The 114,496-nt window shown below is 70.0% G+C and carries 104 protein-coding genes and 2 pseudogenes (2 of these 106 only partly in view); 46 read left to right on the top strand and 60 right to left on the bottom strand.

Translation table 11 applies throughout. The features are described 5' to 3' along the window. The 18 genes from OG966_RS05760 to OG966_RS05675 form a co-directional block, all read right to left on the bottom strand. Window positions 1-240, bottom strand: the beginning of a protein-coding gene (locus tag OG966_RS05760) for a glycosyltransferase family 2 protein (protein ID WP_326648313.1). Its footprint begins 708 nt before the window's first position; 240 of the gene's 948 nt are visible here — the first part of the coding sequence; it begins with the start codon at window positions 238-240; its stop codon lies beyond the left edge, outside the window. Continuing rightward, window positions 237-1,547: a hypothetical protein gene (locus OG966_RS05755; RefSeq protein ID WP_326648312.1), complete on the bottom strand. Its 1,311-nt coding sequence runs from the start codon at window positions 1,545-1,547 to the stop codon at window positions 237-239. Before OG966_RS05755 ends, OG966_RS05760 begins: the two co-directional genes overlap by 4 nt. A gap of 5 nt (window positions 1,548-1,552) precedes the next feature. After that, complete coding sequence (locus OG966_RS05750; RefSeq protein ID WP_326648311.1) at window positions 1,553-2,893, bottom strand: DUF4910 domain-containing protein; 1,341 nt, start codon at window positions 2,891-2,893, stop codon at window positions 1,553-1,555. Next, on the bottom strand, window positions 2,890-3,924 hold the full coding sequence (locus OG966_RS05745) for an NAD-dependent epimerase/dehydratase family protein (protein ID WP_326648310.1): 1,035 nt from the start codon (window positions 3,922-3,924) through the stop codon (window positions 2,890-2,892). Before OG966_RS05745 ends, OG966_RS05750 begins: the two co-directional genes overlap by 4 nt. Before the next feature lie 3 nt (window positions 3,925-3,927). Next, on the bottom strand, window positions 3,928-4,575 hold the full coding sequence (locus OG966_RS05740) for a PIG-L deacetylase family protein (RefSeq protein ID WP_326648309.1): 648 nt from the start codon (window positions 4,573-4,575) through the stop codon (window positions 3,928-3,930). Further along, entirely contained in the window at window positions 4,572-5,402 is an 831-nt protein-coding gene (locus OG966_RS05735) for a glucose-1-phosphate cytidylyltransferase (protein ID WP_326648308.1), read from the bottom strand. The genes OG966_RS05740 and OG966_RS05735 overlap by 4 nt, the downstream gene beginning before the upstream one ends. Next, window positions 5,399-6,700: a class I SAM-dependent methyltransferase gene (locus OG966_RS05730; protein ID WP_326648307.1), complete on the bottom strand. Its 1,302-nt coding sequence runs from the start codon at window positions 6,698-6,700 to the stop codon at window positions 5,399-5,401. Before OG966_RS05730 ends, OG966_RS05735 begins: the two co-directional genes overlap by 4 nt. Next, the gene (locus OG966_RS05725) at window positions 6,697-7,971 is read right to left on the bottom strand and encodes a glycosyltransferase (protein WP_326648306.1); all 1,275 of its coding nucleotides are present in this window, start codon (window positions 7,969-7,971) and stop codon (window positions 6,697-6,699) included. Before OG966_RS05725 ends, OG966_RS05730 begins: the two co-directional genes overlap by 4 nt. Before the next feature lie 2 nt (window positions 7,972-7,973). Next, window positions 7,974-9,206 (bottom strand): O-antigen ligase domain-containing protein, encoded by a 1,233-nt coding sequence (locus tag OG966_RS05720; RefSeq protein WP_326648305.1) that lies wholly within the window; start codon window positions 9,204-9,206, stop codon window positions 7,974-7,976. Between the two features lies 1 nt (window position 9,207). Then, window positions 9,208-10,740, bottom strand: a complete 1,533-nt coding sequence (locus OG966_RS05715; RefSeq protein ID WP_326648304.1) for a right-handed parallel beta-helix repeat-containing protein — start codon at window positions 10,738-10,740, stop codon at window positions 9,208-9,210. 9 nt (window positions 10,741-10,749) lie between these two features. Beyond that, window positions 10,750-12,735: a heparinase II/III family protein gene (locus OG966_RS05710; RefSeq protein ID WP_326648302.1), complete on the bottom strand. Its 1,986-nt coding sequence runs from the start codon at window positions 12,733-12,735 to the stop codon at window positions 10,750-10,752. Further along, window positions 12,732-14,936, bottom strand: coding sequence for a bi-domain-containing oxidoreductase (locus OG966_RS05705; protein WP_326648301.1), 2,205 nt, complete (start codon window positions 14,934-14,936; stop codon window positions 12,732-12,734). Before OG966_RS05705 ends, OG966_RS05710 begins: the two co-directional genes overlap by 4 nt. 27 nt (window positions 14,937-14,963) lie before the next feature. Then, window positions 14,964-16,898 carry an asparagine synthase (glutamine-hydrolyzing) gene (gene asnB, locus OG966_RS05700; RefSeq protein WP_326648300.1) on the bottom strand — a complete coding sequence of 645 codons (1,935 nt, stop codon included), beginning with the start codon at window positions 16,896-16,898 and terminating at the stop codon, window positions 14,964-14,966. A 3-nt stretch (window positions 16,899-16,901) separates the two neighbouring features. Next, window positions 16,902-18,434 (bottom strand): Wzz/FepE/Etk N-terminal domain-containing protein, encoded by a 1,533-nt coding sequence (locus tag OG966_RS05695; RefSeq protein WP_326648298.1) that lies wholly within the window; start codon window positions 18,432-18,434, stop codon window positions 16,902-16,904. Continuing rightward, window positions 18,431-19,798, bottom strand: a complete 1,368-nt coding sequence (locus tag OG966_RS05690; RefSeq protein WP_326648297.1) for a polysaccharide biosynthesis protein — start codon at window positions 19,796-19,798, stop codon at window positions 18,431-18,433. Before OG966_RS05690 ends, OG966_RS05695 begins: the two co-directional genes overlap by 4 nt. Next, window positions 19,795-21,060, bottom strand: coding sequence for a glycosyltransferase family 4 protein (locus OG966_RS05685; protein ID WP_326648296.1), 1,266 nt, complete (start codon window positions 21,058-21,060; stop codon window positions 19,795-19,797). The genes OG966_RS05690 and OG966_RS05685 overlap by 4 nt, the downstream gene beginning before the upstream one ends. Beyond that, the gene (locus tag OG966_RS05680) at window positions 21,050-22,366 is read right to left on the bottom strand and encodes a nucleotide sugar dehydrogenase (protein WP_326648295.1); all 1,317 of its coding nucleotides are present in this window, start codon (window positions 22,364-22,366) and stop codon (window positions 21,050-21,052) included. Before OG966_RS05680 ends, OG966_RS05685 begins: the two co-directional genes overlap by 11 nt. An 82-nt stretch (window positions 22,367-22,448) precedes the next feature. Beyond that, window positions 22,449-23,927 (bottom strand): sugar transferase, encoded by a 1,479-nt coding sequence (locus OG966_RS05675; protein WP_326648294.1) that lies wholly within the window; start codon window positions 23,925-23,927, stop codon window positions 22,449-22,451. Between the two features lie 860 nt (window positions 23,928-24,787). Between OG966_RS05675 and OG966_RS05670 the strand changes: the two genes are divergently transcribed. Then, complete coding sequence (locus OG966_RS05670; protein ID WP_326648292.1) at window positions 24,788-24,976, top strand: hypothetical protein; 189 nt, start codon at window positions 24,788-24,790, stop codon at window positions 24,974-24,976. Between the two features lie 98 nt (window positions 24,977-25,074). On the opposite strand, the gene OG966_RS05665 is transcribed toward OG966_RS05670, so the two are convergent. Continuing rightward, window positions 25,075-26,637, bottom strand: a complete 1,563-nt coding sequence (locus OG966_RS05665) for a DUF4139 domain-containing protein (protein WP_326648291.1) — start codon at window positions 26,635-26,637, stop codon at window positions 25,075-25,077. A gap of 8 nt (window positions 26,638-26,645) precedes the next feature. Continuing rightward, window positions 26,646-28,727, bottom strand: a complete 2,082-nt coding sequence (locus OG966_RS05660) for a DUF4139 domain-containing protein (RefSeq protein WP_326648290.1) — start codon at window positions 28,725-28,727, stop codon at window positions 26,646-26,648. A 532-nt stretch (window positions 28,728-29,259) separates the two neighbouring features. Here OG966_RS05660 and OG966_RS05655 point away from each other — a divergent pair. Beyond that, window positions 29,260-29,376, top strand: a pseudogene (locus tag OG966_RS05655) (elongation factor Tu); the annotation flags it as partial. A 577-nt stretch (window positions 29,377-29,953) separates the two neighbouring features. On the opposite strand, the gene OG966_RS05650 reads toward OG966_RS05655, so the two are convergent. From OG966_RS05650 to OG966_RS05620, 7 genes are all read right to left on the bottom strand, one after another. Next, window positions 29,954-30,670 carry a GAF and ANTAR domain-containing protein gene (locus OG966_RS05650; RefSeq protein ID WP_326648289.1) on the bottom strand — a complete coding sequence of 239 codons (717 nt, stop codon included), beginning with the start codon at window positions 30,668-30,670 and terminating at the stop codon, window positions 29,954-29,956. An 82-nt stretch (window positions 30,671-30,752) separates the two neighbouring features. After that, on the bottom strand, window positions 30,753-31,532 hold the full coding sequence (locus OG966_RS05645) for an ANTAR domain-containing protein (RefSeq protein WP_442806802.1): 780 nt from the start codon (window positions 31,530-31,532) through the stop codon (window positions 30,753-30,755). Window positions 31,533-31,557: 25 nt separating this feature from the next. Then, window positions 31,558-31,995 (bottom strand): STAS domain-containing protein, encoded by a 438-nt coding sequence (locus tag OG966_RS05640; protein WP_326648287.1) that lies wholly within the window; start codon window positions 31,993-31,995, stop codon window positions 31,558-31,560. A 574-nt stretch (window positions 31,996-32,569) separates the two neighbouring features. Next, the gene (locus OG966_RS05635; protein ID WP_326648286.1) at window positions 32,570-32,752 is read right to left on the bottom strand and encodes a hypothetical protein; all 183 of its coding nucleotides are present in this window, start codon (window positions 32,750-32,752) and stop codon (window positions 32,570-32,572) included. Window positions 32,753-32,819: 67 nt separating this feature from the next. Next, a complete protein-coding gene (locus OG966_RS05630) occupies window positions 32,820-32,984 on the bottom strand; it encodes a hydrophobic protein (RefSeq protein WP_326648285.1) in 165 nt (54 codons plus the stop codon). Window positions 32,985-33,181: 197 nt separating this feature from the next. Then, window positions 33,182-33,313, bottom strand: coding sequence for a hypothetical protein (locus tag OG966_RS05625; RefSeq protein ID WP_326648284.1), 132 nt, complete (start codon window positions 33,311-33,313; stop codon window positions 33,182-33,184). 480 nt (window positions 33,314-33,793) lie between these two features. Next, the gene (locus OG966_RS05620; RefSeq protein ID WP_442806665.1) at window positions 33,794-34,540 is read right to left on the bottom strand and encodes a ribonuclease BN; all 747 of its coding nucleotides are present in this window, start codon (window positions 34,538-34,540) and stop codon (window positions 33,794-33,796) included. 318 nt (window positions 34,541-34,858) lie between these two features. Here OG966_RS05620 and OG966_RS05615 point away from each other — a divergent pair, with 318 nt between their 5' ends. Continuing rightward, window positions 34,859-35,128 (top strand): hypothetical protein, encoded by a 270-nt coding sequence (locus tag OG966_RS05615; protein ID WP_326648283.1) that lies wholly within the window; start codon window positions 34,859-34,861, stop codon window positions 35,126-35,128. Between the two features lie 385 nt (window positions 35,129-35,513). Here the strand turns inward: OG966_RS05615 and OG966_RS05610 are convergent, their stop codons facing one another. Together OG966_RS05610 and OG966_RS05605 are read right to left on the bottom strand one after the other, a co-directional pair. After that, window positions 35,514-36,335: an SCO6745 family protein gene (locus OG966_RS05610; RefSeq protein ID WP_326648282.1), complete on the bottom strand. Its 822-nt coding sequence runs from the start codon at window positions 36,333-36,335 to the stop codon at window positions 35,514-35,516. Window positions 36,336-36,338: 3 nt separating this feature from the next. After that, on the bottom strand, window positions 36,339-37,220 hold the full coding sequence (locus OG966_RS05605; RefSeq protein ID WP_326648281.1) for an alpha/beta fold hydrolase: 882 nt from the start codon (window positions 37,218-37,220) through the stop codon (window positions 36,339-36,341). Between the two features lie 286 nt (window positions 37,221-37,506). On the opposite strand from OG966_RS05605, the gene OG966_RS05600 reads away from it, so the two are divergent. From OG966_RS05600 to OG966_RS05555, 10 genes are all read left to right on the top strand, one after another. Further along, window positions 37,507-38,136, top strand: coding sequence for an HAD family hydrolase (locus OG966_RS05600; protein WP_326648280.1), 630 nt, complete (start codon window positions 37,507-37,509; stop codon window positions 38,134-38,136). 324 nt (window positions 38,137-38,460) lie between these two features. Next, window positions 38,461-39,984: an AMP-binding protein gene (locus OG966_RS05595; RefSeq protein ID WP_326648279.1), complete on the top strand. Its 1,524-nt coding sequence runs from the start codon at window positions 38,461-38,463 to the stop codon at window positions 39,982-39,984. A gap of 118 nt (window positions 39,985-40,102) precedes the next feature. Beyond that, on the top strand, window positions 40,103-40,795 hold the full coding sequence (locus OG966_RS05590; protein WP_326648278.1) for a TetR/AcrR family transcriptional regulator: 693 nt from the start codon (window positions 40,103-40,105) through the stop codon (window positions 40,793-40,795). A gap of 462 nt (window positions 40,796-41,257) precedes the next feature. Further along, window positions 41,258-42,076, top strand: coding sequence for an SDR family oxidoreductase (locus OG966_RS05585; RefSeq protein ID WP_326648277.1), 819 nt, complete (start codon window positions 41,258-41,260; stop codon window positions 42,074-42,076). Further along, complete coding sequence (locus tag OG966_RS05580) at window positions 42,073-42,885, top strand: enoyl-CoA hydratase-related protein (RefSeq protein ID WP_326648276.1); 813 nt, start codon at window positions 42,073-42,075, stop codon at window positions 42,883-42,885. The genes OG966_RS05585 and OG966_RS05580 overlap by 4 nt, the downstream gene beginning before the upstream one ends. Further along, the gene (locus tag OG966_RS05575) at window positions 42,872-44,101 is read left to right on the top strand and encodes an acyl-CoA dehydrogenase family protein (RefSeq protein WP_326648275.1); all 1,230 of its coding nucleotides are present in this window, start codon (window positions 42,872-42,874) and stop codon (window positions 44,099-44,101) included. Before OG966_RS05580 ends, OG966_RS05575 begins: the two co-directional genes overlap by 14 nt. A gap of 1 nt (window position 44,102) precedes the next feature. Then, window positions 44,103-44,339, top strand: a complete 237-nt coding sequence (locus tag OG966_RS05570; protein WP_326648274.1) for an SDR family oxidoreductase — start codon at window positions 44,103-44,105, stop codon at window positions 44,337-44,339. Window positions 44,340-44,416: 77 nt separating this feature from the next. Further along, the gene (locus OG966_RS05565) at window positions 44,417-45,208 is read left to right on the top strand and encodes a DUF429 domain-containing protein (RefSeq protein WP_326648273.1); all 792 of its coding nucleotides are present in this window, start codon (window positions 44,417-44,419) and stop codon (window positions 45,206-45,208) included. Window positions 45,209-45,716: 508 nt separating this feature from the next. Beyond that, window positions 45,717-45,920, top strand: coding sequence for a cold-shock protein (locus OG966_RS05560; protein ID WP_165245126.1), 204 nt, complete (start codon window positions 45,717-45,719; stop codon window positions 45,918-45,920). A gap of 359 nt (window positions 45,921-46,279) precedes the next feature. Continuing rightward, on the top strand, window positions 46,280-47,818 hold the full coding sequence (locus OG966_RS05555; protein ID WP_326648270.1) for a DEAD/DEAH box helicase: 1,539 nt from the start codon (window positions 46,280-46,282) through the stop codon (window positions 47,816-47,818). A 174-nt stretch (window positions 47,819-47,992) separates the two neighbouring features. On the opposite strand, the gene OG966_RS05550 is transcribed toward OG966_RS05555, so the two are convergent. Then, window positions 47,993-49,702 carry a CocE/NonD family hydrolase gene (locus OG966_RS05550; protein ID WP_326648269.1) on the bottom strand — a complete coding sequence of 570 codons (1,710 nt, stop codon included), beginning with the start codon at window positions 49,700-49,702 and terminating at the stop codon, window positions 47,993-47,995. Window positions 49,703-50,113: 411 nt separating this feature from the next. Here OG966_RS05550 and OG966_RS05545 point away from each other — a divergent pair, with 411 nt between their 5' ends. The 3 genes from OG966_RS05545 (at window position 50,114) to OG966_RS05535 (ending at window position 52,679) form a co-directional block, all read left to right on the top strand. Continuing rightward, window positions 50,114-51,238 carry a hypothetical protein gene (locus tag OG966_RS05545; RefSeq protein ID WP_326648268.1) on the top strand — a complete coding sequence of 375 codons (1,125 nt, stop codon included), beginning with the start codon at window positions 50,114-50,116 and terminating at the stop codon, window positions 51,236-51,238. Between the two features lie 150 nt (window positions 51,239-51,388). Continuing rightward, a complete protein-coding gene (locus OG966_RS05540; RefSeq protein WP_326648267.1) occupies window positions 51,389-52,069 on the top strand; it encodes a class F sortase in 681 nt (226 codons plus the stop codon). A gap of 94 nt (window positions 52,070-52,163) precedes the next feature. Beyond that, the gene (locus OG966_RS05535; RefSeq protein ID WP_326648266.1) at window positions 52,164-52,679 is read left to right on the top strand and encodes a SixA phosphatase family protein; all 516 of its coding nucleotides are present in this window, start codon (window positions 52,164-52,166) and stop codon (window positions 52,677-52,679) included. A 38-nt stretch (window positions 52,680-52,717) separates the two neighbouring features. Here the strand turns inward: OG966_RS05535 and OG966_RS05530 are convergent, their stop codons facing one another. Beyond that, a complete protein-coding gene (locus tag OG966_RS05530; RefSeq protein WP_326648265.1) occupies window positions 52,718-53,179 on the bottom strand; it encodes a MarR family winged helix-turn-helix transcriptional regulator in 462 nt (153 codons plus the stop codon). A 95-nt stretch (window positions 53,180-53,274) separates the two neighbouring features. Here OG966_RS05530 and OG966_RS05525 point away from each other — a divergent pair, with 95 nt between their 5' ends. Next, window positions 53,275-54,114, top strand: a complete 840-nt coding sequence (locus tag OG966_RS05525; RefSeq protein ID WP_326648264.1) for an SDR family oxidoreductase — start codon at window positions 53,275-53,277, stop codon at window positions 54,112-54,114. A 36-nt stretch (window positions 54,115-54,150) separates the two neighbouring features. Here the strand turns inward: OG966_RS05525 and OG966_RS05520 are convergent, their stop codons facing one another. From OG966_RS05520 to OG966_RS05505, 4 genes are all read right to left on the bottom strand, one after another. Further along, window positions 54,151-57,342 carry an acetyl-CoA carboxylase family protein gene (locus tag OG966_RS05520; protein WP_326648261.1) on the bottom strand — a complete coding sequence of 1,064 codons (3,192 nt, stop codon included), beginning with the start codon at window positions 57,340-57,342 and terminating at the stop codon, window positions 54,151-54,153. Between the two features lie 33 nt (window positions 57,343-57,375). Next, a complete protein-coding gene (locus tag OG966_RS05515) occupies window positions 57,376-58,077 on the bottom strand; it encodes an HAD family hydrolase (RefSeq protein WP_326648260.1) in 702 nt (233 codons plus the stop codon). 131 nt (window positions 58,078-58,208) lie between these two features. Then, on the bottom strand, window positions 58,209-58,691 hold the full coding sequence (locus OG966_RS05510) for an Lrp/AsnC family transcriptional regulator (RefSeq protein ID WP_326648259.1): 483 nt from the start codon (window positions 58,689-58,691) through the stop codon (window positions 58,209-58,211). 120 nt (window positions 58,692-58,811) lie between these two features. Then, window positions 58,812-60,035, bottom strand: coding sequence for a saccharopine dehydrogenase family protein (locus OG966_RS05505; RefSeq protein WP_326648258.1), 1,224 nt, complete (start codon window positions 60,033-60,035; stop codon window positions 58,812-58,814). 164 nt (window positions 60,036-60,199) lie between these two features. Here OG966_RS05505 and OG966_RS05500 point away from each other — a divergent pair, with 164 nt between their 5' ends. Then, a complete protein-coding gene (locus tag OG966_RS05500) occupies window positions 60,200-60,940 on the top strand; it encodes a TetR/AcrR family transcriptional regulator (RefSeq protein WP_326648257.1) in 741 nt (246 codons plus the stop codon). A gap of 177 nt (window positions 60,941-61,117) precedes the next feature. Here the strand turns inward: OG966_RS05500 and OG966_RS05495 are convergent, their stop codons facing one another. After that, window positions 61,118-63,490 carry an ATP-binding protein gene (locus OG966_RS05495; RefSeq protein ID WP_406732891.1) on the bottom strand — a complete coding sequence of 791 codons (2,373 nt, stop codon included), beginning with the start codon at window positions 63,488-63,490 and terminating at the stop codon, window positions 61,118-61,120. A 183-nt stretch (window positions 63,491-63,673) separates the two neighbouring features. On the opposite strand from OG966_RS05495, the gene OG966_RS05490 reads away from it, so the two are divergent. From OG966_RS05490 to OG966_RS05465, 6 genes are all read left to right on the top strand, one after another. Then, the gene (locus tag OG966_RS05490) at window positions 63,674-65,821 is read left to right on the top strand and encodes an ATP-binding protein (protein WP_326648255.1); all 2,148 of its coding nucleotides are present in this window, start codon (window positions 63,674-63,676) and stop codon (window positions 65,819-65,821) included. Window positions 65,822-66,025: 204 nt separating this feature from the next. Then, the gene (locus OG966_RS05485) at window positions 66,026-66,211 is read left to right on the top strand and encodes a DUF5999 family protein (protein ID WP_326648254.1); all 186 of its coding nucleotides are present in this window, start codon (window positions 66,026-66,028) and stop codon (window positions 66,209-66,211) included. Window positions 66,212-66,360: 149 nt separating this feature from the next. Then, window positions 66,361-66,708: an ATP-binding protein gene (locus tag OG966_RS05480; protein ID WP_406732894.1), complete on the top strand. Its 348-nt coding sequence runs from the start codon at window positions 66,361-66,363 to the stop codon at window positions 66,706-66,708. A 488-nt stretch (window positions 66,709-67,196) separates the two neighbouring features. Then, window positions 67,197-68,699, top strand: a complete 1,503-nt coding sequence (locus OG966_RS05475; RefSeq protein ID WP_326655092.1) for an FUSC family protein — start codon at window positions 67,197-67,199, stop codon at window positions 68,697-68,699. 224 nt (window positions 68,700-68,923) lie between these two features. Next, complete coding sequence (locus OG966_RS05470) at window positions 68,924-70,075, top strand: nitric oxide synthase oxygenase (RefSeq protein WP_326648252.1); 1,152 nt, start codon at window positions 68,924-68,926, stop codon at window positions 70,073-70,075. Between the two features lie 73 nt (window positions 70,076-70,148). Then, window positions 70,149-71,198, top strand: a complete 1,050-nt coding sequence (locus tag OG966_RS05465) for a lactonase family protein (protein WP_326648251.1) — start codon at window positions 70,149-70,151, stop codon at window positions 71,196-71,198. Between the two features lie 73 nt (window positions 71,199-71,271). Here OG966_RS05465 and OG966_RS05460 read toward each other — a convergent pair whose 3' ends face one another. The 7 genes from OG966_RS05460 to ddaH form a co-directional block, all read right to left on the bottom strand. Continuing rightward, entirely contained in the window at window positions 71,272-72,192 is a 921-nt protein-coding gene (locus tag OG966_RS05460) for a sirohydrochlorin chelatase (protein WP_326648250.1), read from the bottom strand. A 95-nt stretch (window positions 72,193-72,287) separates the two neighbouring features. Continuing rightward, entirely contained in the window at window positions 72,288-73,280 is a 993-nt protein-coding gene (locus tag OG966_RS05455) for an N-acetylglucosamine kinase (protein WP_326648249.1), read from the bottom strand. Beyond that, on the bottom strand, window positions 73,277-73,954 hold the full coding sequence (locus tag OG966_RS05450; protein ID WP_326648248.1) for a uracil-DNA glycosylase: 678 nt from the start codon (window positions 73,952-73,954) through the stop codon (window positions 73,277-73,279). The genes OG966_RS05455 and OG966_RS05450 overlap by 4 nt, the downstream gene beginning before the upstream one ends. A 35-nt stretch (window positions 73,955-73,989) precedes the next feature. After that, the gene (locus tag OG966_RS05445; protein ID WP_326648247.1) at window positions 73,990-75,075 is read right to left on the bottom strand and encodes a WD40/YVTN/BNR-like repeat-containing protein; all 1,086 of its coding nucleotides are present in this window, start codon (window positions 75,073-75,075) and stop codon (window positions 73,990-73,992) included. Window positions 75,076-75,192: 117 nt separating this feature from the next. Beyond that, the gene (locus tag OG966_RS05440) at window positions 75,193-75,948 is read right to left on the bottom strand and encodes an SDR family NAD(P)-dependent oxidoreductase (RefSeq protein WP_326648246.1); all 756 of its coding nucleotides are present in this window, start codon (window positions 75,946-75,948) and stop codon (window positions 75,193-75,195) included. Window positions 75,949-75,966: 18 nt separating this feature from the next. Then, window positions 75,967-76,218: a hypothetical protein gene (locus OG966_RS40750; protein WP_406732899.1), complete on the bottom strand. Its 252-nt coding sequence runs from the start codon at window positions 76,216-76,218 to the stop codon at window positions 75,967-75,969. A 103-nt stretch (window positions 76,219-76,321) separates the two neighbouring features. Continuing rightward, window positions 76,322-77,134: a dimethylargininase gene (gene ddaH / locus OG966_RS05430; RefSeq protein WP_326648245.1), complete on the bottom strand. Its 813-nt coding sequence runs from the start codon at window positions 77,132-77,134 to the stop codon at window positions 76,322-76,324. Between the two features lie 861 nt (window positions 77,135-77,995). On the opposite strand from ddaH, the gene rph reads away from it, so the two are divergent. After that, window positions 77,996-80,602 (top strand): rifamycin-inactivating phosphotransferase, encoded by a 2,607-nt coding sequence (gene rph, locus OG966_RS05425; RefSeq protein ID WP_326648243.1) that lies wholly within the window; start codon window positions 77,996-77,998, stop codon window positions 80,600-80,602. 253 nt (window positions 80,603-80,855) lie between these two features. On the opposite strand, the gene OG966_RS05420 is transcribed toward rph, so the two are convergent. After that, window positions 80,856-81,347: an Lrp/AsnC family transcriptional regulator gene (locus OG966_RS05420; RefSeq protein ID WP_326648242.1), complete on the bottom strand. Its 492-nt coding sequence runs from the start codon at window positions 81,345-81,347 to the stop codon at window positions 80,856-80,858. Between the two features lie 310 nt (window positions 81,348-81,657). On the opposite strand from OG966_RS05420, the gene OG966_RS05415 reads away from it, so the two are divergent. Further along, window positions 81,658-82,368: an SDR family oxidoreductase gene (locus OG966_RS05415; protein ID WP_326648241.1), complete on the top strand. Its 711-nt coding sequence runs from the start codon at window positions 81,658-81,660 to the stop codon at window positions 82,366-82,368. Between the two features lie 28 nt (window positions 82,369-82,396). Here the strand turns inward: OG966_RS05415 and OG966_RS05410 are convergent, their stop codons facing one another. Continuing rightward, window positions 82,397-83,764 carry an FAD-dependent oxidoreductase gene (locus OG966_RS05410; protein ID WP_326648240.1) on the bottom strand — a complete coding sequence of 456 codons (1,368 nt, stop codon included), beginning with the start codon at window positions 83,762-83,764 and terminating at the stop codon, window positions 82,397-82,399. A 210-nt stretch (window positions 83,765-83,974) separates the two neighbouring features. Between OG966_RS05410 and OG966_RS05405 the strand changes: the two genes are divergently transcribed. Then, the gene (locus OG966_RS05405; protein ID WP_326648239.1) at window positions 83,975-84,610 is read left to right on the top strand and encodes a DUF6214 family protein; all 636 of its coding nucleotides are present in this window, start codon (window positions 83,975-83,977) and stop codon (window positions 84,608-84,610) included. Here OG966_RS05405 and OG966_RS05400 read toward each other — a convergent pair. After that, window positions 84,588-85,253, bottom strand: coding sequence for a DUF305 domain-containing protein (locus OG966_RS05400; protein ID WP_326648238.1), 666 nt, complete (start codon window positions 85,251-85,253; stop codon window positions 84,588-84,590). The genes OG966_RS05405 and OG966_RS05400 overlap by 23 nt on opposite strands. 176 nt (window positions 85,254-85,429) lie before the next feature. On the opposite strand from OG966_RS05400, the gene OG966_RS05395 reads away from it, so the two are divergent. Further along, window positions 85,430-86,941: an LVIVD repeat-containing protein gene (locus tag OG966_RS05395; protein WP_326648237.1), complete on the top strand. Its 1,512-nt coding sequence runs from the start codon at window positions 85,430-85,432 to the stop codon at window positions 86,939-86,941. Here OG966_RS05395 and OG966_RS05390 read toward each other — a convergent pair. The 6 genes from OG966_RS05390 to OG966_RS05365 form a co-directional block, all read right to left on the bottom strand. After that, window positions 86,917-87,570, bottom strand: coding sequence for a TetR/AcrR family transcriptional regulator (locus OG966_RS05390; RefSeq protein WP_326648236.1), 654 nt, complete (start codon window positions 87,568-87,570; stop codon window positions 86,917-86,919). The genes OG966_RS05395 and OG966_RS05390 overlap by 25 nt on opposite strands. Before the next feature lie 165 nt (window positions 87,571-87,735). After that, on the bottom strand, window positions 87,736-88,431 hold the full coding sequence (locus tag OG966_RS05385; protein ID WP_326648235.1) for an HAD family hydrolase: 696 nt from the start codon (window positions 88,429-88,431) through the stop codon (window positions 87,736-87,738). A 19-nt stretch (window positions 88,432-88,450) separates the two neighbouring features. Continuing rightward, entirely contained in the window at window positions 88,451-89,137 is a 687-nt protein-coding gene (locus OG966_RS05380) for a phosphatase PAP2 family protein (protein WP_326648234.1), read from the bottom strand. A gap of 34 nt (window positions 89,138-89,171) precedes the next feature. Further along, window positions 89,172-90,101, bottom strand: a complete 930-nt coding sequence (locus OG966_RS05375; protein ID WP_326648233.1) for a M56 family metallopeptidase — start codon at window positions 90,099-90,101, stop codon at window positions 89,172-89,174. Window positions 90,102-90,206: 105 nt separating this feature from the next. Next, a complete protein-coding gene (locus OG966_RS05370; protein WP_326648232.1) occupies window positions 90,207-90,758 on the bottom strand; it encodes a DUF5134 domain-containing protein in 552 nt (183 codons plus the stop codon). A gap of 219 nt (window positions 90,759-90,977) precedes the next feature. Beyond that, a complete protein-coding gene (locus tag OG966_RS05365; protein WP_326648231.1) occupies window positions 90,978-91,361 on the bottom strand; it encodes a VOC family protein in 384 nt (127 codons plus the stop codon). Between the two features lie 76 nt (window positions 91,362-91,437). Between OG966_RS05365 and OG966_RS05360 the strand changes: the two genes are divergently transcribed. After that, the gene (locus OG966_RS05360; protein WP_326648230.1) at window positions 91,438-91,989 is read left to right on the top strand and encodes a GNAT family N-acetyltransferase; all 552 of its coding nucleotides are present in this window, start codon (window positions 91,438-91,440) and stop codon (window positions 91,987-91,989) included. A 22-nt stretch (window positions 91,990-92,011) separates the two neighbouring features. On the opposite strand, the gene OG966_RS05355 is transcribed toward OG966_RS05360, so the two are convergent. Next, entirely contained in the window at window positions 92,012-92,695 is a 684-nt protein-coding gene (locus tag OG966_RS05355; protein ID WP_326648229.1) for a glycerophosphodiester phosphodiesterase, read from the bottom strand. A 535-nt stretch (window positions 92,696-93,230) separates the two neighbouring features. Between OG966_RS05355 and OG966_RS05350 the strand changes: the two genes are divergently transcribed. The 5 genes from OG966_RS05350 to OG966_RS05330 all read left to right on the top strand — a co-directional run bounded on the left by OG966_RS05350 (window position 93,231) and on the right by OG966_RS05330 (window position 97,847). Next, entirely contained in the window at window positions 93,231-94,628 is a 1,398-nt protein-coding gene (locus OG966_RS05350) for a DUF6421 family protein (RefSeq protein WP_326648228.1), read from the top strand. A 26-nt stretch (window positions 94,629-94,654) separates the two neighbouring features. Then, a complete protein-coding gene (locus OG966_RS05345; protein WP_326648227.1) occupies window positions 94,655-95,410 on the top strand; it encodes an SDR family oxidoreductase in 756 nt (251 codons plus the stop codon). Next, entirely contained in the window at window positions 95,389-96,477 is a 1,089-nt protein-coding gene (locus tag OG966_RS05340; RefSeq protein WP_326648226.1) for a threonine aldolase family protein, read from the top strand. Before OG966_RS05345 ends, OG966_RS05340 begins: the two co-directional genes overlap by 22 nt. 76 nt (window positions 96,478-96,553) lie before the next feature. Continuing rightward, window positions 96,554-97,132, top strand: a complete 579-nt coding sequence (locus OG966_RS05335) for a transglutaminase-like domain-containing protein (protein ID WP_326648225.1) — start codon at window positions 96,554-96,556, stop codon at window positions 97,130-97,132. A 13-nt stretch (window positions 97,133-97,145) separates the two neighbouring features. Next, window positions 97,146-97,847: a B3/B4 domain-containing protein gene (locus OG966_RS05330; protein ID WP_326648224.1), complete on the top strand. Its 702-nt coding sequence runs from the start codon at window positions 97,146-97,148 to the stop codon at window positions 97,845-97,847. Between the two features lie 3 nt (window positions 97,848-97,850). On the opposite strand, the gene OG966_RS05325 is transcribed toward OG966_RS05330, so the two are convergent. Then, window positions 97,851-98,573 (bottom strand): lysophospholipid acyltransferase family protein, encoded by a 723-nt coding sequence (locus OG966_RS05325; RefSeq protein ID WP_326648223.1) that lies wholly within the window; start codon window positions 98,571-98,573, stop codon window positions 97,851-97,853. 161 nt (window positions 98,574-98,734) lie between these two features. Then, entirely contained in the window at window positions 98,735-99,151 is a 417-nt protein-coding gene (locus OG966_RS05320) for a DUF4395 domain-containing protein (RefSeq protein WP_326648222.1), read from the bottom strand. 75 nt (window positions 99,152-99,226) lie between these two features. Between OG966_RS05320 and OG966_RS05315 the strand changes: the two genes are divergently transcribed. From OG966_RS05315 to OG966_RS05295, 6 genes are all read left to right on the top strand, one after another. Beyond that, window positions 99,227-99,640: a TlpA family protein disulfide reductase gene (locus OG966_RS05315; RefSeq protein WP_326648221.1), complete on the top strand. Its 414-nt coding sequence runs from the start codon at window positions 99,227-99,229 to the stop codon at window positions 99,638-99,640. Between the two features lie 6 nt (window positions 99,641-99,646). Beyond that, window positions 99,647-99,793: a putative leader peptide gene (locus OG966_RS40745; RefSeq protein ID WP_442806664.1), complete on the top strand. Its 147-nt coding sequence runs from the start codon at window positions 99,647-99,649 to the stop codon at window positions 99,791-99,793. Window positions 99,794-99,839: 46 nt separating this feature from the next. Next, window positions 99,840-100,346 (top strand): flavin reductase family protein, encoded by a 507-nt coding sequence (locus tag OG966_RS05310; RefSeq protein ID WP_326648220.1) that lies wholly within the window; start codon window positions 99,840-99,842, stop codon window positions 100,344-100,346. Window positions 100,347-100,545: 199 nt separating this feature from the next. Further along, a complete protein-coding gene (locus OG966_RS05305; RefSeq protein WP_326648219.1) occupies window positions 100,546-101,331 on the top strand; it encodes an electron transfer flavoprotein subunit beta/FixA family protein in 786 nt (261 codons plus the stop codon). Window positions 101,332-101,386: 55 nt separating this feature from the next. Then, window positions 101,387-102,349 (top strand): electron transfer flavoprotein subunit alpha/FixB family protein, encoded by a 963-nt coding sequence (locus OG966_RS05300; protein ID WP_326648218.1) that lies wholly within the window; start codon window positions 101,387-101,389, stop codon window positions 102,347-102,349. Between the two features lie 154 nt (window positions 102,350-102,503). Then, window positions 102,504-103,829 (top strand): DUF6986 family protein, encoded by a 1,326-nt coding sequence (locus OG966_RS05295; RefSeq protein ID WP_326648217.1) that lies wholly within the window; start codon window positions 102,504-102,506, stop codon window positions 103,827-103,829. 17 nt (window positions 103,830-103,846) lie between these two features. On the opposite strand, the gene OG966_RS05290 is transcribed toward OG966_RS05295, so the two are convergent. Then, window positions 103,847-104,833 carry a LacI family DNA-binding transcriptional regulator gene (locus OG966_RS05290; RefSeq protein ID WP_326655091.1) on the bottom strand — a complete coding sequence of 329 codons (987 nt, stop codon included), beginning with the start codon at window positions 104,831-104,833 and terminating at the stop codon, window positions 103,847-103,849. Window positions 104,834-105,044: 211 nt separating this feature from the next. On the opposite strand from OG966_RS05290, the gene OG966_RS05285 reads away from it, so the two are divergent. After that, window positions 105,045-106,010: an ROK family protein gene (locus OG966_RS05285; RefSeq protein WP_326648216.1), complete on the top strand. Its 966-nt coding sequence runs from the start codon at window positions 105,045-105,047 to the stop codon at window positions 106,008-106,010. Here OG966_RS05285 and OG966_RS05280 read toward each other — a convergent pair. Beyond that, window positions 105,994-106,291, bottom strand: a pseudogene (locus OG966_RS05280) (NPCBM/NEW2 domain-containing protein); the annotation flags it as partial. The gene OG966_RS05285 and the pseudogene OG966_RS05280 overlap by 17 nt on opposite strands. Window positions 106,292-106,766: 475 nt before the next feature. Between OG966_RS05280 and OG966_RS05275 the strand changes: the two are divergent. From OG966_RS05275 to OG966_RS05265, 3 genes are all read left to right on the top strand, one after another. Next, window positions 106,767-108,062 (top strand): ABC transporter substrate-binding protein, encoded by a 1,296-nt coding sequence (locus tag OG966_RS05275; RefSeq protein ID WP_326655090.1) that lies wholly within the window; start codon window positions 106,767-106,769, stop codon window positions 108,060-108,062. A 168-nt stretch (window positions 108,063-108,230) separates the two neighbouring features. Further along, on the top strand, window positions 108,231-109,139 hold the full coding sequence (locus OG966_RS05270) for a carbohydrate ABC transporter permease (RefSeq protein ID WP_326648215.1): 909 nt from the start codon (window positions 108,231-108,233) through the stop codon (window positions 109,137-109,139). Then, window positions 109,136-110,056 carry a carbohydrate ABC transporter permease gene (locus tag OG966_RS05265; protein ID WP_326648214.1) on the top strand — a complete coding sequence of 307 codons (921 nt, stop codon included), beginning with the start codon at window positions 109,136-109,138 and terminating at the stop codon, window positions 110,054-110,056. The genes OG966_RS05270 and OG966_RS05265 overlap by 4 nt, the downstream gene beginning before the upstream one ends. A gap of 95 nt (window positions 110,057-110,151) precedes the next feature. On the opposite strand, the gene OG966_RS05260 is transcribed toward OG966_RS05265, so the two are convergent. Continuing rightward, a complete protein-coding gene (locus tag OG966_RS05260) occupies window positions 110,152-110,328 on the bottom strand; it encodes a hypothetical protein (RefSeq protein ID WP_326648213.1) in 177 nt (58 codons plus the stop codon). A 230-nt stretch (window positions 110,329-110,558) separates the two neighbouring features. Between OG966_RS05260 and OG966_RS05255 the strand changes: the two genes are divergently transcribed. Then, window positions 110,559-111,593 (top strand): NUDIX hydrolase, encoded by a 1,035-nt coding sequence (locus OG966_RS05255; RefSeq protein ID WP_326648212.1) that lies wholly within the window; start codon window positions 110,559-110,561, stop codon window positions 111,591-111,593. 51 nt (window positions 111,594-111,644) lie between these two features. Here OG966_RS05255 and OG966_RS05250 read toward each other — a convergent pair whose 3' ends face one another. Continuing rightward, the gene (locus tag OG966_RS05250; RefSeq protein ID WP_326648211.1) at window positions 111,645-113,009 is read right to left on the bottom strand and encodes a dipeptidase; all 1,365 of its coding nucleotides are present in this window, start codon (window positions 113,007-113,009) and stop codon (window positions 111,645-111,647) included. A gap of 109 nt (window positions 113,010-113,118) precedes the next feature. Between OG966_RS05250 and OG966_RS05245 the strand changes: the two genes are divergently transcribed. After that, window positions 113,119-114,372, top strand: coding sequence for a geranylgeranyl reductase family protein (locus tag OG966_RS05245; protein WP_326648210.1), 1,254 nt, complete (start codon window positions 113,119-113,121; stop codon window positions 114,370-114,372). Between the two features lie 121 nt (window positions 114,373-114,493). On the opposite strand, the gene OG966_RS05240 is transcribed toward OG966_RS05245, so the two are convergent. Further along, window positions 114,494-114,496, bottom strand: the 3' portion of a protein-coding gene (locus OG966_RS05240; RefSeq protein ID WP_326648209.1) for a nitroreductase family deazaflavin-dependent oxidoreductase. The gene runs 447 nt beyond the window's last position; the window shows 3 of its 450 coding nt (coding positions 448-450); its start codon lies beyond the right edge, outside the window — the gene reads right to left on this strand; it ends in the stop codon at window positions 114,494-114,496.

Here is a 114,496-nt window from a genome sequence, read left to right as displayed (position 1 = left end):
CACATGGTTGTGGTTCGGCGTGGCGCCGATGTTCCGGGGCAGCCGGAGGTACCGGATACGCGAGTCGCGCGCGGCGTACTTGCGGCAGATCTCCTGGGTCCCGTCGGTCGAGGCGTTGTCGGAGATGACCAGCTCGAAGTCCTCGTAGGTCTGGCCGAGCAGGGCGTCGAGCGACTCGGCCAGGTACTCCTCGCCGTTGTACACGGGCAGGCCGATGCTCAGCCTGGGTCGGTCGGTCATGAGGTCCTCACTTCGGGGATGGGATTGCGGTGGCGCTCGCGCAGGGCGGACCGCAGTTGCAGCCACCACACGGCCGAGCCGCTGATGGTTGCGGCGGCGACGCCCCAGGCCGAGCCGACCGTGCCGGCGGCGGCCGCCCCGCCGAGCCCGCCGCCGACATAGCAGGCGGAGGCGAACAGCTGGCAGCGCAGGCTGCGCCGGGCCGCGCCGAGCGCGCGCAGCCCGGCCGCCGCGCCGGTGCCGAGGCCCGCGCCCGCGACGCCGAGGGTGACCGGCACGATGAGCTCCGAGGCGGAATGCCAGACGCCGCCGAGCACCAGCTCGCCGAGCCGGCCAGGCATCAGCAGCAGCGCCGCGCCCCAGAGCAGCGCGCCGGCGGCCTGCCCCCCGCCCAGCAGGAGGCAGAACGTGCCGAGCCGGCGCGGGGCCTGCCGCAGCACCCGTGCCGCCTCCGGGACGGTGACCAGCGAAAGCCCCATGAGCACCGCCAGGAACGGGCCGAGCAGGAGTTCGGCGCCCCGCACCGCACCCACCGCGCCGACCCCGACGATCGCGCCGAGCCCGTACGCCCGCAACTGGCTCGCGCCACTGAGGCTGACGTTCTCGGCCAGGTACCGGTAGCCGAGATCGCGCTGCTCGCGAAGCCACCCGCGCGCCTCGGTCATCCGGGGCAGGATGCCGGACTGGATGTAGCCGTACCCCGCCGCCACCGTGGCGGACGCGCCCCAGGCGAGCACGAAAGCGGCCACGCTGCCCGCACGAGCCGCCACCACCATGGCCGGGACGAGTGCGACACCCCACACGACGTCGTTGACGAACGCCTTGCGCCCGGTGCCGGCGGCGAAGAACGAGAACCGCCAGGCGTCCTGGAGCAGCAGCCCCGGCAACATGACACCGAGGGCGGCGAACGCGGGCCCCACGCGGCCGCCGAGGCCGAGCCCGGCCACCAGACAGGCCGCGCCGATGGCCGTACCGACGCCGAGTGCGGTACCCGTCGACCGGGCCACCGCCCCGCGCCAGGACGCTTCCGGCACGCCGCTGAAGCGCACCACGAGCGGATCGGTGGCCAGCCCGCGGGAGACGTTGAGCACCACGCCGTACGTCACCCAGGCGAGGCTGAACACACCGAACGCGGTCAGCCCCAGCGAGCGGGCCACGTAGATGCCCACCACGAAGTTGCTCACGCTGGAGGCCGCCTGGTCGGCCAGTCCCCAGGACAGCCGGCCGACGAGGGCCCGCTTGGCGGTTTGCCGGGCGTGTCCGGCCGGGTCCACCGATGCCGTCGTCTTCTCCCCCTCGGTGGTCATCGCCGTCATGCCTTGATCAGTTCGGCGCCGCACAGGGCGTCGGCCGCGGCGGCGACGGTGTCGAACGGCAGACCGGACCGCTCGGCGACGTCCAGCAGACTGTGCTCGCCGTCGGAGAGGCTGAGCACCCAGAGCATGGCCATCTGGGCCTGCTTCGCGTCGCTGCGGCCACCGAGCGAGTCGTACAACCCACGCCGCCCCAGCTGTGGTTCGCCGTAGGGGCTGAGGTTGACGTACCGCCGGTTGCGGTCAAGGACGGCGAATGCCTCGCGGCAGACGGCGAGAGTGTCCGCCATCGCCTCGGGGGTGACGAAGTCCAGGTTGTCCGCCGAGGTGTGATATTCGGGGTAGCCGGCGTACGGGGTCCGGCTGAGCGAACCCACGCCGAGGTCGAACCCGGGCGAGCAGAACTGCCGCTCGTCGTAGCCGTACGGAGTGAACTCGGCGATGTGGTGCGGGCGTTCGGAGGCGTCCAGCACATGCCGCATCACCCGGTCGATCTCCGCGTCGCCGCGCCTGCTCTGCTTGTACGTCAGCCGGCCCGGGTCGCCGGCGCAGGCCAGCACCAGCCCGTGCTTGACCCTTCCCCAAGCTCTCGGCTCCTCCCCCAGCCTTCGGCCGGGAGGGGCCCCCAGAGCAGGGGATACCCCATTCACCCGCTCCGCGTTGCGGGCCAGCCAGGTGATCGCCCCGATGGTGCCGGGCGCGAACAGGAACCGGTAGGTGAAGTACGGCTGCTCCTCCGCCAGCGCCCGGGCCAGGAACGTCGCCACCGCGATGCCGGCCAGGTTGTCGTTGGCCAGTGACGGGTGGCAGACGTGGCAGGAGACGATCACCTCGTCGGCGACCTGCCCGGGCACCACGTGCTCGGCGTAGGTGAGATGGCCATCGGTGAGCGTGGAGTCGACGCACACCTCGTAGTCGCCGTCCGGCAGCGCGTCCAAGGTCTCCTGGGCCAGGCAGAACCCCCACTCCGGCTTGTAGTAGCTGGTGCGGTACGGCACCCAGGCCGGGTGGTCCGGCAGGGTGTGCAGGTGCGCGCGGAGCTCGGCCAGAGGCATGGTCGCCGACACCGGCACGCTGTAGCCGAGCACGTGCAGGCTGGACGCGGCGAAGTCGACGACCCGCCTGCCGGCGGAGTCGGCGACGTACGCGTCCCGGATGTTCCACTCCTGCGGCACCGTCCAGTCGAGCACCTGAGTCCCCGTCGGCACCTCGTGCACCTGCAGCGGGACGTACTCGCCGACGATCTCCAGGGTGGCGCGCACACCGTCGCCGGTGATGCTCCGGCACAGCGGGTACAACCGCTCCACCAGCGCGTACATCTCCTCGCCGGCCGCGGTCATCGGCGCCACCGCAGGGTGTCGTCGACGGTGCCGGCGTCGGACGCCGCGCGCAGCACGGCCAGCCGGGTGAAGCGTCGCTCGAAGTCCTCCCGTGTCAGCCCGTGTTTCCGGTAGGCGTCGGCCAGTTCGAGCGCGCCCTGCTTCACCGTCCACTCGCAGTCGAAGCCGGGCACCGCGGCGCGGAACCGGGAGAAATCCACCCGGTACGACCGCGGATCGGCACCGGTCTCCCCGGTGATCACCACCCGTGAGCCGGATATCGCCTCGGCGACCTGTTCGGCGATCTCGGCGACCGTGACGTTGTTGATCTCGCTGCCGATGTTGAACGCCCGGTCGTGCACCGATTCCCGCGGCGCGGTCAGCGCGGCCGTGAAGGCCCGTGCGATGTCGGCGGCGTGCACCAGCGGGCGCCAGGGGGTGCCGTCGGAGAGCACCAGCACCTCGCCGGACAGGAGCGCGTGGCCCACCAGGTTGTTCAGCACGATGTCGGCGCGCAGCCGGGGTGAGTAGCCGAAGGCGGTGGCGTTGCGCATGAACACCGGGCTGAAGTCGCCGTCGGAGAGCGCGTGCAGGTCGTCCTCCACGCGCACCTTGGACTCCGCGTACGGCGTCACCGGGCGCAGCGGGGCGTCCTCGGTCACCAAGTTCGCCGAGTCACTGCCGCCGGCGGCGCCGTAGACCGAGCAGGTCGACGCGTACAGGAAGCGCCGCACTCCGGCGTCGCGGGCCAGCCGGGCCAGCCGTACGGAGGCGTGGTGGTTGATGTCGTAGGTGAGGTCCGGCGCCAGCGATCCCAGCGGGTCGTTGGAGAGCGCGGCCAGGTGGATCACGGCGTCGACCCCGGCCACGTGGTCGGCCGTGACGTCGCGCAGATCCACCCGCTGCCCCGGCGGGTCCGCGGGCGGCGGGCCCAGCACGCAGTCCGCGAAGAGGCCGGCGTCAAGACCGACGACCTCGTGCCCGGCGGCCGCGAGGACCGGGGCCATCACGGTGCCCAGGTAGCCCTGGTGTCCGGTCAGCAGTACGCGCATTGTTCATTCCCCCAGATTGAGAGTGAGTTTGGTGACGGCGAACGCCTCGGCGTAGCGCGCATGGCATTCGATGCCGCGGATCCGCGCAAGACCGAGGAAGGCCTCCCGGTCGTACCAGGGCCGGTGCCGTTGCGAGGGGTAGTGCTCCTGCAACAGCCGCACTTTCTGTTCGGCGATCTCCGGCGACAGCGGCTGGTACGCCGACGGACGGCCGAGATCGCCGTCCCACTTGACGATCTCGTAGCGGAGCACGAGGTGGTCGCGGAATGCGGTGGTCATCAGCTTCGCCAGGCCGCGGTGATCCTGGTGCGCGTCATCGGTACGCGGCGCCAGCACCAGATCCGGTTCGCTCTGCAGGCGCAGTTCCTCGACCGCGGCTTTGGCCTCCTCCCAGTGCGCGGGCAGTCGGCCGTCCGGCAACTTGAGCACGGTCAGCCGCAGTTCGGCGCCCGGGCAGAAGGCGGCGAGCGCGGCCTTCTCCTCCTTCTCCCGCTCGCTGCCACCGCCGGAGAGCACCAGCGCGTCGATACGGATACCCGGCCGCGCGAGGCACATCGTCAGCAGCGTGCCGCCGGCGCCGATGGCGATGTCGTCGCAGTGCGCCCCTACCGCGACGATCCGGTCCAGGCGCCCGGCCCCGAGCCGGATCACGCGGTCCTCGCCCCGGCGCCGTCCCTGCTGCCGGTCGCGCTCGCCCCCGCGCCGTCCCGTTCCCACACGGCCCACGGGCGGTCGCCCCGGGCGTAGGCGTCGTCGAGCGCGGCCCGCTCCTTCACGGTGTCGGTCGGCTTCCAGAAGCCGCGGTGCTGGTGCGCCACCAGCCGACCGTGCTTGGCCAGTTGGGCGCATCCGTCGGCGACCAGGTCGCCGTTCTCCGGGATGTGGTCGAAGATCTCCTGGCGGAGCACGAAGTAGCCGCCGTTCTCCCACAGCGGCATGTCGCTCACCGCGGTGATGCCCCCCACCAGGCCGTCCTCGCCCAGGTCCACACAGTGGAACGAGGACTGCGGCGGCACCACCATCATCGACGCACCGGCGTCGCGCCGGGCGAACCGGTCGATCATCTCCGGCAGCGGGGCGTCGGTGAGCACGTCGGCGTAGTTGGCGAGGAACATCTCGTCGCCGTCCAGGTGGTGCCGCACTCGGCGCAGCCGCTCCCCGATCGGCGACTCGATGCCGGTCTGTACGAAGGTGATCGTCCAGGAGGCGATGTCGGTGGACAGCAGCTCGGTCTGCCCGCCCCGCAGCACGAAGTCGTTGGACGTCGTCTCCTCGTAGTTGAGGAAGAAGTTCTTGATGTGGTGCGCCCCGTACCCGAGACACAGGATGAACTCCGTGTGCCCGAAGTACGCGTAGTAGCGCATGACGTGCCAGATCAGCGGCCGCGGGCCGACCATCGCCATCGGCTTGGGCATGTCGTCGGAGGCTCCGCTGCGCATCCGCAGCCCGTAACCGCCGCAGAACAGAACGACCTTCATGACTTGACCTCGACAATGCTCAGTTCCGGGATGGGAAAGACAAGCCGGCCGCCCCAGTCGTGCACGAAGGACAGCTGCTCGACCAGCTCGGCCCGCAGGTTCCACGGGAGGACGAGGACGTAGTCCGGCTTGTCGGCGGCTATCTGCTCGGGCGGCAGGATGGGGATGCGGGTGCCCGGGGTGTACCTGCCGTGCTTGTAGGGGTTGCGGTCGACCGTGTACGGGAGCAGGTCGGGCCGGATGCCGCAGTGGTTGAGCAGGGTGTTGCCCTTGCCCGGGGCGCCGTAGCCGACGACCGTCTCGCCGCGCTCGGCCGCCTCGATCAGGAACCGCAGCAGATCGCGGCGGACCTTGGCCACCCGGGCGGAGAACTCGGTGTATCCGGACAGCTCCTGCAGCCCGGCGGCCTTCTCCCGGGCGAGCACGTCGGCCACCCTTCCCCAAGCTCTCGGCTCCTCCCCCAGCCTTCGGCCGGGAGGGGCCCCCAGAGCAGGGGATACCCCATCCGTCGGCTCGCCGGCCACCTCGGCCGGCCGGGCCCACAGCCGGATGGAGCCGCCGTGCGTGGGCAGCAGCTCGACGTCCACGAGCGTGAGTCCGCCGCTCGCCAGCGCCCGGATCGCGGACGCGACCGTGTAGTACTGGAAGTGCTCGTGGTAGATCGTGTCGTACTGGTTCTCCTCGATCAGGGTCAGCAGGTGCTGCACCTCGATGGAGACCCAGCCGTCGTCGGCGACCAGGGCGCGCAGCCCCTTGGTGAACCCGACCACGTCGGGGATGTGCGCGTACACGTTGTTGGCCACGACCAGGTTCGCAGGGCCGTGCTCGGCGCGGACGGCCGAGCCGGTGTCCGGGTCCAGGAACGCCGTGAGCGTGGGCACGCCCGCGTCCCGTGCCGCGGCGCCGACGTTCACCGACGGCTCGATGCCGAGGCAACGGATTCCCCGGTCGACGATGTGCCGGAGCAGGTACCCGTCATTGCTCGCGACCTCGACCACGAAGGCGTCGGGGCCGAGAGCAAGGCGCGCTGCGGTGTCGGCGACGAACGTGCGCGCGTGCTCCACCCAGGAGGTCGAGTAGGAGGAGAAGTACGCGTACTGCGTGAACGTCTCCTCCGGCGTGATCAGCGGGGGGATCTGCGCGAGCCAGCAATCGGTGCAGACCCGCAGGTGCAGCGGGTACGCCGGTTCCGGCTGGTCCAGTTGGTCCGCGGCGAGAAAGCTCTCACACGGCGGGGTCGCCCCCAGATCGACGACGCTCCCCAACGCCGTCGAGCCGCAGAGTCGGCATCGTGTCATTTACTGCCCCCATCCCTGCTCGCGCGGGTGCCCCGCCGCGAGCCAGTGTTTCCATTACCTGCCGACGGCACGGTGTCCCCGCCGCCGGACCGACCCGCGATCGCGGTGCGGTACCCCTCCACCAGGCGTTCGAGGCCGACGGCCGGGCTGAAGCCCTGCTCGTACCGGCGCCGGGCCGCCTGGCCCATCTCCTGGTTGCGGTGCGGATCGTTCGCGATCCGGCGCACGCAGGACGCGAGCGAGGCGGGGTCGCCCGGCTGGTGCAACAGCCCGGTCACCCCGTCCTCGACGAGTTCGACGAAGGCGCCGTGACCGGCGGCGACGGCCGGGACCCCCGCCGCCATCGCCTCCACGACCACCAGGCCGAACGCCTCCAGCCACGTCGAGGGAGCCACCACGGCGACCGAGCGCGCGATGGCCTGCCGACAGTGGGCGGGGTCGTACAGGCCGACGTACCGCACGTCGTCCCGGCCCGCCGCCCAGGCGGTCACCTCCGGCTCCAGGGGCCCCGCGCCGGCGATCACGAGCGGCACGCCCACACCGCCGCTCGCTGCGATCTCGTCCCACGCGGCCATGAGCAGCCGTACGCCCTTGGCCTCCGCGAGCCGGCCGAGAAAGAGCACATGCTCGCCGGCGCCCGCTCGGCAAGTGCCAGGGTCGGGCACGAAGTTGTGCTTCACCGCCAGCCGCTCGGCCGGCATGCCGGACCGCACCAGCACGTCGCGCTGCGCCGCGGAGATGCAGAAGAACCGCTCCACGCCGGACCACCACCGCCGCCGGTTGACCGACAGGCTGACCGCGAGCGGCACCGTCGCCAGCCGGGAGTTCCGGTAGCAGCCGTGCCGGACGGCGGGCAGCGGCGCCGACCCGACGCACTCGGTGCACGGCCGGCCGTCCCGCTGCAGCGTGCCGGGCGGGCAGACCTGCGTGTAGTTGTGCAGTGTGGCGACGGCGGGCACGCCGGCGTCGGCGCAGGCGGCAAGGACCGCGGGGGACAGGAGCGGGAAGACGTTGTGCACGTGCACGACGTCAGGCCGCTCGGTGCGAAGCCGGCCGGCGAGCTCCGTGCGGACCGCCGGGTTCCACGGCACGAGGAGCGGCACCGCGGCCTTGGAAAGCAGAGACCGGGCGGCGATGTCGTCGCTGCGCCGCTCGAACACCCCGACCCGGTGGCCGGCCTCGCGCAGCAGCGCCACCTCCTGGTCGACGACGTTGTTCTCCCCGCTCGGCTGCGCCGAGGCGTAGCGGTTGTGGACTACGAGGATGTGCATGCTCAGGTCACCTCCGATCGACGGGCCCATTGCGGTGTGCGCCGTCGAGGGACTTCGGTCGTCGCGAGGGGAGTGGCCGCGGCAGGTGCCGCAAGCAGCGAGGCGGCCACGGTCAGATGCAGCAGATACGGCGAGGCGTCGCCCAGACCGGCCTCGGTGTACGACGCGATCGCGCAGTAGCTGATCAGGAAGATCGCGCAGGCCCTCGACAGCGACGGTGGCCGCAGCAACGCGACGCCGCCCAGCACGATGATGATCGCCGCCACGATGGCGGTGCCGGTCAGACCCTGCTCGTGGTAAACGGCCAGCCAGCTGTTGTCGATCGGCAGCCCGCCGAACGACTTGTCGCCCAGGCCCGCGCCGAACAGGTACTCCGAGGCCGTCCGGGGGGCTGCCAGCAGGGCGTCCCAGACCTTGGCCCGACCGGTGAGGCTGGAGAGGTTCTCTTTGCTCTGTCCGCGCAGGAACCACGCCTGCAGCGCGGTGCTGAACGCCACCGCGGCCACGGCGGCGCACAGCACCGCCCAGGCGAAGAACCGGCGGGCGGCGGCGCTGGTCAGGATGAGCGAGCCGATCGCCAGCACCAGCCCGATGAGCAGGCCGAGCGTGGCCGTCCGGGTATGGGTCAGCGCGAGCAGGACGAGTGCCGGCACGATGACCGCCGCCGCGCTGCCCCTGTCGGTCCGGCGGCCCAGGAGGAGCAGCACGGTGAGCCCGATGATCACTGCGGCGTACTGTCCGATCTGCGGCGGGGTGAGCGGCCACAACGCGCCGACCAGGCGCCCGCCGTAGAGCTCGGGCATGGCGGCGCCCGGTGAGATGACCAGGCCGGCGGCCACCGACCCGAGGACCGCGAAGTACATCCGGATGTGATGCCGGACGAACGTCAGGCTGCCGTCCCACCAGCGGCTGAGCAGCCACAGCGTGCCGACGAAGAGAGCCAGCCGGGTGCAGCGGAACAGCGCGCCGAATCCGGACTCCAGGTTCGCGCTGGAGATCACGCTCGGCACGAGCAGCAGGGTGAGCAGGAACACGAAGGCGCTGGCCCGGATGCGCAGCCGGAGATTGACGGCGAGTGCCAGCGCGAACGCGGCGACCAGCGCGCCCATGGTGGCCATCTGGATGAGGGAGCGGGGCAGCGGAATGATGGTCTTCGCGCCGGCGGAGCCGAGCGTGTTGAGGATCAGCAGCCCCCAGGCCGTCCCGACGATCTTCGATGTGTGGTCCGCGGCCATCTCAACCACCGTCCCGTGCGCGGAAGGTGCTGCCCGCGTCCTGCTGGTACGGCGCGCCCTGCCACTGCCCGACGTCGAGCTCCCGGCTCGGGTCGTGGGCGATGAAGCTCCATGGTCCGCGGTACTCGTTGTCGTGCCAGCGGTTGTGCTGCTTTTGGGTGATCGCCTCGGCCACCCCTTCGCCCGGGTACGGCGACCAGTCCGGATAGGTGCCGTAGTTGGCAAGGACCGCCATGCGGCCGCACTTCACGGTGCAGCCGACGACGGAAGTGTCCAGCACGAAGCGGTTCTTGTGGATGTCCACCCGCTGGGTCTTCCACCGGCAGTCGGCGTAGAGCGGTGCGGTGGCGATCCCCGGCTGTGCGCAGCGCTCTGTCTTCTTCACCAGCAGCGTGCAGTCACCGGACGAGGTGTTGGCCGGGCTGTTGCAGAACCGGTCGGCGTTCTCCCACAGGGTGATCCCGGACCAGTTGTTCTCCAGTACGTTCCGGTAGATCTCGATCTTGTCCGTGCGGGCCCGGATGCGTGGTTCGCCGCCGGACTCGGACAGGTAGATGGTCGCGAACGGGAAGTTGTCGCCGCGGTCGGCGTACTTGCGGCCCTCGACCCAGTTGTTCCGCCGGATCGTGTTCTTCCGGATGACCGCGTTGTAGCTGGTCTCGTAGATCAGCGCGGCACCGTCGTTGGCCTCGATGACGTTGTCCTCGATGCGGAAGTCGTTGTTGTTGGTGTCCGCCCACAACCCGGCTCCGTGGTTGGCGTGCACCCAGTTGCCGCGGATGTCGACGCCGTTGACGGCCCAGAACTTGACGCCTCCACTGCAGCCGCAACCCGGCCGCCGCCGCTCCCAGTCGTCCTTGTTGTTGCCCACGATCTCGTTGCCCTCGAGCACCAGGTCACTGAGGGGGTCGCCGGCCTTGTACGCGTTCATTCCGTACTGTCCGTTGCCGCGCAGGCAGCTGGCGCGGACCTGCTGGCGGGCACCGGCCATCAGCCCGGCGCCGGAGTTGTTCTGGATCGTCGCGTGCTCGATCACCCACCCGTCGGCCGAGTCGTGGTTGACCACGCCCTCGTTCTGCGGCGCGACGAAACCCTGCACGGTCAGGTGGCGGATGGTGACGTCGCGGGCGGCACCGCCGAACGCGTACTGGTTGGTCTTCCGGCCGTCGAACACCGCGCCCGGCGCGCCGAGGTAGGTGTTCCCCTTCTTGGGGATTATCTGGGCGTAACGGTCCGATTCGAGCCTGTGCTTCCCCGGCCGCAGCCAGAACGTGGTGTTGGGCGGGCTTTTCTTGGTCTTCGCAGCCAGGTCACCGACCACCGCGGGGTCGACCGTCACCGCACCCGCGGGTGCCTTCGCCGGCCCGGCCGCGGGCTTGGCGCACACCCGGGCCACGGGTCGGGGTGCGGACGTGGATGGCGCAACGGTCGGCTCCGCCGGGGCGCTCGGTGTGCTCACGCAGCCGGTCGCCGCCAGCAGGACCAGCACCAGCGGTGCCGTCGGCAACGCCCAGTGCCGCTTCTTGATCACCACGCGTCCTCCCTAGCCGCGAAACCTGAGCACGGTGGTGAACTCCCCCAACAGCACAGCGCCGTCGGCGAAACCGGTGCCGACCAGCGTGGTGGAGGGTTCCTTGCGTCCGAATCCGGCGGAGTACCAGCCCAGCGGCGGGTCAATCTCGCCGCGATGCGCGCGCCAGCGCAGCTGCCCGGGCAGGTCGAGCACTGCGGAGCGGTCCTCGCCGTCCCGGGTCCAGGTGAGCACGGCCCGGTTCTCCGCCAGGTCCGCGGTGATCGCCGGGCCGAGGTGGAACGCGAGGCGCATCTCCCGGCGCGGGCCGCGCACCTCGTCGACCACCCGCAACTCCTGGCTCGCGGCGGTCAGTTCCACCCGGCGGCGGTGCACGGAGTCCTGGTAGCCGTCGTGTTCGGCGCACCAGCGGGCCGTCCCCCCGTCGGAGGTGCCGGATGTGTCCGCGACCAGGACGCGGCTGCGGGCATGGCGGGTCCACAGGAACGGGCCGCCGGAGGCGGACTGGTCACCGCCGTCCAGCTGCAGGGTGTTGTGGCCGAGGGTGGACCGGAAGTACTCACGCCACTCGGGCTGCCCGTGGTAGCAGTACGTCCCCGGGTCGGCGAGCACGTCGACCCCGTCGTGCCGGACCTCTATGGACAGCGCGTCCGCGTGGGCATGCGCGGCGATGGACAGGAATCCGTGCGGGCCACCGTCGCAGCGGCACCAGATCTCTGCCGGACCGCGCAGGATGGTCATGCCCGCGTCGGCGAAATGGGCCGGTCGGCTTGCCGGGCGTGTCACGGCCGGTGCAGTTCCATTTTTCGAGTACGGCCGGATGAGCGCGGCAAGCAGCGGGGTGCGCACATCGGTGCCAATCACCGCCGGCCACCAGTCGAGCCGGCCGAACACGGCGTCCCCGGTGGCCAGCAGCGAGCCCCAGCGGTCGGTGCCCGCGCCGTCCACGATCAGACCGTGCCCGTCGTCCGCGTCCCCCTGGCGCGGCGGCCGTAACCGGCTGTCCACGACGGCCGCGAGCGCGTCGGTCATCCGCAGCAGCACCAGCCGGAGCGACGCGGGGACCGGCACGTCGGCGGCATCCGCCTCGGCCACCGCGGCCAGGCCGAGCTCCAGCACGAGTCCGTGATACTCGGTGGCCAACTCGCGGTTGAGGCCCGAGTGGAAGGTGTTGCCGCGCAGCTGCCGCTCCAGCGATCGCAGCGCGCCGGCTCGCCAACGCGCCGAGGAGGGGAACCAGCCGAACGCGCAGGCCGCTGCGAACTGCCCGGCGGTCTCGGCGATGACGTGGTTGTTCGCCGAAGACCCCCGGCTGGGGAAGGCGGCCAGCCAGCGCTGGTGGTGCCAGATCTGGTTCAGCGCCGCCGGGTTGCCCTCGAACAGACCGGCCACGCCCGGCCAGCCGTCGAGCAGCCGGCGGATCCATACCCAGGACAGCAGCCGGATGCCCAGCTCGATGCCGCTGACCCAGTGCACTCCGCGCAGCGGCGCGTTGGCCGCCCACCACAACCGCAGGTGCTCGGCCACCCGCTCGGCGTACTGCTCGTTCCCGGAGATCGCGTAGGCGGCGGCGAGCACGGTGAGGTACTGATGCCGGGACGGCTCCCAGATCTGCTTGATGTCCCCGACCGCGTCCTCGTTCCGGTACGGCACGTCGAAGGCGTACCCCCACGGCGCCCGGCGCCCGGTCTTCGGGTCGTACCACCAGTCGGGGTTGACCATGTCGTCGCGGTCCACCCCGAAGTACTCGGCGTGCCCGGCCATCAGTCGGTCCGCCTCGGCGATGAGACGTTTCGCTGCGTCCGGCGGCACTGCGGCGATCGTCCCGGCGGGCAGTACCGCGGTGAACCGGGCGCCGTTCACGCTCGGGCATTCCGGCGGCGCCGACCGCCACCGCCGCCTGCGCACCGCGTCGCCCACCCGGCCGCCGACCTCCCGCGGTCCCATCCGGGACAACCGCCGCAGGTACCAGCCCGGACTCCCCGAGCTCACAGTCATCGTGCCCTCGCCAGCGTCACCGGCGCGCCGCCGGCCAGGCCTGCCTGTACGGCGAGGGTGGCCGCGGTGGTGGCGACCAGCGACTCCAGCGGCACCGGCATCGGCCCGCCGGTCCGCACGGCCTTGACGAACGCGGCCAGCTCGGCGGACTGGCCCTTGTCCCGGGCCTTGGGCAGCCGCGAACTGACCCACCGCTTGCGGCGGTCATCGTAAACAGCGGCACGGACGAAGTCGTCGAGCCGCAGCACCTTGCCGTCCGCGACGAGGTCCAGCGTCTCCTTGGGGAAGCTGGGCGCGCCGGTGGTGACGTAGCTGATGGTGGCGGTGGACCCGTCCGGGTATCGCAGCACAATCTGAATGTCACTGCCGCCCTCGTTGCCGGCCGGGGCGGTCGCGTACACCGAGACCGGGTCGGCCTCGAGCAGCCAGCTCGCCGTGTCGATGAAGTGTCCGCCCTCGCCGGCGAAGCGCGAGCCCTCGGTGCCCTGTTGGAGGTACCAGCTGCCGTGCTGCAGCCGGCCCGCGTTGACCAGATAGCGCAGGCTCGCCGGACCGGTCCGGGCGCCGAACCGTTTCCTGGCCTCCTGCAACAGCGGCGCGAACCGGCGGTTGAAGCCCACCTGCAGCCGGTCGTTGCCGGACTCCTCCACCGCCGCGAGCACACCGGCCAGGTCGTCCTCGGTGAGCGCCAGGGGCTTCTCCACGAACACCGCCTTGCCGGCCAGGAGCGCCCTTCGGGTCAGTTCGGCGTGCGAGCTGTGGCGGGTGACCACGAACACCGCGTCGATGGACTGGTCGCCGAGTACGGCGTCGAGATCGGTGGTCGCCTCGGCGAAGCCGAACTTCCGCTTGGCGTTGGCCGCGGACAGCGCCGTCGTGGTGACGACCGTGGACAACTCGACGCCGTCGCGCTGTGCCAGGTGCGGCAGCAGCATCGACGTCGCGTAGTTTCCCGCGCCGACGAACGCCAGCCGCACCGGTGCCTCGGCGGGCCGGGCCGGGGTGGACGCTCTGCCGCTGCGTCGCACCGCGGGCACTGCGACCGCCGGGGCCTCCGCTTCCCCCGCTTCCTCCTTCTGTTCGGGGTACCGGAACAGCACGGCCACGGCCTTCAGGTCGCCGTCCTTCAGGCTCTGGTACGTCTCGACGGCGTCGTCGAAGTCGGCGATGTGGGAGACCAGGGGCTCCACGTCGACGCTGCCGCGGGCGAGGAGATCGAGGAAGCACGCCAGGTTGCGGCGCTCGGTCCAGCGCACGTAGCCGATCGGGTAGTCCCGCCCCTCGAGCTCGTACTCCGGGTCGTAGCGCCCGGGGCCGTAACTGCGCGAGAACCGGACGTCGAGCTCTTTCTCGTAGTACGCGTTCCACGGCAGGTCCAGGCGGCACTTGCCGATGTCGACGACCCGGCCACGGTCCCGGCACAACCGGGCGGCCAGCTCGACGGGCTGGTTGCTGCCGCCGCCGGCGGCCAGGTACACCTGGTCCACGCCGTGACCGCAGGTGAGTTCGGCGACAGCGGCTTCCACGGCCGCGGACGCGGGATCGCCGCAGGCCGCGGCGCCCAGGCCCTCGGCGAGCTCGCAGCGCACCGGGTCGGGGTCGACCCCGACGACGCGGACCCCCGAAGCGGCGAGGAGCTGCACCACCAGCTGCCCGATCAGCCCGAGGCCGATGACCAGCGCCACGTCGCCGAGTTGCGGCTCGGCTCGGCGCACGCCCTGCATCGCGATCGACCCGACGGTGCCGAAGGCCGCGTGCCGCGGCGCGAGGCCGTCCGGCACCGGGGCGTAGAGGTTCTTCGGCACCCAGTTCAGCTCGGCGTGCAACGCGTGCTCGTTGCCGGCGCAGGCCACGAGGTCGCCGACCTTCACATCGTCGATCCCGGCGCCGACCTGCTCGACCACCCCGCACAGCGAGTAGCCCAGCGGCGTGTAGGAGTCCAGCTTGCCCATCACCTTGCGGTAGGTGGCGGGCACCCCGTTGGTGGCTACGCTCTGCATGACCTTGGCCACCTGATCGGGACGGGAGCGGGCCTTGCCCAGCATCGACATGCCGGCCTCGGACACCTTCATGAGCTCGGTCCCGGTGGATATCAGCGAGTAGGCGGTGCGGACCAGCACACCGCCCGGCTTGCACCCCGGCACCGGCACGTCGAGCACCGCCAGCTCGCCGCTCTTGTAGTTCTGCACAACCTGCTTCACAAAGTCCCCTTGTTTCTACGCCGTCTTCTACGCCGCCGAGCGAGCACTCCGCCCGGACCCGGAGGTCGCGTCGCGGTACCAGTACTCGAGGGTCAGCACATGCCACAGATGCTTGGAGAAGTCCCGCTGCCCGGCAGCGTCCTCGGCGACCATGCGCGCCAGCGCGTCGCGGCGCAGGAACCCGGAGTTGACGAGCACGCCGTCGTTCACCACCTCGCGCACCAGCGGTGCCAGATCCCGGCTCATCCAGGCGCGCAGCGGCGCGCTGAACAGGCCCTTGGGCCGGTACACGATCTCCCGGGGCAGGATCGAGGTGGCCGCCTCCTTGAGGACGGCCTTGCCCTGCCGTCCGACGATCTTGCGATCGCCGGGCACGGCGAACGCCGCCTTGACCACCTCGACGTCCACGTACGGCACCCGCACCTCGGTCGACGCGGCCATGCTGGAGCGGTCCGTGTAAGCGAGGTTCAGGCCCGGCAGGAACATCCGGGCGTCGCCCAGGCACATGCGGTTGACGAAGTCGTCCAGCTCGTTGTCCTCGTAGATGTCCGCGTGCTCGGTCAGCACGTCGTCCACCGTCCCGGCCAGGTCGGGATTGACCAGGGCGAGCAACTCGTCCTGGTCGTACATGGTGTAGCTGCGCCGGAACGCGGTCTCCTCCGGCAGATCGGCGAAGGAGAGGAACCGCTTCGCGAAGCGCACCGACCGATACCCCCGGCGGGCCGTTGCCACCGGCAGCCGGTCCACGGCCCGGGACACCCCGCGCCGCAGGGGCCGCGGGACGCGCTGATAGCGCAGCGCGATCAGGTTGGCCAGGTGCTTGCGGTAACCGGCGAACAGCTCGTCGGCACCCATCCCCGAGAGCATCACCTTGACCCCGGCCTCCCGGGCGGCCTCGCAGATCAGGAACGTGTTGATCGCGGCGGGGTCGCCGATCGGTTCGTCCAGGTGGTACGTCATCTGCGGCAGCAGGTCGAGCACGTTCGGAGCGATCTCGATCTCGTGCAGGTCGACGCCGAACCGCTCGGCCACCTGCCGGGCGTAGCGAAGGTCGTCGGGCATCGCCTCGAACTTGGCGTCCTCGGCGCGGAACCCGATCGTGTAGGCGGAGATCCCGGGTTGGTCGCGGGCGGCCAGCGCGGTCAGGTAGCTGGAGTCGAGGCCGCCGGAGAGGAAGGTCGCCACGGGTACGTCGGAGAGCAGGTGGCGGCGAGTCGACTCCTCGACGATGGCGGCCAGGTCCGGCTGCTCGCCGCCCCGGGCCCGCTCCCGGCCCTCGGCGGCGACGTCCTTCAGGTGCCAGTACCGGCCGCGCTCCACCCGGCCGTCGGGCCGGCACCGCAGCCAGCTCCCCGGCGGCAGCTTCTCCGCCTCGCGGAACGCGCACCGTGAGTCCGGCACCCAGTAGTACAGCAGTGACGCCACCAGCGCCGCCTCGTCCACCTGCAGCGATCCGCCGGTGGCGGCGGCGAGCGCCTTGAGCTCGGAGGCGAACACCAGCCCCGCACCGCGCCGGAGCAGGAACAGCGGCTTGATGCCGAGCTGGTCGCGGGCGAGCACCAGCTCACCGGTTCGCTCGTCGAAGATCCCGAACGCGAACATGCCGCGCAGCCGGGGCAGACAGTCGGTGCCCCAGCGCCGCCAGGCCTCAAGCAGCACCTCGGTGTCGGAGGTACCGCGGAAGCGCACCCCGGCCGCCGCCAGTTCGGCACGCAGCTCGGGCGCGTTGTACAGCTCCCCGTTGTACGTCAGGACGAGGCCGTCCGAGACCATCGGCTGGGCGCCGGTCTCGGACAGGTCGACGATGGCCAGCCGACGGTGCCCGAGGTGCACCTCGCCGTCACCGACGGAGTGGCTGTACCGGCCCGCCCCGTCCGGACCGCGGTGGGCGAGGGTATCGGTGAGCCGGTCGGTCACGGCCTTCCCGTCCGGCCATCGGTAAGTCCCTGCGATGCCACACATGTCCTACCGCGCTTCCTGGTCGTTGTCCGGGACCTGTGCGGCCCACATCGGCAGCCGCTCCGTCCGCCGCCGGCCCGTCCCGTTCTGCCGGGCCGGCCGCTCGTTCCGCCCGCGCAGCGCGGTGTGCAGCCCGTCCCACAGCGTGCCGTCGGTCCGGTCACGCGGATCGGGGTCGATCAGCACCACGCCGATCACCGGAATGCTCTGGTCCGCGAGCTGCCGCGCCACGGTGTGCAGCCATGCGGCGCTGCCGTGCCCGGCACGCACGACGAGCACGGTCTGGGTGCCGAGGTGCTGCAGGTCGGTCCACGCCGCGCCGGGTGCCACCGAGCCGACGCCGAGCCGGCGCTCCTGCTGCGATCCGGTCGCGGCGCTCTCGCCGCTGACCACGGTGGGGTCTCCTGGCTTCGGGCGGCGGTTGGCGAGCTGCTGGCGTGGCAGACCATCGACGATGACCACCGGTTCCTCAGCCGTCGCCAGTGCCCGTGCCAGGTCCAGGGCGATCACACTCGTGCTGCGCGCACAGCCCAGTTCCAGCAGCGACACCGGTTCCGCGGAGTCGCGCACGGTGCGGGCCAGGGACGAGGTGAGCCTTGTCCGTGCCGCCCGGGTCCGTCGGCGCTGCCACAGCTTGATCGACCAGCGGGGCACGCGGCGCAGCTCCGCGATGACCGAGGCGCCCAGGTTCGCCGCGATCTCCCGGCGCAGCACGGGGCGGTCCGCCACCACCGAGCCGACCGCGGCCACCGCGAGCCCGAGGACGAGACCGAGGACGAGCCCGATCACGGCGTTGGTGGCAGCGGTCTTGGGCAGGGAGTGCTGCACCGCGCGCGGGGCGTCCACGATCTGTGTGCCGGCGATCAGCCGGGGCGTGCTGGTGCGTGCCTCTCCGGCGCGCTGATCGAAATCGGCTACCCGCGAGGTGAGTTCGGCCCGGCGGGCGAAGAGAGACTCGAGGTTCGCCGAGTCTTCCGGGCTGCTCTCCGGGGTTCTGTCCCCGATCTTCTTGTTGACCTGGGCGAGTTCGTCCCGCATCCGGTCACGCTGCTCGAGCAGGGTCTTGGACTCGGCGTTCGCGGCTTCCTGTATCCGCCGCACATGGTCCGCGACGAACGCGCCGGCCAGCGCCTTGGCGCGGGCCACCGCTTCCGCGTCGCTGTCACCTGTCACATCGATCCGCAGCAGGTTGTTGGTCAAGCCGATGCCCCCGTAGTCCTGCATGAAGTCCTCCGGTTTTTCCGGGGACTTGAGGGACCGCAGGGCCTTGCTCGCGATCCGCGTGGTCTGCAGCAGCGCGGCGTCGGTGCGGATCAGCGTTCCGGGGTCGTTCGGCTGGTCCGCCTGGTGCGCGACCAGCACCTTGGTCACCGCGGTCGGCGGTGGCGGCATCAGGACCGCCACCGCCGCGCCGACGAGCAGCCCAAGCAGTGCCATGGCGGACCAGAGGCGGCGCCGCCTCCGTACCGCCACCACCAGCGACTGCAGGTCAAGCAGTGGAGTGGCGGCCGATGACTCCGAACTCGTACTCGTCGTCACCCTGAGCCTCCCCTTGCGTCGTCGCCCACTGCGAGCGCCAGCGTGGCGGCATCCCGAGGCCGGCCGGCGGACCGTGTCGGACGGGTCCAGACCGTGCCGGCGAGGACGATGCCGACGACCTCGTGCTTGGCATCCGCACACGCCTCGGCGATGCCGGCGAGTTCCCCTGCGGTCCAGCTGCCCGCGCTGAGCACGACCAGGGCACCGGACTCGTTGTCGCGGTCCGGCATCATCGGCTGGGTCACCGAAACCCCCACCACGCGCAGCAGCAGATCGCTCCCGGCCTCGGCGACGAGCTGCCCGGCGGCCCGGCGGGCGATCTCGTCGCCGTCCGGGACGACGACCAGCAGCCGTCGGGGGGCGGGCAGTTGGTCGCGGAGGCGGGCGCACACCCGCCGGTAGCGGATCTGCCTGCTGGCCTCGTCGCCGGAGGTCTGCGGGGTCGGTACGTCCCACCGGATGTCGAGGCCGAGGAGCCGGCGGATCCGGGGCCGCAGGGCACTGTCTTCCGGTCGGTGCGCGGGCCGTTCACCAGGTACGTCGACGGTGCCGAGGAGCGCCGAGCCCAGCGCCGCGGCGATCTCCGGTTCGGTGCGCAGTCGGCGACTCACCCGCGCGGCGGTGAGATGGCCGATGACCGAGACCAGGAAGAACATCAGCGCCCCGGCGACGATGAGTTGCATCCTTGTCGGCGGTGCCTCGCCGGTCGGCCGGGCGGACGGCCCCATGACGACCATGTTGGCCTTGTTGGTCGCCGGGTCGGCCTGGTCCAGCTTGTCCATGGCCTCCTGCAACGCGGTGCGCAGCTTCTCGAGCTCGGTGCGGCCCTGCACGCTCTCCACGGTCTGCCCCGGATCGGCCGCCTCGGCCAGGTCGGTGATGCGGCGGCTGGTCTGCATCACCATCTTCCGCAGCGCCTCGGGTCCCGCAGTCGCTTCGGGGTCGGTGTTGTCGCCGGCGATCCGCGCGGCGAATGTGACGTACTGCTGGGCCACTTGGTCGGAGAGCCGCTGCGCACGCTCCGGGGTGTCGGCCGTACCAGAGATCTTGATGATGTTCCCGTCCGAGGCCTTGGCGCTCACCTGGTCCCGCAGCTCGCGGCCGCTGACGCCGCTCCAGTCGAGCGCAGCGGCCGCGCGGTCGACCACCACCGAACTGGTCGCGATCTCCGACTGAGTCAGCAGCTCGCGCTCTTCCCACGCGCCCGGCAGCAGTACCGATGCCGATGTCGTGTAGCGCGGCGGAAACAGCAAAGAGGTGCCGTAACCGACGAGCGCACCCACCACGGCGAGGACGGTGAGAAGCCGCCGGCGCCGACGGATGATCCGGCCGACCGTGACCAGGCGTATCGTGTCATCGCTCAACGGCGCTGCCTCTTCCCTGCCCGGTCCGGGTGGCCCGCCGATACCGGAGCGTGGTCCCGGCAGGCAGCGGCGTAGGCGGCAAGCAGCGATTGCTGGGAGTTCCGCCAGGCGAGCGGCCCGTTGATCCGTTCCTCGCCGATCTTGCCCATGCGGGCCCGCTTCTCCGGGTCGTCCAGGAGCAGCGCGATGAGCTTGGCGAACTCGGCCTCGTCGTTGGCGGGTGCGTAGACGGCGGCGTCGCCGGCGGAGACCCGCGCCTCCCGGAGGTCGAACGAGACGATCGGCCGTCCCATCACCATGTACTCCAGGACCTTGTTCATGGTCGACACGTCGTTGAGCGGATTGTGCGGGTCGGGGGAGAGGCACACGTCCGCGGTGGACAGGTAGCGCGCCAGGTCGGCGTCCGGGATGCGCCCGGTGAACTGCACCTGCTCCGAGAGCCCGAGTCGCCGGGACAGCTCGACCATCGCGTCGAAGGTGTCGCCGCCGCCGACGAACACCGCATGCCAGTCGGTCCGCCCGAACTCGTCGCGCAGCTTCGCGAGGGCCCGCAAGGCGTAGTCGACGCCGTCCTGGGGGCCCATGACGCCGAGGTAGCACAGCAGATGAGGCTTGCCGCGCTTCAGCTCCGGCTCGGGCGGTACCGGCTGGAACCGGTTGGTGTCGGGCGCGCTGCGCACCACGAAGACGTCCTCCGGCCGCTGCCCGCCACGGCGCAGCGCGACGTCCCGGTAGCTCTCGTTCGTGGCGAGCACGACGTCCGCGGCCCGGTAGGTCCGCCGTTCCAGCGCGCACACGGCGCGGTAGAGCAGATCCTCGCCGCGGTCGAACCGGGAGAGGTACAGCTCGGGTACCAGGTCGTGCTGGTCGAAGACGAACCGCGCGCCGCGCCGCTTCAGCCACAGTGCCGGCAGGAACAGAAGGTCGGGCGGGTTGCAGGCGTGGACCACGTCGACCGGGCCAACCTTGCGGGCCAGCCGGGCCGTATGCCACAACGCCGATCCGTACTCCCGCAGGTAGCCGGCCGGTCCTCCGGTGGCCGCGCGCAACGGGTAGCGGTGGATCCGCACCCCGTCGATCTCTGCCTCCGGCTCCGTGTCCCGCGTACTCCCCCGGGGACAGATGACGTGCACCTTCCAGCCCGCGTCGCGCAGCGTCGTGCACTCCTGCCACACCCGCCGGTCGAACGGCACCGACAGGTTCTCCACCAGGATCAGCGCGCGCCGGTCCGGCCGGTCGCCGCTGATTGCGTCACCAAGCAAGGCCTATGTACCCCGGTTCGGCCCGGCGCGCTTCGGCGTCGGGAAGGTGGATGAGGTCGACGATCACCGGGCCTTCGCCATGGGGCAGCGCCGACAGCACGGCCGGGTCTCTGGTCCCGACCAGGCACACCTCGGCGTGCTCGAGCACCTCGTCGACGGAATCCGCGAGCAGCTGGGCGAGGTGCGGCAGCCGGGTCTCGATGTACTCGCGGTTCGCGCCGATCAGCCGGGAGAGGCTCACATTGGCGTCGTGGATCCGCAGGTCGTACCCCTTGCCGAAGAGCGTCTCCGCCAGCTCGACGAGCGGACTCTCACGAAGGTCGTCGGTGCCGGGTTTGAAGGACAACCCGAACAGGCCCACCCGGCGCTTGCCGGTGCGCTCGACCAGTTCCACCGCGCGCTGCAGATGCGCGGAGTTGGAGGGCAGCACGTGGGCGAGGATGGGCACCGAGACGTCGGCCCGCTGCGCCGCGTGGACCAGGCTGCGTAGGTCCTTGGGCAGGCAGGAGCCACCGAAGGCGAAGCCGGGCCGCAGGTAGGCGGGGCTGATGTTCAGCTTGCGGTCGGCCAGGAACACGTCCATCACCTGGTGCGAGTCCACCCCGAGCGCCTGGCACACCGCGCCCAGCTCGTTCGCGAAGCCGATCTTGAGGCCGTGGAACGCGTTGTCCGCATATTTGATCGCCTCGGCCGTCGGGACCGGCACCCGGAACACCTCGCCGGGCAAGCCGTCATACAGTGCCATCACCGCGTCGCCGCTTGCCGGGTCGAGCTCGCCGATGACGGTCTTGGGCGGGTCGAAGAAGTCCCGCACACTGGTGCCCTCGCGCAGGAATTCCGGGTTGACCGCGACGCCCACGTCCACCCCGGCCGTGCCGCCGACGTACTTCTCCAGGATCGGTAACAGCAGGTTCAGGCAGGTGCCCGGGAGCATGGTGCTGCGGAACACGACGGTCTGCCGCCCACCCCGCTCGGCCAGCACGGCGCCGATCTGCTCGGTTACCCGCTCCAGATACGTGGTGCACAGGCTGCCGTTGGGCTCCGACGGCGTGCCCACGCAGACCAGCGAAATCTCGCTGCCCATGATCGCCTCGCGGACGTCGCCGGTAGCGCGTAACGCTCCGGTCCGCACGACCTCGGCGATGAGCTCGCCGATCCGCTCCTCGACCACCGGGGCCTTGCCGTCGTTGACCAGGTCGACCTTCACCTGGTTCACGTCCACCCCGATGACCTCGTGACCCATGCTGGCCAGGCACGCGGCCGACACGCAGCCCACGTAGCCGAGCCCGAAAACGCTGACCTTCATGACCCGTCCCTCTCCCCAGGCAGGCCCTCTTGGCCTGCCATCCGCGCGCCGGCCGGCCAGTTGAGCCGCAGTCCCCCGCGCATCAGTAGGCCCCCTGCCCATGGAGCACCGCACGCAGCGTCTTCCACAAGATCACTGTGTCCAGGGCGAGCGACCAGTCCTCCACGTACCGCAGGTCGAGCCTGACCGCCTCGTCCCACGGCAGGTCGCTGCGTCCACTGATCTGCCACAGGCCGGTGAGCCCGGGCTTGACCAGCAGCCGCCGCCGGATGTCCGGGCCGTACGCAGCGGACTCCTCCGGTAACGGAGGCCGCGGGCCGACGAGCGACATCGATCCGGTGAGTACGTTGATGAGCTGGGGGAGTTCGTCGATCGAGTACCGGCGCAGCACTGCTCCCACCCGGGTCACCCGCGGATCCCGGCGGAGCTTGAACAGCAGGCCGGCGCCCTCGTTGCGGTCGGCCAGCGCGGCACGTGCCCCGTCAGCCCCGGTGACCATGGTGCGGAACTTGAGAATGGTGAACTCGCGGCAGTCCTTGCCGACTCTGCGCTGGCGGTAGAACGCCCCGCCCCGACTGTCCACCAGCACGAGCAGCCCGACGAGCACCATCAGCGGCGCGAACAGCATCAGCAGGATCGCTGCGCCCATCCGATCGACGACCTCTTTGATCGCCCGGTGACCCCCGGTGAAGGTCGGCATACTGACCCGCAGCAGCGGGATCCCGAGCACCGCGTCGACGTGCAGCCGCGGGCCGGCCACCTCCATCAGCACGGGAGCCACGACCATCTCGGCATCGCTGCCTTCGAGGTTCCAGGCCAGCCGCTGCAGCCGCTCCGGTGACCAGTGCGGGTCCGGTGTGACCGCGACGACACGGTAGCCGTCGCGGCGGACGTGGCCCGCGACGTCCGTCAGTCGGCCGACGACCGGCACTCCGTCCAGTTGGTCGCCGTCGAGCCCGAGACCGTCCGTCGTGCACACCGCATCCACCCGCCAGCCGAGGTGCGGGGACTTGCGGGTTCGGGTGATCAGGTCGCGCACGGTGGCAGGGCTCCCGGCAGCGAGCACCGGTCTCAGGCACTGTCCTTCGTTCCGCTGTTTGTGCAGCCCGAGGCGGAGCAGATACCGCGCGGTCATGGTGACGAGTGCGATCGCGGGGATCGCGACGAAGATCCAGAGCTTGATGTTGCGCGAGGTGAGGGCGATCCCGCCGAGCGCCAGTACGACGGTCGCCGTGAACAGTGAGCGTCCGAGCCGGCGGAATTCCTCGGCGCCCTGGCCGAGCACGGCCGGAGCCCATGCCCGGCTCACCGCAAGCGCTCCCAGCACCAGCAGCTCGGTGCCGAATGCGAGTATTCCCCACTTCTCGTGCCAGTTGGCCGCGTCTCGGGCCCCGAAGAAGTTGCCGATCGCCGCCACCACCAAGGCGGTGGCCACGGTATCGCTGGTGATCACGGTACGGCGGTACCGATGCTCCCAGTCGTTCACGAGCTGGCTGATTGCCCCATTCGCCAGACGCCCGCGCGTCGACGGTAAAGGGCCGACTAATCCGCCCTGCCGCACAGAACCCCCCCGGGTCCCCAGTGGTTCGACGTGTTCGCCCAACACTGTTCCTCCCCCCGGGAGGCCCCCGCCTCCCGCACGCTTCCACCCCTCGGGAGGCCCATCGCCCCCCGCACGCTTCCACCCCTCGGGAGGCCCATCGCCCCCCGCGCCGCGCTGTTCCTCCCCCCGGGAGGCCCCGCCCCCCGCGCATGACATCCCGGCTATTTCAGCGCTACTTGAACAACCCGCCCTGGCGGCAGCGGACTCGCATGTCCTGCCAGACTCTCGAGGTGCGCGGGAACCCGTCGAAACCTCGGGTGCTCCCCGCACCCGAAGCCCCTCTCGGGCTCCAAGAATTGATCATCCCCACGTCTGGCACCGGGGACACGACTGCTGGCTTTCCGTAGTGCCGGACTAATGGATCATTATTGGTCGCCTCATGCCCGAGCAGTTGAAGCACGGCCAATCTAGACCAACGGGGCCGGTCTGTAGAGGGGATGTGTGCAATTTGTGCTCAAGCTTTGAAGCCGGGCCCACCGACCGGTGCCTACGGGTGCCTTGACGCCATCGCGCGCTCCAGAGGCGCACGACTTGAGCGTGTCGGTGTTCGGCGGCATGTTCAAGGGCGCGCAACCGCCTCAAGGCCCGGGCGTGGGCCGCGATGGCCATGGCGGTCGGCGGGCAGCCCTGTGCCTCGGGCGGATGCCCGGCCGCCAGAGACACCCGCCTGACGCTCGGCGGCGGATCCGGCGCCGAGAACCGCCTGGCTCAAGGCCGATCTGAGCAAGGTGCCCGCGGGAGCCAGGATCGTCCGAGCCCGTCTGGTCCTGACTCCGGCCGAGTGCGGCACGGGATCCTGCGCGTAGCGGCCCCTATAGATGTACCAGCTGTACGAGCCCTGGGCAGCTCCGCAGACCGGCACCGCCGTGCTGGGTCTGCTGGACGACGCTCCGTTCGCGGATGCGGCCCTGCCCGGCGCTCAGGACCCCCAACCCATCGTGCAGTCCGGGCTGGAGCGGCCTTTCGCGACCGGGCGACAGGTCGCGTACCGGCGGGCCCAGTGGTGACCGGCCCGCATGTCCTTCGGGTGTGCGAGACGGCCCCCGGCTGGGGGCGGGAGCCCGGATCAGGCCTGTACCGGCAGGCGTGCGGCGGCCCACCGAGCTCAGAGCCCGGTGACTTTGGCGCTCGCCGACAGCTCGTAGACCAGGGTGACCGTGCGCCGGCTGCCGGGTGCGAGGGTGATGTCCCAGCGGGCGATGCCCTCGGCGTCGACCACGTCGGGCGCCGGGGAGCATGAATCCTTGTGCAGGCGTATCTCCACCGCCGAGACCTCGGAGACCGGGATCCGCTCCCGAAGGACGACCGCCCGCTCGCCGTGCTCCCCTGGGGCGGAGAACCGGGACAGGTGCAGCCGGACCGTGCGGGTGACCACGGTCCGCTGGGTGATTCCGGCGGAGTCGCGGGACTCCTCGGCCTGCCGGACCACCCTGTAGTCGTCGCAGCTGCCGAAGGCCAGCTCAACGGGGGCGCCGGGGGCGGTGAAGTCCAGCGTGCCGCGGCCGCTGTATCCGCTGCCGCGGACCAGGTCCACGGGCCCGGCGAGCAGCGCGTGGCCGGACAGGTTGTCGAACCGCACCACCTGGGTGACCAGGGGGGACAACTCCGGTGAGCAGGCGTACTCACTGCGCGCGGCCGTGGTGAATGCGGAGAGCAGCACTCGGTGGGCGCGGCCGTCACCGGGCACCGAGACCGGCGCGGGGGATCTCAACACCCGCGCCTCGCCGCCGTCGTCCACCCCCGGCAGGCCGAGCACCGGGGCCGGGCCGAGGGCCCCGATCTCCTCCTCGCGCAGTTCGACGTCGACCGTGCGGCGCTCCGCCGCGGAGCGGTCCTTGAGCGTCAGTCGGTCCTCGCCCAGCCGTGGCGGATCGGTGGCCAGCGCGGAGCGGGCCGTCGACAACGTCAGCCGTACGTCCGACCAGTCCTCACCGGTCCGCTGCCAGACCATCGCGTCGGTCTCCAGTGTCAGGAAGTCCCCGTCGAGCACGGCCCGGTAGGCGGGCCGCCACAGCGCACACGAGGTGAGGTGGCTCAGGCGCAGCCCGACCGGCCCGGCGACCGCGGCCTCCACGGTCAGCTCGATATGGCCCACCAGCTCGGCGGGTTCCTCCTCGGAGAGGTGCATGGCCCGCTGGGCTTCCCCGAGTTCGGCGGCGAGGGCGGCCAGCCGGGCTTCCACGGTGCGGAGTTGCTCGCCGTGCGCGTCGCGCTCGTCGTCCACCCGGTCCAGTTCGCGGGCCCAGCGGGGCCGTTCGGTCTCCCCGGAGCCGGCGCCTTCACCGACCTCCCGCAGCAGATCGGCGGCGAGGCGGCCGAGCAGGTCGAGGCGGGCATGCAGCCGGTCGCGTCGCTGCCCCAGGGCCAGCCGCTCCTCTTCGAGGGTGTGTACGCGGTGGCGCAGGGCGGAGTCGTCGTCGGTGGACGGCAGCGGCCCGCGCGGCGTCCAGCTGCGGACGATCCGCACGTCGAGCACGGTCGCGGGGTGATCGGCGGTCAGCTCGGCATGGAGGGTCCGGTCGACGGCCAGCGCACTGACCGGCCCGAGACGCAGCCGCTGGACCCCGGCCTCCAGGTCGAGCACGACGGCGCGCTCGATGTGGGCCCGATCCTCGAGGCACGTGACGGCGGTGACGGGGAGGGCGATCGGCTTCGGGGCCGTGGACATGGCGTGTGTCAGCTCCTGCGGTTGCCGCCGACCAGGGCCTTGCCGGTCGGGATGCGGATCTCGTAGCCGCCGTCGAAGGCGGCAGTGGCGCCTGCGGGCAGGTCCAGCCGCCAGACGCGGGTGCCCGGCGGATGCCGATCGGGCCCCGTGTCTTCCCCGGGTGCCGTCCAGTCGGCCCGTTCCTCGATCCGGACGTCCGGATCGGAGGTGACCGGCACCCGCTCGCGGACTTCCACGGTGACGGGCCTCGCGAGCCGGTTGGCCAGCTCCACGTGGACGCGGTGGTCGAGCACGGTGATGTTGTTGCGCAGGCCCGAGGTCGACTCGTGCAGGTTCGTACGGCGGGTGACCCGGATGCCCTCGGCCGGCCCGAGTCCCACCCGGCGGACACCGCCGGGGGCGAGCGTGGGCAGTGCGGCGGTCAGCAGGAAGTCGTCGTCGACGGTGACCTCCACCGGGCCGGCCAGCAGTGCCTGGTCGGTGGCGTTGGAGAGCACCAACGTCGCGTACACGGTCTGCTCCACGGACGGCACGCAGAGGTACTCGGTACGCAGGCCGACCGGGATCTCGCCGACGGTGACGGTGTGCCAGGTGCCGTCCGACGGAATGTCGGCGCGGGCGGCGGCATCGAAGCGGTGGTCGAAGGAACCCGCCGACTCGCGGGGCCGCACGGCCTGTCCGGGCAACGGCAGCGCGGCCACCGCTTCGGCGCGGCGCCGGTACTGGGCCGCCACCGGGTCGAAGGGAGAGTCGGGAAACAGCCGGCCTCTGCGACCGCACTGTTCGTCGGGGCCGCACAGGACAAGGGCGGCATAGTCGAGCTCGGCGCCGCTCGGCTGCGGCGGACCGGCTACCGGTGCCGGAGGGGGTGGCGGCGCAGCCCGGCCAGGAGCCGCGGGCGCCATGGCGGCGGGTGCAGCCGCGAAGGACCTGCCGCCGGTACGCGGCCTGTCGCCCGGTCGCGACCCGGCCGGCTGCGCGAGGGCGGGCATCCCGCCGCCGAAGACTTCCGGGGGAGCGCCGACTGCGCCGCCGGGCACCGGGACTGCGGTCGGCGGACCGCCGTAGGCCTGCGGTGCCGGGGGCGGGGGAGGAACGGGACCGGACGCGGAGCCGGCCCCGACAGCCGCGGGTGGGGCGGTCGTGGCCGGGCCGGGGCCTGCCGCGTCGTATCCGGAGAACAGGTCGGCGAGCCCGGCCGGGGGCTCGCGCCAGCCAGAAGGCGAGGGGGCGGGCTGACTGCGTCCGATCCGGATCGAACGGAGCCTCGGCAGGTCGGTGCGGCGCCGAAGATCGGCGGTGGCCAGGGCGATGCGTACGCCGGTCCAGTCCTCGCCGGTCCGCTGGGCGACCGAGGCGCGCAGCACCAGACGGCCGCTGCCGTCGCCCTGACGGTGAGTGAGACGGTAGGCCGGCACCCAGACGGCGCCCGGCACCCCGTATTCCAGCTCCAGCTCCACCTCCGCGTCACCGGTGCCTTCGAGGGTCAGGACCGCGCAGACCATGGTCTCCACATGCGCTGACGGCGCGTCGGTGGAGGCGCGGGCGAGCCTGTCGGCGGCGACGGTGAGCTCGTGCTCGACGTTGCGCAGGGCCTCCTCCAGCTCGACGAGGCGGTTGTGCAGTCCCGTCAGCCGCTCGTCGACGAAGTCGGCGAGCTCCAGCCACGCGTCGACCGGGGTGCGGCGGTGCGGGTCTTCGCGCCGGCGGGCAGGTGGGACCGGGTGGAGAGCCCTGACCTCCTCGATCAGGCTCAGCTGTCGGTCCCGGCGTCCCCGCGCCGCCGCGTACTCGTCGCTCAGCCGCTCGACCTCGCGCCGCAACTCGTCGGGCCTGCCCGTGCCGAGCGGCTCGGCCTCGACTTCCACCCGGGCCTCGGTGACGCGCACCCCGGGGGCGCCCAGGACACGGGCCCGCAGCGAGCCCGGGTCCAGCGAGCGGGGCAGTCCGGTCACCCGCACCCGGCCGTCAGGCGACACGCTGCCCCGGGCCAGGCGGCGGCAGACCGCGCCCTGTGCGTACACCACGACCGAATCGAGGGTCGACCCCCACCTCTGTGCTGACTCAGCCTGTGTTGACTCAGCCGTCATGTGCTCCGCCCCCCGTCGCGTCCATGCTGAGCGAAGCCTACGCCCGGGCGATCTGCGCGTCCGCGTCGAATCAGGAGGATGGCGTCCAGGACCGCACGCCCTGTTGGCAGAGCAGCCGTTTCACGGCCTTCTGCAGGGGGCGAGTGGCATGCACTGCAGCGCTGCGGACGGCTTCGGTTGCCCGCACACAAGCGGGCAGCCGCTGCGAATGCCCAACGCTCCTTCTGAGGCAGCCCTTTTCTTCGGTCGCACGGACTTTGCCCTGGGGCCTGCCCGGACGGATGAGCCAAGGTGCCTTGCTCCCTCTCGGACCCGCGGTCGCAGCTGTTCGGTATGCCCGTGCCGGGGAGTGGGGTCGGGGCTGTCTTAGCGGAGCTTGGCGGATACGAACACGAATAACACCAACCGTCATGTGCGGTTGAGCTTCCTGGGGTGATGTGTCTGCCCTTGGGAGGGAGCTGGCTTTGAGCCGGCAGGCTTGCGGCCGGGGTAGCGGAACCGCCGCTCTCTTCTCGGCAACAGTGGCTTGTGAAGCGTCACGATGGCGGTGGAGCTGGGCCGCAAGGTACCGCTGGATCCCGGCCTCGGCTTCGCGATCCGCGACGGCGGCCGGACGGTCGGGGCGGGGACGGTGACCTCAGTCGGCTGAACGGCGCGGGTGCCCGCCTCCTTCGCGATGCGGGCGCCCGCTCGTACGGCTGTCAGTTACGCGCGCGAGCTTGATCGCACATCGGGTCGTGTGCGGGGGAGTTGTGCTCCGAGCCCGACGTCAGGGCCTTCCACCAGCGCCGAGCTGCCGACGTACATCTCGGCGAACGCGGCCTTGTGCACCCGTACGCCCGCATGGGAGAGCGGTCGGATCAGGAGGCCCGGCGCACACCCTGGGGCGGTCGACGCTGAGAGAAACAGACGGCGTACAGCCCGGACTCGTCTGCCGCCTTGCACTTCCGCAGGTCAGGGCACATTCTATGGAGCGGCTGGGCCGATGGGGTCGAAACCGGGTCGAATTTGATACCTGCGCAACGCTCAACGGTCCATGGCAGCGGGGGCCGGCCTCGTCCCGCAGGAATTGCACGACCGCTATGCCGGTTCGTCCGGCCCGTGCTCGGTCGGCGCCGCCGGAGGTTGACCGTTGAAACCGTTGGCCCAGTTCCGGCCGCGCAAGGAGAACAAGAGCAGCGGTGGTTCCCTGCGCTCGCGGTAGGCGACAACTTCCGTGACCTTGGTCAGGTGCTCAGGCCGGTGAGGGGTTCGGTTCCGTCGATGAAAGCGCGGGCGAGGTCGGACAGGCGGCGGTTGTGTGCGCGGGCGTAGCCGCGCAGTGCGGTGAAGGCCTGTTCCATGTCGATGCCCTGGCGTTCGGCGAGCTTGCCTTTGGCTTGTTCGATCAGGACCCGGCTGTTCAGCGCGGCCTGCAGCTGTTCGTTGAGGACGTTGCTGCGGTGGGTGGAGCGCTGTTGCAGGAGGCTGATGGTGGCGACGTCGGCCAGGGCCTGTGCGATGGGTGTGCCGACCGGGTCGAAGGGGCCGGGATGGGCGCGGAAGAGGTTGAGGGCGCCGACGACTTCGTCCCGCAGACGCATCGGCACGGCTTGGACCGCTGCGAACCCGCTGTGCTGGGCCGCCGTGACGAAGCGCGGCCAGCGGCCTGCCTCCCTGCTCAGGTCGGGGACTGCCACCGGTGCGCCGGTGCGGAAGCACTCCAGGCAGGGTCCTTCGTCGTTCTGGAGCTGGAAGAGCTCGAGCAGGCGTACTTGTTCGCTGGAGGCGGCCATGACGCGGAGTTCGCCGTCCCGGTCCGCGAGCAGCACACCGGCCGCGCTGGCGCCGAGCATACCGACGCAGCGGTCGGTCAGCAGGCGCAGGAAGTCGATCAGGTCGAAGTCGGCGACCAGGTTGTCGGCCAGTTCGACGAATGTCTTGGCAAGGAGCTGATCATTCATCGTGTACACCTCTGTTGAGACTGGTCCCGCCGGAATGGGACGGGAAGTGCATCGCAGTGCATCCATTGGCCCGTGCGGGGTGTCAGGCATCGTCATCGCCTGGATCTGGATCTGGGTTCGGGGAAATGCTGAGCCGACGGGCGACCACGTCGGCGGCCACCTCGGCCAGTCGGCGCCCTTGGGCATAGGCATGGGCGCGGAGCCGGACGAAGGCTTCTTCGATGCCGACGCCGAGTTGGACCGTGAGCATGCCGGTGGCTTGGTCGATCTCGGCCCGGTAGCTGCCTAGGTCCTCGAAGCGCCCGTCCAGCAGCATTCCGACGGCCGTCGCGCCCGTCTCGTCGATCTGCGTATCGAGCAGGACCAGAGTCGCGATATCGGCGAAAGCCAACGCGTCGGCCAGCTCCTCCGCATCCAACTGAACCGGCACGCGCGAGTACAGGTCCAGAACTCCAGGACTGATCGCCCCCATTTGCAGGGGGAGCGCGAAGGCGGCGAGTGCTCCGGCTTCCAGGGCCGCACCGGCGAACACGGGCCAACGGTCCTGCAGTTCACCGGTCCGCAGATCCGGCGCCAAGACGGCCGAGCCGTGCGTGAAGGCATCCACGCAGGGCCCCTCGCCCAGTGTGAGTTGCAGCTCTTCCAGTTGCCTGCTGATGTCGTCAGTGCTGCACAACGGATGGCTGGCTGCGGCCCGGGACATCGCGGACACCCCGGCCCCGCCGACCGGCAGCGCGGCCACCGCCGCGGTGCACACATCCACCACGCTGACGCGGGCATGACGTCGGGCTGCCTGCTCGGCGACCAGCGCCCGGATCCGGGCCGACCTGCTTTGAGGCGTCACCCGGGCCACTGAGTCCAGGCATGGCGAGCAAGTCCGGCCAGTCTCAGGGCGTTCGCTCCCGCACACCGCCCGAGAGGGCAGGCGCGATTGGAGCAAGCCAATGCGGCGAGGCTGGAGCGGTCGGGACGAGGCTCCCTCGGAGAGGAGGCACCAAGGGTCCGAACGGCAGGCCGCGGAGCAGGAAACCGGAGTCGGTGAGGTCGATGAGGCGAGCCGTCAGCGGCGGCGGGTAGTGCAGTCGGAGGGACCCCCCCGCCGCGGTGGTCAGCTGTGATGCGCGCAGGAAAGCGTTGAGACCGCTGCAGTCGCAGAAGGTGACGGGGGTCAGGTCCACGTCGATGGTGCGGATGCCGCCGTGCAGGCACTCCTCGAGCGATTCGCGCACGAGCGGGACCGTGTCCAGGTCGATCTCACCGGCCAGGGTGAGTAACGCCCGGCTCCCTCTGTCGTGCCGGTAGACATTCAGCTGCGGAATGGGCATGATGCCTCGGTTTCAGGAGACCATCCGGGCAGCGGATGCGACGGTGCCGGACTCCCGGCCCCTCTTGGCGCGCTCCCGGTGGGGCATACTTTCGGCGGAGGCGGGCGAATGACGGTCCAACAGCCTGTGCATCAGGACATGGGACCCGCTCAGATCCCTCCAAGGGGATGCGCCGGGCGACCGGACGAAAGGCCCGTTCCCCGCAGCCATCTGTGTTGAGCAACAACATGCCGCCGGGGTCTGGGACGTCCGCACAGCAGCATACTCCTCAGTCCGGTCCGATGGACGACCGAAGGCTCTCCTTCTCAGAGATCGGACACTGTCCCGGGAGCGGGCAACACGTGCACATATCAGACGTCCGCGAGAACGTGCTCAGCGGTGGAATGGGCAACGCGTCTCGAGTCATCGAGGTCAACATCTTCGTCAACGACGTTCATTCGCCGGACGACGACGCGGAAGGGACCACCGCGAGCCGGGGTGCACCGGCGCCATGTCCGATGGGGACGCGCCCGGTCGGAAACCCCGGCGCCCCTTGGCCGGAGCCGCCGACGAAAGGTCCAGGTCGTCGCCTCGCTCAGCGCCGGCGTCCGCGACCCTTGGAGGACCATCCGGACCCCACCCCGCCCGAGTGCACAGCGAGGAGGGCAAGCCCGGCAAGCATCAGACTTGTCGGGCTGAAGATCGCCTCGGTCGACGTCTCGGTTACGTGGATGATGAAGGCGACGACGATGAGCACGGCCGCCGCGAATGCCGGCATCTGACTTCTCCTGGCGCCGGCCGTCGCACGACCCGGGTCCTCCTCTTCGAGAGTCCTGCGCCGGCTTTCACCGATGGCTGTGGGCGGATCGGCTACCGCCGCGGACGGCGAAGCTGAGGATCCAGACGGCCAGGAGTACGACCGCGACGTACCACAGGATCAGCATCGGGAAGCCGAAGCCGAAGCCGAACAGAACCAGGATCAGCAGAAGGGGAAGTGTTCTGAGCAGCATGGCTGCGCCTCCACGCGGTCACAGGGGCATGTCCTGCGTTCCGCGGGGGCTGGGCGAAGCGAAGGTGAAGGCTTTGCCCGGGGGTTCCGGAGCACTACAGCCCTGCGCCGTCGTTGTCAGTCAACGCCAGGCGGTTACCCCTGTCAACGGGACGGGAGTGCTGGGGAGTTGTGCTACGCGGTCGGGGGCCGCCGGTTTCAACGGAGCTTCGGCGGGGCTTCCGCCGGCTCCTTGGCCGGTGGCAGTAGGTGGTCCTCCCACCAGGACAGGCCCATCACAGTGCCGAGCAGGACGAAGGGGACTGCGGCCGGAACGATCAGCGCGTACATGCGTACCGCCAGATGTCAGAAACGTGCGATGTGGCGAGCAGCAGAGACGGTGCCCGCATGGGGGCGCATCGAGGCTGCGCCGGAGTCGCGTGGCGACGGCGACTGGGGGATGGCCACCCTCGTGACGAGGCAGGTCCGGCACCGATGCGCAAAAGTGCGCCCCGAGGGAGCGCGGTAACTTCTCGACGCTGCCGGGGGCCCGGGCTGCACCACGCACGCTAGTCGTCGACGCACTGCCTGAACAGGTACCAGGGGGCCATCTGGTCCCGGCGCTACGGGCCGGTGTTGGTCTTCCAGACGGGCGGGCCGGCGGACGTCGGTGACCCCGACTCCACGCTGCCCCGCTAAACCACCGCCAAGGGGCATGGGCCGACGATCGTTCACGCTTGGCGGCGACTTGAACCACCGACACGCCCTTGTTGACCCCAACGCTGAGGCGGTGCCCGGACCGCCTCGGCATCGGGTGGAACGGGACAATCCTCATCGCGCACCCGAGCTCACTTTCCCCGCTTCAGCACGATTTTCAGGCGTGGGAGTTCCTCGTGGAGCAGGGCGGCCCACCAGCGCGCCGCCGAATACGACAAAGCCCACGCCGACCAGCCAGGACTGGATGACCAGGACAGTTCCGATCGGACCGTAGGTGACAGTGTTGATTGCGATCAGCGGTGAGAACACGAGCCGGGAGAAGATCCTGAGCCCGAGCAGCCCGAGCAGCCCGAGCAGCCCGAGCAGCCCGAGCAGCCCGACCGCGCCGGCCACCGCGCCGGGCAGCAGGGCGTGCCAGGCGACTCGTCCGCCGAGCAGGAACCGCTGCGACCACCACAAGAGCAGCAGGGCGCTCAGCGATGCGGCGAACGCGCCGGTCAGGGGTGCTCGCCGTAGCGTTGTGGTTGCGGACAGCAAGAGGTATCCAATCAGGACGCCGAGCCACACCACATGGTGCCACCTCGCCCACCAGCGGGCCGGTGGCAGGCCCCAGACCTTCTCATAGGCGGTTTGTACCGCTGATCCGAACGACAGGCCGAACACGGCCAGCGAGGCGAGACTGAACGCAGTCGTGGTCCGCAAAGCCTGGCCGGGCCCGGCGAACAGCCGAGTGATCTCCTTCTTGGAGGCCGCCGACACACCGAGCCACTGCGCGAACCCCCGAACGTTCGTGGGATCGGCCGCAGAGACAACGATCAGCAGAGGCACCAGCGTGAGGAACCCCAGCGCCGCGAAACCCAACGCCCGGTGCGTCAGTTCCAGATCACTGCCGCGCCGCCACCCGCGCCCGGCCGGCGAACGGCGCAGCCGCCCGAACCAGGACGAACGACCTGCAGAACCCGAAGGCTTCATCGTCATGCACGTCAACTACCACAGTGAATGAGCCGTGCGAGCGCACGAGGCCAGGCGGCAGCTTCCTGAACAGGCGTCAAGCGGCCATCTCACCCAGGAAGTAGGCGTGGATGGGGGCCCTATCCGACAGCGATGGGCAGGACTACGCTGTTCGGTGAGGCCCCAGCCCCCGGCAGCGATGCACTTCTCCGCTCCGGAAGGCCTGCCGTGTTCGTCTTGCTTCTCACCCTGATCCTGGCCCTGTTCGGCCTTGGGTTCCTGAACCCCCTCTGGTGGGTTGCCGCCGCCGTGTTGATCTTCGGCGGTGTCCACTATGGCCGAGGTGGCGGCGGAAGTGCGGGCCGCGGGGACGATTCCGGCTACGGGGACTACCGGGACTACCGGGATCGCCAGGACCGCTGGGACCGGCGCTACCGACGGCAACGCCAAGGGCGCTGGAATCGCCAGGACCGCCGGGACCGCGAACATCGCGGGTGACCGAAGATATGGTGGCTTGCCCAGACGCGCCCCGGAGCTGCCGCTGCGCCGCTCCCTGCGGCGACTTCATGCCGCAAGCCGGCGATGAAGCACCAGCGCCGGAAGCGAGAAGCCATCTGCACGCAGCCCACGGGCTCCTCGCCCCACTCGCCGGTGTGACCACCGGGCCGCACCAGAGACCCCCAGCTGATGTACGCGCGCCTGTTCCTCGCCCCGCAGGCCCGCCAAGGCGCCGAAGTGTCCGACGCCGGCGGACCATTGGATGAGCGGTGCGGCTCAACTTCCTCGGGTAGCGCGTGAGCTGGGCATGGAGCGCCCTCTCCGAGGCCATGGCCGCCCGGTCCGAGCAGAACGAGCGGAAGCGGAGGGGGCGTTCAGCGCGCGCTCAGCCGAGCTTGAGTAGCCCGGCTTCGATGACGGCGCGGCCGAAGGGGCTCGCCAGTTCGGCGAGACGTTCGCAGTCGGCGTCACCCAGGGCGGCGTAGGCGGGCAGGGCCAGGCGGTCGGTGCGGTCCTCGATGTGCCGGCGCAGGCGTACGCCTTCCGGGCTGAGGGAGTCGCCGTCGAGGAGACCTCGTGTGCGCAGGCGCTCCCCGGTGTCGGCCCACTCCTCCTCGGGCCATGCGCGGCTTGCCTTGAGGAAGTCGACGGGAACCTCACCGGTGGCAGCGTGCAGAACCAGGGCCTCCAAGCCCCCCACACCCTCGCTCAGCAAGCACGCGACATGGCCGTCTCCACGGAACTCCCGGAGCAGCGTCTGGGCGTGCCACAGCTGCAGTACCGGCTCCTCCGGCCAGGGCAGGGCGGCGTGCGCGGCGAACAGCGGTCGGCCCTGCGGGTGTTCGCAGGCCGCCTCGGCGGCCGTGCGGGTCAGCGCCAGGACCTCTTCCAAAGCGGGGAGTTCGTGGATCCCGGCCCGCCGCAGGGCCTCGCTCGCGGCGGAGTGCCGCGCGTCCAGCACCTGCTGCGGCGTCGCCGCCTCCCAGACCCCGTCGACCGCCTTCCGCACGAGACCGGGGTTGAAGTTGTAGAAGGTCGAGATGACCAGCTCGGCGGAGGCTCGGCCGAAGGCGGCGCTCCGGGAGGCGAAGTACCCGGCGCGACCGCTCAGTCCGAGGTCCGCGTACCGTCGCCTTCCCTCGGGGGCGAAGTAGATCATGCCGTGTACGGGCTCGAGCCGGCGCCAGGCTGCACGCGCTGTCTCCATGGGTCACCTCTTCTGAGGGTCGGCCGACGGGGTGTTCGCCGTGGTTCCGTACTCGCCGTGCGCTCGCAGATGTTCGAGCAGCAGGCGGCTCAGCGTCTCGGGTGCCTCCTCGGGGATCCAGTGGCTGACGCCCTGGAGGGTCTCGAACCGGTACGGCCCGTCGACCCACTGCCCGGTCTCCCGCGCGGCCGCCGGGCCGAACGCGCTGTCCTGTGTGCTCCAGACGTAGAGCGTGGGCACGTCGATGACGCCGATCGTCCCGTCGGGACGGCCGGCCCGGTACCAGTTCAGTGCCGCGGTGAGAGCACCCGGCTGGGACAGGTGCCGCACATAGGCCTCGGCGCTGGCCTGCGGGACCTTTCCGGCGTACGTGGCGCGAAGTGCCTCGGCATCGCCTGCGAGCATGCGCTCTTCGGTCGCGGGCGTTTCACGCCAGGCGATCATGTACTGCGATCGTTCGCGCTGGTCCTGGTCGGTGCGCAAGGTGCCGGCCAGAGCGCCGGGGTGCGGGGTCGAGACCACCGTCAGGGTACGTACGCGGCCGGGGTGGGCATCGGCGGTCCACCACGCCACCGCGCCTCCCCAGTCGTGGCCGACCAGGTCGAACGACGCCCAGCCCAGTTCCTCCGTGATCGCGACCACATCGTCGACCAGGACGCTGATGCGGTAGTCCTCGGGCTGGTCGGGGCGGGCCCCGGGGGAGTACCCGCGCTGATCGGGTGCCACCACCCGGTAACCGTGCGCGGCCAGCTCCGCGATCTGCCGTTGCCACACCAGCCGCGTCTGCGGGAAGCCGTGGAGCAGCAGCACCGGGCGGCCGTCGGGCGGACCCGCCACGATCGCGTCGAACACGCCCGCAGGAGTGGAGATGCTCAGCTCGGTCACGATCCGCCCCTTCATACCGACTGGTCGGTCAGCCTTGAGCCGCGGAAGGCGATTGCCAAGACCGAGAGCACGCGCATTTCCCGCAGCGGCAGCCGCGAGCTGCCCTCTCCGGATGAGCTGGTTGAACTTGACGTCGAATTCAACTATACAACGACCGGGAGGCCGACGGCGCAGTCGGGCTGGTCGAGGTCGCTCTGGTCCTCAGGGAGTCGCCGACCACGGTTGCCGTCGCCACGGCCGGCGCGAAGCCGGCCACGAGAGAGAGGGTGTGAATACTGTGTCGAGCGTGGTGGAAAAGGCCCGAACCGCGGTCCTCGTGGACTTCGGCGGGGTCATCACCTCCAGTGTGTTGCGGGCTTTCACCGACTTCGGCGCCTCACTCGGCGGCGACCCTCGCCTGCCGCTGGACCTCCTCGGCCGGGACCAGCTGTCACGCGCCCTCCTGGCCGACCACGAGTGCGGCCGTATCGACGTGGAAGCCTTCGAGCGAGGATTCGCCGAACGTCTCCGTGCCCACGGCGCCGACGTATCCGCCGAGGGCCTCACGGCCCGGATGCAAGCGGGAATGTCGATCGACCAGGACATGCTCGCCCTGCTCGGTGGTCTTCGCGCCGCGGGCTGCCCCGTGGCGCTGGTATCCAATTCGTTCGGGAACGGAACCTATGACGGCGTCGACCTCGACGCCGTGGCCGACGCGGTCGTCATCTCCGCCGAGGTCGGGATCCGCAAGCCTTCCCGGCGGATCTACGCGATCGCATGTGAACGACTCGGCGTCACCCCCGAGGAGGCAGTCATGATCGACGATCTGCGGCAGAACCTCGACGGAGCGGCGCGAATCGGAATCGGGGGTGTGCTGCACACCGGTGCCGCCGACACCCGCCGCCAACTCGCCGAACGCTTCAGGATCACCGCCTGACCGACCGGCCGACCGATCGAAGGGAGGCAGGGCGCGGGGAGAACGGTCATGTCCGGGACCGACGCCGCCCGCGGGCGGAGCGAGTGCTCGCGCCCGCCAAGTGCGGGCTCACGCATTCCGGTACCACCCCTGCCCGCCCGGGCGGGCAGGACGCCGGCGCCCTCCCTCAAGTCCCGCCGTCGACCACAGCCGGATGCCTGGGCGATGCACGCCCCGCAATTTCCGCCGGCGCATGACTTGAAGTTGAGGTCGGATTCACTTCTACTGGCGGGCGAGGGGGACCCGTACCGCATCAGCTGCTCACATCCCCGGAAGGCACCGCCCATGGCCAGTGTTTTCGACCCGGTCTGCCGCCACGCGGCTGCAACTCCCGACAACATCGCGCTGCGCGACGGCGCGGATCAGTGGACCTACCGGCAACTGCGCGACGCGAGCGTCCGGTACGCGGGCGCCCTGGCCACCGCCGGCCTGTCCCCGGGGGACCGGGTGCTGCTGGCGGCGCCGTCGGTGCCCGAGTTCGTGGTGGCCTACCTCGGGATCCAGGCCGCGGGCTGCGTTGTGGTGCCGGTCAACACGATGTCCACGCGGGCCGAGGCCGAGTACGTCCTCGGCGACGCCGGGTGCTCGTTGGCGATCGCATGGCATGCCCTCACCCCCGCCGTCGCCGAGGCGGCCGCGACGCTCAAGGTGCCCTCTTGGACGCTGTCCCCGGGCGCGACGGTCACCGGTGCCGGCCCCGTTCCCGTGGTCGACCGGGACGGCGACGAGACCGCGGCCATCCTGTACACCTCGGGTACGACAGGGCGGCCGAAGGGCGCCCAGCTCACGGTCGGGAACCTGTTGTCCGCCGGGGAGATAGGCGCCGAGTGCAGCCGCGGATCGAGCGCCGACCGCACCGGCACCGGACTCCCGCTGTTCCATGTGTTCGGCCAGGCGTCGGTCATGATGGCGACCTTGACCGCGGGCGGTTCGATGTCGTTGCTGGGCCGATTCGACCCGGCATCGATGCTGGAGATGCTGCGCCGCGACCGGCTCACCATCATGGCCGGCGTACCGACCATGTGGAACGCGATGCTGCACGCGGCGGGCGATGCGAACCCGGCGGACTTCGCCCAGCTCCGTATCGCCGTCTCCGGCGGAGCCTCGCTGCCCGGGGAGATCGCCCGGGCGTTCGAGGCCCGGTTCGGCTGCACCATCCTGGAAGGCTATGGGCTCACCGAGACCACCGCGTTCGGCACCTTCAACGACATCGACCGCGGCGGCAAGACCGGGTACACCGGACGGGCGGTCCCGCGGCTGCAGATCCAGGTGCGTGACTTCGAAGGCAACGAGTGTCCGCCGGGTACCGTCGGCGAGGTCCACATCAAGGGACCCACGGTGATGCGGGGCTACTTCAACCGCCCCGCGGACACCGCCGCGGCGATCTCGCCCGACGGCTGGTTCCGGACCGGCGACCTGGGCGAAACGGACACGGAGGGTGACCTGCGCATCGTCGACCGAATCAAGGACCTGATCATCCGCGGTGGCTACAACGTCTACCCCGGTGAGGTCGAGGAAGTTCTCTACGAGCACCCGGACATCATCGAGGCAGCCGTGATCGGCGTTCCCGACGACCACTACGGCGAGGAGGTGGCCGCGCTCATCGCTGCCCGGCCGGGTTCGGAGCTCGGTGCCGCCGAGGTGTCGAGCTGGACACGGGAGCGACTGTCCGCCTACAAGATCCCGCGCATCATCCGGTTCGTCGACGAGCTGCCCAAGGGCCCTAGCGGGAAGATCCTCAAGCGTTCCATCGACCGTACGGAACTGACCCGCGACCCCGCGCCCGGCTACGCACCCGCCCGCCGGTAACCGAACAACCGTCGGTGGACGTGATGTGTCCGGCCACGTCGGCGGGGTCGGCGTCGGCGGCCTGCGCGCGCTTGGCGCATTTGTGACTCCGGTGTCGGATTCAAGTAACCTTTCGGCGATGGATACCACCGCGCCCGAGGAGAGTTACAGCGAGAAGGCACCGCCGATGGCGCCCCTCTCGTCACTTCGCGAGCCGCCGACGACGAAGCGCGGAGCTCGGACACGGGCCGCTTTGGTGACGGCCGCGCGGAAGGTGTTCGAGAGGGACGGCTACCTCGACACCCGCCTGATCGACATCGCCAAAGAGGCCCAATGCGCGGCGGGATCCTTCTACACCTACTTCGCGAACAAGGAAGAGGTGCTTGCCGCCGTCCTGCTGGAGGCGCAGGAGGACATGATGCACCCCGGCATGGGCCGGGTGCAGGGTACCGACGATCCATATGCGGTACTCGAGGCGAGCAATCGCGCCTATCTCGAAGCGTACAAGCGGAACGCGAAGCTGATGGCACTGCTTGAGCAGGTCGCACAAGTGGAGCCGGAGTTCCGTGAGTTCCGGACCCGGCGTACGGATGCGTTCATCAGCCGCAACGCCCGCGGCATCGCCGACCTGCAGGCGCGGGGTGTCGCCGACCGTGAGGTCGATCCGATGTTGGCCTCCCGTGCGCTGTCGGGCATGGTCAGCGTCATGGCCTACAACGCCTTCGCGCTCGGCGAAGGGCAAGAAGAAGGTACGCCGGCGGACTTCGAGGAACTCGTCTCCACGGTCACCCGGCTCTGGGCGAACGCCCTGCGTTTCCCCGGCCACCGCTGATCCTGATCCGGCGGTAGCGCCCGGCCGCGGCGGAAGCCGCCGCCGCGGGTCTTCTTCTCTCCTCCACGGGTGTGACGTCGCGTCCTCCACGGGTGTGACGTCGCGCGCAGGCGGATGGGTGAGCCGACCGGTCAGGGGCCGGGGAACGGTACCTGGCCGTAGCCGTCGTCGATGGCTCGGGGCGCGGCCGTCGGACGTCAGCAGGTGAAACGACGCGGCGCCGGGCACGTGCCTTGCCCGGTGGCCGCGCCTACCCCTGGGGCGGACGAAAGTGCGGCGACGTCCACCGTGAATTCTCTGTCCGCTGTCCAGTGGGGCGAGGCGACCTGCTCCGCGTGGTGATGCGTTCCAACAGTTGAACTTGACGTCGGATTCAACTATACAAGTGGGCGGAGGCCACGGTCGCACCCTCTCGGGGGACCGTGCCCGGCACCGCACGCCCCGCCATGGAGAGGGTTCGCTGTGAACGTTGCACAGAGAGTCGCCATCGTCACCGGTGGGGGAGGCGGCATCGGCGGCGCGCTGGTCGCACGGCTCGCCCGCGAAGGTGCCCGGATCGTCGTCGCGGACCTTGATGCGGACACCGCGCGGGCGGTCTCGGAGTCGGTCAACGCCGACCATCCGGGAAGCACCGTGAGCGCCGGCGCGGACGCGTCGGACACCGCGCAGATCCAGCAGTTGATCGACCTGGCGGAGAGCGCGTTCGGTCCGGTCGACCTCTACTTCGCGAACGCCGGTATCGCCGGGGCACCCGGCCTCGACGCGAGCGAGCAGGACTGGGACCTCTCGATCGACGTGAACCTGCGAGCCCACATCCGAGCGGCAACGCTGCTGGTGCCGCGGTGGCTCGAGCGCGGCGAGGGCTACTTCGTCATCACCGCCTCGGCGGCGGGGCTGCTCACCCAGATCGGCTCCGCCACGTACGCCGTCACCAAGCACGCGGCCGTCGGCTTCGCCGAATGGCTGAGCGTCACCTATGGCGATCGCGGGGTCCATGTCAGCTGTCTGTGTCCGATGGGGGTGAACACCAGGATGCTGTCCTCGGGCAAGGACTCCGGGGACGCCCTGGGGCAAGCCGCCACGCGGGCCGTCACGTCCGCGGGTGACGTCCTCGAGCCGGCCGAGGTCGCCGGCGCCGTCCTCGCCGCGATCGAGGACGAGCGCTTCCTGATCCTGCCGCACGAAGAGGTTCTGGACATGTACCGGCACAAGGGCTCGGACTACGACCGGTGGCTGCGCGGGATGCGCCGCTACCAGAGCTCCCTGCTGGCGCAGGCATGACCGGCGCGCCGGGTCAGCTCGTCCTTGCCGAACATCGCGGGCCCGTACTGGTGCTCACGTTCAACCGGCCCGCCAAACTGAACGCCTGGACCGGCGAACTCGAAGACCGCTACTTCACGCTGCTCGACGCCGCGGAAGACGACCCGGACGTACGCGCCGTCGTGGTCACCGGCGCCGGACGCGGATTCTGCGCCGGCGCCGACCTCCAGCGGCTGCAGGCGGTCGGCGAGGTCTCCGAGGCGGACATGGCGCGGCGCCGGCCGCGCGACGTGCCGCTGACCCTGCGTAAACCGCTGATCGGTGCGGTGGGCGGGGTGGCCGCGGGCCTGGGCATGGTGGAGGCGCTCTACTGCGACATTCGCTTCGGCTCGCCCTCGGCCCGGTTCACCACGGCATTCGCGCAGCGCGGGCTGATCGCCGAGTACGGGATCTCCTGGCTGTTGCCCCGGCTGGTGGGCCACAGCCGGGCAACCGACCTGCTGCTGTCGAGTCGCATGGTGGACGCCGAGGAGGCACTACGTATCGGACTCCTCGACCACCTGGTCCCCAACGGCAGTGTCGTCGATGCCGCTGTCGCGTACGCCGCCGATCTGGCGACGCGCTGCTCCCCGGCGTCCATGGCCACCATCAAGAACCAACTGCGCGACGACGCGGACGGGACCTACGGCGAGTCCGTGACCCGGGCGGAAGAGGTCATGCTCCAGGCCTTCCACGGGGCCGATTTCGTCGAAGGCGTGGCCAGTCACCTCGACAAGCGCCCACCGAATTTTCCCTCCCTACCCAACAGGAGTTCAGATGTCGCTGTTTGAGACCTCGGACCGCGCCAAGATGTACCAGGCGGATCTGCTCGAGTTCATGGATTCGCACATCTACCCCGCTGAGCCGGTGTACGACGAGCAGATGCGCGCGTCGGGTGACCCGCACTTCCAGCCCCCGATCATCGAGGAGCTCAAGGTCGAGGCCCGTCGGCGGGGACTGTGGAACCTCTTCCACCCGCATCCCGAGTGGGGGCCCGGACTCACCAACCTCGAGTACGCGCCGCTGGCGGAGATCATGGGGCGCAGCCACATCGCTTCGGAAGCGTGCAACTGCAATGCCCCGGACACCGGGAACATGGAGGTGCTCACCCTCTTCGGCACCGACGAGCACAGGGAGGAGTACCTGGGGCCGCTGCTCGAGGGCACCATGGCCTCGGCCTTCGCGATGACCGAGCCGGCAGTGGCCAGTTCCGACGCCACCAACATCGAGCTGCGCATGGAGCGCGACGGCGACGAGTACATCCTCAACGGCCGCAAGTGGTTCGCATCGAACGCGATGCACAAGAACTGCAAGGTGCTCATCGTGATGGGCAAGACCGACCCCACGGCGGTCCCACATCGCCAGCAGTCGATGATGGTCGTCCCCATCGACGCCCCCGGGGTCACCGTGATCCGGAACCTCCCGGTCTTCGGGTACGCCGATCGCGAGGGCCACGCGGAGATCACCTTCGAGAATGTGCGCGTGCCGGCCAAGGACATCCTCAAAGGTGAGGGCGAGGGCTTCGCGATCAGCCAGGCCCGCCTCGGGCCCGGTCGTATCCACCACTGCATGCGGGCGATCGGCGCGGCCGAGCGGGCGCTGGAGCTGATGTGCCGGCGCGCGCAGTCACGGGTGACATTCGGTCGTCCGGTTGCCGAACGGTCCAACGTCCAGGACTGGATCGCGGAAGCGCGGATCGACATCGAGATGATCCGCCTGCTCACGCTCAAGGCCGCGCATCTGATGGACACGGTCGGGAACAAGGAAGCGCGCACCGAGATCGCGGCCATCAAGGTGGCAGCCCCGAACATCGCGTTGAAGATCATCGACCGCGCGATCCAGGTGCACGGGGGAGCCGGAGTGACCGACGACTTCCCGTTGGCCATGATGTACGCGCATCTGCGGACGTTGCGGCTGGCGGACGGTCCCGACGAGGTCCACAAGAGGGCCATCGCCAAACAGGAACTGCGGCAGTACCGCGACGTTGCCACGGCAGCGGTGAGCTGACATGGCAGGACTCGATCTCACCGGCCGCACCGCGGTCGTCACCGGCGCCTCACGGGGTATCGGACTCGCCCGGGCCGTCGCCGCGACGGTCGCCGTTCTCGTCTCGGACGCCGCGAGTCGGATCACCGGTGAGACCCTGGTGATCGACGGCGGGCGGCTGCTCGGTGACGTGCTCCCGTTCAGGCAAGGCAAGGGCGGCCGGTGCCGCACCGCGGTCGGGCCCCGGTTCCCGGACTGAGCTTGTCGCGGGGGTCCGGCATTGCACGTAGCGCCCGGGTGCGGTGGTCTGCCGCCCTGCTGCGGGAGGATCGCGGCATGAGGCAACGACAGTCGGTCACGGTCGGGGTCGACCTTGCTGCCAGCGCACGGCGTACGGCTGTGTGCCGGGTGCTCTGGGGTGGCGGAGACGGCTTGGCGGTGGAGTTCGTCGTGCCCGAGGGGGATGAGGGTCTGCTGGCAGTTGTCCGGGCTGCCGACAAGACAGGCCTCGACTGCCCTCTTGGCTGGCCGTCGAGCTTTGTGGCGACGGTCCTGGCCCACCACCGGGGCGAGCGGCTGCCGCCTGCCGTCAGGTTCGAGGAGCGTGCGGACGGGAGGCCCGGTCTGGATGCGCTGCGATTCAGGGTCACCGACGACCTCACATGGAAGGCGACCTCGATGCGGCCTCCGCTGTCGGTGTCCACCGATCTTCTGGGCGTCGTGGCGCTGCGAGCGGCCTATCTGCTGGATGGACTCGCGGCGACCGGTGTCCCCGTGCCCCGGGACGGGTCGGGACCGATTGCCGAGGTCTACCCCGCCGCCGCACTCCGGCGGTGGGGGATCCGCCTTTCCGGTAGCTACAAGAGCGCTACGCCCGCAGCGCGTGCCGTCCGGGAGCACATCGTCCGCTCGGTCGAGGCGGGCTTGGGGGTGGCGCTCCCCGAGCCGGTGCGCGGGCAGTGTTTCGACAGCCACGACCATCTGGACGCGTTGCTCTGCGCCCTGGTCGCTCGCGCCGTCCTGATCGGGGACTCTCGGTGGCCGCGTTCTCCGGACGAGCGCGCGGCAGCCCGGCAGGAGGGCTGGATCCACCTGCCCGGTACGGATCTGGCGGCCCTCCGCCGCTGACGGCTGACTGAGGATCGCCCTGACGGAGTCCGGCGGACCCCAACCGCGACAACCCGGACCGGCAGGTCCGCCTGAGATTCCTTGGCCGACCGGGGAGATGGCCGATCCCGGAGGCCGCGAGTGATACGCAACAAGCACGCAGCGACGGGGGATGTGGCTCACGACTTGCCCGATGAGCCGTGGCCCTGCCCCGCCCGGCTTCTGCCCCACGCTCTGCGGGAGCTGATATCTGTTGCCGCAGCTTCAGAAATTTACGCAGTGTGTGATGCGGGTCCCTGGCGTCACGGGCGAAATGGTAGTACTTGCCGTGCTCCGGATGCTTGCACCGTGCTACTCTTGATCCCACTTGCAGTTGTGGTTCCCATTGACACTTCAAGTGCTTCGTATGGCTTTAAGCCATCGGGCACTTTTGTATTTCCGGTGCTGTTTTCCGGACGGGGTAATCATCGCGGCGACGTCGGGGTTCGCACAGTGCGGACTCCGAGTACTGCCCCAAAGGAGATTTGACATGGCTACTGGCACCGTGAAGTGGTTCAACGCGGAAAAGGGTTTCGGCTTCATCGAGCAGGACGGCGGCGGCCCCGACGTCTTCGCCCACTACTCGAACATCGCCACCCAGGGCTTCCGTGAGCTGCAGGAAGGTCAGAAGGTGAACTTCGACGTCACGCAGGGCCAGAAGGGCCCGCAGGCGGAGAACATCGTTCCTGCCTGACGCTGACAAGCACGACGCAGCTGGGGTCGGCACCTTGGGGTGCGGGCCCCGGCTCGTTGCTGTTTCGCAGGGATTGCCCGAGCTGCCGTTATGGCATTTTACGGCATGCGTGATATCAGGCCGTGCGCTGTTGTTCTGCGTGCATGGCTCCGGCCGCAAATAGGTCCGCTCGCGTCCCTGTAAGGCCCGGCCGCCCAATCCGGTGGATTCCTGGCAGTCCGAAGCCAGGCGTCGTCGCTATATTCTGCACCGGTCGGCCGACTTCGTTCCAGTCTTTTATTCGGCTCGTTCTTGCAATTCCGTGGCGCTCATTGCTGCTGAGAATTCCTCGATACGTGCCATATCGAGGAAGGTTCTGCATGAACCGCTCAGCTCGCACGAACGACCGCTACTCCAACCCCCGCAGGGGCGGATCCGCCGGTTCCGACCGGGGCGCCCGCTTCCGCCCGCAGGGCCAGAGCCGCCCCGGCAACCGCTCCGGCGGCTATGGGCGTCGTCCCGCCGCACTGCAGGGGGAGTTCGCCCTGCCCGTCACCATCACCCCGGCCCTCCCCGCGGCTGCGACCTTCGGCGAACTGGACATGCCGGCCGAGCTGCTGACGACGCTCACCAGCCTCGGCATGAACGAGCCGTTCCCGATTCAGGCGGCCACGCTGCCGAACACGCTGGCCGGGCGGGATGTTCTGGGCCGAGGACGTACCGGCTCGGGCAAGACGCTCGCCTTCGGCCTGGCCCTGCTGGCGCGTACCGAGGGCAAGCGCGCGGAGCCCCGGCAGCCGCTGGCGCTGGTCCTGGTGCCCACCCGGGAGCTGGCCCAGCAGGTCACCGACGCGCTCACCCCGTACGCCCGGTCGCTGAAGCTGCGGCTGGCCACCGTGGTCGGCGGCATGTCCATCGGCCGCCAGGCCGGCGCACTGCGCGCCGGGGCCGAGGTCGTCGTGGCGACCCCGGGCCGCCTCAAGGACCTCATCGAGCGCAAGGACTGCCGCCTGGACCGGGTGAACATCACCGTCCTGGACGAGGCCGACCAGATGGCCGACATGGGCTTCATGCCCCAGGTCACCGAACTCCTGGACCAGGTACGCCCCGAAGGCCAGCGGATGCTCTTCTCCGCCACCCTGGACCGCAACGTCGACCTCCTGGTCCGCCGCTACCTCCACGACCCGGTCGTCCACTCCGTCGACCCCTCCGCGGGCGCCGTCACCACGATGGAACACCACGTCCTGCACGTCCACGGCACCGACAAATACGCCACCACCACCGAGATCGCGGCCCGCGACGGCCGGGTGATCATGTTCCTGGACACCAAGCACGCCGTGGACCAGCTCACCAAACACCTGCTGAACAGCGGCGTACGCGCCGCCGCACTGCACGGCGGCAAGTCCCAGCCCCAGCGCACCCGCACCCTCGCCCAGTTCAAGACCGGCCACGTCACCGCACTGGTGGCCACCAACGTCGCCGCCCGCGGCATCCACGTCGACAACCTCGACCTCGTCGTCAACGTCGACCCGCCCAGCGACCACAAGGACTACCTGCACCGCGGCGGCCGCACCGCCCGCGCCGGCGAATCCGGCAGCGTCGTCACCCTGGTCCTGCCCAACCAACGCCGCGACATGGCACGCCTCATGGCAGCCGCCGGCATCACCCCGCACACCGCCCAGGTCCGCTCCGGCGAAGCCGAACTCAGCCGCATCACCGGCGCACAGCCCCCCTCCGGCATCCCCATCACCATCACCGCACCCGTGACGGAGCGCCCCAAGCGCGGCGGCGCCCCGTTCCGCGGCCGCGGCACCCGTCCGGGTCAGCCCGGTCGCTCCGGTGGTGAGTCCCGCCGGGCCACCGAGGCCCGGCAGACCGCCGAGGCCCGCAAGGCCGCACGGGTCCGTCGTGGCGCATAGACCGGGCGACCGGCCCCTCGCACGTGGCGAGACCGCAGTGCCGAAATCCGGCCGTACCGAACAACCTTGACGGGGGGTTTCCCGGGCTCCCCTTGAGTTCTGGACACGGCTGATGCGGCTGGCGTCGGCGGCGAGTTCGGCTCGCGCGTCCTTCGCGGACTCATGCGTCGGCATTCAGCGCAGGGGCAGCAGGAGTTCGGACGGGTCGTTCTCCGGCGAGCCGAACGACACCTTGCTGAGGAGCGGTGTGCGACCGCCGTACAGCGGGTCCTTGGTATCGAGGACCAGAGCCAGCCCGTGCCCGGCGGGCAGGTCGTAGGCGGTGGCGAAGAGCGGGATGTCGAGGGGGAAGGCCCGCCCCGGCATCCTGCCGGACCAGCTCTGCGGTGCGTGGGAGATCAACTTCCCCACGCCGAGGGCGTTCACGTCGTAGAGGTAGCCGATCACCGTGCCCTCCGGCTCGGAGGCGGTGACGGTCGTGTGCAGCCTGACGGCTCCGCGGATGTGCTGTGTGGCTTCGTACGGTGCCGACTGCCATACGGCTCCGGACCAGCGGGGCAGCGACGGGACCACGACGACGGGAGGCAGCTTGACGACCTGGTCGAGCAGCCCTGACAGTTCGGTGATGCCGCCGTCGGCGCCCGAGTTAGTACCGCCGACGACCGGCGTCTGCCATCCCGTCCCGGCCGTGCCGCTGTTCCCGGGCGGGCCGCCGTCGAGGGCACCGGTGCCGAAGGCGTTCGCCCCGCCGAGCCGCAGCCGCTGGGTCCGGGAACTGATGGCCTGCCAGGAGGGATAGGTCTCGCGTGCGCCGCCGGGCCGCACTTCCAGCTCCACCGGCGGCCGAGCTGAGCCGCCGCTGCCTTTGAGGTGCTCGTCGAACCAGCTGAGCGCGCTCGCCCAGGTGGCGTTGTCCAGCCCGAGCAGTCCGGTGACCTCCTGCGTGGCATGGTCGCCGGGACGTAGCTCGATCCGCTTGGGACCGGTCAGCTTCTGATAAAAGGCAGTGATCTGGCTGGGGTTGAAGATGCTGTCACCCCATGCGCCGGCGAGGAAGACGGCCGTGCCGTTGGTGTTGATGCGGTCCACGTGTGCGCCCGGGGACCTGGTCTGCGCCCATCTGACGACGTCGGGGGCATTGCGGTCGGAGAAGAGGTTGGCAAGCATCCGCCGGAACTCGGCGCTCTCGCGGCCGACGGGTGCCCCTACGGCGGTGAGTGCGGCGGCGGCCTGCAGATGCCGCGTCTCGCCGCTGTACAGCGAGTCGACCAGGTCTCCCCAACCGCTCATCGCGGCCACCGCTTTGATCCGCGGATCGGCGGCGGCCCCCATCAGGGTCAGACCGCCGCCCAGGGAGAGACCGGTCATCCCGATCCGCCGCGGATCGGCCGGAGTCCGGGCGATGACCCAGTCGATGACCGACGAGATGTCCGCCACGTCCTTGGGCCCGGCAACGTCGACCTCGCCGCCGGAGAGCCAGAAGCCGCGGACGGTGTAAGTGACCACGAGATAGCCGCTCGCGGCGAGTTTCTTGCCCTGCAGGACGTACTCGAGGTCGTTCTGCCCCCAGCTGGCCGGCTGCACGATCACCGGGTAGCGGCCGTGCGCGTCGGCGCCGGGTGTGCCTGGGGCGGGGGTGAAGACGTTCGCCTTGAGGACGACACCGTCCTTCATCGGGATGTCGGTGAGGCGCAGGGAGGGTCCCGCCGTGGCGTGGGCTGCCGCGCGCTGCGGCCCCGGGTCCGCTGATGCCGGTGCCGTCCCCGCTGCCTGCGCTGCGGGTGCCGCGGCGACTGTTCCGACGAGGACGAGTGCCACCGCGACAGCGGCACTCACTGCCCCGGCCTTGGCGCGGTGTCCACCGTGGCGTTGTGTTCGTCTCACTCGTGCTCCATCTGGCTCGGACCGTCGTGCCAGGAGGCACTGCACCACCGGGGTGCGGTGATCGGATCGTAGAGGTGGAGAAGCAGCCGCGGTGAGATGATGATCAGCCAAATTACCCATGGGTAGAGGCGGGGCCCGAAACCGCGGCGGGGCCGGGAACAGAGCTGAAACTGAGGCGCAATCAGCTCATGAGGGAGCCGGTGATGGACGAAACCTCCACTCGGCGTGGCGTGCCGTCCAATGGGTGACTATCGGCTTTTTCTCACTCGAAGAGCGCACGGTGTAGCCCGAATGCAGCGCTCCCGGCTGGTGCGGGGGGGAAAAGAGGCTGACGGTGAATCAAGTCGCCCCTGCGATCCGGTGACCGATGAAGTGTCGGTCTTCGCAGCCGCGGCGAAAGGAATGTGTCCCATGCGCTCTGCCCGCACCCTATTCGCGTCAGCCGCTACCACTGCGGTCCTCATGATCTCCGTTCCCGCCGCGTTCGCCGTGACTTCGGCAGACGACTGGAACAAGGAAAGCGGCTCGTCCAGCAGCGACAGCCAAGAGAAGTCTGAGAAGGGTGACTCGGAGAAGTCTGAGAAGGGTGATTCCGAGAAGTCTGAGAAGGGTGATTCCGAGAAGTCTGAGAAGGGCGACTCGGAGAAGTCTGAGAAGGGTGATTCCGAGAAGTCTGAGAAGGGCGACTCGGAGAAGTCTGAGAAGGGTGATTCCGAGAAGTCCGAGAAGGGCGACTCGGAGAAGTCTGAGAAGGGTGATTCCGAGAAGTCCGAGAAGGGCGACTCGGACAAGTCCGAGAAGGGCGACTACGAGAAGTCCTGGAAGGGCGACCACGGCAAGGGCGACCACGGTAAGGGCGACCACGAGAAGTCCTACTCCGAGAAGCCGAGTGGCGGTGTCCACACCGGTGGTGGCGCGCTGGCCATGGCCCTGATTGATGACTCGGGCTCTGAGAAGGGTGACTCGGAGAAGTCTGAGAAGGGTGACTCGGAGAAGTCTGAGAAGGGTGATTCCGAGAAGTCCGAGAAGGGTGACTCGGAGAAGTCTGAGAAGGGTGACTCGGAGAAGTCTGAGAAGGGTGACTCGGAGAAGTCCGAGAAGGGTGACTCGGAGAAGTCCGAGAAGGGTGATTCCGAGAAGTCCGAGAAGGGCGACTCGGAGAAGTCCGAGAAGGGCGACTACGAGAAGTCCTGGAAGGGCGACCACGGCAAGGGCGACTACGGCAAGGGCGACTACGAGAAGTCCGGGAAGGGCGAGAAGCCGAACGGCGGTGTCCACACCGGTGGCGGCGCGCTGACCATGACCGTGGCCGATGACTGGGGCCAGGAGAAGGGCGACTACGAGAAGTCCGAGAAGGGCGGCCACGACAAGTCCGAGTGGAAGAAGGAGAAGCCGAACGGTGGCGTCCACGCCGGTGGCGGTGCTCTGGCCATGTCAGGCAGCAGCCTGGCTGCCGGCTCGGTACTGATGCTCATCGGTCTCGGCGCGGGGGCGTACCGGCTGCGCCGCACCGGGTCGGGCGTCACGGCGGCCTGATGGGGCCGAACCACTAGCCGTTCGTTTGCTGCCGCGGCCGCCGTCCCTCCCGGGCGGTGGCCGCGGCGATTGCCCTTTCCGCACCACAGAATGTTCCGTCGCCCGCCCACGCCTCACTGGCGCACCCCGTAACGCGAAAGGCCCGCTCGTATGGCCGCCCAGCAGCCGTCCGGTACCGCTCCCGCCCCCCGCCCTTTCGGCCGCGCCCTGATGTGGCCCGCTGCGGCGGTTGGGCTGGGTTTCCTCCTTGTGTACAACTCCTTCACCACCCCGGCAGAGGCCCCTCCGCCGGCCCGCGCTGTGGATTCCGCCCCCACCACACCCGGGGCCGCCGCCACGCCGGCCCCGCCGGCCGGTCTGGCGTTGTCCCGTTCCGCCCCGAAGCGGCTCGCGATCACGGAGATCGCCGTCGACGCGCCCTTCACGCCGTTGTCCATCGGTTCTTCCGGGCAGCTGAACGCACCACCGGGAGACGACAACAATCTGGTCGGCTGGTTCCAGGGGGGTCCCACACCTGGCGAGCGCGGCACATCAATCGTCGCGGGTCATGTCGACACCAAGACCGGTCCGGCTGTATTCGTGGAGCTCGGCTTGCTCAAGCCGGGAAGCACGGTCGATATCACCCGCGAAGACAACACCGTCGCCACGTTCAAGGTCGACTCCGTCGAGACCTTCAGCAAGGCGCACTTTCCCAATCAGCGGGTCTACGCCGACACGCCCTCCCCGCAGCTGCGTCTGATCACCTGCGGAGGCGAGTACGACAGGAAGGCGAAGGACTACACGGACAACGTCGTCGTGTTCGCCCACCTCGACTCCACCAAACGCGCATGAACCGATGCGCGGAAAACCGGGACCTCGGCCGCACAGCACGCGCAGCGGAAGGATACTGGGGGTCCGGCACGGATCGCCGACCGCGGGAGGCCTTGTGGCAGAACTACGTCGGCTGATCGTCCTGAGACACGCCAAGTCCGCCCGGCCGCCGGGGATGGAGGACTTCGACCGTCCGCTCGCCGAGCGTGGCCGCAGGGACGCCGCTGCTGCCGGTCGCTGGCTGAGGGATGCCCACTACATCCCGGACCTCGTGATCTGCTCTACCGCTGTCCGGGCCCGACAGACCTGGGAACTGGCCGCCGAGCACCTCGAAACCCAGCCATCAGCGCGCTACGAGGACCGCGTCTACGATGCGGACCTTCACGCGCTGCTCGGTGTCGTAGGTGAAACACCCATATCCGTAGGCACATTGCTGCTGGTCGGCCACAACCCGGGAATGGAGGAGCTGCTGCTGGCACTGGCCGCTGAGGCGCTCGGCGACGCCCTGGAACGTGCCCGCGAGAAGTTCCCCACCAGTGCCATCGCCGTTCTCACCTGGCGCGGCGACTGGTCCGAGCTCGCCCCCGGCACGGCTCTGCTCACCGACTTGGCAGTGCCTCGGGGGACTTGACCGGTACGGGGAGCCGTTGGTGACTCGGCGAACAGGTGTCAGTCGCCCTTGGCGGCCTTGAGCTTGTGCCACACCGTGCTGAGCGCTTCGAGGTCCTCCGTGTCGAGGAGGTCGGTGAAGACCGGTGCCAGGCAGGCGCGTCGCGTGGCGTCCGCCTCTTCGAAGAGCTGGTGACCGTCCGGCGTGAGGGCCACTTCGACGGAGCGCGCGTCACGTGGGGACGGGGTGCGGCTGACAAGACCGCGGCTCTGGAGGGCGTCGACGACCCGGGACACCTGGCTGCGGCTGAGCATGGTGCTGTTGCCGAGCACGGAGGCCGGAACAGGATCCGGGTTCGAGGCGAGCCAGAGCATCACCTCGAACCAGGAGACCGGCAGGTCGTGGGCCTTGCTCAGGGCGCGGTCCACGCGTTCGGTCAGGACAGTGCCGGCCCAGACCAGTCCGTAGAAGGCGTGGTCGGCCACGGGCATCTCTGCCTGGGTGAGCTTCCTGGTTGCCATGGGCAGATCCTACCTGTTGCGTGTGCACGCACAGAATGGTTATGGTGTGTGTACACGCACTGAACTGCTCAGTGTGATGGACGAAAGGCCGCACCATGTCTTCCAAGGTTGTTCTGATCACCGGCACCTCCTCGGGCATCGGCCTGGCCGCGGCCGTTGCCGCCGCGCGGGCCGGCTGGCAGACCGTCGCGACCCTGCGCGACACCGGCCGCGCCGACGCGCTGCGCAAGGCGGCCGCGGATGCCGGGGTCGAACTCGACATCCGCCGGCTCGACGTCACTGACGAGGCCTCTGTCGCCGCCGCGATCGAGGGCGTCATCAGTGACCACGGCCGCCTCGACGCCGTGATCAACAACGCGGGTGCCGGACACCTCGGCACGCTCGAGAACGAGACGGTTGCCGATGTGCGCAAGGTCATGGAGGTCAACTTCTTCGGCGTGCTCCATGTCTCCAAGGCGGCGCTGCCCCACCTGCGAGCCTCCGGTGGCCGTCTGATCACCGTCACCAGCGTCGGCGGGGTCGTCGGGCAGCCGTTCAATGAGGCCTACTGCGCCGCGAAGTTCGCCGTCGAGGGCTACATGGAGAGCCTGGCACCGGTGGCAGCCAAGCTCGGTGTGACCGTCTCCGTCGTCGAACCCGGCGCTGTGGCCACCGAGTTCGTCAGCAACATCGGTGTCGACCCGGAGGCCGCGATTGCCGCGGCCGGTCCGTACGCCGATGCGATGCGGGCCTACGTGGACCGCACCATCTCGCAGTTCCTCAGCGGTGCGCAGACTCCGGCCGAGGCTGCCGATTCGGTACTCGAGGCGCTGACGGCGGACCGGCCCGCGTTCCGTATCCAGACATCGGACTGGGCCCGCGGCTTCACCGGCATCAAGCTCACCGACCTGGACGGTTCGGCGGTGCTCGGCCTCACCGGCGGCTGGGTCGGCTGATCCTGCCCGGCGGACGCCGACGCCTCGGCGGCGTGGCTACCAGGTATCGACGTACGGCCGCCGCGCCGCGCCGTCCGACTCGGGCGACCAGGCGTCCAGCGCTGCCAGGATCCAGCGCCGCGAGTCCGCCGGGTCGATCACCGCGTCGATCTCCAGCGCGGCCGCCGCGTTGACCGCCTTGCCGTGCTCGTACAGCTCCGCGACGCGCGCGTCGAAGGCCCGCCGGCGCTCCTCGGGATCCTCGATCGAGGCCAGCTCGTTGCGGTAACCGAGGCGCACCGCACCCTCCAGGCCCATGCCGCCGAGCTCGCCGCTCGGCCAGGCGGCGGTGGCCAGCGGGGCCCGTGTCGAGCCGCCCATCATGGCCATCGCGCCGAGTCCGTACGCCTTCCGCAGGATCAGGCAGACCAGCGGTACGCCGAGATGGGCGCCCGTCACGAAGAGCCGGGAGAAGTGGCGTACGGTCGCGGTCCGTTCCGCGTCGGAACCGACCATGAATCCGGGCGTATCGCAGAGTGAGACGACCGGCAGGCCGTGAGCGTCGCACAGCTGCAGAAAGCGGGCGGCCTTGTCGGCGGCGTCGCTGTCGATCGCGCCGCCCAGCTGCCCTGGGTTGTTGGCGATCAGGCCCATCGGACGACCCTCGATCCGTACCAGCGCGGTGATCACGCCGGTCCCGAAACCGCGGCGCAGCTCCAGCACCGATCCGGTGTCGGCGAGGCCCTGGACGGCCGCCCGGATGTCGTATGCCCGGCGCCGGTTCTCGGGCACGGCATGCCGCAGCGCGCGCGGATCGGGGGAGTCCCAACTGCCTTGCGGACCCTGGAAGTACGAGAGGTACCGGCGCGCCACCCGCACAGCATCCGCCTCGTCGGCGACCGCGATGTCCACCACGCCGTTCGGCACCTGGACGGAGAGCGGACCGACCTCCTCGGGCCGCTGCACTCCGAGCCCGCCGCCCTCGATCATCGCCGGGCCACCCATGCCGATCGTCGCCTCGGGCGTCGCGATCACCACATCGCAGCAACCGAGCAGCGCCGCATTGCCCGCGAAACAGCGCCCGGACGCGATCCCGATCAGCGGCACCAGACCACTGAGCCGTCCCATCTGGTGAAACGTCATGAGATCCAGCCCTGCGACAGCTGTGGTGTCCGTATCGCCGGGCCGCCCGCCGCCGCCCTCCGCGAAGAGCACCACGGGGAGCCGCCGCCGCTCGGCGAGCTGCAGCATCCGGTCGGTCTTGCGGTGGTTCTGGTGCCCCTGAGTGCCGGCGAGCACCGTGTAGTCGTACGACATCGCCACGCACGGAGTTCCCTCGACCGTCCCGGTGCCGGTGACCATGCCGTCGGCGGGCGTGGAGACGATCAGGTCCTCCAGCGAGCGGCGGCGGCGCTGGGCGGCGATGGCGAGCGCCCCGAACTCGGTGAAGCTGCCCGGGTCGCAGAGTGCGTCGATGTTCTCCCGGGCCGTGCGGCGGCCGATCCGATGCCGTTTGGCGACCGCGTCGGGACGGTTCTCGTCCAGGCCGACCGCATGGCGGCGCAGCGACTCGGCGAGATCCGGGCGTACGAGGTCGAGGTCGACGCCCACATCGAGGGGCCCGTCATCGGCAGGTTCGTCCCCCGCCGGGTCGAGCAGCACCACCGCCTGTCCCTCTGTCACCGTGTCGCCCACCGCCGTCGGTACGGACCGTACGGTCCCGGCCGTGGTCGCCCTGAGGACATGCTCCATCTTCATCGCCTCGAGGACGAGCAGTTGCTGCCCGGCCCGCACTGTGTCTCCCGGTGCGACATCGACCGCCACGACGGTGCCGCTCATCGGTGCCTCGGCGGTACTCGCATCGGCGTCCACCGCGCCCGGGAGGTCCGAGAGCTTTTCGAGGAAGCCGGTGTCCGTGCCGCCCGCGGCGAACTCCGGGTCCGTAAGTACCGCCCGGAGCAGCGGAATCCCGGTTCTGACGCCCTCGATCCCGAACTCGCCGAGCGCCCGGGCGGTCCGCTCGCACGCCGCCGCGAAACCGGCGCCGGCCGGCACCCGGGCGATCACCTTCGCGAGGAGAGGGTCGTACCGGGTGCCCGTCGTCAGCCCCGCACGCGTCGCCGTGTCCACCCGTACGCCGGGGCCTGTCGGTACCTCGAACCGGCTCACAGTCCCGGGTTCCTCGGCGTACACCCGGGCCTGCACGGCAAAACCGCGGGGTGGCGGAGGCTCGGTGAGACCGAGCGACTCCAGCGTCTCGCCCTGAGCCAGACGCAGTTGTACGGAGACCAGATCCACGCCCGTCACCTCCTCGGTGACGGTGTGTTCCACCTGGAGCCGCGGATTGGCCTCGATGAAATGGAACTCCTCACCGGCGACGAGGAATTCGAAAGTCGTGAGCCCGGTCACGCCCGCCTCGCGCGCCATCCGCAGCGCGGCGCCCAGCAGCCGGTCCCGCAACTGCGCGGGCAGCGCGGGCGCCGGAGCGATCTCGATCAGCTTCTGGTGGCGGCGCTGGGCGCTGCAGTCCCGCTCCCACAGATGGGTCACCGACCCGGTGGTGTCGCCGAGGATCTGCACCTCGACATGACGGGCACCCTCCAGCAGCCGCTCGACGTACAACTCGCCCCGCCCGAAGGACTGCAGAGCCTCCGACCGGCAGCGTTCCCAGGCTTCCGCAAGATCGCCGAGGGCATGCACGGCCCGCATACCGCGCCCGCCGCCTCCGCCCACGGCCTTCACCATCACCGCCCCGCCGGGACCCAGCCCCGCGAGGAACTCCCGCGCCTCCTCCGGACCCGTCGCCCCGTGCGTCCCCGCGAGCACCGGCACACCGACCCGCTCGGCGAGGACCCGCGCCCGCCCCTTGTCGCCGAAGAGCGCCAGCACCTCGGGCGACGGCCCCACAAAGCCGATTCCCGCCTCCGCGCAGCCCGTGGCGAAACCGGCGTCCTCGCTGAGGAAGCCGTATCCGGGGTGCAGCAGGCCGCACCGGGCCCGCCGCGCCGCCGCCAGCACCGCCCCGCCGTCCAGATACGCGGCAGGTCCCGACCCCGGCAACGGCACCGCCTCGTCGGCCAGTTGGACATGCTGTGATCCCGCATCGTCCTCCGCGTACACGGCCGCGGTCCGCATTCCGGCCTCGGCGGCGGCGCGCAGCACCCGTACGGCGATCTCTCCGCGATTGGCGACGAGTACGGCGGCAGAACCCATGAGTTCCTCCAGAAAGGGCGGCGCCGCCATGCTCATCGGCCGATTCCGCCTGCGCAAGGCCCCCGACGTTCAAGATCGGACAGAGGGAGCCTGCGGAACGAGCCAGTCGTACGCGGCCTGCGCCGTGAACTCGCTCTGGCCGCCCGTGAAGAGCAGCCCCGCGGCCTGGAACGCCGGGTCTCCGGCCGTCGCCGGGACGTAGGGGACGGCGATGCAGCGCATACCCGCGGCGTGTGCCGCCGCCGCGCCCGGCGCGGCGTCCTCCAGCACCACGCAGTCGGCGGGACCGGCGTCGAGACGGCGCGCGGCCTCGATGAAGACGTCGGGCTCGGGCTTGCCCTGCGCGACCTCCTCGGCCGAGACGACGGTGCGGATGAACGCGTCGAGACCCGTACCCGCGAGCACCGCCTCGATGGCGGCACGGGAGGAGCCGGATGCCACCGCCATCGGCACTCCGTCCGTGTGGAGCCGCCGCACGAACTTCCACATCTCCGGGAAAACGTCCGTCGAGGCGCGCGCCAGCTCCAGATAGTGGCGGTTCTTCGCGGCGAGCAGCTCCTCGACCGGCACCTCGATCCCGTACTCCCCGCGCAGGATCTCCAGCGTCTCCCGCGTCCCGATCCCGATGAACCGGGTGTGATGCTCCCAGCTGAAGTCCGCCACGCCGTGCTGGGCCAGCAGCCGGCGCCCCGCTTCGTAGTAGTTCGGCTCGCTGTCCACCAGTGTTCCGTCGAGATCGAAGATGACCGAAGTGGTGCGCGAAGTGCTCATGGTCCCCAGCATGCCAAGACGCGGTTCGACCGCGCCAAGGCGGTGCTCAAACCGTGCCAAGGCGGTGCTCATCCGTGTCAGGACCGTGCCGACGTGGAAAGGCTTGGAGCTCACCCGGGCGATGACGGTGCTCAGCGTGACGTACCGGCGGCCCGGCCCACCGACTCGACCAGCGGCAGCAGCCGGTACGGAACGCGCTCGCGCAGTGCCATCTCGGTCCGCGTACGCACCACGCCCGGCAGCTGGATCAGCCGCTGGATGACGTCCTCGAGATGCCCGTTGTCCCGCGCGGCGACGCGCGTCAGCAGATCACCGCTGCCGGTGATCGAGAACGCCTCGATGATCTCGGGCACGGCCGCGAGCGCGTCGCCGACCTCGTCCAGATGCCCCTGCGTGACCTCGATATGAACGAAGGCCAGCACTGGGTGCCCAAGGGCGGCGGGGGAGAGGTGCGGGCCCGTGCCGGTGATCACGCCGTCCCGCTCCAGCCGGTCGATCCTGGCCTGCAGGGTGCCGCGCGCGATGCCGAGGATCCGGGCGTACTCACGCACGCTGGTGCGCGGCTGCTCGATCAGCAGCCGCAGGATGCGCGTGTCGAGTCTGTCCACCGCCATGGCCCGTTGGCCTCCCTCCGGCCCGAGCTCCTGCCCTGGACTGTGCCAACTGCCCAGTCTATCGCGATCGAGTTGAGCCACTGGGTGCGGTAATGCCATGCACCGCGGGGAGAGGGCGAGTCACTGCTCGCGCATGCCCCAGGGCGAGCCGTACGCGGTCAGCAGGTCCAGGAAGGGTCGTGCGGGGAGGGCTTCGGGGCCGAGGACGCCGCTGCCGGACCAGGTGCCTGCGGCGATGAGTTCCAGCGCCACGACGGGGTTGATCGCCGTCTGCCACACGACGGCCTGGCAGCCGTACTCGCGCATGGACCACTGGTTGTCGACCACGTGGTACAGGTAGACCTCGCGCGGGCGGCCGTCCTTGGTGCCCTTGACCCAGGTGCCCGCGCAGGTCTTGCCGTGCATGCGTTCCCCGAGGGCTGCCGGGTCCGGCAGGCAGGCGGCGACCACGTCCCGCGGCGAGACGTGGACCGTGCCCGAACCGTCCGCCGAGGGCACCGGCACCGGATCGGTGCGGTCGAGACCCAGCAGGTGCAGCGTCTGCAGCGTACGGATGAAGTCCTCGCCGAGGCCGTACTTGAAGGTGACGCGTCCCGCCTCCACCCAGCGTGGCACCAGCAGGACCTCTTCGTGCTCGACGTTGACGCACTCGACGGGTCCGATCCCCTCGGGGAAGTCGAAGACCTCGGGTTCGCTGAAGGGTGCGGTCGTGAACCAGCCGCGGTCGGCCTCGTAGACGACGGGCGCGTTGAGGCATTCCTCGATGGTGGTCCAGATGCTGAACGAGGGCGCGAAGTCGTAGCCGTCGACGGTGAGGTTCGCTCCGTCGCGGATACCGACCTCCTCGATCTCGTCGAAGAGTTCCTCGGCGGCGTGGCGGGCGAAGACGTCGGACATTCCTGGCTCGACACCGATGCCGACCAGGGCGAGCAGTCCGGCCTTCTCCCAGTCCGCTGCCCGCTCGAACTGGGCGTCGCCGAGCTTGACGCCGCACAGTTCGTAGGGGCGCTCCGGGTGCGGGCGGGACAGCGACATCGCCATGTCCAGGTAGTGCGCCCCGGCGGCCAGGGCCGCCCGGAACAGCGGCATCACGAAGCGGGGATCGGTGGCATTGAGCAGGACGTCGCAGCGCTGCTCCTGCAGCAGCGCTGTGACGGCCCCCTCATCGCTCGCGTCGATCCGTTCGGCGCTGAAGCGACCGTCCGGCTCCAGGGCCGCGACGGCGGCCTGGGCGCGGGACAGGTCGTAGTCGGCGACGACCACGTTGTCGAAGAACGACCGGCGGGCCGCGATCCGGGTGATGGCGGTACCGACGCCGCCGGCTCCCACGAGAAGAACACGCATGGCCAAACTCCGTTTCCCAGGCACGGTGCGCGGGCGGCCTGCTGGCGCCGATTGTGGACGCGCCGCCCGTCGGATCCGATCCAACGCGCCCGCTGTTGTTAACGTCAACCGTGTTGGCATAAGCTGGCGTCCGGGTCATGACGACGGTGGTGGAGGAGTGTTCCGTGCCCAAGCCTGTGGTGCCGGAAGAGGCCCGGAGGCGGCGACGTCCCACGAAGAACGGTGCGGTCCTCTCGGAGCGGCTGATCGTGGAGACCGCGCTGCGCATGCTGCGGGAGCACGGGAGCGCGGGCCTGACCGTCCGCCGTCTCGGTACCGCCCTGGGGGCGGACCCGAGCACGCTGTACCGGTACTTCAGCGGCATCGACGACCTGACGCTGGCCATCGGAAACATGCTCGTCGGACGTGCCCTGGCGTGCTGGGAGGGCACCGGTGACTGGCGTGCCGACCTGCGGGACCTGGGGCTGCGCATCCATGCCGCGTATCTCGAACATCCCCAGGCGGCAGTGCTGACCGCCAGCCGCGTGACCGGCAAGGGTTATGAAGTCGCGGCTGACGAGACGATCCTGGGGCTACTGCGCACAGCCGGCTTCCCGGACTCCGAGGCGGTCCGGATCTATCACGCGTTCATCGACCAGAGCCTGGCATTCGCCGCGCTCGACGCGGCTTCGCTGGCACTGCCGGCGGCGGCACGCACGGCGGACGAGGAGGTCTGGCGGGCCACGTACGCCCGGCTGCCCGCCGCGACCCATCCGCACATCGCGGCGACCGCGCACCTGCTGGTCGCCCGGATGAATCACAGTGCGTATCCCACCGCGCTGGAGATGCTGCTGGACAGCGCATCAACCCGGCTCGCCGAAGTACGACGCGGGGACGGAGGCGGGAGCAGCGGCGGGAGCGGCTGAGCCCACGGCGCGGAGTCCACGGTGGCGCGAGATCGTCGAGGCGCTCACCTCGCGTGGTTCTAAGGGTAGTTGGCGCGGAGCCGGTTCACTGCGGTCGGCGGATCACCTCGCGGTCGGCGGTTCGCTGTGCAGTCGTCGGTTCGGGTGCCGTCGTCGGTTCGCGGTGCCGTCGGCGGGTCACGGCCCGCCGTCGGGGGAGGGCTCGTCCCCCTCGGCCCGGCGGTAGTGCTCGAAGACCCAGACAGCCACCTGGGCACGGGAGGTGAAGCCGAGTTTGCTCAGTATGTGCTCGACATGGCCCTCCGCCGTGCGCCGGGCGATCACCAGCGTGGCCGCGATCTCCTTGTTGCTCAGCCCACGCGCGACCAGATGGGCGATCTCGGTCTCCCGCCGGGTGAGCGGTGACGGCTGCTCATCCTCGCCGCCCGGGTCCACAACCAGGTGCTCCTCGAGCGCGTAGCCGAGCGCCTCGCCGTAAGGGAGCCCGGAACCCTTCCTGACGGCAGCGCGGAAGGCCGCGGCACCGAGGGCCCTGCTGGTGCGCGACTCGCATTCGTCGTGGTACTTGACGAGGTGCCCGTACCCGGACAGCGGAGCGCCGACCGCGTGCCAGACGGTCTGCAGGACGCCCAGGAGCCGAGCGGCGCGCTCGTAGTGCTCCTCCGTGGCGGCGATCCAGGCCAGTACCTCGAGGCTGACGCCGACCCCCAGCGGATCGTCGAGCGAACGGTTGAAGGCCAGACTCTCCTTCTCCAGCTCGGCGGCGCGGCGTGTGGAGCCCTGGCGCCAGACCTCGATGCCGAGCGCCATCGTCGTGTAAGCCCTGTGCCAGCCCTCTCCGTAGGCGTCGCACAACCGCAGAGACTCCTCCCCGAAGGAGATGGCGCCCGGCGAGTCACCGAGGAACGAGTGGACCAGGGAGAGCCGGATCAGTGCCAGCGCGAGTCCCACGGGGTCGTTGACGGCCCGGTGCCTGGCCACTGCCTCCCCGTAGAGCCCGATCGCGGATTCGGCGTCTCCCCGATACATGGCGATCATGCCGGAGTACAGCGCGGTGTAGGCGAGTACGGATTCGTCTGCCAGCTGTTTCCCCAGCCTTCCGCTCTCCTCGAGCATTGCCGCCGCCGCGGCGGTCTCGGACTGGATGACGGCCAGCCAGCTGTTGGTCCACAGCGCCCGGGCCCGGGCCCTGCTCGGTTCGGTGCAGACGGCGAGCCCCTCGTCCAGCCAGCGCCGTCCCTCACCGAGGTAGTAACTGGTGATCCAGTGATAGAGCAGGTCAGAGGCCATGTCCGTGCCGGCCTCGGCCTCCCCGGGTTCGGCGAAGCAGTACTCCAGGGCAGCGCGCAGATTGTTGTGCTCCACGTGGAGCCGCGAGAACCAGGCCACCTGCGAAGGACCGAACAGCTCGGCATGAGCTTCGCGTGCCAGCCGCCGGTAGTGGTCGCGGTGGAGCCGTTGCAGATGTGCCGTCTCCCCGGCCGCGACGAGCTGCTCCCTGCCGTACTGCCGCAGTGTGTCCAGCAGCCGGTAGCGCACCGTCGAGTGGGGCTCCTCTCTGAGAAGCACGGACTTGTCGACGAGTCCGGTCACCACGTCGAGGACCTCTTCGCGGCTGATGCTGTCGCCGGAGCACACCTCCTCCGCCGCCTCCAGATCGAACCCGCCGGTGAATACCGAGGCGCGAGCCCAGAGGAGCCGCTCCTGATCGGTGCACAGAACGTAACTCCAGTCGATCAGCGCCCGCAGCGTCTGGTGGCGCGGGAGCACCGCACGGGAACCGGCGGTGAGCAGCTGGAACCGGTCGTCCAGCCGCTCCAGCAGCTGCTGTACGGAAAGCGCCCGCAGCCGGACGACGGCGAGCTCGATTCCCAGGGGGATGCCGTCCAGCTGCCGGCAGATCCGTTCAACCGCTTCACGGTTTGCCTCGGTGACGGAGAACCCGGGCAGGACCGCGCCCGCCCTCTCGATGAACAGCCGTACGGCGTCGCACCGGGCCAGGGACTTGGTGGACAGCCGGGGTTTCTCGGTGCTCGGCAGGTCCAGCGTCGGCACGGCCAGGGTGTGCTCGTAGTGGAGGCCCAGCACATGCCGGCTGGTGGCCAGGATCTTCAGGCCGGGACTGGAGTGCAGCAGGGAGTCGGCGAGCACCGCGCACTGCGGCAGCAGGTGCTCGCAGTTGTCGAGGATCACCAGGATGCGCTTGTCCCGGAGGTGGTCGGTGAGGATGTCGAGTGGCGGCCGGGAGGAATGGTCACGGATCTCCAGCGCTTCGGCGACGGTCTGGGCCAGCAGCCCGGAATTCTCCAGTCCCGCGAGTTCGACGAGCCACACGCCGTCCGGAAACGCCGAGCGGACCTCGGCTGCGACATGTGACGCCAGCCGCGTCTTGCCGACTCCCCCCACACCGGTGAGCGTCACCAGACGCGATCCGGACAGTCTCCTGCGGACCTCGGCCACCTCGCGCCGACGTCCCACGAAGCTCGTCACCTCGGCGGGCAGCCTGCCGTCCTGCCGACGTGCCGAGACGCTTGGTGTCACGACAGCCATCGATTCCTCGGACCGGTCCGATCCACGGAGTACAGGCCGTCCGCGAACCGTGCCGACACCATCCAGCCTATTCCTCCGCGCTCCGGAGATCGCCACTGCGCTCCGCCTCCTCCCCGCCCGGAGAGGAGGGCCCGGAGAGGAGAGGTATCCGGCTCCTCCTACCGCAGGTGCAACGATGGTGTTATGTCCGCCTATGGTGCCAATGGCGCCGGTCCTGACTTTCCGAGGAGCGCCTCTTTCGGCGGCGAGTCCTCGCTGATCGGCCGCCGACAGCAGCTCGCCGAGGTCAAACGCACGCTGCGGCACTCCCGTCTGGTGACCCTCACGGGTGTGGGCGGTGTGGGAAAGACCAAGCTGGCGACGGGAGTTGCCGACGAGGTGCGAAGGGCGTTCCCGGACGGCGTTTGGCTGGTCGAGCTCGGCGCGCTGGAGGACGAAGGGCTGCTGCCGCAGACTGTCGCGACCGGGCTCGGACTGCGGGACCAGTCGGCACGGCACCCCTCGGACCTGCTCTGCGACCACCTGCGTGACGCTCGTTCCCTGATAGTCCTGGACAACTGCGAGCACATCCTGGACGGCTGCGCGGCGCTCACCGACCGCCTGCTGCGCAGGGCTCCCGGGCTGCGCGTGCTGGCCACCAGCCGTCAGCCCCTGGGCGTGTACGGCGAGTCCGTCCTCTCGGTGCCCGCACTGGCCGTGCCGGAACCCCGTCGAGCGCTCCGCCCCGAGGCGGCCGCACACTATGCGGCGGTCAGACTGTTCCAGCGGCGGGCGGCGCAGGCGTCGCCGGGGTTCACCCTCGGCCCGGAAAACCTGGAGACGGTCGTCCGGCTCTGCAGGCGTCTGGACGGCATCCCGCTCGCCATCGAACTGGCCGCGGCGCAACTGAGGACCCTCACGCCCCAGGAGATCCTCCGGCGGCTGGACGAGCGCCTCGATGTGTCCCCGAAGCGCTCCACGGCGGACCCGGCCCGCCATGAGACCTTGCGCGCGTCGATCGACTGGAGCTTCGATCTGTGCTCCCCGGGTGAGCAGCGGGTGTGGGCGCGCGCGTCGGTCTTCGCCGGGAGCTGCGGGCTGGAGGCGGTCGAAGCGGTCTGCTCGGGTGACGGCATTCCCGAGGAGCGCATCTTCGACCTGGTGGCGGGGTTGGTCGACAAATCGGTCCTCATTCGGGAGGAGCAGGGCGCCCAGGTGCGCTACCGACTGCTGGAAACGATCCGGCAGTACGGCGCGGAGCGCCTGGCCGAGGCCGGGGAGAAGACGGCCCTGCAGCGGCGCCACCGGGACTGGTACCACCGGCTGGCGGACCGCGCGGAGGCGGAGTGGCTCAGTCCGCGTCAGGAGACCTGGCTCGCCCGGCTGCAGAGCGAGCACGCCAACCTCCGTACCGCCCTCGAGTTCTGCCTCAGCGAGCCCGGTCAGGCACAGGCGGGGCTGGAGATCGCCGCGTCGCTGTGGTTCCACTGGCTGTGCAGCGGATTCCTCAGTGAGGGGCGCCACTGGCTCGGCAGGGCACTGGCGCTCGCGCCCGAGGACTCGGTGGCCCGTGGCAAGGCGCTGTGGGTGGACGGCTGGCTGTCGGTGCTCCGGGGCGACACGTCCTCCGCGCTGCCGCAGCTGGAGGAGTGCCGTGCCCTCGCGCTCCGGCTCGGCGATGAAGCCACCCTGGTCCACGCCGAGCAGTTCCTGGGCGGCTGCCTGCTCTACGACGGCGACTTCCGCCAGGCGATCGACCTCCTGGAAAAGGCCGTGGCAGGTCACCGGGCGGCCGGCGACCGCAACGGCTTGATGACCGCCCTGTATCAGCTCACCGTGGCCTGCGCCCTGTCCGGCGATCTTCGTGCCGCGGATTTCGGGCAGGACTGCCTGGACCTGTGCAACGAGGCACACGCGCCCTGGTCCCGCTCCTACGCCCTGTGGGCGCTCGGCCTCCACCTCTTGCGCCGGGGCGAGCCACGCCACGCGGCGGAACTCCTCCGGGACGCCCTGAACACCCGCCGGGTCGTGGGGGACGGGTGGGGCATCGCCCTGTGCCTGGAGGCGCTGGCCTGGGCAGCCGCCTCGGCCGACGAGGCGGAACGCGGTGCCCGGCTGCTGGGCGCGGCGGACGTCGTCTGGCGTTCCATAGGGATCTCGCGATCGGGGTTCCGGTATCTGGCCGACGGACACGAGAAGACCGAAATCCGCTTGCGCGGCGAGCTCGGCGAGCGCAGATACGCCGCGGCAGTCCGGCGCGGAGCGAGGCTGGGACGCGACGGGGCGGCGGAATGGGCGCTGTACGGCTCCCCGGCCCCATGGCCCCCCAGGGAGGCGGTGGCCGGCTGGTGAAGGGGGCTGGAACGCGGGTTCCGCGGCAGCGCGCGCCCACGCTGAGCCATTCCGTGGTCACCCCGAGAAGCGTTCCGGGCCCACTTCGGGTGGTTCAGGTATCCGATCCGGGGATTTATCCCCTCCCTGCACGCGTGTCGTCGGCACATGATGGTCGGGTCTGTGAGACCGCCCCAGCCGGACGGAGAATTGAAGGTCCGAGCAATGTGCCAGCACCAGCCACCATGTCCATCCTCAACTGCGACCGACCATGATGCCGCGCGCCTCGTGGCCTATCACCCCGAGCAGGGCTGGGGCCTCCTCTGCAATGGCGTCACGGTGTTCGAGGACATGGGTGAGTTGCTTCCCGACGACAGGTCCATGGAGGCCGTGGAGGGCAGTGCGGCATGAATCCGTTCATCGATCGCATGCCCCACATCGCGCCTGTCCCGAAGCAGCCGGCGGGGCACGACGCTCCCTCGGACGAGAGCCCATGTGACGCTCCCCCGGACGAGAACCCATGTGAAAAGTCCTGGTTCCTGCCCCCCGAACCGTCCGCGGTGTCTCAAGCAAGCCGGATCGTTCGCGCCCAGCTGGCTCAGTGGGCGCTCCATGAGCAGATCGACGACACGGAGCTGCTCGTCACCGAGCTGGTCACCAACGCCTTGCACCACGCAGCGGGGCCGGTCCGGCTGACGTTCCGCCGGCCCTCCCGGCACGGCGGGATACGTTGCGAGATCGAGGACGCGAACCTCGTAGGACCCCTGGGGCGCCAGTCCCGCGAGCACGACGAGGAGGGGCGCGGATTGCACCTTCTGACCCTGCTGTCCCGCTGCTGGGGCAGCCACCGGACAAGCGAAGGGAAGGTGGTGTGGTTCGAGCTGCATACCCGTGTCGGCTCCGCATAGCGGGCCGGGCCTTACGACGGAAGGAGGACCCGTCGACGACGCGAAAAGACGCAAACGCAAACAGCCTGATGGCCATCGAAATGGGCCCAGGGTCCGGGAGACGAGCTCCATCGCAGCCTCTCGCCCCTGGGCCTCACGATCGCTCTCCCCAAGCGGCCTGCCGCCTTCTGCTCACCCGCGACGGGGCGCTGACGCTCCCTCGGCAGCCACGGTATGCGGGTGCCGAGTGTGTCCACCGTCACGGTCCGTTGGCCTCTTCTGGTTCGGGTTTCCTGCCCTCGACTGTGCCAATGGACCAGCCCAATGAGACCGAGTTGAGCCACTGTGGGCAGTGATGCTTTCCTCTGCGGAGAGATGGCGCTGCGCAGCGCCGGAACGGCGACGGAGCCGGACCGGACCCGCGGCGCCTTTGCCATGTCTGAAGTGGGTGCGTGAACAGCAACGGGGGCGGGACGACCATCGTGAAGACCATGACCGGGGTGCAGCGGATGTTTGTGGCCCCGGATCCCGGGCGCGTGCGACTGCGTGTCTCGACGCGCGCCGTACTCGGCGTCGCCCTCGCGGTCGCCGTCGCCGAACTGGCCGGGCTCTCCCTGATCGCCTCCATCACCGGCGGCCTCGCCGCGTTGCTCGCGCTCTTCACCCTCGGCGACCCGACCGTGCGCCGCCAAGCCGTCACCACCGCCCTGCTGCCCGCCGTCGGCTTCCCCGTCCTCGCGCTCGCGACCACCCTGCACGAACTGCCGCTGCTGCGCGCCGCCGCATGGCTGAGCGTCGTTTTCTGCGCCGTCTACGCCAGGCGCTGGGGCCCGCGCGGGCAGGCGCTGGGCATCTTCGCGTTCATGATGTTCTTCGTCACCCAGTTCCTGCACGCGGGCCCGGCGCAGCTGCCGGAGCTGTACGGGGCGGTGGCGCTGGCCCTGACCGCCTCCTCGGCCGTCCGCTTCGGCCTGTGGTGCATCGAGCGGCGCACGCCGCCGCCGGCGGCGCCCGCGCCGCTCCCCGGCCGCGGACTCGCCCGCCCCACCACCCGGCTCGCCTTCCAGGCGACGTTCGCCTGCGGCGTCGCGATCGCCGCGGGGCTGCTGATCTCCCCGGACCGCTGGTACTGGGCCGTCGGCACCGCCTGGTGGATCTTCGTCAACACCGCGTCGCGCGGCGAGACGCTGGTCCGTGGCTTCCGCCGAGTCGTCGGCACCGTAACCGGCATTGCCGCGGGACTCCTGATCGCGATCCCGGTCGCGGGCATGCCCGCGCCGACGGCCGCCCTGGTCGCGGTGTGCGTCTTCGGCATCTTCTACACGGCGACGCCCTCGTACAGCTGGATGATGTTCTTCGTTACCGTCATGGCCGGTCTGCTGTACGGACTGCTGGGTGTCCTGCACCCGGGGCTGCTGATCCTGCGCTTCGAGGAGACGGCGGTGGGCGCGCTCGGTGCCGCCCTCGGTGTCGCGTTGATTCTGCCCGTCACCACCCATGCCGCGACCGACGCCTGGATCCGGCGCGCACTGCACTGTGTCCACGGCTGCACCACCGCGGCCGCGCTCCGACTGGCCGGGGACGAGAAGGCCGATCCGGCGCCGCTCGCCGCCGAACTGGAGCTGCTGCTCGGCCGGGTACGGCTCACTCTCGCCCCGCTCGTCCATCCCCTCAGTCCGCTGCGCGCCCGTAAGACGCGCGCCCGCCAGGTGATCGCGCTGCTCGACGACTGCGCCCGTGAAGTGCGTGGCCTCGCCGCCGTCGCCGCCGACCCGGACGCCTCCCACGACGCCCGGCTGGCCGCCGCCTGCCGACGCGTCGATGCCGCCGTACACGCGCTGGTGCCGCCCGCCACCCGGCAGGCCGAGGCTCCCGTCGACTCCCTGCCGGCCCCGCAGCGCAACCGCGGGGCCGAGGCCGCCCTCACGCACCTGCAGGGGCTGGAGCGGGCGCTCGTAGAGCTCGATGCGCCCCTGCGTACCTCTCCGCGCGCCGCACTCGTACCTGCCTGACCTGCGCATTGAGGCAAAGTTGCGAAATGAGGCAATTTCACCTGGCACACACAGGGTGGATCAGTCTGTTCAAAGGGTAACCAGAGCGGCATCCACGAACGTCCCCTCCAGGACCGGGGGTACGCGCCATGCGAAAGTTTCTGCTCAGAGCCCTGCGCCGGACCGGCGCACGGGTGTCAGCGCACGAATGGGCAAATGCTCCGGCGCCGGAAGCCCGCTGCCCGATGGGCCACTCGGAGCCGCAGACCGCCGGCCTGCCCGCCACCCGCGGTGAGCTGGCAGAAGAGGCGGAGGAGTTCATCCGGCTGCACCATCGCGAGGAGCCGTCGGCAGGTGACCCGGCCGCCCGGATCGCCGCCGTACACGCGGAGATCGAGGCGACCGGCACCTACCGTCATACCCGGGCCGAACTCGTCCACGGAGCACGTGTCGCCTGGCGCAACAGCAACCGTTGCATCGGCCGGCTCTACTGGCGCTCCCTGCGCATACGCGACCGCCGACACATCGACGACGCCGACTCCGTGGCGCGCGAGGCGGCCGAACATCTGCGAGAAGCCAACAACGGCGGCCGGATCCGCCCGCTCATCACCGTCTTCGCCCCGGACGCGCCGGACCGTCCGGGACCGCGGATCTGGAACGAGCAGCTCGTACGGTACGCGGGTTACGCCAGTGAGCACGGGCCCGCAGTCGGCGACCCGCGCAACGCGGGGATCACCGAGCTCGCCCTCCGGCTCGGCTGGCCGGGCGGCCCGGGCACAGACTTCGATCTGCTGCCGCTGGTGATCGAGGACGGGGACGGCAAACCGCGCTGGTTCGAGCTGCCGCGCGACGCCGTACTCGAGGTGGAGCTGCGCCACCCGGAGCAGAGCTGGTACGCGGGGCTCGGCCTGCGCTGGCACGCCGTACCCGCGATCGCAAACATGTGTCTGGAGATCGGCGGGATCTGCTACCCCGCCGCCCCCTTCAACGGCTGGTACATGGGCACCGAGATCGGCGCCCGCAACCTCGCCGACACCGACCGCTACGACCTGCTGCCGCGTATCGCCGAGCAGTTGGGCCTGGACACGACGAACGACCGCTCGCTCTGGAAGGACCGCGCACTGGTCGAGCTGAACCGAGCGGTCCTGCACTCCTTCGATCTCGCGGGAGTCACCGTCACCGACCACCACACCGAGTCGCGCCGCTTCCTCACGCACCTCGACCGTGAGCAGAGCCGGGGCCGGAGCGTGGGCGCGGACTGGGCGTGGATCGTGCCGCCGATCTCGGGCTCCGCGACACCCGTCTTCCACCGGACGTACGACCCGACCCAGTGGCGTCCCGCCTATGTCCACCATCCCGAGGCGACCGCGCGGGCCCGCGGCGAGCGGAGCGCGTAGACGGAGTTGGTCTAGACCGCCTGCTACCGTCGGCCGGGCAGCAGGCGAATCAGTGGCGGAGAGGGGAAACGCTGTGGGCGACAAGAGCGCCGGACGGGCATTCATCGGGTCGTTCACCTCGGCCGGAGGCCGCGGGATCATCGCAGCCACCGTGGACGGGGAAACCGGGGCCCTGACGGAGACGGGGGCGAGCGACGCGGTCGCGGACCCGTCGTATCTCGCCCTGGCGATCGGGTCCGGCGGCACGGTCCTCTACGCCGTCTCCGAGACGGCCGAGGGCGCGGTGGGGGCGTTCGAGGTGGACGGGCCGTCGCCGCTACCGATCGGCGGGCGCGTACCGGTGTGCGGCGCGGGACCCACACATCTCGCGATCGCCTCGGGCCATCTGGTGACCGCCAACTACGGTTCCGGCAGCGTCAGCGTGCTCCCGGTCGGGGCCGACGGCGCACCGGTCGCCGCCAGTGGCGTACTGCAGCACGAAGGCGCAGGACCGCACCCCGACCGGCAACGCGGACCGCACGCGCACCAGGTACTGCCCGATCCGACCGGGCGCTGGGTGCTCAGCGTCGACCTCGGTACCGACTCCGTGCGGATATGCGCACTGGACCCCGAGACGGGCGAACTGACACAGCACGGCGAGACCGCGCTGCGCCCCGGCACAGGACCGCGCCATCTCGCCTTCCACCCCGATGGTGGCCACGCCTATGTACTGAACGAGCTCGAGCCGACCCTCATCGTCTGCCGCTGGGACGCGGACTCGGGCGTCCTCGAACCGGTCGCCGAGACAGCGGTGCTGCCGGACGGCGCGGCCCGGCCCAGCTACCCGTCCGGGGTGGTCGTCTCGCACGACGGCCGCCATCTCTGGGCGGCCAACCGCGGCCACGACAGCATCGGCGTCCTCGCGCTCGACACGACGCACGAGAAGGCGGAGCTGGTCACGACGGTGCCGTGCGGCGGGCACTGGCCGCGCGACCTGGCCCTGGACCCCACGGGACGCAGGCTGTACGCCGCCAATGAGCGCTCCGGAGACGTCACCTGGTTCGACATCGACCCGGGGACGGGCATTCCGCGCAGGTCGGGCTCCCTCGACGTCCCCGCCGCCTCCTGCGTGATCTTCGCCTGACCGCCCGGGCACTGCGCAAGGGCCCGCACCCCTCGCGTGGTGCGGGCCCTTCTGCGTACATGCGGCAGAGCCGTCAGAGACTCGGCGAGCCCTGAGGCTGCGGCGCGATACCCAACGCCGTCGCGTACTGCGAAAGCACCAGCTTTCCGATTGCCGGGTAGGGCCCGAGCGCCTCGGCGGCGGCACAGCCCGCCTCCTTCACGGCCGAATCGAGCAGGCCATCGGGCAGCTCTGGGCCCACGAGGTACGGCGCCAGGGCGAGCTGCACCGAGCCGGAGCCGCGCAGCTGCTCGGCGACCGCGCCGACCGCGCCCTCCTGGTCGAGCGCGGCGGCCATCACCGGCACCGCGAGACGCGCCGCCAGCAGCATGCCGGTGATCCCGGCGGCCTGGACGGCCTCCTCGCCGCCGACCGTGGCCAGGATGATGCCGTCGGCCGCCGTGGCCACGGTGAACAGCCGGGCGCGGTCGGCACGCGCCAGACCGGCTTCCGAGAGCCTGACGTGCAGGGCTTCGGCGAGCAGCGGGTGCGGGCCGAGGACATCGGTCAGCTCGGCGCTCGCGCGGCTGTCCATGACGGCCTGGCGGATCCGGCGCATCAGGACGTTGTCGGGGCCGGCGAGGAGGGGCACCACAACGGCGGCAGGGCCCTCGGGCGCGGCCACTTCACGGCCGGCGGCCTGCGCGATTTCGTACCGCTCGGTGCGCCGGGCCGCGGTGTGCGCGAGGACGACTTCCAGCGTGGGGTACTCGGCGTTGTCCCCGTCGAGATAACCGATGCCGACCTCGAGGCCCGGCAGCTCGGAGCGAGCGATGCTTATGACCTCTTCGGCCAGGCTGCGCGTGGCGGGCACGGGAGCGCCGGGCACGGCGAGCACGAGCGCGGGCGCGCCCTCAGGAGCCGCTACGGGCTCCGGGCGGCGGTGCCGCCCGGTCTGGCGGGGTCGCGGCATTCGTACAGGCAGGCCGGATGCAGGCCCAGTGGGGGAGCTCATGGCGCCGCATGCTACTGGTTTTGGGGGTGCGACTGTTCGGGGAGGGGGCGGTCAAGTGTCATCTGTCCGCATTTATCCGATGAATGCAGTACGCCTCAGCTGTCCTGCTCTGTCGGTACGTGCAGCAGATCCGGATGACGCGGCAGCCGCAGCGAACCGGTGGCAAGCGCGGACGCGATGACCAACGAGCCGGTGAGTGGATCGCCGGCCGCGGATACCGGCCGTGCGTACGGCAGTTGTCCGGCAAGCTCCGCCCTCAGCGGTACGAGAAGAGGAGCACCCATCCTGAACAGCCCACCGGTGAGAGCGACTTCGCACCCCTCGGGCACATCGGTGGCGGGCGGGCAGACGGCCGCGGCCGACTCGGCGATATGCCGGGCGGCCGCCGCGAGGATGCCCGCCGACACCTCGTCGCCGTCCGAGGCGCACCTGCCGACCTCCGGCGCGAAGGAGGCGAGCACCGCGGGCCGGTCGGAGCGCGGGTACAGCATTCCCGGCAGCTCCCGCGCCGGACCGAACACCGACTCCATCCTGGCCAGCAGGGCCGCGGAACCACCACGTCGGCCGTCATGGACGCGCAGCGCGGCCTCCAGCCCGGCCCGGCCGATCCACGCGCCGCCGCCGCAGTCGCCCAGCAGATGACCCCAGCCGTCGGCCCGGCGCCAGTCCGACAGGTCCGTGCCCAGCGCGATCATGCCGGTGCCCGCCGCGACGACCGCCCCGGGACGCTGGCCGAGCGCACCTGCGTACGCCGTGACCGCGTCGGCCGCGAGCGCGAGGCGCCGTACACCCAGCGACTCGGCCAGCGCCGCGGGGACTTCGGCGCGCAGCCGGTCGCCGAGCGTCGCCATCCCGGCCGCGCCGACAGCGACCGCGGACACGGTGCCGCCACCGGCCCGGTCGAGCAGGGCGCGCGCCATCGGCAGCAGCTGGTCCAGCAGATGCTTCGCGTCGATACCCGCGGCGCCGGTGCGCACCGGCTCGCGCGACACCTCGGTCTCGGCCTTCCCCGGGTTCCCGGCCTCCGCCAGCGCGACACGTAGCCCGGAACCGCCGGAGTCGACTCCGAGCACCCGGCTCACGCTCACGGAAGCTGCCAGTCCACCGGCTGCGCCCCCTGGCGTTGCAGGAGATCATTGGTCCGGCTGAATGGACGCGATCCGAAGAAGCCGCGGTCCGCGGACATCGGGGAGGGATGCGAGGACTCGATCGCCGGAAGGTCGCCGAGCAGCGGACGCAGATTGCGGGCGTCACGCCCCCACAGTACGGACACCAGGGGCTTGCCGCGTGCGGCGAGGGCCCGGATGGCCTGCTCGGTCACCTCCTCCCAGCCCTTGCCGCGGTGCGCGGCGGGCTTACGGGGCGCGGTGGTGAGTGCCCGGTTCAGCAGCAGCACTCCCTGCCGGGTCCACGGTGTGAGATCCCCGTTGGCGGGACGGGGATGCCCCAGGTCCGCGTGCATCTCCCGGAAGATGTTGTCCAGACTGCCGGGCACCGGCCGCACCTCGGGCGCCACCGAGAAGCTCAGCCCCACGGCATGCCCGGGCGTGGGGTACGGATCCTGACCCACGATCAGGACACGTACCTCGTCGAAGGGCTGCTGGAAGGCGCGCAGCACGTTCGGTCCGGCCGGCAAGTAGGTGCGTCCCGCGGCGATCTCCGCGCGCAGGAAGTCGCCCATCGCGGCGATGCGTTCAGCCACGGGAGCGAGCGCATCGGCCCACCCGGGCTCTACAGTTTCTTTCAAGGGTCGTGCTGCCACGGGGCGTCACTCTACTGGTGCGGCGACGGCACGGTTCAACCCATGGCCGCCGCCCGCACACAGAGCACATCCGGCAGATGGGAGGCGAGCAGCTGCCAGCTGTCGCCGTCGTCCGCGCTCGCGTACACCTCGCCGTTGCGATTGCCGAAGTAGACACCGGCCGGATCCGCGTCGTCCGTGCACAGAGCATCCCGCAGCACCGTCCCGAAGTGGTCCCCTTCGGGCAGCCCGGCCGACAGCGCCTCCCAGCTGCCGCCCGCGTCGTTCGTACGGTAGACGCGACAGCGACGCCCCGCAGGCACCCGGTCCGCATCCGCCGTGATCGGGAAGACATAGGCGGTATCGGGACGGTGCGGATGCGCGGCGACCGCGAAACCGAAGTCGGACGGCAGGCCCTCGCCGATGTCGGTCCACTTGGCGCCCGCGTCGTCGCTGCGGTACACGCCCCAGTGGTTCTGCAGATACAGCCGGTCCAGATCGCCCGCGTCCTGCGCGATCTTGTGGACGCACTGTCCGAACTCCGGATTGGGGTCGGGCAGGAAGACCGCCGACACTCCCCGGTTGGAAGGCGCCCAGCTGGCGCCGCCGTCCTTGGAGCGGAACACCCCGGCCGTCGACACGGCGACCGTCACGGCCTCCGGGTCACGGCGGTCCGTCACCACCGTGTGCACCGCCTCACCACCGCCCCCCGGCACCCATTGCGAGCGCGTCGGATGCTCCCACAGGGGCCGTACGAGCTCGAAGGTCTCGCCGGCGTCGTCCGAGCGGAACAGCGCGGCCGGCTCCGTGCCCGCGTACACCACGTCGGGCGTGGCGGGACCGGCCGGATGCAACTGCCACACCCGTTCCAGGGACGCCCCGGTGTCCTTGGGGAACTTCACGGCCGGCTTCGACGGCTCGATCCAGGTCTTGCCGAGATCGTCGGAGTGGAAAACGGAAGGACCCCAGTGCAAGCTGTCGCCGCCGACCAGCAGCCGGGGCACGGAACGGCGCGTATCGATCCCGATCGAGTACACGGCCTGCGCATTGAAGTGCGGGCCGTCGAACTCCCATGTGCCACCGCGCCTGCGGCCGATGAAGAGCCCTTTTCGAGTGCCTACGGTCAGAAGTACATCGGTCATGGCCGATACCTCCAGGACGTCCTTGTCTCGGATAGTGGCCAGTCTGCACCCACCCACCGACAGTGGCCCGTGGGCGGCTCTCGCGCAGGCCGGCCCGGAGGAAAAGCTCGGGACGGTTCAGTCGACGACCGAGCCGGCGGTGATGTTGAGGGCTGTCGCCGTCATCGAGCGAGCCATGTCCGAGGCGGCGAAGGCAGCCACGTTGCCGACGTCCTCCAGCGAGGCCGGCCGCCCCAGCATCGTCTGTTCCGTGATCTTCTCGGTGATGACATCGCGGTACTCGAGGCCCTCGGGGATCGTCTCGGGCACGCCGCCCGTCTGGAGCGTGAGAACGCGGATGCCGTGCGGGCCCAGCTCGCCGGCCAGATTACGCCGGAGCGACTCCATGGCGCCGAACGCCACCTGGAACCCGCCGATGTTGTAGTCGCGCGGCGGGTCGCCGTAACCGCCGAAGGCGAGGATCACGCCGGACTGCTGCCGGATCATGTGCCGCGCCGCGGATCTGGAGGTCAGGAACATCGCGCGTACTGCGTTGTGCACCGGGCGCTCGAAGTCCGCGAGGGAGATTTCGGTCAGCGGCGTCCCCTGCACCTCTGAGAACGAGATGAGGCTGAAGGAGATGTCGAGGCTGCCGGCCCGTTCGACCACCGCGCCGGTGAACCGGTCGACCGCTGCCTCTTCGAGGGCGTCGACCTGATCGGTGTCGGCCCGGCCGCCCGCGGCGCGGATGGTCTCGGCCACCTCGTCCAGGCTTTCGCGGTTGCGCCCGGCGAGATGGACCCGGGCACCCTCGCGGGCGAAGGCACCGGCGACCGCCCGGCCGATACCACCGCCTCCTCCGTAGATGACGGCGTTCTTGTTCTCGAGCAGCACGATGTGCCTCCTTGGCGCTCACGTCCTCAGTACAGACCGGCCCGGGCCCCGGAACTCATCGGTGCCGCCGGGGGCGAATCCGCCGGAGCCGTGCAGCCCGCGCGGAGCGGCGGCGCGGGCGATACCGAGCGCGAGGAGGTGACAGGCCCGCGCGGCGAACGGCGCCTGGTAGCCGGGGGCGGTGGGGATGCGGGCACGCGCGGCGTTGCCGCCGGTCGGGACATCGAGCAGATCGACGCAATGCTCCTTCGGCGGCGAGGCGAGGCGCACCGTGGCGTACGCCGGGCCAGCCGGCCCCCTTCAGCCGGTCGGTGGCAGAGATACGGAGGACCGGCGGCAGTTTCAGTTCCGCGGCCCGCGGCCGTTCATGGCGCTACTCGCGGATCTCCTGGGTGCAGCACTTCACTCCACCGCCCGCCTTGCGGAACTCGGAGAGATCCACCGGGACGGGGACGTAGCCGCGGGCCGCGATGCCCTCCATGAGGCCCGTCGCATCCTGGGCCATCACTACATTGCGTCCGTCGGAGAGGGAGTTGAGTCCAAAGGCCAGGGCGTCCTGGCGTGTGGAGATGACGGCGTGCGGGAAGAGGGTTCTGAGTACCTTCTGGCTGCCCGCCGAGAAAGCCCCCGGGTAGTAGGCGACGTTTTCGGCGTCAAGCGCGAAGAGCGCTGTGTCCAGGTGATAGAAATGCGGGTCGACAAGGTGAAGACTCACCGTCGGCGCGCCGAAGAATTCCTGGACCTCGTGATGGGCCGCGGGAAGAGTGCGGAATCCGGTGCCGGCGAGGATGTATCCGCCGACCGGGGTGAAGTCCCCTTCTCCTTCGCAGGTGTGGGACGGGACGCGCGTCTCGAATCCGGCGTTTTCGAACCAGGTCCGGTAGTGGGCGGCCTCCGGCTGCCGCTCCGGTGCATGGAACTGCGCGCCGAACACCTTGCCGTCGAGTACGAGTGCAGAATTGGCCGCGAACACCATGTCGGGGAGGTCGGCGACCGGTTCCACCGTCTCGACGGTGTGGCCCAGCTCGCGGTACAGAGATATCAGCGTGTCCCACTGCTTTCGGGCCAGGTCGACATCGACCGGCTCCTCCGATGTCATCCAGGGATTGATGGCGTACCGGACGTCGAAGTGCTCCGGCGGGCAGACAAGATACCGGCGCTTCTGCGCTGTACGGATGGGCGGCATCCTCGATTTCCTTTCGCCGGGCTGGGGGCCACCTACCACGCTATTGAATTATCACGGACAGTGACAAGATGAATGAGTTGCGTACACCCGCAACTATGTTGCGCGTATGAGGCTTTGAGCCACCACTTGTTAACTGAGTGGCGCGCAGGAGGAGGATCTGGTGCGGCGGGACAGCCGGGCCACGATCTGGGCGGGGTGGCGTGGGGCCGTTCGCCTGGGTGCCGGCAGATTTGAACCACGGCGACCGTCAAGCGTCCGTTTGGCGAGCTTGGCCCAGCACTCGCGTGGCGCGACGACCTCCGGGAGATGGCGGCGCGCTCGACGTTCGGGCCTTGCCGACAAGGGAAAGAACTTCTGGTTCCGCGGCTGCATCCGTAGGCCGGTGGGACATCCGCCTGGGCCAACGACCCGTACCCGTACGCGGGGCGCCAACGCTTCGCGAGAAGCTTGTCAGTTCCATTGGACGGCAAAAGGCAAAGGCAAGGAGAGCTCTCTCCTTGCCACTCTCAACGTATAGCGCGCCGGGGGGCTTGCCGCAAGACCCGGGTCATGGCGCAGAATCATCGGCCGATGCCACAACCTGCGGAAATGGGGGCACGACGTGCGTGTGTTGTTGTCGACGTATGGGGGACGCGGTGACGTCGAACAAATGGTGGGACCGGCAGTGCAGTTGCGGGTGCTCGGCGCGGAGGTGCGCGTGTGCGCGCCGCCCCACTGGGCGGAGCTGCCGGCCGACACGTCGATGGGAAGGCAACCAGGGACGGGGACGTGCTCGACAAGAGGTTCGACGGAGTTGGAGGCGCCGGTGATCCGATCGGCCACCGCAGTGCAACGGAGCACGGCTGCCTCGGAGGTATCGCAGTGATCGAGCAGTACGTGTTGGATCTTCAAGAGGTTGACGAGATGCAGGTCGCGGTCGCCGGCGGCAAGGGCGCGCACCTGGGCGGGCTGTCGCGGATCGGAGGCATCCGCGTGCCGGGTGGCTTTTGCGTGACGACGGACGCCTTCCGGCGGATCACGGCGGAAGCGCCGTCGATCGACGATCGGCTCGATCAGTTGTCGCGCTTGAACCCGGACGACCGGGAGGCGATCCGCACGCTCAGCGCGCAGATTCGCCGGACCATCGAAGGGATTGCCATCCCGGGCGATCTCGCGGCGGCGATCACCCGCGCACTCGCCCAGCTCGGCGAGCAAGCCGCCTACGCCGTCCGATCCAGCGCGACGGCAGAGGACCTGCCGACGGCCTCCTTCGCCGGCCAGCAGGACACGTACCTGAACGTCGTGGGGCCGACGGCGATCCTCCGGCACGTCAGCCGGTGCTGGGCCTCGCTGTTCACCGAGCGGGCCGTGACCTACCGCCAGCGGAACGGCATCGACCACCGTACGGTCCACATGGCCGTGGTCGTGCAGCGGATGGTCTTCCCGCATGCGGCCGGCATCCTGTTCACGGCCGACCCCGTCACGGGCAACCGGAAGGTCGCCACCGTGGACGCCGGCTTCGGCCTCGGCGAGGCCCTGGTCTCCGGCCTGGTCAACCCGGACGTCTTCAAGGTGCGCCACGGCGAAGTCGTCGCCAAGACGATCGCCGCCAAACAGCGTGCCGTTCACGCCCTGCCGGCCGGCGGTACGCAGGAAGTGGCGATCGACGCGCAGCGGCAGGAGCAGCCGGCGCTGACGGATGCGCAGGTCGTGCGGCTCGTGCAGCTCGGGCGGCGGATCGAAGCGCACTTCGGCCGCCCGCAGGACATCGAATGGTGCCTGGTCGACGATGACTTCCAGATCGTTCAGAGCCGGCCGATCACGACGCTGTTCCCCATTCCCGAGGCCGGCGACCAGGAGAACCACGTCTACGTCTCCGTCGGCCATCAGCAGATGATGACCGACCCCATGAAGCCCCTGGGGCTCTCCATGTGGCAGCTGACGGCCATGGTGCCGATGCACGAGGCCGGCGGGAGGCTGTTCGTCGACGTCACCCGACGACTGGCCTCGCCCGCGAGCCGCGCCGGTCTCCTGGACGTCGTGGGGAGAGGCGATCCGCTGGTCAGGGACGCTCTGGAGACTGTCCTCGACCGCGGCGATTTCGTCCCGTCGCTCCCGGAAGCGGGTCCCGGCGGGCCGTCGGCCGGCGGTGCGTCCGCCCCGATCGAGACCGATCCGGCCATCGTCACCGAGCTGATCGAGCGCAGCCAGGTGTCCATCGCCGCCCTGGAGCGCGACATCCGGACGAAGACCGGACCGGCGCTGTTCGACTTCCTGCTGGAGGCCTTCGCGGAGCACAAGCGGGTTCTCAGTGATCCGCTGAGCATGCAGGCGATCATGGCGGGGATGGAGGCCACGTGGTGGCTCAACGACAAGCTGCAGGAGTGGCTGGGCGAGAAGAACGCGGCTGACACGCTCACGCTGTCCGCCCCCGACAACGTCACATCGGAGATGGGACTGGAGCTGCTCGACGTCGCGGACGTGATCCGCCCGCAGCCGGAGGTGGTGGCGTTCCTGCAGGGCGTCGAGTACGTCGAGGACACAGCCTTCCTGGACGAGCTGGCGAAGCTCGCGGGCGGGACCGAAGCGCGCGACGCCATCGAGGCCTACCTCGACCGGTACGGCATGCGCTGCGTCGGCGAGATCGACATCACGAGGCCACGTTGGCGCGAGCGCCCCACCACGCTCGTGCCCGTGATCCTCGACAACGTCAGGAACTTCGAGCCGGGTGTCGCCGAGCGGCGCTTCGAGCACGGGCGGCAGAAGGCGCAGAAGAAGGAACAGGACGTGCTGTCACGCTTGCGGGCCCTGCCGGACGGGGACCGGAAAGCCGACGAGGCCAAGCGGATGATCGACCGGGTCAGAACCTTCATCGGGTACCGGGAGTACCCGAAGTACGGCATCGTCAGCCGCTACTTCGTCTACAAGCAGGCCCTGCTGGAGGAGGCCGAGCGCCTCGTGCAGGCCAACGTGCTTCCTGAGAAGGAGGACATCTTCTACCTCACGTTCCAGGAACTCCACGACGTCGCGCGCTCGAACCAGGTGGATGACCAGCTCATCCAGCAGCGCAAGGACGCGTTCCGGTCGTACCACGCGCTCACACCGCCCCGGGTGCTCACATCGGATGGCGAGGCCGTCTCCGGGGCGTACCGGCGCGACGACGTGCCGGCCGGCGCCCTGATCGGCCTACCGGTTTCCGCCGGGACCATCGAGGGAAGGGCCCGCGTCATCCTGGACATGGCGGATGCCGATCTCGAAGCGGGCGACATCCTGGTCACTACCTTCACGGACCCCAGCTGGTCGCCGCTGTTCGTCGGAATCGCGGGCCTGGTGACGGAGGTGGGCGGCCTGATGACCCATGGCGCAGTGATCGCCCGGGAGTACGGCTTGCCGGCCGTCGTGGGCGTGGAGCAGGCCACCCGGCTGATCCGGGACGGGCAGCGGATCCGCGTGCACGGAACCGACGGGTACATCGAGATCCTGCCCTGACCGGCCACACCGGGAAGCCCCATCCGTAGCGTCCGGCCAAAGCAACGTCAAGCAGTTGATGACCACCCCACGACCGCCGCCCGCAACGCGCACACGCGGACACGCGGACACAACCCGTAACTGTTCTTCACCTGGGAAGTGCCTCTTCCGCTACCACGTACAGGACCCTCAGCCCGTCCTGTCGTTGCAGCTGAGAGGCGCTTTCTGCGTTCTCGATCACCTACCGGAAAGCGCCCCTCGTGAAAGCCCGGGGTTAAGCGGTGTCGGGCGCGAGGCGTCCCGATCCCGCTTCCGGGCTGCCCGGCAGGAGGTGCGTGAGCACGATGAAGCTGTTGGTGGCCTTCACGAAGGACTCCGACCGGATCCGTTCGAGGATGTCTTCGAAGTGCGCGACATCAAGCGCTCGGATATGCAGGATCGCGTCGGCGCGGCCGGTGACGGTCACGGCCGACTGGATCTCGGGATGGTTGCGGACAACCTCTGCCAGCCTCCTCGGCGGAGCGGCGTCGTCGCAGAACACCTCCACATACGCTTCGGTGTGCCAGCCCAGCGCTGCGGGCTGCACCACCGTGGTGAAGCCTGTGATCACCTCTTGCTCCCGCAGTCGGTCCACCCGGCGTTTCACGGCGGGCGCCGACAGGCCGATCGCCACGCCGATCTCCCTCAGGCTCGCCCGCGCATCCGCCATCAGCGCCGCGATGATCTTGCGGTCGAGTTCGTCCAGCTCAGCTCCGCGCCGGGACATGGAGTCATCTCCTCCTTCGGGGTACACCGCGCGTCGCGTCACGGCCGAGCGCACATTAACCCGTCGGTGCAGCTCAGGGCGCGAGGGCGGGCGGATGGCACCAGCACCTCCTGATGCCGGTGAAGTCCCTGGCCCGACCGGCGTCGTGACGAGAATTCACGCGGGGCGCGCCCACACACCGGACGGATCGCCTCGGCGGCGGCGACAAGCAGGCCGTGTCCGGGGCATGTTGACATCGAGCGCGTTCCAAGTGATGGAATCCCGCCACGGCAAGGGCAGCTGCCCTCGCCGCGGATCTCTGGGGGTAGGCATGACCAACACTTCCGACTCTCCTGTCACTCTGATCACGGGCGGTGGCAGCGGTATCGGAGCGGCAACAGCACGGCGGCTGCTGGACCAAGGGCACCGGGTGACGGTCACCGGCCGCGGCCAGGAGAGGCTCAGCCGGTTCGCCGAAGAACTGGGCAAGCCGGCCGGCCTGTTGACGATCGTCGGGGACGCGGCCGACTACGAGTCGGTCAGGGCCGCCGTCGAGTCCACCGTCAAGGAGTTCGGGCGGCTGGACACCGTCGTCGCCAACGCGGGCTTCGCCACCCATGACACCCTCGCCGACGGCGACCCCGCCGGATGGCGCGAGATGGTGCTGACCAACGTGCTCGGACCCGCTCTGCTCATCAGGGCCGCCCTGCCCGCCCTGAAGGAGACGCGCGGGCGGATCGTTCTCGTCGGCAGTGTGGCGGGCTTCGTCAACACCCCGGGCAATATCTACGGAGCGACCAAGTGGGCGGTCACCGGCCTCGCCGAGAACACCCGCCGTATGGTCACCGAGCACGGCATCGGCGTGACCCTGATCGCTCCGGGACGGGTGGAGACTCCTTTCTGGGACGCCATGGGCAGCCTTCCTCCCGGGGAGCTGCTGACCGCCGAACAGCTCGCCGAATCCCTTGTGTGGGCCATCGGGCAGCCGAGCGGAGTCGATGTCAACACCGTGGTCGTCAGGCCGATCGGGCAGCCCGTATGACCCGGCGGGCCCCGTGCATCCATCGGATCTAGAGGTGCGCGGCGCTACCCGCCGCACTCAGCAGACCCGGCCAGTCGGCAATCTTCACGGACCGTCGGCCGAGCGTCAGTCCGAGCGCCGCCTCCGCCGCCTCGATCGCCATCCAGCCCGGCCACGGGACCGGCCGGTGCCCCGACTCCCGCAGTGCGTCCAGCGGGTCGGCGGCGACGGGGCGCAGCATGAGCGTCGCGGCATCGTCGAGCAGCGACGTCACCGTCTCCTTGGCGCACGGCCGGTTGGTGCCGATCACTCCGGTCGGACCTCGTTTGATCCACCCGGCCACATACTCCCCGGGCGACGGCACACCGTCCCGCAGCACCCGTCCGCCGGAGTGCGGCACCGTGCCGTGCTCGGAGTCGAACGGGAGACCCGCCGGCGGCACTCCGCGGTAGCCGACCGCCCGCAGCACCAGCTGGGCCTCGATCTCCTCGTATCTGCCGGTGCCCCGTACGCCTCCGTCGGCGTCCGGAACGGTGCGCTCGAACCGTACGCCCGCCACCCGCCCGCCCCGCTCCAGCAGCTCCACCGGACGCAGGAAGAACCGCAGATGGATCCGGCGGTCCCGCCCTGGCGGCGGCTGCCCGGCCCAGCCGCGAACGACGTCGAGATTGCGGCGGTTGACCGCCGGCAGGCCGGCGGGTGCGATTCCCGACGGATCGGCGTACGCCGGGTCCAGAGCGAGGTCCTCGGGCTCGACCAGCACCTCCGCCGCGGGCAGTGAGCCGAGCTCGCGCAGCTCCTTGGTGGTGAACTTCGCCTGCGAGGGGCCGCGCCTGCCCACCATGTGCACCTCGCGGATCCGGCTGACCGCGAGCGCGCCGAGCGCCGCCTGGGGCACATCGGTGGCGCGGAGCTCCTCCGCGCCCCGGGCGAGGATACGGGCCACGTCGACGGCCACATTGCCGACGCCGATCACCACGGCCGAACGGGCGCCGAGCGCAAAGCCGTTGCCCGACGCATCGGGGTGTGCGCTGTACCAGGAGACGAATTCGGTGGCCGAGTGGCTGCCGGGCAGATCCTCGCCCGGCACGCCGAGCCGACGGTCCTTGGCGGCGCCGACGCAGTACACGACCGCGTGGTAGAGCTCCAGCAGCCGCCCGGGGTCCAGGCCGTGCGTGCCCACTTCCACATTGCCGATGAAGTCGATCCGCTCGTCTTCGAGCACAGTGCGCAGATTGTTCTGCAGGGACTTGATCTTCTCGTGGTCGGGCGCGACCCCGTAGCGCACGAGTCCGTACGGGCAGGGGAGCCGGTCCAGGACGTGCACTCGCACATCCGGCACCCGACTCTGCTGGACAAGTGACTGCGCGGCGTAGACCCCACTGGGTCCCGATCCGACGACGGCGACGCGAAGCACAGCTGCGCTCCTTCCCACAGGGGGATTCCAGCATCGCACCGGTGGGCGGGGATGGGGGAGATGCGCTAACGGGGTGTGTTGCGGCGTCATGGCGTGCGTGCCGCCACAGAGGGTGACTATTTGCCTGGTTACGTGCTAATTATGCAAGAAACTACGTTTCTTAACGCTAATGATCAGTATGATTCACTTGCGGCATTTCCGTATCCCCCGGTGTGGGAGTTGCAGGGGTGCGGCACGGTCACCTGCGGAACGGGATCGGTCCGGGGGGCGTACGAGGCCGCCCCGCCGTGGTTCAACGTCCGGCTGACCTTCGCCGACGGCGCCCGGATCGATGTCCTTGCCGTCGTCACCGACGGGCGGATCGCCATCGAAGACCTGCGGGCGGACCCGCCGCTGCCGCTGGAGGGCTTCGCGGTAGTCGCCGACCGGATCGAGGATCCGCTCGAGGACGCCTGCCGGGTGGCCGTGGAGCAACGCGGTACCCAGCAGACGGCGCCGGTCACGCCCGGTGCCGCCGGGCGGGCGGGCGCGTCGTCGCCCGGCCGTGGTCGGGCCCGCCCCTCGGTGCCGCGCGGCAGCGCCGGCCGAAGGCTCGCGGCCGACGCCTACCGGGCCGCGCAGCAGGACGGCCGCGATCCCGTGCTCGCGGTGATGGGCGCCACCGGGCGGAGCCGCCGCAGGTCCCTCCGGCTCATCGCCGGCGCCCGGGACGAGGGTTATCTCGCGCCGCGCCACAACCGCCGCCGGGCCGACCCCGCGCGGACGCTCGGCCCGGTGCGTACGCCCGACCCGGTGCGCGTGTCCGACGCGGTGGAGGTGCCGCTCACATCGAACGCATCCGGTTGATCTCGCTCGTCTGCTGCGCGATCACATCGTTCGCCATCTCCTCGACCAGGACGTTGTTCCCGTCCGAGAGGACTTCGGTGGCCATGGTGAGCGCACCCTGATGGTGGGTGATCATCAACTTCAGGAAGAGTTCGTCGAACGCCGTGCCCTTCGCGGCGCGCAGCTGGGCCAGTTGGGCCGGGGTGGCCATTCCGGGCATTGCGCCCTGACCGTGGTCATGACCGCTCTTCCCCTTCGCCCCGCCGTTGTTTTTGAGCCACCCCTGCATCGCGGCCATCTCCGGCTTCTGTGCGGCGGATATGCGCTCCGCGAGCCGCTTGACCTGCGTGGATCCAGCCCGCTCCGGCGCCAGTGCGGTCATCTGCAGTGCTTGGCCGTGGTGCGTGATCATCATGTGTGCGTAGGAGAAGTCCGCCGCGTTCGGAGTGTCGTCAGGGGCGGCCTTCGCGGCCTCCTCCGCCGAGAGCGTCCTGGCCGGCTCGCCAGGCTTCCCGGGTGCCACTACGGACGGTCCCACTGCCCCCTTGGCCTTGGCAGGGGCGTCGGAGTCCGACTCGCAGGCGCCCAGGGCGAGTACGGCGGCAGTGACCGCTGCCGCGACGACGGACCTGCGGACACGCGCGGTCCTACGGCGGTTCAACACGGTGACCTCCTGAGGCACTTGGGGTTTTTGGGGATCGTCCTAGCACGCTTCCGTACACCGTTGATCAAAAACTTTCATTACGTCTCTGTTGCCATCTATTGAGATGTACATGGAAAGGAAGATACTGCCGAGGTCCGTGAACCGTTCAACTCCGAACGGATACAAGGGAGGACGCAGTGACCCTGTTGCACACCACCCGAGTGCGGCGCAGACGTCTGGGCGTGGCGGCAGCCGCGGCCGGGCTCCTTGCCACCCTGCTGACGGCCGGACCCGCGGTCGCCACGCCAGACCCCGGGGACGCGCCCGCCCGGGCGAAGGTCTCCTCGGAGCAGGCCGCCGAAGCCAGATCGGCCATCGAGAACGGCGAGATACCCCCCGTCGACGCGGTCGTCCACAGCGACAACGTCGAGCACCTCACCAACATCCCCAAGGACGCCCTCAAGGGCACCAATTCGGACCTGGCCTTCCAGGGCAAGTACGCCTTCGCGGGCAACTATGACGGCTTCCGGATCTTCGACATCAGCAACCCGAGGGCCCCGAAGACCGTTTCGCAGGTCCTGTGCCCCGGATCGCAGAACGACATCTCGGTCTCCGGTGACCTGCTCTTCCTCTCCACCGACTCCTCGCGCAACGACAACTCCTGCAACAGCGTCTCGCAGCCCGCGACGGAGAAGTCGTCCTGGGAGGGCATGAAGATCTTCGACATCAGCGACAAGGCCAACCCGAAGTACGTCGCCGCAGTCGAGACCGCGTGCGGATCGCACACGCACACCATCGTGCCGGAGCGTCGCAACGTCTACATCTACGTCTCCTCCTACTCGCCGAGCGTGACCTTCCCGGACTGCCAGCCGCCGCACGACGGAATCTCCGTCATCAAGGTGCCGCGCAAGGCCCCCGAGAAGTCGGCGATCGTGAACTTCCCGGTGCTCTTCCCTGGTGAGGGCCCCGACGGCGGCGGCAACCCGGGCTCGCCCACCAACCCCGGCGTCTCCAAGACCACCGGCTGCCACGACATCACGGTGCTGCCGTCCAAGGACCTGGCCGCCGGCGCCTGCATGGGTGACGGCATCCTGTTCGACATCGAGGACCCGGAGCACCCGAGGGTCATCGACCGCGTCCAGGACAACGTCAACTTCGCCTTCTGGCACTCGGCGACCTTCAATCAGCGGGCCAACAAGGTCGTCTTCACCGACGAGCTCGGTGGCGGCGGCGCGGCCACCTGCAACGCCCAGATCGGGCCGAACCGCGGCGCCGACGGCATCTACGACATCGTTGGCAAGGGAGACCGTCGCAAGCTGGTCTTCCGCAGCTACTACAAGATCGGCCGCTACCAGGCGGACACCGAGAACTGCGTGGCCCACAACGGCTCACTCATCCCGGTCAAGGGCCGCGACATCATGGTCCAGGCCTGGTACCAGGGCGGTGTCTCGGTCTGGGACTTCACGAACTCCTCGAAGCCCAAGGAGATCGCCTACTTCGAGCGGGGCCCGCTCAGCGCGGACACGATGTCGACCGGCGGTGCCTGGTCGGCGTACTACTACAACGGCTACATCTACGCGAATGACATCGCCAAGGGCTTCGATGTGCTGAAGCTCGATGACCGTCGGACGAACGCGGCGAAGCGGGTGCGGATGCACGAGCTCAATGTGCAGACCCAGCCCGACTACTTCGACGACTTCGACCACTGATCCCGGGACTCCTGACGTGTTCCGCCGGGCGGCTTGCTGTCCGGCGGAACGCCGAGTTCCCAGTCCAGCCCGTACCTCTGGAACAACTCCGCGCGCAGCCGTGCCCGCGGCATCGGCGCGCCGGGCAGCAGCAGGGCGAAGACCGCGCCCATCAGCAGGGCGCGCAGCAGCGGGTAGTCGGCGTCGACATCGGGTGATCCGTACCGCTCCATCGTGTCGCGGAGCAGGAACGCGAGACGCTGCTGCTCCGGGCACTGCACAAAACCCTCGGCCTGCAGAACCCCCGACATATGGGTCCGCATCAGAAGCGGATGGTCGACCGTCAGCCCCAGAATCGCGTCGATCGCGCGTGCCAGCCGCTCCCGCCCGTCATCGGTGCGCGGCTCGCGATCGAGCGCCGCCTCGAGCGTGAGGTGCATCAAGCGGTGCACGGCCGACTGCAGGAGCTGGCGCTTTCCGGGGAAGTAGTACGAGACCAGTCCGCGCGCCGAGCCCGCCCGGTCGGCGATGTCGGCCAGCGTGGTGGCCTCGTATCCGCGCTCTCCGACGAGCTCCACCGTCGCCTGCAGAAGCCGCTCCCGGGAACGCCGACGAAGCTCTTCGTTGACCGATGCGCTCCGCGGGGACATGATTTACTCCTGCGTTGACTGGCTTCGAGCCAATATACTCAGGGCGTCCCACTGCGAGGCCTCACGGCCTGGTCAGTGGGGTGCTGCCCGAACCGGGCGACGCGGGGGATCGTCCGGTTCGGGTGGCTTTGTTGTGCCTTCAGTGTGCCTCCACCGCTGCGGATCTCAGCCGATGAGCCCGATCACCGGCCGCAGTCCCGTCGGCCGTTCCGCCACCGGAAGATGGTCCACGAAATGGACCGCGCAGCCCAGACCCGCGGCCCCGCCGTCCGCCCGCCGGTCGTCGCCGACCATCAGCACATCGCGCGGGTCCTGCCCCAGCGCCTCGCAGGCGGTGCGGAACAGCCGCGGATCGGGCTTCTGTACGCCGTGCTCGTACGACAGGACGTACGCGTCCACCAAGGCGTCCAGACCGTGGGCGCGGAAGACCGGCCGCAGATCCCAGCCGATATTGCTGACCACCGCGACGCCCATGCCCCGCTCCCGCAGCGCGCTCAGCACCTCGCCGGCATCCGGATAGGGGCGCCAGGCCGCGGGCTCCCTGTGGCGGTCGTAGAGCGCGTCGTACAGGCCCGCGTCCGGCAGCTCCACCTGCCGGGCGAGACCGGTGTACGCGGCCCGGTGCCGCTCCGCGCTTTGGTCGCGGGTCGCCCACAACTCGGTGAGATGCGGCGGCACGTGCTGCGGGAAGGACCCACCGGGCAGTGCCCCGGCCGCTTCCAACTCATCCGCGTAACGGGAGAGTTCGCCTTCGGGGAGCGCACTGCCGCGCGCGTCGAGGACCGCGCCCAGCCAGTCCCGCACGGACTCGATTCGGAAGAGCGTTCCGGAGAAGTCGAAGAGCACACTCTTGATCGCCATGACCGCGATCCTTTCCGTCTCAGCGCTCCCGGGACAAGACCACCCGCTCGTACGCGGCGGCCGACAGGGCCACCAGACACGCACCCATCAGCCAGCCGCCCAGAACGTCCGAGGGCCAGTGAACGCCGAGCCAGATCCGGGTCAGGCCCGCTCCGGCGACCGATACGACCCCGGCCGCGACACTCCAGTGCCACAGCCGCCCCTCCACGCCGTGCCGCCTGAGCTGCCACAGCAGCAGACCGCAGGTGACCACGGCCGTCATCGCATGACCGGACGGGAAAGCCGCGAAGTGGGCCGAGTCGACCGGATCCGGCCAGTGCGGCCGCTCCCGTCCGACGGCGGACTTCAGACCCTGCTGTACGAGCGTGCCGACCGCGCTCGTCACGGCGACCCACAGCGCCGGCAGCCGCTCTCCCCGGCACCACAGCCACACGGCCGCCGCGGCGATCAGGGCGCGCATTGTCCACGGGTCCCACACCCAGTCGGTGAGCACCCGGTTCACCCTGGTGGGCCCCGGCTCGTTCACCGCCCAGCTGTGCAGCCCGTCGGCGACCGTACGGTCGAAGGAGAGGAGAGGAGCCCAGGAGACCGCGACGAGAACCAGCAGCGCCGCGGACACGGCGGCGAGCACCGCGGCCGTACGGGCCGGTGCGGTGACCGGGTCGTGTGCCGGGGGAGTGGGGGGCGCCGGGCGGGGGGAGCTCATAGAGGTGATCCTCGCCGCTGACCGGCCCACCGGGCTAACCCAGCGCGCGCAGGGCCGGGACGAATGCCACCAGCAGGGGAACCAGCGGCACCAGTGCGGCGGCCGCGGTCAGCCGCAGTTTGCGGCCGGCGGTGAGCCGTGGCGCCGGCGTCAGCAACCGGTTGACGCGCTGCGGCAGCTGGGTGTCCGGCGTGGGGCAGGGCCCGAACACCCCGCGGTCCTCATTGAGTTCGACCAGGGCCAGCGCGATGGTGCGTCGGCCGAAGCGCTTCGACGCGACATCGTCGGCGGCCAGCTCGACCAGCCGGTGCATTTCGTCGCGGAACGCCGCGAACACCGGGATCTGCGGAAAGCCGTTGGCCAGCGCGGCCGAACAGTGCAGCAGCCAGTCGTGCCGCGCCTGCGCGTGCCCCTGCTCGTGCGCCAGTACGGCGTCGAGCTGACGGCCCTTCAGCCGACGCAACGCGGCTGTGGTGATGACCAGTTGGGGTGCCGTGCCGGGCAGCCACCAGGCGTCGGGCCGCTCGCCCTCCAGGACCACCAGCGGTTCGCTGTCCTCGCCCGGCATCAGTGGGGAGCGCACAAGAAGTCCGGTGCGCCGCCGCCTGCGCCGCACCTGGGTCCGGTGGATCTCCCGGGTGAGCATCGCGCCCGTCCACAGGCCGCCGCAGGCCAGGATCACGGCGAGCACGGCGGACCACGGTTCGTTCGCTCCGAGGGCGTAGGCCTCGACCACACCGTGCGGTGCGCCCGCGAAGACTTGGCCCCGTACGAACTGCCACGCCGCGGCCGCACTGAAGATCATGGAGAGCGCGAAGCACAGCAGCACGGACGCCACCACGCACTGCCACACCCACAGCGCCACCACAGGCTCGCGCTCCGGCCAGTCGGCACGCGACACAAGTCGCGGGGCCACGACGGCGGCCAGTGCGCCGAGCAGCAGGAGCACGAGGGAGACCAACATGGGCGACAGCCTATGAGCGTGCGGCTACTTGCGGGTATGGCCGCGCAAGCCAAGTGATGCAGGACACGGTTTCGGCGCTGGGGGTGAGATGGACCGCGCGCCGGTTCAGAGGGCGAACAGCATCGCCAGCATGGCGATACCCATGGCGAGCCTGCAGGCGAGAGCAAGCTCGGGTTGGGCGCCCCAGGCGACGGTCGCCGTCGCCGCGCCGCCCGCAGGGGCCGGCACGGGCATCAGCCGCAGGCCCGAGCGCAGGACATACACGGTGTAGTAGGCCAGCAGCGCGCCGGTGAGCAGCGGCACACCGGCGGACGCATGACCGGTGTGGCCGCCGCCCGGCGCCATCACCACCGCCATGTAGACCATCGCGAGAGAGCCGACGAGATGGTGCAGATGGTGGGCGTCGCGCCGGGCGGGCCACAGCGCGTGCAGCGCGGCCGCGCCGAAGACCGCGGCGTACACCGTCCAGGTCCACTCCGGCACCGCGAGCACGGTGGCGGGCACGGCCATCGCGGCCATCCCGAAGCCCATCAGGGCCTCGCCGCCGGCCGCCTTGCGTGCCTCGCCGGAGCAACTGTGCATCCGTGCAAGGCAGTACGCGCCGGTCGCCCCGCACAGCGCCACGAGCAACCAGCCGGACATCGCAGGTCCGTGCACGGCGCACCTCCCCCTTCGACGGTGTCGAGTGGTCGATGCCCGGCGCTGCGTGACCTACGCGAGCGCACGGGGGTACACGGGGAGCACACCCGGAAAGCGCGCCCGCCCCTCCAGCGCGCCTGCAGCCGTCCGCCGGCGGCCGGGGTGCTCACTCTCTTCCGGCTTCCGGCGGTCGCTGTGCTCACGGGCGGTCACGGTGCTCACGGGGCGGAAGCGCGCTCACGGGCGGTACCGCAGCGGATGGTCGGCCGGCACCTCGACCAGCACGATGCGGTGACCGTCCGGATCGGCGATCCACATCTCGATCAGCCCCCAGGGTTCGCGCCGCGGCGGCTGCAGCACCTCGACACCGCGCCCCGACAGCTCTTCGTACACCGCTGTCACGTCCGCGACCTGGAGCCACAGCCGCGCGGAGGGCGAGGGCGCCGCCGCCCGACCGGAGACCTCGAGATAGCCGCCGCCCAGGAAGTACACCGTGCCCCGCTCGGGACCGGTGCCGAACTCCCGGTAGACCGGCAGGGCCAGCGTCTCGCCGTAGAAGCGCCGCGACCGCTCAGGATCGGACGGGCGAAGCAGGATCCGGCTGCTCAGCACATGCACCATGCCCCGGACCCTAGGCCGAACAGCCGGGTTAGTCTCGTCGGACACTTGCACGCAACGGAGAACGGACAGCCACACCATGGACACCGCACCACCCAGGGTCTCGGGCGAGCTCACCTACCGTGACGCCGTCGAGGCCGATGTGCCGGTACTTGTTCAGCTGATCGAGTCCGCCTACCGCGGCGACTCGAGCCGGAGCGGCTGGACCACCGAGGCGGACATCCTCGAGGGGCAGCGGACCGACGCGGAATCCGTGCGCGAGGTCGTCACCGCTCCGGGCAGCACCCTCCTCATGGTGGAGCGCGACGGCGAGGTGATCGCCTGCTGCCAGCTCGAACATCGCGGTGACGCTGCCTACTTCGGCATGTTCGCGGTCCGTCCCGGGCTGCAGGGCGCGGGCCTCGGCCGGCAGATCATCGCCGAGGCGGAGCGCGTCGCGCGCGAGCGCTGGGGTGTGCGCGAGATGCAGATGACCGTGATCTCGGTCCGTCACGAGCTGATCGCCTGGTACGTGCGCCGCGGTTACCGCCGTACGGGAAAGCTGATCCCCTTCCCGTACGGCGACGAGCGCGCCGGCCTCCCGCAGCGCGACGACCTTGCCTTCGAGCTGCTGGTGAAGGAACTGTCCTGAAAGGACAGGCGCAGGAACTGCGCTAGGCCGTGAACCGGCCCGTGCGCCGGATCTCGGGGAAGTCGGTGGTCGCGCCGTCCAGCTCGAGGGCGCGCACCAGCCGCAGATGGTCCTGGGTGTTCACCACCCAGCCGATCACCCGCAGCCCTTCGCCGTGCGCGTGCTCGACGGTCTCCAGGGTCAGCCTGCGGATGTTCAGCGCGAGGGAGGCGGCGCCCACCGCCTTCGCGCGGTCCACGACGTCCGCGCCCCAGCGGCTGGCGATGAGCACGGTGCGCACACCCGGCACCAGCGTGGCGACCTCGGCGATCGCGTCGTCGTGGAAGGACGACACCTCGACGCGGTGGACGAGATCGCGGCGGCGCAGCACCTCGGCGAGTGCCTGGGCCGCGGCCACGTCCTTGATCTCCGCCTGGAGCGGCGCCCGTACGGCGTCGAGCACCTCTTCGAAGACCGGTACCCGTTCGCCGTCGCCCGCGTCGAGCTCCCGCAGCTCGGCGAGGGTCTTGTCGGCGATCGGGCCGCTTCCGCCGGTCGTACGGTCCACGTCGGCGTCGTGCATGGCGACGAGGGCGCCGTCCTTGCTGAGATGCAGATCCAGTTCGATGGCGTCCATACCGGCCTGCTCGGCGCGGATGAAGGAACGCAGGGTGTTCTCCGGCTCGACGCCCATGACCCCACGATGACCGATGGTGAGGAAAGTCAAGATTCTCTCGCTTTCGTCGACGGCGGCTCCCGCGCGCGGCGCATCCTGGCACCGGCGCGGCAAGTTCGCAGCCTAACGGCCCGTCTGCGCGATGGAACCGGTCACGCGCGGCCCAGTGGAGTGGGTCGCTCTGGCTTCCACGATCCCCGGGACGAAACCGGTGATGGGTGCTGTGACAAGGGCGGCCGGGGTGCTCACGCGGTACGGCTCCGGGGCGAGGCGGGTAGGACGGGCGCGTCCGTCCTACCGGCGGCGGCCGTGCGCCGCGAGCCGCTTCACTCGCTCGTGGGCGCGTCTGTCCTGGCTTGACGCGGCAGCGCCCCCGCACCCCGGCCGGCCGGGGTGCGGGGGGCCGTGGGTGAGCGCGGCAGGCGCGGAGGGGACTCACGGAAGCCATCGCGCATGCCCGAGCCAACCGCAAAACTTTCGGTGACCATGGGGTGGGGCAGGATAATTTCCCAAGCCTCTACTTGTACGGAGGAACCTCGCATGGATACGGTGTCTTGACGCGAGGTTCTCCCGTAGAGGAAGTGACATGACGGAAATTCTTGTGCAGGACATTGCCGCAGGGGGCATATCCCCGGCTGCCCGGGTGATCGAGCACGCGGCCTGGCCGACGCTCAAGAATGCCGTCGAGCAGATCCGGCCCTGGCAGTCCAAGGACGGCTCCATCGATCTGGGCGCCGAGGGCGCCCCGACCCGTGTCGTCGTGGAGGCCGCAGTCGATCGCGTGATCGACGCGGTGGAGGAGCTCTCCCCGCTTCTCCCGCACGATGCCGCGTACCACCGCGCGCTCGTCGCCGATCTGCACAAGTGGGCCGACAGCGCCTTCGGTGTCCCCGACTTTCTGGACTCGCTGCTCGCCTTCCAGCCCGCCGCGAACCGCGTGGACGGACTGCAGCACCTGGTCGTCTTCCCGATGTACACGCAGAACGGCAACCCGGACCGCAATCTCGAAGCGGTCGTGCTGCGCATGGTCTGGCCCGAGTGGCTCTCGGAGCTGGAGAGCACCCGCTACGACAACCCTCTCTTCTGCGGCATCACCTTCGAGGACTTCACCGCCGGCTACGACACCAACTCCGCGGTGCTCTTCCCGGAGACCATCGCGGTGCGTGAGGCCCCCGAGCGCTTCACCTGGGGCGGTATCTTCTGCGACCGCGAGGCCGCCCGCTTCCGCCGCGTGACCGACGAGGCGGTACGTGTCCTCGGCCTCGAACTGCCCAAGGACATCGAGGAGATGGTCGGCGACCAGGCCCGCTGCGAGCAGGCCTTCGTGCTCTGGGACATGGTCCACGACCGCACCCACAGCCACGGCGACCTGCCCTTCGACCCCTTCATGATCAAGCAGAGGCAGCCGTTCTGGATGTACGGCCTGGAGGAGCTGCGCTGCGACCTCACCGCCTTCAAGGAGGCCGTGAAGCTCGAGGCCGAGGGCAACGCGCACGGCCGCGATGTGCAGTACGCCGTACTCTTCGACCGGATGTTCCGCTTCCCGGTCAGCGGTGACCGCGTGCGCAACTATGACGGTCTCGGCGGCCAGCTGCTCTTCTCCTACCTCCACAAGCACGATGTGGTGCGCTGGACCGACAACACTCTGAAGATCGACTGGGACCGGGCCCCGAAGGTCACCAACGAGCTCTGCGCCGAGATCGAGAAGCTCTACCGCGACGGCATCGACCGGCCCAAGCTGGTCCACTGGTTCGCCGCGTACGACCTGGTCTCGACCTATCTCGCACCGCACCCCGGCTCCCGCTGGGCCAAGGGCCCCGATGCCCTGGATCTGTCCCAGCCGCCCCGCAAACTCGTGGACGACGTGCTTCCGGACGAGTTTCCGCTCAGCATGTTCTTTGAGGCGCTCTCCAAGAAGCTGAAGAATGTGATTGCCTCCACCAGGGGGATCACCGCGGCGAGTGCCGAGCGGGTGTCCGCGTGAGCGCGGGCGCGGAGGAGGCGACGATCATGAAGACAAACGGCAACGGTTCGCTGGAGGGCGCCGTGGTCGCGGTGGCCGGAGCCGCGGGCCCGGCCGGCCGGGCCACCCTGCTGCGCCTGGCGGAGGCCGGTGCGACAGTCGTCGCCTCCGACGCCGACGCCGCGCGTCTCGCCGAGGCGGTCGACGCCGCCCGGTACGCGCACGGCGGTGCGACCGTCACCGGGGACACCGTCGATCTCCTCGACCTGAAAGCCACACGGGAGTGGGCGGACAGGACCGAGAAGGAGTTCGGCCGGATCGACGGCCTGGTCCACCTCGTCGGGGGCTGGCGTGGTAGCGCCTCCTTCCCCGAGACCGAGCTTGCCGACTGGCAGCTTCTCGAGAAGCTGCTGATCCGTACCGTCCAGCACACCTCGCTCGCCTTCCACGACGGGTTGCTGCGCAGCGACCGCGGCCGCTACCTGCTGATCAGCGCGGCCGGCGCCAGCAACCCGACCGCGGGCAATGCCGCGTACGCCGCCGCCAAGGCCGCGGCCGAGGCCTGGACGCTCGCGCTCGCCGACTCCTTCCGCAAGGCGGGGGGCGAGGAGGGGCCGAAGGCCGCGGCTGCCATCCTGGTGGTCAAGGCTCTCGTGCACGACGCCATGCGTGCCGAGCGCCCGAATGCGAAATTCGCGGGCTTCACGGACGTGACGGAACTGGCCGAAGCCATCACCGGAGTCTGGGACCGGCCCGCCCAGGAAGCGAATGGACAGCGCCTGTGGCTGACCCCCAAGCCGTGACATCGCCGAAGACCGATGCCCGGCGCCACCACGATCCGTCCGTAAGGGGCTTCGCGAGCGACAATTACGCGGGCGCTCACCCCGAGGTGCTCGCGGCGCTCTCGGTCGCCAACGGCGGTCACCAGATCGCCTACGGCGAGGACGAGTACACCGAGCACCTCCAGCGGATCATGCACAGCCACTTCGGCCCGACGGCGGAAGCCTTCCCGGTCTTCAACGGCACCGGCGCCAATGTGACGGCCCTCCAGGCGCTCACCGACCGCTGGGGCGCCGTGATCTGCGCCGAGTCCGCGCACATCAACGTCGACGAGGGTGGCGCGCCGGAGCGGATGGGCGGGCTGAAGCTGCTGACCGTACCGACTCCGGACGGCAAGCTGACGCCCGAGCTCATCGACCGCCAGGCGTTCGGCTGGGACGACGAGCACCGGGCGATGCCGCAGGTCGTCTCGATCACCCAGAACACCGAGCTGGGCACGGTCTACACGCCCGACGAGATCCGCGCCATCTGCGAGCACGCGCACGAGCGGGGGATGAAGGTCCATCTCGACGGGGCCCGGATATCCAACGCCGCCGCGTCGCTGAACGTCCCGATGCGGACGTTCACCAACGCCGTCGGCGTCGATGTCCTCTCCTTCGGCGGCACCAAGAACGGCATGCTCTTCGGCGAGGCCGTCATCGTCCTCAACCCGGACGCCGTCAGCCACATGAAGCATCTGCGCAAGCTGTCGATGCAGCTCGCCTCCAAGATGCGTTTCGTATCTGTGCAGTTGGAGGCGCTGCTGGCGCGCGATCTGTGGCTGCGCAATGCCCGGCACTCGAATGCCATGGCCCAGCGTCTCGCCCAGGGCGTACGCGCGGTCGACGGTGTGGAGATCCTTCACCCCGTCCAGGCCAACGCCGTCTTCGCGCGCCTCCCGCACGATGTGAGCGAGCGTCTGCAGAAGCGTTTCCGCTTCTACTTCTGGGACGAGGCGGCGGGCGACGTTCGCTGGATGTGCTCCTTCGACACCACCGAGGACGATGTCGACGCCTTCGTCCAGGCGCTGAAGGAAGAGATGGCGAAGTAGCTTCTCTCTGCATAGGTATGCGGCCGATCGGAAGTTGATTGACTTCTGACCGGCCGCATCCTTAGGGTCGGCGGGCATGGAGCTGATTCAGCAGAACCCTGAACTGTCCGCGTATCTCGTCGCCGACGAGGTCGTCGACCACAAGCACCCGCTGGTGCGGGAGACGGCCGCCCGTCTCCGCCGCGACAGTCGCGATGCATACACATACGCCAAAGCGGCCTTTGAATTCGTGCGCGACACCATCCCGCACTCCAGCGACACGGGGGATGTACGGGTCCCGTGGCGCGCTTCCGACGTTCTCGCGCAGCGCACCGGTATCTGCTGCGCCAAGGCCCATGCGCTCGTCGCCCTGCTGCGCGCCGGATCAATCCCCGCGGCTTTCTGCTACCAGCGTCTGAACGTCGTCCATGGCCTGGTCGCGCTGAAGCTTCCGGGCAGGGAGGAGTGGGCGCGGCTGGATCCGCGTGGCAACAGGCCCGGGATCGATGCGCAGTTCTCGCTGGTGAAGGAGCGCCTCGCTTTCGATATACGCCAGGAGTCCAATGGAATGGACTATCCAGTGCTCTATGATGTACCTCATCCGGCCGTGCTCGCCGCCCTCAGGGCGGCGCCCGACCAGGAGACTCTCTGGACCCTGTACCCGGCCGAACTGTGAGGCACGAAGAACCATGACGCTCACGCTCACCGTCTCCGACGAGGTCCGGGACCTCGCGCCCGGCTTCACCCATCTAGCCGTCGAGGCGCGCGGCCTGGTCAACGGGGAGAGCAACGCCGACAGTTCGGCCCTGTTGGACGATGCCGCGCGCAGGCTCGCCGAACGCCTGGACGGGCGCGCCCCGCACGAGGACCCGCACATGGTGGCCTGGCGCGCGGCGTACTCCGCCTTCGGCGCCAAGCCGTCCCGTACGCGCAATTCCGCCGAGGCGCTGGCCAGGCGGGCGCTCGCCGACGGCGGGCTGCCGCGCATCAACCGGCTGGTCGATCTCTACAACGCGATCAGCGTGGCCCATCTGATCCCGGTCGGTGGCGAGGACACCGACCACATCCAGGGCGGAATGCGGCTCGTACGGGCCACGGGCGAGGAGCCGTTCGGCACCGTCGCAGGGGGCGAGGAGACGGTCGAGCGTCCCGAGCCCGGCGAGGTGATCTGGTGCGACGACGAAGGCGTCACCTGCCGGCGCTGGAACTGGCGCCAGGGCGTACGCACCCGGCTCACCGAGGAGTCGGTGAACGCGCTCTTCCTGCTCGAGGGCATGGCCCCGATGACGAACGGCGAGCTCGAGGCCGCAGCCGCCGAACTCGCCGAGTCGCTGGAGAAGTTGAGCCCCGGGGCGCGGATCAGTGTCTGCCGCCCCAGTAACGGCTCGTGAGTTTCAGCCCGCCTCGCGGACCTCTGCCGGAGTCGGCGCCGTACCCCCGAGGTGCGCGGGCACCCACCAGGTGTCGCTCGCGTCCTTGGGGCGTACGGGATAGGCGCGCTGGGCCGCTTCCAGCAGCTCCTGGCAGCGCTCGCGCAGCCGCCGGGTGATCGCGCCCGCGTACTGGTCGGCGGGGGCCTCGACCGGCTCGCCGACGCGGATGGTGATGGGGATGTGGCTGCGCCTGAAGTTGCGCGGCCGGCCCTTGGTCCAGATCCGCTGGGTGCCCCACAGAGCCATCGGGATCAGCGGTACGCCGGCCTCCTGGGCCAGTCGTGCCGCACCAGACTTGAAGCTCTTGAGTGTGAACGACTGCGAGATCGTCGCCTCCGGGAAGACGCCGATGATCTGGCCCGAGCGCAGCGAGTCGAGCGCGTGCGCGTACGCCGTCTCACCCTGCGTGCGGTCCACCGGGATGTGCTTCATTCCGCGCATCAGCGGGCCGGAGATCTTGTGCCGGAAGACGGATTCCTTCGCCATGAAGCGCACCAGGCGCTTCTGGGGGAGCGCCGCGAGTCCGGTGAAGATGAAGTCCAGGTAGCTGATGTGATTGCTGACGAGCACAGCGCCGCCCGAGCGTGGGATGTTCTCCGAACCCTGAGTGTCGATCTTCAGGTCCAGCGCCTTGAACAGGGTTCGAGCGGCGCCGATGACCGGCCGATAGACGATCTCTGCCATCTGGAGAAGGCCCTTCTGTTGTGCCCGGGGAGGGTTCTCCCGGCGGAAGTTACGCAGCCGTAGGTTTTCGGCATTGGGCAGATCGTGCCCCATGCGCGGCGTACTGACCAGCCCTGGCGGCTCGGGCGGGCGAGATTCTTGTCACGTGTTTACCTGTCCCGTCATGAACGGGCCGTGGTGGCGCGGCGGAAGAGCGGGTACAGCTCGCACCCCAAGCAGTACCCGAATACGGCGTTGAGGAACGCGGCGGCCAGGGCGCATCCGGTGGCGGTGAGAGCGAGCCACGACGGCCCCCAGAAATAGCCGCCCAGTCCGAGCAGGGCGAACGCCAGGCCAACGGCCTGCGCGAAGCGCGGCGGAGCCGGCGACTCGAACTCGGCCGGCGGCCCGACGCGCGGCCGTACCGCGGTGCGGAAAAGCCATCCGTACGGAGAACGCGGTACGCCGAACACTGCTCCCGCGGCGAAGCAGAGGGCCTGCCAGGCGAGCGGGAAGCCGCTGCCCGTGACGAGAACCGCGGCGAGTACGAGCGTGGTGACGGCGGCTCCGAAGCGGGGGCCCCTTGCGTCGATGTCCATGCCCGACAGCATCGCGCAGAAGATCCGCGTGCGGGACCGGGAATCTTTGCGGTCCTGTGAACGCTGTATTCGTGGATGACGGGACTCGTGGTGTGTGCGGTGGTGCTCGCGGCGGCGAGCGCCTTTGGGCTCTGGCGGCAGCGGAGCAGCGGGAGGCTGAAGGTGCGCGGTCGGGACGCGGGGAGACGGCTCGGTGCGGCCGAGTTGGGCGTGGAGCTGGGCCGGCGGGCGACGCTTGTCCAGTTCTCCAGCGCGTTCTGCGCGCCGTGCCGGGCGACCCGGCGCACTCTCGCCGAAGTCTCGGACATGATTGACGGCGTGTCGCATGTGGAGATCGACGCGGAGGAGCGGCTCGCTCTGGTCCGTGACCTGAACATCCTCAAGACACCCACCGTGCTGGTGCTCGACGCGAGCGGCCGCATCGTCACCAGGGCCTCGGGCCAGCCCCGCAAGGCGGATGTGATCGCCGCGCTCGGACAGGCGGTGTGACGTCCCGTGACCCGTGTCGCACATCCTGGGACACGCTTGACTGCGCCTGCCATCAATCGTCACGCTGACGCTGTGCCTCAAGACCTCCTTCTCCACGGGCGGCCCCATGTGGACCTCGTCCGAAACGCGAGTGCGCGCTGTCCGGCTTTCTGAGCAGCCACGGCCGCCCCGTTCGTATCCACCGCAGAAGGACAACTCCATGACGGCTTCGCCCGATCTCGGCACCGCTCAGCTGGCCTCCCCCGACCTGCTCCGCTCCGTCTTCCGGCAGCACGCCGCGGGCGTCGCGGTGATCACCGCCCAGGGCGACAACCCCGTCGGATTCACCGCCACCTCCCTCAACTCCGTAGCCGCCGAACCGCCCTTGATCTCGTTCGGCGTGGGTACGTCCTCGTCCAGCTGGCCGGTCATAGCCAGGGCCGAGCACGTCGGCGTGCACATACTCGGCGAGCACCAGCAGGAGCTGGCCGCGACCTTCGCGCGCAGGGGCGCCGACCGTTTCGCGCAGCCCACCCGGTGGAGCACCGGTCCAGAGGGCGTCCCGGTCCTCGACGGCGTACTGGCCTGGCTGGTGTGCCGTGTCGTCGGCCGCGTCCAGGCGGGGGACCACCGCATCGTGATCGCCGAGGCCGTCGTCGGAGACCCCGCGGGGGCCGGCCGTCCGCTGCTCTACCACCAGGGGCGCTTCAACGCTCTGCGGGACTGAGAGTTCCCGCAAGCCGCCGGTTACGGAGCGTTGGCAAGGTCACAGACCTAAGCGCTTGCATATGGGGAAGGAGCTGGGTGTACTGACGAGTAATACTTCGTTCGGAGCGCAGGCCGCCCCGACCGGGATCCGCCCAGTAAGGCGCCTATGCTGCCAGCAGAAGGCAGCTCAATAGAGACGATGCAGTAGGAGAGCCGGCGTGAGCTTGAGGATCGTTGTCTGTGTGAAGTACGTGCCCGACGCCACCGGCGACCGGCACTTCGCCGATGACCTGACTGTCGACCGCGAAGACGTCGACGGCCTGCTGTCGGAGCTCGACGAGTACGCGGTCGAGCAGGCGCTGCAGATCGCCGACGAGGCGGACGACGCGGAGATCACCGTGCTGACGGTGGGCCCCGAGGACGCCAAGGACGCGCTGCGCAAGGCGCTCTCCATGGGCGCCGACAAGGCCGTCCACGTCGAGGACGACGATCTGCACGGCACCGACGTCATGGGCACCTCGCTGGTGCTCGCCAAGGCCATCGAGAAGACCGGCTACGACCTGGTCATCGCCGGTATGGCCTCCACCGACGGCACCATGGGCGTGCTCCCGGCGATCCTCGCCGAGCGCCTGGGCGTTCCGCAGGTCACGCTGCTCTCCGAGCTCTCGGTCGAGGACGGCGTCGTCAAGGGCCGCCGTGACGGCGACACCGCGTCGGAGCAGCTCGAGGCGTCGCTGCCTGCCGTCGTCTCGGTGACGGACCAGTCGGGCGAGGCCCGCTACCCGTCCTTCAAGGGCATCATGGCCGCCAAGAAGAAGCCGGTGGAGTCGCTGGACCTGGAGGACCTCGAGATCGAGGCCGACGAGGTCGGCCTCGAGGGCGCCTGGACCGCGGTCGACTCGGCCGCCGAGCGTCCGGCCCGCAGTGCCGGCACGATCGTCAAGGACGAGGGCGAGGGCGGCAAGCAGCTGGCCGAGTTCCTTGCGAGCCAGAAGTTCATCTAAGGCCCGCTGCCCCCAACTGCCCCCAGATACTTCGCATTCGCAGGAGAGCAATCCCATGGCTGAAGTTCTCGTCTATGTCGACCACGTGGACGGCGCCGTCCGCAAGCCCACCCTTGAACTGCTGACGCTGGCCCGCCGCATCGGCGAGCCCGTCGCCGTCGCCCTCGGCTCCGGCGCCGGGGCCACCGCACCCGCGCTCGCCGAGCACGGTGCGGTCAAGGTCCTCACCGCCGACGCGCCCGAGTTCGCCGACTACCTCGTGGTCCCGAAGGTGGACGCGCTGCAGGCCGCGTACGAGGCCGTCTCCCCGGTCGCCGTGCTCGTCCCGTCCTCCGCCGAGGGCAAGGAGATCGCGGCCCGCCTGGCGGTCCGTATCGGCTCCGGCATCATCACCGACGCCGTCGACCTCGAGGCCGGCGACGAGGGCCCGGTGGCCACGCAGTCCGCGTTCGCCGCCTCCTTCACCACCAAGTCCCGTGTCTCCAAGGGCACTCCGGTCATCACCGTGAAGCCGAACTCGGCCCCCGTGGAGGCCGCTCCGGCCGCGGGTGCCGTCGAGACCCTGGCCGTCACCTTCTCCGAGGCGGCCACCGGCACCAAGGTCGTCTCGCGCACCCCGCGTGAGTCGACCGGCCGCCCCGAGCTGACCGAGGCCGCGATCGTGGTCTCCGGCGGCCGTGGCGTCAACGGCGCCGAGAACTTCCACATCATCGAGTCGCTGGCCGACTCGCTCGGTGCCGCTGTCGGTGCCTCGCGCGCCGCCGTGGACGCCGGCTGGTACCCGCACTCCAACCAGGTCGGCCAGACCGGCAAGTCGGTCTCCCCGCAGCTGTACATCGCCTCCGGCATCTCCGGCGCGATCCAGCACCGGGCCGGCATGCAGACCTCGAAGACCATCGTCGCCATCAACAAGGACGCCGAGGCCCCGATCTTCGACCTGGTCGACTACGGCGTGGTCGGCGACCTCTTCGAGGTCGTTCCCCAGCTCACCGCAGAGGTGCAGACCCGCAAGGGCTGACCTGCGGAAGTCTTCTACGGCCCGGGGCCGTGCGGTGAACACCACCGCGCGGCCCCGCACGCTTTCGGGTGACCATTGACGCAGGTCGCGACCGCCTATTAACTTCGCCATACGGATTGTTGATTCCGTGGAGCGGAAAACCGGAGGGTCCAGGATGGGTCAGCAGGAGAAGGTGGCAACGAGCCTCGCCGGAGCGGTCAGCGAGGGCATCAGCGCCTCCCTCGCGCCGGTGGACGAGGAACTCGCCCGCCGATACCCGGGAGACCCCGGCACCCGCCAGCCCGTCCACACCGTCTACGTACCCGGTGACGTCTTCGCCGCCGACACCATCCGCTCCTGGGGCGACCGGGCGCTGGCGGCGCTCGACGAGCACGCCCCGGACGCCGCGTCCTTCGCCGCCGTCCTCGGCCTCGGTGACGAGCTCGCGGCACCGGTGTACGACCGCGTACGGGCCAAGCTGGAGCGCGAGCCCGTCGAGGACCTGCGCGTCGACTTCGAGGACGGCTACGGCGGCCGCGGCGACGCCGACGAGGACGCCGACGCGGCCCGTGCCGCCCGTCTGATCAATGAGGCGTACGCGCGGGGTGCCTCCCGGCCGGAGAGCGGGGGAGGCGCCGCGGCCCCCTACATGGGCATCCGCATGAAGTGCATGGAAGCAGCCGTACGCGACCGCGGCATCCGTACCCTCGACATCTTCCTCACCGGGCTGATGGAGTCCGGCGGTCTGCCCGCCGGACTCGTCCTGACGCTCCCCAAGGTCACCTACACCGAGCAGGTCACCGCGATGGTGCGGCTCGTCGAGGAGTTCGAGAAGGCTCGCGGCCTGGAGGCCGGCCGGATCGGCTTCGAGATCCAGATCGAGACCAGCCAGTCCATCCTCGCCGCCGACGGCACTGCCGCCGTGGCCCGGATGATCGACGCCGCCCGGGGCCGGGCCACGGGACTGCACTACGGCACCTTCGACTACAGCGCCTGCCTCGGCGTCAGCGCCGCGTACCAGGCGAGCGACCACCCTGCCGCCGACTACGCCAAGGCCGTCATGCAGGTCGCGGCCGCGGGCACCGGCGTGCGCGTCTCCGACGGCTCCACCAACGTGCTGCCGGTCGGTACGACCGAGAAGGTGCACGACGCCTGGCGGCTGCACTACGGGCTCACCCGCCGGGCGCTGGCCCGCGCCTACTACCAGGGCTGGGACATGCACCCGGGCCACCTCCCGACCCGCTACGCCGCCGTCTTCGCCTTCTACCGCGAGGGTTTCGAGCAGGCGGCCGCCCGGCTGTCCGCGTACGCCAACCACTCGGGCGGCGATGTCATGGACGAGCCCGCCACCGCCAAGGCACTCAGCGGCTATCTGCTGCGCGGAATCGACTGCGGAGCCCTGGACACCGCCGAGGTCGTCGGGCTCACCGGTCTCACCCGCGAGGATCTCGAGCGGTTCGCCTCGCCTCGCCGCGGCGACCTCACGGCCACAGCCAAGTAACCGGGCCGGTGCCCGGCCTACTGGTCCGCAGGCGGCGGGAGCTCGCCCGAGCCGCGCGGGATCAGCACCGTCTCCAGCGCCACCTGCGCGGGCTCGTCGTCCACGCCGTCGAGACGGCGGAACAGCCGCTCGGCGGCGGTACGCCCCAGAGTCGCGGCGTCCTGGGCGATGACCGTGATGCCGAGCAGGTCGGCGAGCTCGATGTCGTCGAACCCGACCAGCGCGACCGGCCGGTCGCGCTCCGCCAGGACTCGTACGGCCGTCACCGTCACCCGGTTGTTGCCGGCGAACAGCGCGGTGACCGGCTCGGGCCCCGCCAGCATCGCCTCGACCGCCGCCCGCACCCGCTCCGGCGCGGTGGACCCCAGCGACACCCAGCTCTCGTCCACCACGAGCCCGGCGTCCTCCATGGCGGCGCGGTAGCCACGTACACGCTCGACGGCGGTGTGGATACGCGGCTGGTCGCCGATGAATCCGATACGGCGGTGGCCGTGCGCGATCAGATGCGCCACGCCCTTGCGGGCGCCGCCGAAGCTGTCGGAGAGCACCACGTCCGCGTCGATCTGCCCGGCCGGGCGGTCCACGAACACCGTGGCGACGCCCGCCTTTATCTCGGGCTCCAGATAGCGGTGGTCGTGGCCGGCCGGGATGACGATCAGCCCGTCCACCCGGCGGGCGCAGAGCGCGAGCACCAACTCCTGCTCGCGCTCCGGGTCCTCGGCGCTCGAACCGTTGATGAGCAGGGCGCCATGGGCGCGGGCGACCTCCTCCACGGCGCGGTTCAGCGGGCCGTAGAAGGGGTCGGCGAGATCTTCGAGCACCAGCCCGATCGAGGCGGTGCGGCCCTTGCGCAGCACCCGTGCGCTGTCGTTTCGGCGGAAGCCGAGGGACTCGATGGCCTCCTGCACCCGGCGCTCGGTGTCGGGCGTGACGCCGGGTTCGCCGTTGACCACCCGGGAGACGGTTTTCAGGCCGACGCCTGCCCGCGCGGCGACGTCCTTCATGGTGGGCCGATTGCCGTAGCGGGGCTCGGGGCCTCGGGTGCGGCCCGCCGTCGGCGGGTGACGGTCGGTCTCGGCCACAGTGCGCTGTCCTGTCGTCGTCCGGTGTGCGAGGGTGTGGCGTCGAGCATAGGCCCTGGACAACGTTGTCAGGGGAATGGAGACTGTTAACTGAATCCGCAGGTCCGACAGCTCCCCGGGGGATCCCACACCGATGCATACCGACCTCGTCGCCGCGCTCGATATCGGCGGCACCAAGATCGCAGGCGCGTTGGTGGACAGCAGTGGCGGGATTGTGGTGCGGGCGCAGCGCCCGACACCCTCCCGCGAGGACGGCGAGACAGTGATGCGCGCCGTCGAGACGGTTCTGGCCGAGCTCGCCGCATCCCCGCTCTGGGCGCGGGCTTCGGCCGTCGGCATCGGCAGCGCCGGTCCCGTGGATGCCTCCGCCGGCACGGTCAGCCCGGTCAATGTCCCGGGCTGGCGAGACTTCCCGCTGGTCGGGCGGGTGCGCCGGGCCGCCGACGGGCTGCCCGTCGCGCTGGTCGGCGACGGCGTCGCGATGACTGCGGCCGAGCACTGGCAGGGCGCGGCCCGCGGCTACGACAACGCCCTGTGCATGGTCGTCTCGACCGGTGTCGGAGGTGGACTCGTCCTCGGCGGGAAGCTCCACCCGGGACCCACCGGCAATGCCGGGCACATCGGCCACATCAGCGTCGACCTGGACGGGGATCTCTGTCCGTGCGGCGCGCGCGGCTGCGTGGAGCGGATCGCCAGCGGCCCGAACATCGCACGCCGGGCTCGGGAGAACGGCTGGCGGCCCGGCCCCGACGGTGATGCCTCGGCCGCCGCCGTGGCCGCCGCCGCCCGGGCCGGACACCCGGTCGCCATCGCCTCCTTCGAGCGCGCGGCCCAGGCCCTCGCCGCCGGGATCGCCGCTACGGCGACCCTCGTCGAGATCGAGATTGCCGTCATCGGCGGAGGCGTGGCGGGCGCGGGCGATGTGCTCTTCGCGCCGCTGCGCCGTGCGCTGCGCGACTACGCCACGCTCTCCTTCGTGCAGCGGCTCAGGGTGGCTCCGGCCCTGACGGGCACGGACGCCGGTCTGGTGGGTGCGGCCGCTGCCGCCTCGCTCGGCCGTGACGGTGAGGCGGCAGCGGTTGTCAGCAGCCGATCCTGAGGCCGGCCCGGTCCGCATGGACGGAGTCGACTCCGTCACCGCCGTCGGTGACCACCGGACGTACGGCCTTCGCACCACCGACATCCGCCGAAATCGGCTGTGCGGGCATGGCGTTGGTCAGTACGTCCGTCGAGGCGGCCTTCTTCCCGTCCGCCCGGATCTCGAAGGCGACCGTGCCCTTCGACCCCTTCCCGTCGTCCAGGCCGACCCGCGGGGTGACGGTGGTGCCTGCCGCCCGCGTAGTACTCCACGGCGCTCGCTGCGTGCACGCCGAGGCCCTCGTCGGCGCTCACTTCGACGGCGGGCGGCAGCAGCGCCCAGCGCGGCGACGCGCGGCAGTTCACCGCCGGCCCGCCGACGCGGCATCCACCGGCGCGGCATCGGTGCCGGCGGCCGGAGCAGGTGTGCCCTGCCCCGCCGCGCCGAGCAGCGCGGCGGCCAGCGCTCCGACGACTCTACGGGGGTACTGCGGGTGGGAAGGTGACGCATCGTAACGTTCCTCCGTACTCGCGCATTTTGGGATGGCTGCACGTATGTGTCAGTCGCGAGCGTTTACGGTAGGCCGTGTTGGAGTCTGTTGGAAGAGATGCGGTAACGGTTGTTCGATGTCTCGCCAAAACCCTTGACTGCACCACTTTCTGGGAGTGTGATCCAATCCTCGCGTTGGGTTGTGTTGGGTTGCACCCCGGAGGAGGGGACATGGCGCAGTCATCGTTCAACGGTTCTGCCGCGCCCGGGAGCGTGGCAGGACATCGGATGTCCCGGCGGAATCTGCTGCGTGGCGCAGCGGCGGGTGCGGGTGCGGTCGCGCTGCCCTCGTTGCTCGCCGCATGCGGCGGTGGGCCCGGCGGGGACGGCAAGACCATCACTCTGGGTTCCAACTCGTCCGACCCGGTGCCGAAGAAGGCCTTCGCCGACGCGTTCTCCGCGTACGGCAAGCAGTCGAAGGACGGACGGAAGGTCAAGGTCAACACCGTTGACCACAACACCTTCCAGGAGAACATCAACCGCTACCTGCAGGGCAAGCCGGACTCCGTCTTCATGTGGTTCGCGGGCTATCGCATGCAGTTCTTCGCCAAGAAGGGTCTGCTGCACGACATCAGCGACAACTGGGCGGGCTACCAGGGCTTTTCCCCGGCGCTGAAGGCCCAGTCGACGGGTGAGGACGGCAAGCAGTACCTCACGCCGTACTACTACTACCCGTGGGCCGTCTTCCACCGGAAGAGCGTCTTCGAGCAGTACGGCTACCAGGCCCCCAAGACGCTCGACGAGTACATAGCGCTCGCCAAGCAGATGCAGAAGGACAAGCTCGTCCCCATCGCGTTCTGCGACAAGGACGGCTGGCCGGCGATGGGCACGTTCGATTACATCAACATGCGCAGTAACGGATACGAGTTCCACAAGAACCTGATGGCGGGCAAGGAGGCGTGGACCGACAAGCGCGTCAAGGACGTCTTCGACACCTGGCGCAGCATCCTCCCGTACTGCCAGCCCGGAGCCAACGGCCGCACCTGGCAGGAGGCCGCGACCGGTCTGCAGAAGAAGGAAGCGGGCATGGCGGTCTTCGGACTCCCGCACCCGGGCGCCCAGTTCCCCAAGGGGGAGCAGGCCGACATCGACTTCTTCCCGTTCCCGGTGATCAACCCCGAGCACGGACAGGACGCGGTCGAGGCGCCCATCGACGGTTTCCTGCTCGCCAAGAAGGCGAAGGACCTCAAGAACGACAAGAGCCTGGAGAGCGCCAAGGACCTGCTGAAGTGGCTGGCCACGGGCCAGGCGGAGGACATCTACCTGGCCAGTGACCCCAACAACATCGCCGTGAGCGACCAGGCCGACATCTCGAAGTACTCCCCGCTGCAGAAGAAGGCCGTCGAACTCGTCTCCGGCGCCAAGCAGATCTCGCAGTTCCTGGACCGCGACACAAGGCCGGACTTCTCCTCGACGGTGATGATCCCGGCCATTCAGACCTTCATCAACAAGCCGAAGGACGTGGATGGGTTGGTCAACAGCATCGAGAGGCAGAAGAAGACCATCTTCGCCTCCGAAGACTGACTGCCACCGGCCGAAACCGACTTGGAGCGACCACCCGTGCCGCTGCTGCAATCTCCCGGGGGACAACCCCCGGACCCTCCCCGTCGGCCCGCCGGGCCCGGGGGGACCCCCAGGCCGGAGACGCGGGCCGGCCGGGGCACCCCGGACGACACCGCGGGGCGAACGAGAGTGAGCACCTCGCGGCGTGCCCCACGACGAGGCCCGCGGCGGTTCACCCGCCGCGACCTCGCGGTACTCGGTGTGCTGCTGGGCATACCGATCCTGCTCGACGTGGCCATCGTGTGGGGGCCCACCCTCGCTTCCATCGTGCTCTCCTTCACCAGCTGGGACGGCATCGGAGACATCCACTGGGTCGGCACGAAGAACTACGAGAACCTCTTCACAAACTATCCGCAGTTCTGGCCCGCCGCCCGCCACAACCTGCTCTGGCTGGCCTTCCTGGGACTGATCGCGACCCCGTTCGGACTGCTGCTGGCCGTCCTCATCGACAGGGGCGTACGGTTCAGCCGCTTCTACCAGTCGACGCTCTACATGCCGGTGGTGCTCTCGCTCGCGGTCGTCGGCTTCATCGCCCAACTGATCTTCTCCCGCGACCAGGGCGCGCTGAACGCGATCCTCGCGGACACCGGGAATCCCACCGACTGGCTCGGCGATCCCGACCTGAACATCTGGATGATCCTGCTGGCCGCGGCCTGGCGGCACACCGGGTATGTGATGATCCTCTACCTGGCCGGCCTCAAAGCCGTCGACCCCTCGCTGAAGGAAGCCGCCGCCATCGACGGCGCGAGTGAGCGGCAGACTTTCTTCCGCGTCGTCTTCCCGACCCTGCGGCCCGTCAATGTCATCGTCGGCGTCATCACCGTCATCGAGGCGCTGCGCGCCTTCGACATCGTCTACGCCGTGAACAAGGGCAGAAACGGCCTGGAGCTGCTCTCGGTCCTCGTCACCGACAACATCATCGGCGAGGCCAGCCGGATCGGCTTCGGCTCCGCGATCGCCGTGGTGCTGCTGCTCGTCTCCATGGGATTCGTCGTGACGTATCTGGTCCAGGAGATCCGTGGGGAGAAGAACCGATGACGCTCGACACCGCCCCGGCGCCCGCCACCACACCGGCCGCGGCCCCACCGCCCCGAAAGCGTGCCGTACGTCCCGGCCGGCTCGGCGTGCACGCCTTTCTGATGGCTGTCTCGCTGGCCTTCCTGGCGCCCCTGCTGCTCGCGGTGTACGCCTCGCTGCGGCCGTACGACGAGACCTCCGAGCACGGTTACTTCTCGTTGCCGGAGAAGCTCTCCTTCGACTACTACCAACAGGCCTTCAGCGACTCGGGGATGATGAAGTACTTCATCAACACCCTGATCATCGCAGTGCCGGGAGTGCTCCTCGCGCTGTTCTTCGCCTCCTTCGTCGCCTTCGCCGTGTCACGGCTGAGGATGCGCGGCTCGATCGTGCTGCTGATGCTCTTCACCGCGGGAAATCTGCTGCCCCAGCAGGTGATCGTGACTCCGCTGTACGTCCTGTTCAACCGCATCCCGCTGCCGTACTGGATGTCCGACTCGATGACGATGTTCGACTCGTACTGGGCCGTCATCGCCGTCCAGGTCGGCTTTCAGATCGGGTTCTGTGTCTTCGTCCTCGCCAACTTCATGCGCACCCTGCCGCAGGAGATCCTGGAGGCGGCGATCGTGGACGGCGCGAGTGTGTGGACGCAGTACTGGCGCATCACGCTGCCGCTTTGCCGTCCCGCCCTCGCGGCGCTCGGCACACTGCAGTTCACCTGGATGTACAACGACTTCCTCTGGGCGCTCGTCTTCATCTCCGACGGCGACAAGCTCCCCATCACCTCGGCGCTGAACAACCTCCGCGGCCAGTTCTTCACGGACTACAACCTGCTGGCGGCGGGTTCGGTGATCGTGGCACTGCCGACGCTGGTGGTCTTCCTGCTGCTCCAGCGCCATTTCATCGCCGGGCTCACCCTCGGCTCCACCAAAGGCTGAGACGCACGGCGGCCGGCGCCCCTCCCGGCCCGGTGCGGGCGTCGGCTCGCGTCCCGGGCCCCGGCGCGGGGGCCGGGACGCGTCCCCGGCACGTTCTAGCCGACCGCCTCCGCGGTCCGCTGCGGAACGACCACCAGGAAGGCGTCCGAATCGAGGTCCATCACGACCTCCGCCGCCAGACCCTCGTCCTGGCGCGCCCGTGCGAACTCCTCGGCCGGCCAGCTGCCGCGCGGGCCCCCGGCGGGAAACTTCTCCAACACCGTACGGCGCATCCCGCACCCCCTTGTCTCTTCCGTTCCAACGATGCTCCGCGCCCGGGTGTCACGGCCCGGCGGGGGCATCCGTTCGTATGGTGAGACGCGTCCGGGCGCGGGACGGTAGTGGTGAACCGGCAACAGCACGGCCACAGTTGTGCACGTGATCAACGGCCCGGTTCCTGCAACGGGTTTCCGTGGCAGGGTGTTGCGGGCAATCCACTGAGGGCTACGGCAGAGGGGGAACCGTGATTGTCTGGATCAACGGTGCGTTCGGAGCGGGCAAGACCAGTACCGCACGCGAACTGATCGATCTGATCCCGAACAGCACGCTCTACGACCCCGAACTGATCGGCGGCTCTCTGGGGTGCCAGCTGCCCCAGAAGCGGCTCGCCGAGGTGAGCGACTACCAGGATCTGCCGATCTGGCGGCGGCTCGTGGTGGACACCGCCGCGGCGCTGCTCGCCGAGCTGGGCGGCGTGCTGGTGGTGCCGATGACGCTGCTGCGCCAGGAGTACCGCGACGAGATCTTCGGCGGTCTCGCCTCCCGCAGGATTGCGGTGCGTCATGTGCTGCTGTCCCCGGATGAAACGATCCTGCGCGAGCGGATAGCCAACCGCGAGGAGCCGGACATCCCCGACGCCGACCAGCGCGTCAGACAATGGGCGTACGAACACATCGAGCCCTATCTCGCGGCCCTCGACTGGATCCGCGCGGACGCTCACGTGATCGACACCAGCAGGCTCGATCCCCAGGAGACGGCGCGGCGGATCGCCGAAGCCGTGAAGACGGGGGCCGCCCCGGCATGTGAGATCGTCCAGACGCCCGAGCCGAGCGCCGAAACCCTCGCCGCCGGAGTGCTGCTCTTCGACGAGGCGGACCGGGTGCTGCTCGTCGACCCCACCTACAAGCCGGGCTGGGAGTTCCCCGGCGGAGTCGTGGAGCGCGGCGAGGCGCCCGCACGTGCCGGGATGCGCGAGGTCACCGAAGAGCTGGGTATCGAACTCGGGAAGGTGCCCAGGCTGTTGGTTGTCGACTGGGAGCCCCCGCGGCCGCCGGGATTCGGCGGGCTGCGGCTGCTCTTCGACGGCGGGCGGCTGCCGAGCGGTGAGGCGCGGCGGGTGCTGCTGCCCGGATCGGAGCTGCGCGGCTGGCGGTTCGTCGGCGAGGAGGAGGCGGCAGAACTGCTGCCGCCTCCCCGTTACGAACGGCTGCGCTGGGCCCTGCGCGCACGCGAGCGCGGGACCGTGCTCAACCTCGAGGCCGGCATCCCCGTCGGCTGACGCCGAGTGGCACGGCCGCGGAGTTCCCCTGCCGCGATCTCCGCCGAGCGCTCAAGCCTTCTTGGACTCGGCGTAGTTGACCAGGAAGAGCGCCTCGGCGATGGACAGCCGCTCCAGCTCCTCGGGCGAGACGGACTCGTTCACCGCGTGGATCTGTGCCTCGGGCTCGCTCAGGCCGATCAGCAGGATCTCGGCCTCGGGGTAGAGCTCGGCGAGCGTGTTGCACAGCGGGATCGAGCCCCCCATGCCGGCGGACTGCATCTCCTCGCCCGGATACGCGATGCGCATCGCGTCGGCCATCGAGGTGTACGCCGGGCTGGAGACGTCCGCCTGGAACGGCTGGCCCTGGCCCACCTGCTCGAGTGTGACCCGGGCGTTCCACGGCGTGTGCTTCTCGATGTGCGCGAACAGCAGCTTGGTCGCCTCGGCCGCGTCCTGGCCGGGCGGCAGCCGCAGGCTGATCTGCGCCCGGGCACTCGCCGGGATGGAGGGGGTCGCACCGGCCACCGGGTGGCAGTCGATGCCGACCACGGTGACGGCGGGACGGGCCCAGATACGGTCGGCGACCGTGCCGCTGCCGATCAGAGAGACACCGTCGAGGACCTTGGCGTCCTTGCGGAACTCGCCCTCCGGGTACTGCAGTCCGTCCCAGGCCGAGTCCGCGCCGAGCCCGTCGACCACCGTCGAACCGTCCTCGGCACGCAGTGAATCCAGTACGCGGATGAGCGCGGCCAGCGCGTCGGGCGCGGCGCCGCCGAACTGGCCCGAGTGCAGATTGCCCTGGAGAGTGTCGACCTGGACCCGGATCATCGTCATACCGCGCAGCGTCGCCGTCACCGTCGGCAGACCCACGCGGAAGTTCCCGGTGTCGCCGATCACGACGGCGTCGGCCCTCAGCAGCTCCGGGTGCGCCTCGGCGTACTGCTCGAGACCTCCGGTGCCCTGCTCCTCGGAGCCCTCCACGATCACCTTGACGCTCACCGGCACGCCGCCGTTCGCCTTGAGGGCGCGCAGGGCGAGCAGATGCATGATGAAGCCGCCCTTGCAGTCGGCGGCGCCACGCCCGTACCAGCGGCCGTCCCGCTCGGTCAGCTCGAACGGCGGGGTCACCCACGCGGACTCGTCCAGCTTCGGCTGCACGTCGTAGTGCGCGTAGAGCAGCACCGTCGGCGCACCCTCCGGGCCCGGCAGCAGCCCGTACACCGACTGCGAGCCGTCGGGGGTGTCCAGGAGCGCGACATCCTGGAATCCCTCGGCGCGGAGCGCACCGGCCACCCAGTTCGCGGCGGCCTCGCACTCGCTCTTCGGCGCCACGGCCTCGTCCGCCACCGATTGGAAGGCCACCAGCTCCGTCAGCTCCGCCTGGGCGCGGGGCATCAAAGAGACAATGGTCTCGGCGATCGGATTGGCGGTCATGGGCACGCTCCTCGTGGGTGCGACGTTGTGCCGTGTGTGTACGGCGAATGTGTGGTTGATCCTCGCACAGGGGCGGGAAGTGACCGCGCCGTAGGATGCCGTCGAGAACATGGATCACGCGTCGGATCGGGAGCATAAGCAGATCGTGAGCAGCGAGAACGCAGATGCCGTAGGTGAGCACGGCGAGACGGTGTGGGACGTCGTCGTGGTCGGCGGCGGGCCCGCGGGAGCTTCGGCGGCCTATGCGGCGGCGGCCGCGGGCCGTCAGGTGCTCCTGTTGGAAAAGTCGGAGCTGCCCCGCTACAAGACCTGTGGCGGAGGGATCATCGGCCCCTCGCGCGACAGCCTCCCGCCGGGCTTCGAACTGCCGCTGCTGGACAGGGTGCACGCCGTCACCTTCTCGCTGAACGGCAAGCTGGCCCGTACCCGCCGCTCCAAGAGGATGCTCTTCGGGCTCATCAACCGACCCGAGTTCGACGCCGGTCTTGTGGAGCAGGCGCAGAAGGCCGGTGCCGTGCTGCGGACCGGAGCGACCGTGTCCCGCGTCGAGCAGCACGGACCTGCCGTCCCGGACCGGCGCACGGTCGCCGTCGTGCTCGCCGACGGCGAAACCGTGCTGGCGCGTGCGGTCGTCGGCGCGGACGGCAGCGCGGGCCGGATAGGCGCGCATGTCGGCGTGAAGCTCGACCAGGTCGATCTCGGCCTGGAGGTGGAGATTCCGGTACCGGCGACAGTGGCCGACGACTGGGCGGGCCGGGTGCTCATCGACTGGGGCCCGATGCCCGGGAGTTACGGCTGGGTGTTCCCCAAGGGACGGACACTGACGGTCGGAGTGATCTCGGCCCGCGGCAAGGGGACGGCGACCAAGCGCTATCTGGAGGACTTCATCGCCCGCCTGGGTCTCGCGGGATTCGAGCCGGCGATCTCCTCGGGGCATCTGACCCGGTGCCGCAGCGACGACTCGCCGCTGTCGCGCGGGCGCGTGCTGGTGTGCGGGGACGCGGCCGGGCTGCTCGAGCCGTGGACCCGGGAAGGTATCTCCTTCGCTCTGCGGTCGGGGCGGCTCGCGGGGGACTGGGCCGTACGGATCTCGGAGGCCCACGATGCCGTGGACGCCCGCAGGCAGGCGCTGAACTACGCGTTCGCGATCAAGGCCGGGCTGGGTGTGGAGATGGGGGTCGGGCGGCGGATGCTCGCGATCTTCGAGCGCCGGCCGGGGCTGCTGCATGCGGCGATCACCGGTTTCCGGCCCGCGTGGAAGGCGTTCGCGGACATAACGCGCGGGTCGACGACGCTGGCCGGTCTGGTGCGTACGCATGCGGTGGCGCGGAGGGCGCTGGAAATGATGGACCGACGGGCCTAGCGGGCCGGCCGGGCCGTCCTGGCTGCCCGGGCCGGGGTGTCGCCCGGCCCTGCGTCACGATGTCGCCCCCCTGCGTCGCCATTGACGCCGCTCCGCGCCGTCGTGGTGCCCGGGCCCGGTGTCA

Origin of the sequence: Streptomyces sp. NBC_01750 (genome assembly GCF_035918095.1) — a bacterium.
In the GTDB taxonomy this organism is placed as follows: domain Bacteria; phylum Actinomycetota; class Actinomycetes; order Streptomycetales; family Streptomycetaceae; genus Streptomyces.
This window is presented reverse-complemented; position numbering and strand designations above follow the sequence as displayed.

What these genes read in the sequence shown, in the direction of transcription:
- OG966_RS05755 (WP_326648312.1), bottom strand. Translation starts at nt 1,547, where the DNA reads ATGACCACCGAGGGGGAGAAGACGACGGCATCGGTGGACCCGGCCGGA.
- OG966_RS05380 (WP_326648234.1), bottom strand. Translation starts at nt 89,137, where the DNA reads ATGAGCTCCCCCCGCCCGGCGCCCCCCACTCCCCCGGCACACGACCCG.
- OG966_RS05625 (WP_326648284.1), bottom strand. Translation starts at nt 33,313, where the DNA reads ATGTACGCGCTGATCGTTCCGGCCGCAGTCCCCTTCGTCCTGCTCGGC.
- OG966_RS05460 (WP_326648250.1), bottom strand. Translation starts at nt 72,192, where the DNA reads ATGAGCTCCCCCACTGGGCCTGCATCCGGCCTGCCTGTACGAATGCCG.
- OG966_RS05315 (WP_326648221.1), top strand. Translation starts at nt 99,227, where the DNA reads ATGACGGGACTCGTGGTGTGTGCGGTGGTGCTCGCGGCGGCGAGCGCC.
- OG966_RS05525 (WP_326648264.1), top strand. Translation starts at nt 53,275, where the DNA reads ATGTCTTCCAAGGTTGTTCTGATCACCGGCACCTCCTCGGGCATCGGC.
- OG966_RS05360 (WP_326648230.1), top strand. Translation starts at nt 91,438, where the DNA reads ATGGACACCGCACCACCCAGGGTCTCGGGCGAGCTCACCTACCGTGAC.
- OG966_RS05590 (WP_326648278.1), top strand. Translation starts at nt 40,103, where the DNA reads ATGGATACCACCGCGCCCGAGGAGAGTTACAGCGAGAAGGCACCGCCG.
- OG966_RS05365 (WP_326648231.1), bottom strand. Translation starts at nt 91,361, where the DNA reads ATGGTGCATGTGCTGAGCAGCCGGATCCTGCTTCGCCCGTCCGATCCT.
- OG966_RS05505 (WP_326648258.1), bottom strand. Translation starts at nt 60,035, where the DNA reads ATGCGTGTTCTTCTCGTGGGAGCCGGCGGCGTCGGTACCGCCATCACC.
- OG966_RS05295 (WP_326648217.1), top strand. Translation starts at nt 102,504, where the DNA reads ATGGGTCAGCAGGAGAAGGTGGCAACGAGCCTCGCCGGAGCGGTCAGC.
- OG966_RS05330 (WP_326648224.1), top strand. Translation starts at nt 97,146, where the DNA reads ATGACGCTCACGCTCACCGTCTCCGACGAGGTCCGGGACCTCGCGCCC.
- OG966_RS05640 (WP_326648287.1), bottom strand. Translation starts at nt 31,995, where the DNA reads ATGCCCATTCCGCAGCTGAATGTCTACCGGCACGACAGAGGGAGCCGG.
- OG966_RS05570 (WP_326648274.1), top strand. Translation starts at nt 44,103, where the DNA reads ATGGCAGGACTCGATCTCACCGGCCGCACCGCGGTCGTCACCGGCGCC.
- OG966_RS05485 (WP_326648254.1), top strand. Translation starts at nt 66,026, where the DNA reads ATGTGCCAGCACCAGCCACCATGTCCATCCTCAACTGCGACCGACCAT.
- OG966_RS05390 (WP_326648236.1), bottom strand. Translation starts at nt 87,570, where the DNA reads ATGTCCCCGCGGAGCGCATCGGTCAACGAAGAGCTTCGTCGGCGTTCC.
- OG966_RS05445 (WP_326648247.1), bottom strand. Translation starts at nt 75,075, where the DNA reads ATGACCGATGTACTTCTGACCGTAGGCACTCGAAAAGGGCTCTTCATC.
- OG966_RS05325 (WP_326648223.1), bottom strand. Translation starts at nt 98,573, where the DNA reads ATGGCAGAGATCGTCTATCGGCCGGTCATCGGCGCCGCTCGAACCCTG.
- OG966_RS05300 (WP_326648218.1), top strand. Translation starts at nt 101,387, where the DNA reads ATGGCTGAAGTTCTCGTCTATGTCGACCACGTGGACGGCGCCGTCCGC.
- OG966_RS05660 (WP_326648290.1), bottom strand. Translation starts at nt 28,727, where the DNA reads ATGACGGCTGAGTCAACACAGGCTGAGTCAGCACAGAGGTGGGGGTCG.
- OG966_RS05250 (WP_326648211.1), bottom strand. Translation starts at nt 113,009, where the DNA reads ATGACCGCCAATCCGATCGCCGAGACCATTGTCTCTTTGATGCCCCGC.
- OG966_RS05670 (WP_326648292.1), top strand. Translation starts at nt 24,788, where the DNA reads ATGTACCAGCTGTACGAGCCCTGGGCAGCTCCGCAGACCGGCACCGCC.
- OG966_RS05310 (WP_326648220.1), top strand. Translation starts at nt 99,840, where the DNA reads ATGACGGCTTCGCCCGATCTCGGCACCGCTCAGCTGGCCTCCCCCGAC.
- OG966_RS05745 (WP_326648310.1), bottom strand. Translation starts at nt 3,924, where the DNA reads ATGCGCGTACTGCTGACCGGACACCAGGGCTACCTGGGCACCGTGATG.
- ddaH (WP_326648245.1), bottom strand. Translation starts at nt 77,134, where the DNA reads ATGCCGCCCATCCGTACAGCGCAGAAGCGCCGGTATCTTGTCTGCCCG.
- OG966_RS05335 (WP_326648225.1), top strand. Translation starts at nt 96,554, where the DNA reads ATGGAGCTGATTCAGCAGAACCCTGAACTGTCCGCGTATCTCGTCGCC.
- OG966_RS05530 (WP_326648265.1), bottom strand. Translation starts at nt 53,179, where the DNA reads ATGGCAACCAGGAAGCTCACCCAGGCAGAGATGCCCGTGGCCGACCAC.
- OG966_RS05290 (WP_326655091.1), bottom strand. Translation starts at nt 104,833, where the DNA reads ATGAAGGACGTCGCCGCGCGGGCAGGCGTCGGCCTGAAAACCGTCTCC.
- OG966_RS05385 (WP_326648235.1), bottom strand. Translation starts at nt 88,431, where the DNA reads ATGGCGATCAAGAGTGTGCTCTTCGACTTCTCCGGAACGCTCTTCCGA.
- OG966_RS05475 (WP_326655092.1), top strand. Translation starts at nt 67,197, where the DNA reads ATGTTTGTGGCCCCGGATCCCGGGCGCGTGCGACTGCGTGTCTCGACG.
- OG966_RS05515 (WP_326648260.1), bottom strand. Translation starts at nt 58,077, where the DNA reads ATGAGCACTTCGCGCACCACTTCGGTCATCTTCGATCTCGACGGAACA.
- OG966_RS05510 (WP_326648259.1), bottom strand. Translation starts at nt 58,691, where the DNA reads ATGGCGGTGGACAGACTCGACACGCGCATCCTGCGGCTGCTGATCGAG.
- OG966_RS05420 (WP_326648242.1), bottom strand. Translation starts at nt 81,347, where the DNA reads ATGTCCCGGCGCGGAGCTGAGCTGGACGAACTCGACCGCAAGATCATC.
- OG966_RS05350 (WP_326648228.1), top strand. Translation starts at nt 93,231, where the DNA reads ATGACGGAAATTCTTGTGCAGGACATTGCCGCAGGGGGCATATCCCCG.
- OG966_RS05540 (WP_326648267.1), top strand. Translation starts at nt 51,389, where the DNA reads ATGGCCGCCCAGCAGCCGTCCGGTACCGCTCCCGCCCCCCGCCCTTTC.
- OG966_RS05565 (WP_326648273.1), top strand. Translation starts at nt 44,417, where the DNA reads ATGAGGCAACGACAGTCGGTCACGGTCGGGGTCGACCTTGCTGCCAGC.
- OG966_RS05610 (WP_326648282.1), bottom strand. Translation starts at nt 36,335, where the DNA reads ATGGAGACAGCGCGTGCAGCCTGGCGCCGGCTCGAGCCCGTACACGGC.
- OG966_RS05245 (WP_326648210.1), top strand. Translation starts at nt 113,119, where the DNA reads ATGGATCACGCGTCGGATCGGGAGCATAAGCAGATCGTGAGCAGCGAG.
- OG966_RS05650 (WP_326648289.1), bottom strand. Translation starts at nt 30,670, where the DNA reads ATGAATGATCAGCTCCTTGCCAAGACATTCGTCGAACTGGCCGACAAC.
- OG966_RS05560 (WP_165245126.1), top strand. Translation starts at nt 45,717, where the DNA reads ATGGCTACTGGCACCGTGAAGTGGTTCAACGCGGAAAAGGGTTTCGGC.
- OG966_RS05375 (WP_326648233.1), bottom strand. Translation starts at nt 90,101, where the DNA reads ATGTTGGTCTCCCTCGTGCTCCTGCTGCTCGGCGCACTGGCCGCCGTC.
- OG966_RS05265 (WP_326648214.1), top strand. Translation starts at nt 109,136, where the DNA reads ATGACGCTCGACACCGCCCCGGCGCCCGCCACCACACCGGCCGCGGCC.
- OG966_RS05630 (WP_326648285.1), bottom strand. Translation starts at nt 32,984, where the DNA reads ATGCTGCTCAGAACACTTCCCCTTCTGCTGATCCTGGTTCTGTTCGGC.
- OG966_RS05710 (WP_326648302.1), bottom strand. Translation starts at nt 12,735, where the DNA reads ATGACTGTGAGCTCGGGGAGTCCGGGCTGGTACCTGCGGCGGTTGTCC.
- OG966_RS05580 (WP_326648276.1), top strand. Translation starts at nt 42,073, where the DNA reads ATGACCGGCGCGCCGGGTCAGCTCGTCCTTGCCGAACATCGCGGGCCC.
- OG966_RS05725 (WP_326648306.1), bottom strand. Translation starts at nt 7,971, where the DNA reads ATGCACATCCTCGTAGTCCACAACCGCTACGCCTCGGCGCAGCCGAGC.
- OG966_RS05520 (WP_326648261.1), bottom strand. Translation starts at nt 57,342, where the DNA reads ATGAGCATGGCGGCGCCGCCCTTTCTGGAGGAACTCATGGGTTCTGCC.
- OG966_RS05575 (WP_326648275.1), top strand. Translation starts at nt 42,872, where the DNA reads ATGTCGCTGTTTGAGACCTCGGACCGCGCCAAGATGTACCAGGCGGAT.
- OG966_RS05490 (WP_326648255.1), top strand. Translation starts at nt 63,674, where the DNA reads ATGTCCGCCTATGGTGCCAATGGCGCCGGTCCTGACTTTCCGAGGAGC.
- OG966_RS05680 (WP_326648295.1), bottom strand. Translation starts at nt 22,366, where the DNA reads ATGAAGGTCAGCGTTTTCGGGCTCGGCTACGTGGGCTGCGTGTCGGCC.
- OG966_RS05545 (WP_326648268.1), top strand. Translation starts at nt 50,114, where the DNA reads ATGCGCTCTGCCCGCACCCTATTCGCGTCAGCCGCTACCACTGCGGTC.
- OG966_RS05595 (WP_326648279.1), top strand. Translation starts at nt 38,461, where the DNA reads ATGGCCAGTGTTTTCGACCCGGTCTGCCGCCACGCGGCTGCAACTCCC.
- OG966_RS05750 (WP_326648311.1), bottom strand. Translation starts at nt 2,893, where the DNA reads ATGACCGCGGCCGGCGAGGAGATGTACGCGCTGGTGGAGCGGTTGTAC.
- OG966_RS05345 (WP_326648227.1), top strand. Translation starts at nt 94,655, where the DNA reads ATGAAGACAAACGGCAACGGTTCGCTGGAGGGCGCCGTGGTCGCGGTG.
- OG966_RS05415 (WP_326648241.1), top strand. Translation starts at nt 81,658, where the DNA reads ATGACCAACACTTCCGACTCTCCTGTCACTCTGATCACGGGCGGTGGC.
- OG966_RS05720 (WP_326648305.1), bottom strand. Translation starts at nt 9,206, where the DNA reads ATGGCCGCGGACCACACATCGAAGATCGTCGGGACGGCCTGGGGGCTG.
- OG966_RS05470 (WP_326648252.1), top strand. Translation starts at nt 68,924, where the DNA reads ATGGGCCACTCGGAGCCGCAGACCGCCGGCCTGCCCGCCACCCGCGGT.
- OG966_RS05635 (WP_326648286.1), bottom strand. Translation starts at nt 32,752, where the DNA reads ATGCCGGCATTCGCGGCGGCCGTGCTCATCGTCGTCGCCTTCATCATC.
- OG966_RS05495 (WP_406732891.1), bottom strand. Translation starts at nt 63,490, where the DNA reads ATGGCTGTCGTGACACCAAGCGTCTCGGCACGTCGGCAGGACGGCAGG.
- OG966_RS05555 (WP_326648270.1), top strand. Translation starts at nt 46,280, where the DNA reads ATGAACCGCTCAGCTCGCACGAACGACCGCTACTCCAACCCCCGCAGG.
- OG966_RS05735 (WP_326648308.1), bottom strand. Translation starts at nt 5,402, where the DNA reads ATGAAGGTCGTTCTGTTCTGCGGCGGTTACGGGCTGCGGATGCGCAGC.
- OG966_RS05275 (WP_326655090.1), top strand. Translation starts at nt 106,767, where the DNA reads ATGTCCCGGCGGAATCTGCTGCGTGGCGCAGCGGCGGGTGCGGGTGCG.
- OG966_RS05730 (WP_326648307.1), bottom strand. Translation starts at nt 6,700, where the DNA reads ATGACACGATGCCGACTCTGCGGCTCGACGGCGTTGGGGAGCGTCGTC.
- asnB (WP_326648300.1), bottom strand. Translation starts at nt 16,898, where the DNA reads ATGTGTGGCATCGCAGGGACTTACCGATGGCCGGACGGGAAGGCCGTG.
- OG966_RS05260 (WP_326648213.1), bottom strand. Translation starts at nt 110,328, where the DNA reads ATGCGCCGTACGGTGTTGGAGAAGTTTCCCGCCGGGGGCCCGCGCGGC.
- OG966_RS05285 (WP_326648216.1), top strand. Translation starts at nt 105,045, where the DNA reads ATGCATACCGACCTCGTCGCCGCGCTCGATATCGGCGGCACCAAGATC.
- OG966_RS05665 (WP_326648291.1), bottom strand. Translation starts at nt 26,637, where the DNA reads ATGTCCACGGCCCCGAAGCCGATCGCCCTCCCCGTCACCGCCGTCACG.
- OG966_RS05320 (WP_326648222.1), bottom strand. Translation starts at nt 99,151, where the DNA reads ATGGACATCGACGCAAGGGGCCCCCGCTTCGGAGCCGCCGTCACCACG.